Origin of the sequence: Bacteroides sp. ET489, assembly GCF_030518095.1 — a bacterium.
GTDB classification, from domain to species: domain Bacteria; phylum Bacteroidota; class Bacteroidia; order Bacteroidales; family Bacteroidaceae; genus Bacteroides; species Bacteroides ndongoniae.
Map to the genome: position 1 here is coordinate 1 of NZ_JAULLJ010000004.1, position 115,343 is coordinate 115,343.

Sequence of the window (115,343 nt, forward strand, 5' to 3'; positions counted from 1 at the left end):
TCTGTTAATTTTCAGCTGTTTAGCATATCTTTTTCATCCCTTTTCTTACTCCTTGACGATTTATTCTTGACAGTATTTCAATGATCTCTTGAATATAATTTTGAACCGGATTATGCCGATTCTATGTTTAATTTTAATTTATCGGTAAAAATTTACCGAAGTATTGCTAACAAATTTCACGCCAAATATAAACTTTTATAACTTTCTATTAATTTGCCTGTATCCCTATTCTGACAAAAGAAGGACAAAAAGACAAGTTACTGAGTCAACTACCATTAAAACACTCAAAACTGCTATAAACAAGAAATCTATTTGGAAAAATGTTCATTCAGACCTTAATCAAGATTCTGACGGCTATTAGCACGACGTTCGGAGTAATTAGTTGTACAATGTAAAAAAAGAAGGGAAAAAAGAGGGAAGGCTACGGTTACCTCCCCCACTTTCCTCTCCCCGATCCCCGACTTCCGCGTTACAGTATTACAGATTACAGTTAGTTTTTTTCAAAAAAAAGAAAGACTGCCCACGGGCGACCCATTTCCGATCGCCTGCGGCAGTCTTTTTTTCGGTATTCCGATACCGGCCTTTTTCGCTTGCGGCTTGTTTCTTACCAGATGCCTTCGGTCGTCATCTGCACGCGCTTCAGGGTGCCGTCCTCGTTGTAGTAGAGGCGGTCGATGCACACCGAACGGCGGAAGCTGCCACCCGTGGGGTTGATGGCGCCGTTGTGGTAGATGAAATACCACTGGCCGCCAAACTCGATGATGGCCTGATGGTTGGTGTTGGAGTTGCCGGCCAGCTCGTTCAGGACGCCCTTGTGCTCCCACGGGCCGGTGATGCTGCGGCTCATGGCGTAGCAGATTTTCTCGGGGAACTCCGAGGCATACGACAGGTAGTACCTGTCGCCACGCTTGTGCAGCCAGGGGGCTTCGGTGAAGCGAGGCAGGTCGACGGGCACGATGGGGCCGTCCAGCTCGATCATATTCTTCTTCAGCTTGGCGTAGTAGCACTGAGTGTTGCCCCAATACAGGTAGGCCTGTCCGTCGTCGTCGATGAAGACGGTGGGGTCGATGTCGTCCCAGTAGCTTTTGCTGCGCTCGGTGGTCATGTCGTTGGTTATCAAGGCCGAGCCGCGGGCGTCGACGAAGGGCCCCGTGGGCGAGTCGGACACGGCCACGCCGATGGACTTGCCGGGGATGGTGGCGTGCTCGACAGTCACATACCAGTAGAACTTACCGTCGCGCTCGATGACCTGACTGGCCCATGCTTCACCCTTGGCCCAGGCGAAGTCTTTGGCTCGCAGGGGGACGGGGTGTTCGGTCCACGTCTTCAGGTCGGACGAGGAGAAGACGCACCACTCGTTCAGCAAGTAGTGTTCGGCCGTGGGCGGACATTCGTCGTGGCCGGCATAGATGTAGACTTTGCCGTTGTGAACCATGGCGCCGGGGTCGGCCGTATACTTGTACTTCACCAGCGGATTGCCGCTGGCCACAAACGTGGTATCTTTTTGAGCCGACAGCCCGCAAGGAGCTGCCAGCCAAAAAGTTACCATTGAAACAACAACCTTAAAAAAACTCTGTATTTGCATAAAGATTACAGTTCAAAGATATAAACAGCAAATGTATTCGGTTCGATTTCTACACGCGCGCCCTGCGCTTCGACTGTCAGCGCCGATTCCTGGGGCACGATGGCCGAAGGAGCGTCGAGGCTGTTGTCCTTGTCCAGGTCGGGCGAGGCCAGCTTGATGCAGCGTCCGGCGGTCAGGGCAGCTTTCTTCTTCATGCCGTCGAAGGTCAGCTGGATGCTCTGCGCCTTGTCCGAGGTGTTGGCCACCTTGACGATGTACTGGTTCTTATCCTTGTCGACCACTGCGCTGGCAAAGAGTCCGTCTTGGCCTTCGGCACCCGTCACGGCGCGTTTGTCCATGGTCAGCGGCAGCACGTGGGTACCCTTATACAGCCCGTAGAGCTGCTGCACGTAGTAGCTGACGGAGCGTACGGAGCGCAGGTTGTCGTACCAGATGAGGTCGGGGCGCCACTGCCAGCCCTCGACGTGGGCAAAGAGCGGAGCATAGGTAGCCATGTGAACGATGTCGGCATTGCGCTCAAGCCCCGTCATAAAGGCAGCTTCGAGCAGCGAGGCGTGGAAGTGGTTCCACTTCTTGCCCTTGCCGTGGCAGGCATATTCGCCGGCAAACACTTTGGGTCCCTTGCGGTCGTAGCCGTCGTAGCGCGCGCCCTGACTGAGGAACCACGATTCGGGGCGGTAGAAGTGTTCGTCCACCAAGTCGGCTTTCAGACGCTTCATCTCGGGCCACAGGTAGTCGAACTGCTTTCCTTCGGAGTCGGGACCCGAACTGCCCACAATCTTGATGTCGGGATAGGCCTCGCGGATGGCTTTGACGAAGGGTTCCAGATGCTCGGGATACTCGCTGCCCCACTGTTCGTTGCCGATGCCGATGAACTTCAGGTTGAACGGAGCGGGATGCCCCATGTCGGCACGCAGCTTGCCCCAGGTGGTCGTCGCATCGCCGTTGGCGAACTCAATCAGGTCGAGCGCATCTTGTATGTAGTCCTGCAACTGGCCAACGGGCACATGGGCGTCGGCATTGGGGTTCTGGAACTGGCAGGCAAGGCCGCAGCTCAGCACCGGCAGCGGTTCGGCACCAATCTCTTCGGACAGCTGGAAAAACTCGTAGAAGCCCAGTCCGTAGCTCTGATAATAGTCGGGATAGAAACGGTGGGCGAAGGTGTACTGCCAGCGGTTTTCGTTCAGCGGACGGTTCTCGACGGGGCCTACCGAGTTTTTCCAATTATAGCGGGTGGCCAGGTCGGTACCCTCGACGATGCATCCGCCGGGGAAGCGGAAGATGCCGGGCTTCAGGTCGGCGAGCGCCTGCGCCAGGTCTTTACGCAAGCCGTTTTCGTGCCCCTTCCAGGTGTCGACGGGGAAGAGCGAGATATGCTCCAGGTCGACTGTCTGCGGCGATGCCAGGAAGATGCGGAGCACGGCTTTGGGATTGGTTACGGGCGACTTCAGCACCACCTGATACTTCTTCCACTCCTTCGAGTCGATGTCCAGCGTGGCGGTGGCAAAGGCCTGCTGTTCGCCCATCGACTTGGTGTCTACCAGTTCGACGCGAATCTTTCCGGCCTCCTTGCCGTCGGGGATGCGTGCCCACACCGAGAAGCGATATTCAGCATCGCGACTGACGCCGATACCGAAGAAGCCTTCGTTGTCGAGCCCCGTCTGTTTGTGCGGGTGTCCGGCGTAAGCTAGGCGTACGTAGTGCGGATTGCGTTCGAAGGGGCCGTCGTCCTTCACCGTCACCTTGCCGAAGCTCTTCCACCCCATCAGGTGTTGCGGAAACTCGAACGAACGGTTCTTCACCAGTTCGGCATACAGGCCTCCGTCGGCCGCATAGTTGATGTCCTCGAAAAAGAGTCCGTACATGGTGGGCTGAATCTCGGCGCCCACTTTTTTTGTCTGAATGACAAACTCGTGCGTCTGCGCCTGCAGGGTCATGCCCACGGCCAGCGCCATCGTCGTCAGTAGTCTTTTGGTTTTCATCATGGTTATTATTTTTAATGTAAGTTTTTGGTTTTCAAATATTTTCCACAGTTATAGCGTTACAGTATTACAGTTACAGTTAAGTAAATTAGAATAATAGAAGCCTTCCTCCTCCTCTCTCGTTCTTCATTCTTCGTTCTTCATTCACTTCACCCTCTTTCCCCACACCGAGCGTCCGCGAGCGTCGAGTCCAGTGAAGAGTACCGTTTCCTGTTCGTTCTCCCAGTCGTGGCCGGCAAAGACGATGAGGTTGTCGATCGGCTCGCCGTCGAGCGTCAGCGTAAGGCCTTGCTTGTCCTCGACAAAGGCCCAACTACCTGCCCCGTTGGCCAGCTCTCCGCCCTTGGCAAACTGCAACTTGCGCGAGCGGTTCCATTCTTCCTCCTTCAGTTCGCCTTCGCCCCACAGAATCTGTCCAGCCTCCAGGCGACGTTCGTACAGGGGCTCCTGCACACGGATTACCTCCCACTCGCCTACGAGGTCGGCCGCCCTGAAGCGGCGAGGCTGAGTGCCGGCATAGCGTTCGGGCGACACGACAGGCCATCCGTCGTCGGTGAAGAACACCTGACGCACGTGTAAGTCCATCATCAGGTTGTGAGGCGAAAGACGCCCCTGATGAGCCATGAAGAATCGTCCGTCGTCGGTCGTAAAGACGCTGCAATGCGCCGTGCCCGCCCAGCCCGGATGATTGTCGAAGCGATACGGAGCCGTCAGTATGGGGAAGTTGTTGGTCGTATCCTTCAGCTGCTTGCCGAAGAAGTCGGTAAAGGGTCCCTCGGCTTTGTCCGAACGGCCTACGCGCACGTTGTAGGTGGTCATCAGCGGGTCGTACGACGTAAAGAGGTAGTATTGCTTCAGTTCGGGGTGATAAATTATTTCGGGAGCCTCCAGATTGTCTTTCCGATAATTGGCGCGGCGTGCTATCAGGTGCCCCTTGTCGCCCTCGACCAGCGGAAGCCCGGTCGACGGATTCAACTCCAGGCAATACAAGCCACCAAAGAAGGAACCATAATGCAACCACCATTTTCCGTTCGCAGGGTCAACCACGACGCTGGGGTCGATGGCATTCATTGCTGTCGTTTCATCCGTCCGGACTACACATCCCATCTGCTTCCAGGGACCTTCGGGCGAAGCCGATTCGGCCAGCCCTATATAAGACGTTTTCCGACCGAAGGCCGAAACGCTGAAATAAAGTCGGTATCTGTCCTTATACGGAACGATGTAGGGCGCCCAGATGTTGGTAGCCCCCTGCCCTCCCGCATGAGCGTGCACCCACTCGACGGCTTCGCGAGGAATCTCGGGGAATGCCCATCCGAGGAACTCCCAATGCACCAAGTCCTTCGAACGGCGCATCTGAATGTAGCCCAAGGGTACGCCCTTTTCTTCGGCCTGCTTGCGGTTTTCACGATAGATGGCGTCGGTGGAGTACATATAATAATAGTCGCCAATCTTCCGACACGAAGGGTCGTGAACGTTGTACGTTCCCCATTGACGGTAGTCCTCCATCGCAGACACATGATGATAATCGTCGCTCCAGGGATTGGGCGAAGCAGTCGGTACAAAAGCCGACTGAGAACAACTCACTAAAAAGAGACTCGCTAAACCTGCAGTCAGGCAGAAAAGGTTTCTCATAATACCAGCATTTTTATTTTTTAGCAAAAATACGCACCGACCCAACTTCGAAAGGTGGACAAACGAACTTTTTAGGTGGACAATAGGCCACCAGAGGCAAAAAGCCCGCCACACATACTTTCACATCTCGCCGAATCCATTATCTTTGCCAGCACTAATACCAAGAAAAATGAAAACAAATCTCAACCTGTACCTTATTATATTATACAGTCTGTTTCTGTCGTGCCCCGCCTCAGCATGGGCACAAGAAACGTTTGCCGACCGATACAACATCTCGTACATCACCATGAACGAGGGACTGCCCAACAACTTCATCGACGACATCTACAAAGACAGCCACGGCTTTCTTTGGATTTCGACACAAGGAGGTGGCCTATCAAGATACGACGGTTACGGTTTTGTTAACTTCAGCGTTAGCACTCCCCACTGTCCGCTGAAAAGCAATTTCGTGTACAGGGTCTTCGAAGACCGCTTCCAACGCCTATGGGTGATTTCGGAAGGCGGAACCGACATCATCGACCTCAACACGTTGCGCCCCGTTCCGCTGCTGAAAGGTCTCCCACATCAGGAACTGGCATGGCAACCCGCTTCCTACATTCTGAACGATATGCAAGGCTACATCTGGCTGTATGCCGACAAATTTCTGCACCGCATCGAACTGGACGAGCAAGGAGGCATACGCAACGTATGCTCACTGCAAACCAACAGCTCCTTCCGCGATGCAGCCATCCTGTGCGATTTCGACGCCGACGGAAAAATATGGATGGGCCTCAACGGAAAACTGTACAAAGTAAGCATGGACACCCAAGGCAAGCTCACCGCCAACCCCATCACAGGCAGCTTCTCCTTCAAGGCCGATACATACTTCAACGACTTCATCATCAAGGAAAACGAACTTTGGATAACGACCAACTACGGACTGTACCGATACAACAAGAAAGAGAACATTGTGAAGCATTACCAACACCAGCCACACGACCCCTACTCACTATCGCAAAACTACCTGACCGATCTGGCCATCACCAGCGACAAGCAGCTCATCATCGGTAGTCTGAAAGGCCTCAACGTCTACAACCCCATCAAAGACAACTTCGAACGAATCGAAAACGAATACTCGCACACTGGCAGCAACCTGCTGAACAGCAACTTCGTCAACTGCATCACTGTCGAAGGCAACCACATCTGGATAGGCACCGACAACGGAGGTATCAATAAGTTTACCACCAAGCGCCTGTCTATACAAAACTATCGCCACGACCCGCAAAACAGTCATACCCTGTCGCATAACCCCGTAAACGCCATCTACGAAGACCATGAAGGTACCCTGTGGGCTGGAACCGTAGAAGGCGGACTGAACAGAAAAGAAAAAGGAAGCGACAGCTTCACACACTATACGCACGAAGACGGCATACTGAGCCACAACTCGGTCAGCGCCATCACCACCGATCCACAAGGTCGCCTGTGGGTAGGAACCTGGGGAGGAGGCATCAACCTGCTCGACCACAAAAATCCACGCCGTGTGCTGAAGAGCATCTTCTCGCCTTCCGACGACAACAAATATCCCGGTAGCTTCATCGGCGCACTGACGTACGACTCCATCAACAACGGCATGTGGATAGGCACCAACCAGGGCATCTACTTCTACGACCTGCAACAAAGCAAGTTCATCCTGCCCCTGCCCGAACAGGTGAACGCCAACATACGCGGTTGCATCGGATCGCTCGTCGATAAGGAAGGACACCTGTGGATGGGGTGCATGGACGGTGTCTACATCATCGACTTGCACACACGCCCGCAATCGGACGACAACACCTACTTCGAATACCGCCATCTGAAGTACAAACTGGACACCCCCACCTCCAGACAAGTGGAGAAAATCACCTGTATGTATCAGGCCAAAGACGGCACGCTATGGCTGGGCAGCAACGGCAACGGCATCTATCGGCGAAGCACCGACGAACAAGGCAACGAAACCTTTACCGCCTACACCACTCAACACGGACTGGCCAACAACAGCGTCCGAGGAATACTCGAAGACGACAAAGGGCTGCTATGGATAGCTACCTACAACGGCATATCAAGACTACACCCCAACACAGGCCACATCACCAACTACACCCGACAAGACGGACTGGCCGACACCCAATTCTATTGGAATGCCGCCTGCAATTCGACCGAGGGCGAACTGTACTTCGGCCATCTGAAAGGACTGACCTCTATTAAATACGACCTGCCGACGGTGCCCGAACAGCCCTCACAAGTAAGGTTCACACGCCTGCTGGTAGGCAATGAAGAAATCTATGCGGGCAGCGAACAACTGCCACAAGACATCGCCGTGACCCGCGAAATCGAAATACACGAAAAACAGAAATCCTTCTCGCTGGAGTTCTCGGCCCTGAACTTCGAGTCCGAACATACAGCCACCTACGCATATCGCCTCGTGGGCTTCGACTCGAAGTGGATCAAAGTGCCCTGCGACCGCCGCTTTGCCAGCTACACCAACCTCTCGCCAGGCACCTACACCCTGCAAGTGAAGTATTGCCCCGACGATGCAAACAGCCAGGAAAATCTGACCGAACTGAAAATCATCATCAAACCCTACTTCTACAAACAGCCTTGGTTCGTACTGCTGATGACCGTCATAGCCCTGATACTGACTTGGCAATTCTACCAATGGCGCATCCGCAACTTCGTCAAGCAGCGCGAACTGCTCCACCAGAAAGTAGAACAGCGCACCCGCGAACTGAACAAACAAAAAGAACTGCTGGAACAGCAAACTGAAGAACTTTCACGACAGAACCTGATGCTGAAAGAGCAAAACGAAAAAATCACCCGCCAGAAAACACAGCTGGCTAAAATGGCACGCAAAATACAAGAACTCACACTGGACAAGATAGCTTTCTTCACCAACATCACCCACGAGTTCCGTACTCCCATCACGCTCATCATCGGCCCCATAGAACGGGCACTGAAGCTGAGCTACAACCCGCAGGTCATCGAGCAACTGCACTTCGTAGAACGCAATTCGAAATACCTGCTCTCGCTCGTCAACCAGCTGATGGACTTCCGCAAGGTAGAGTCGGGCAAACTCGAAATCGTGAAGAGCCGGCACAACTTCCAGACGTTTGCCGACGAACTCATCACCCCCTTCGAAGTCTTTGCCAAAGGGCGCAACATCAGCCTGAAGCACTACTACCGCCTGCCCTCGCCCGAATTTACGTACGACGAGGAGGCTATGCACAAAGTGCTAACCAATCTGCTGAGCAACGCCATCAAGTTCACCCCCGACGGCGGACGCATCGCCCTCTACATCGCCCAACTGCCACCCACCGACCAGCGCGGTGCCACCCTCTACATCTGTGTCAGCGATACAGGCGGAGGCATCCCGACCGAAGACATCGACAAGATATTCAACCGCTTCTATCAGTCGAAAGGGCAAAACAAATACCCCATGTACGGACAGACTGGAAGCGGCATCGGCCTCTACCTGTGCAAGCGCATCATACAGATGCTCGACGGCGACATACATGCCTGCAACAACCACACCGTCGGCTGCTCGTTCCGCATTCTGCTGCCCATCGAACAAGAAGATGCGACAGCCCATGTAGCTATTCCCTCTACTCCGTCGGCCGAGGCAGTTGCCAAGTCCGAAAACGCAAGCGAAACCAAGAAGGAGCTGCACATACTGGTCGTAGAAGACAATGCCGACATGCGAGCCTACATCCGGTCTATTCTACGCGATAAATACCACGTGAGCGAAGCAGCCAACGGCATCGAAGCCTTGGAAGTGCTCAATGCCCACCCCGTCGACTTCATCATCAGCGACCTGATGATGCCAGGCATGGACGGCCTCGAACTCTCACGAAGGGTAAAGGCCAACATCGCCATCTCGCACATCCCCTTCCTGATGCTTACGGCTAAAACCTCACAGGAATCGCGCATCGAAAGCTACCGTGTCGGTGTGGACGACTATCTGCTGAAGCCTTTCGACGACACCTTGCTGCTGGCACGCATCGAAAACATACTGGAGAACCGCAAACGCTATCAGCGGAAGTTCGCCCTGAATATGCAGGTGGACGAACTGAACATCGACGAAAAGTCGGGCGATAAAAAATTCCTGAACCACGTTATGGATGTAATGAAGGAAAACTACAAGAACCCCGAATTCGAAGTCGCCAACTTCTGCGAAGCAGTAGGCGTCAGCAAGACCATGCTAAATCAGAAACTGCAAAGCCTCGTAGGACAATCAGCAGGCCAGTTCATCCGTAACTATCGACTGAATCTGGCACGCGACCTCCTCCTGAAGCATCGCGGGCAGAAAGACACCAGCATCTCCGAGATAGCCTACGAAGTCGGCTTCAACGATCCGAAATATTTTACCCGCTGCTTCACCAAGGAGTTCAACATCACTCCCCGCGAACTGCTGAACAAAGAAGCCTAAGGAGTAAAGCCCAGTCCCCCTCCTCTACTCCCCCGTACGAGCCACGCTTGCATGGCTCATGAGCCACACTTGTGTCCCTTATGAGCCGCACTTGTGTCCTTCGTGAGCCACACTTGTGTCCTTCGTGAGCCACACTTGTGTCCTTCGTGAGCCACACTTGCGTCCTTCGTGAGCGCTCGCAAAGCATCCCTTTTAAGTACGTAAAACAAATAGATGGGCGCACCATTCTGCACACCACATTCCTACACACAATTCTTACAAAACTATCACATTTACAATACAATAACCTTTCTACTCACCGATACAATTAGTGTAGTTTTTACATTGATTGTCCGTTTGTCCACCTATCAAGTCCATTTGTCCACCTCAATATTTACATCTATCTATACATTTGCAACACGTAAAAAGTCTCATTTATTGTTTAACTATTAATTCGATATTATGAAAAAGGCAAGAAAGTGGCCGTCCATCCTATTGGCGGCATTTACGGTTTTTTCATTCGGAGCTTGTGAAGAGTGGGGAAAAGCAGACCCACCCGCAGGTAACGACACTTATCCGAAATTAGAACAAGTAGTCAACATCACCTTCGAGGATGACGCATTCGATCCGACAAGCATGGATTATTACGCCTATCCCAACGGCGAAGTGCCCGAAGTAGTAAAAGACGACGAAGCACGTGGCAAAGTACTGCACCTGCCCGGAGGTTATGCGCGCATCTTCAATCCGATGACCAGCTACAAAGCTCAAAACGGAGTTTCACTCACCTTCTGGGTCAAACAACCCCTGATTGTCGATGAAGAAACAGGCGAGACAAAAGAAAACGATCTGACAAGCGCCCTGTTCTCTTTCCAAAACGAGAATGCTACCCAAAAACTGTTTTTCACAGCCAACGGCTGGCTGTCGTACGAAGGAGTAGATGGTGAATACGAAGCCCTCAACCCCGAAAATGTGGAAACAGGTATGCTGGACGGAGCCGGCGAATGGCATTACGTTGCCCTCACCGTACGCAACGACGGATACAATGTATTTGTCGACGGCAAACAGCGTGTCAACGAAACAGTCACCAATTTCGACTTCAGCAAAATCGTTCAGTTCATGGCCAGCTGCGCCTATATGTATATAGGTGAAGGAGCCGGTACCGAAGACGAAGCCCTGCCCGAATTTTGGATCGACGACATCAAAATCTACCGCAATCAGATTGGCAGTAGCGAACAAGCTGTGCCTAGTGGAGGAGAAGCCGACTATCATAACTGGGTCATCAGCGGAAGCGAAGACTTCACCGACGGATTCTTTGCCGTACAAACCAAGTTGGTCAAATTCAAGACATCGGCTCACTTCGGCTTCTACAACTACACTGACATGGCCGCCAATTATAACAACTGGGTCATCGTGCTGACCAACGGAAAAGCCTTTGGCGAATCGGGCTATGCCGAACACTTCGTACTCCGAGGCGATGCCTACGGCTGGGGAGACGCCCACTACGACGGCACACAAATCAACAGCACCTTCAACTGGGAAAACTTCACCTCCGAAATGAACGGTGCTTACGTCGATGTCACCCTGACACGCAACGAGAATACCGTCAACATGGCAGCCGTTGTAACAGGTGCCAGCGGACAGACCTATACATACAACTTCAGCTACACAGGCGAGTTGGAAGAAACGGTAGGCGCATTCATCACAGGCGAAAAGAACTACATCAAGCTGGATGCCGAACAAGTATATGCCGATGGCGAAAGCTTCACGCCGGGCAGCTATCTGGTAGGTCCCGAAGATTGCAGTGCCGGCTGGTGGAGTGTATTCTCCGACAACTACGTCATCAAAGGCAACAATGAATATCCGTTCGGCATCATCTTCACCAACAGCACCAACGGACAAAAAAATTGGAATAACTGGATACTGGTAACCACCAACGGTGTACCTCTGAACGGTGCCGGCTATGCCGAATACTTCGTACTGCGCGCCGATGCCTACGGCTGGGGCGATGCCAACTATTCGGGCGACAACATCAGCCATGGATTCAATTGGGATACCTTCAAAAACGATATGCAAGGAGCCTATGTACGTTTGTTCGTCAACCGCAACAATACCAATCTGTCTATGAACACCATCATAAGAACAGCTTCGGGCAGCGTACTGACTCCCTACACATACAGCCATACAGGAATCTCGACCGACGAAGTAGGAGTATTCCTCACTGCCGAAGGAGCAAGTCTTGACATCTGTACCGTAGGCTATTTCCCCTATGCAAGTGACGTTGTGCAATAATATAATACTTAAATCTGTATGAAACACTATCGAATAAAAGTGAATAAGGCGTTGAACGCAAAGTTTCAACGGTTATTACCGATAATAATTCTATTATTGGCAGGAATGAATGCTTGGGCACAGACCAAGCAAGTTAGTGGTGTCGTAACCGACGGAACAGGTGAAACCGTCATCGGCGCCAGCGTACTGGAAAAAGGAACCACGAACGGAACAATTACGGACCTGGACGGTAAATTCATACTGACCGTCAACGAAAATGCCGTATTGCAAATCAGCTATGTAGGCTACACCACACAGGAGGTTCCCGTAAAAGGAAAAACATCTTTCAACATCACCCTGAAAGAAGACAGCGAGATGCTGGAAGAAGTCGTTGTAGTAGGTTACGGTGCTCAGAAAAAGGAGAGCGTCGTGGGCGCCATCTCGCAAGTTTCGAACAAGGAACTGTTGCAATCGCCCGCAGCCAACGTATCGCAAGCCATCTCTGGTAAAATCGCAGGTGTGATCACCTCGCAGACCTCGGGTGCACCCGGTTCGGACGACACACAAATTTACATCCGTGGTCGTGCAACCTTCGCTGGCGATGCCCAACCGCTGGTGTTGGTCGACGGAGTAGAACGTGAGTTCTCACAAATTGCCCCCGATGACATCGAGACCATCTCTGTATTGAAAGACGCCTCGGCTACGGCCGTTTATGGTGTGCGTGGTGCAAACGGCGTTATGCTGATTACCACCAAACGCGGTAAAGAGCAAAAGCCCGAAGTCAGCCTAACAGCCAACTGGCAAATCCAAAGCCCTACCCGCACAGACACGTATCTGGACTCTTATCAGTCTGTGATGTTGCTCGAAGAAGCATTGGCCAACGACGGACTTTCTTCGCAATACAGAGCTTCCGATATTGAAATGTTCCGCCGCTCTGTAGCCGGAGAACTGACCGGAGTAGATGCCATGCTCTACCCCAATGTAGACTGGTATGACGAAGTATTGAACAGCACAGCTCCTGCCCAACGCTACAACGTCAGTGTGCGTGGTGGTACAAAACGTATGCGTTACTATGCCTCTGCCGAACTCTACGACCAGCAAGGATTGGTGAAAGACTTAAGCAATGATGCCTATGGGAACTCTTCAAGTCCCAGCTTCCGTCGTTATGCCTTCCGTGCTAATATGGACTTTTTCCTGATCAAGGATTTGACCGTATCTGTCAACTTCGGTACTCGTTTCGAAGAGCGTGGAGGCCCCAACTCAAACGAATCGAGCGGCTATAGCGAAATCTTCTATGAAATGAACCATACTCCCGGTTGGCTCTTCCCAGTATCAGCCCAAGTACAGAACGGCGAAAAGACTGAGACCATTTATGGTGGTACTTCACAATATCAGAACAACATCGTAGGCCGTCTGGCAGAAGCCGGCTTCTACCGTGCGACCAATACGATCAACGAGACCAACTTCATCGCCGACTACAAGATGGATTGGCTGACACCTGGCTTAAGTGTCAAGGGGATGCTTTCGTTCGACTACGACTCGTATAATCGTAAACTCTACAGCAAGAGTTTCGCCACATATCAGCTGACAGACACCAGCAACCCTAGTGAACTGAAATCATGGAACCGCTTCAACTCGGACGGAGAATTGGCCGGTTCTCAATCGCATGCAGCCGACTACAAGCTCTACATGGAAGCCCAAGTGAACTATGCCCGCACCTTTGGCAAGCACGATGTAACAGGTATGGTATTGTACAACCAGAATGACCACCGTGTAAACGATGAACTAGCCCGCCGCTATCAAGGTCTGGTAGGACGTGCTACCTATGCTTACGATGACCGATATCTGGCAGAAGTAAACTTCGGCTACAACGGATCTGAAAACTTCATGAAGGGCAGACGCTTCGGTTTCTTCCCCGCATTCTCAGTAGGATGGCGTGTCAGCAACGAAAGTTTCATGGAAAAGTACAGCAACTGGCTGAATAATCTGAAAATACGTGCTAGCTACGGACAAGTAGGTAACGATATCTACAGCGTGAACGGCGTAGTTCAGCGTTTCCTTTATGAAGAAGCTTGGAATCAAATAGGCAATGACTATACATTCGGAACAAGTGGTCAGACAGGTATTTACGAGGCACAATATCCTAACTACAGAGTAACTTGGGAACGTGCTCACAAATACAACCTCGGTATCGAATTCGGTTTGTTCAATGGTTTACTCAATGGTAATGTGGATGTCTTCTACGAAAAACGTAACGACATTTTGACCACTTACCAGACACGCCCTGAATGGGTAGGAGTAAACATGGCTGCAGGAAACCTGGGAAAAACAACCAACAAAGGTTATGAAATCGAACTAAAACACCATAATACAATCGGTAAAGATTTCGATTATACTGTCGGTTTTACCTTCTCGCATGCCAAGAATGAAATCACTTCGAAAGACGAACCTGCACTGATGACCGAATATCGCAAGCAGGAAGGACACCCCATTGGCCAATATTATGGCTTAGTTTGTGACGGATTCGTAACCCAAGCCGATATCGATGGCGGACAATTACCTACTTCTACATTCGGCAATGTCCAAGTCGGCGACTTGAAGTACCGCGACATGAACAATGACGGATTCATTGACGAACGTGATGAAACCTTTATCGGCTATAGTGATGTACCCGAGAACATGTTTGCCCTGACTTTAGGTGCCAACTATAAAGGCTGGGGATTCAGCATCATGTTCCAAGGTGTCAACAAAGTAAGCCGTTACTACGATGCTGAAGCCATGTATGCATTTGTCAACGGAGGTAAAGTGAAAGAACACCATCTGCAACGTTGGGATCCGGCACAAAGCGAGGAATACAACCTAGCTAATGCCCAATATCCCCTGCTCCATTACGACAGCTATGGTGATCACAACCAGCGACAGAATTCATTCTTCTTGAAAAACGGTGCATTTGTCCGTTTGAAAAACATCGAACTGAGTTATACTCTACCGAAAGAATGGATTAAAGTAGTAGGCATGAGTAATTGTCGCCTTTATGTCAATGCAAACAACCTGGTAACGTGGGATCATCTGGACGGATTGACAGACCCCGAAAGTAATGGTTCGAACCGTTATCCTATCATGAAAACCGTAAACTTTGGTGTAAACATTAATTTCTAACAGAAATATTATGAAGAAAACATTATTATACAGTCTATTCACATTGTCCATCGCTTCTACTACGCTGACTTCCTGCGAAGAAATGTTTGGCGACTTTCTGGATAAACAACCCAGTGGTGAGCTGACAGGAGACAAAGTATTCAGCGATTGGGGGCTGATGGAGCAATTCCATTTTGATACATATAACTTCCTGCGTCATGGTGCACTTCGCATCAACAATTCATGGCTCGATGCTGCAACCGATCTGGGACATACCAGTTATGCCAGCGGAGGAGTACGTACCACTTTCAACATTGGGAATTACTATGGAAGCGGAGGCGCAGCAGAGCTGACCGATACTTGGGAACATTACTATCGTGCTATCCGTAAATGCAACATGATACTTGAACGTATTGAAAACGTACCTAAAGATACCGATTTAAGTGAAGAAAACTACCAGAGACAAAAGACACAATACATCTCAGAAGCACGTTTCTTCCGCGCTTATTTCTATTGGGAACTTTTCCTGCGTTATGGTCCTATTCCTTTGGTAACTACTGTTCTTGATCCAGACGGAGATCTATTAAGCGATTATACAGAACGGCCATCTTTAAAAGAATATGTGATAGACTTTGTACTTAAAGAACTTCAGGAATGCGAAAAAGGCTTAATGACTTACAATACCGAAAGCACTTACGGAGGACGTATTATGCAACCCGTAGCACGTGCACTGTATAGCCATATCATGCTCTACATGGCAAGTCCACGTTATAGTAATGAGTCTGGCATAACCTGGCAGCAAGCAGCCGATGCAGCTCAAAGTTTCATCGATGATTATGGAAGCAATTATGCTTTAATAACCAATGAATCCGATCCCAAAGCAGCATTGACCAACGCTTGGTTACTGACCCCTTATACCGAAAACAATACAGAAATGATTTTCTATCGTAATGACGGAACAATCGGTTGGAGCGGTATCGCTAATGACACTCCAGTTGGAGAAGGTGGAAATGGAGGTTTATGCCCTTCACAGAATCTAGTTGACATGTACGATATGATAGACGGTTCATCTCCATTCACCGAATACGATGAAACAGGTGCACCCGTTTATCACGGAACAACTCCTGACGTTAACGAAGCCAGTGGCTATAGTGATGCCCACATGTGGGAGAACCGCGACAAACGTCTGGAAGCGACTATTCTATATAATGGAGTAACTTGGGGCAACGGAGTCATCAATGTAGTACGCGGACAACGAGATAATCCGATAGGAAATGCCAACGCAACTCAAACAGGTTATTATGTACGCAAGTTGATACCTGAAACGATTTTAAGCAACGAGCATGGTGGAAACTCACGCCGTCTATGGACTTACATTCGATATGCAGAAATTCTACTGAATCGTGCAGAAGCCTTAAACGAAGTAGAGGGTCCTACCGAAGAAGTATGTAACCTTCTTGACCAGATCCGTCATCGTGCTGGCATTACAGGTAATGTGGCCGACCGTGCTGATCTAAAAACAAAAGATGCTATGCGTAACTTCATCCACAAAGAAAGGACAATCGAGTTAGCATTCGAAGAACATCGGTTCTGGGATGTACGCCGCTGGGGAGTAGCCGAACAAGCTTTAGGACGCGACATCATCGGAATTGATGTAGCAAGCGACGGTACTATCACACGTAAAGTAACCCAAAAGCGTGTATTCGAAGAGAAGATGTACCTTTATCCAATTCCAGAAACCGAATACTGGAAAACAGGAATAGAGAATAATCCGGGGTGGAATTAATCTTAATCTGATAAGAATATGAACAAAGTTAATCATATTATAACCAAAACAGCCAAAGCAGGCAAAACACTGCTGACGGCAACATTATTGTTTGCAGCAGCCAACGTATATGCGCAAAACTCGCAAATATTAAAAGGCCGTATTGTAGACACAGAAGGTAAGCCCGTAGCTGGTGCCGTCATCAATGTAGCAGAAGAAAGTCGAATCGTTCTTTCTGACGCTGATGGCTATTTCAGCTTAAATAATGTAAAGCCAACTGATGAAATATGCGTAAGTTGTGTCGGATATAAAAACGTACAGGTTCCAGCAGAATTTAATGAAAACTTCAATATTGAAATTCAAGAAGACCTTGATGAATATTTGCATACTATGCCTGTTCCGTTCGGACGCAAAACACGTAAAATCATGACAGAAGCAACTTCGGTTGTTACAGGAGAAGAACTACAAAAACATCCTATTACTGTATTACAGAATGCGTTTACTTCTACAGTTAATGGTGTAGAAACTTACGAATGGTCATCTGAACCGGGATGGACAGAAAGTGCTATGTATATCCGCGGTATTCGTACAATGAACAGTGGTGCCCGTGCTCCGCTGGTAATGGTAGACAACGTTGAACGCGACCTTTCATTTCTAGATGCATTCCCCATCGAAAACATTACAATTCTGAAAGATGCTGCGGCAACTGCTATTTATGGTATGCGAGGAGCCAATGGTGCCATCATTGTCACTACTAAACGTGGAGAAGCTGGTAAAACAAACGTTAATTTTACTCAAGAGGTCGGATTCCAAATGTTAAGTAACAAAATGGAAAACCAGAACTCATATAACATGGCACTAACACGTAATCGCGTACGTTATCTTGACGGATTACAACCCATGTATACCGATGAGCAAATAGAAATGTACCGTCGTGTGTGCGAAGGAGAACAGTTGACCGGAATGGACCAGTACAAATACTTCAATACCAATTGGTTTGATGAATTGTATCGCGAAACAGCTCCTATGTACAAAACAAACTTACAGATTAACGGAGGTAACGACCGTGCACGCTACTACGTATCATTTTCTTATCTCCGTCAGGAAGGTATGTGGAATGACAAATGGACCAATTATAACAAAGATTATAATACGACACACATGTTGAATCGTTGGAACTTACGTTCTAATCTTGATATTGATGTCAATGAATATTTGAATGTATCATTGGATTTAGGCGGACGTATCGATAATATTTCACAACCGCTCACATCGGTATTCAATCTGACAACATTTGGTGCCGTTGAAGCTAATCCTATGGAACCTGTATACTGTCCAAACGGAGAAATATATGCTTCGTCTACAGCAAATAACGCAGGACGCTTATTAGCCTCATCCGGTCAAGATAAGAACAGACGCCGTAACCTCTATTCAACAGTAACTGTTAACGGCGATTTGAAAAAGATTCTTCCTGGGCTGAAAGTAAATGCAACCGTAAGTTTCGACTCGTATGAAGTGTTCCAGACAACACAAGCCAATGACATCAATTCATATAATTATGATTATGCCAACCTGAATGTAAGCGATATCTCACAGATAGAATATACCAAGTTTTCTTCATATACCGCTTTGCATTACACATCAGGTAGTGGTGGTAATCAGCGTGCTCACTATTACAACCTGAATATGTTGGGAGGCTTCAGCTATGAGAACAGCTTCGGCAATCACAACATTAGTGCACGTGCTTTTGCCCGTTCTTATCGGAATCAAAACAATGTGCTGGAACCTAATAATGCACAATATAATTCTTCGAATCGTTATTTATCGTGGAACGGCCAACTGACATACGATTATGCTAACCGTTACATTTTCTCTGGCAACATTTCACGCATGGGTAGCGACAATTTCCGTAAAGATGAACGCTGGGGTACATTCTATGGCGTATCAGGAGGCTGGGTTGCATCAGAAGAACCTTGGTTGAAAAACGATAAAATAGATATGTTAAAACTCCGCGTTTCTTATGGACGTGCCGGACAAGCAGTTACTGGAGCCGGACGCTACCCCTACCAGAATACATATGGCTCATCTACAGGGTATGGATTCGGTTATTCGGGTTCATATGTAAACGGATTTGCAGAGACTATGGCAGGAAATGCCAACAACAAATGGGAAATTTCTGATATGTTGAACCTAGGTCTGGACTTTGATTTTTGGAATAAAAAATTATATGGTTCTATCGACGCCTTCAAAGAATGGAGATCCAATATTTTGGTAACACGTACAAGTGTACCTGACATGCTTGGTATCAGTGTAGCTCAAGATTCATACGGTAAGGCTGAAACCAAAGGTTTTGAAGTTACAATAGGACATCAGAACCACATCGGCGATTTCAGCTATTACCTCCAAGGTATGGTAACCTACAACACTAACAAGATCACTGAAATGGACGAAACGGAACCGAACGTAGAGTGGCAACGTAAGACTGGTAATCGTATTCTTGACTACACTTCTGTACAAGCCCTATACGAAAGCTCATTCAACAATACTGTTGGAGGATGGAATCGCTACAAGTTCGTACAATGGGCTTCAGACCCCAATCTGATTGCTACCAGTCAGCAGGATGCAATCGACCATCCGGAAAAATATCCGTATAATAGTGCATCAAACGGAGCTCAAAAACTAGGAACAGCCGTATTTAAAGACTTAAATGGAGACCGTATGATCGATTCGAATGACATGGTACCAGACACTTATACTGTAATACCTGAGTTAATTCCTACCTTGACATTCGGTTTCAGCTATAAAGGTTTTGATGCACGTGCTGTACTGACAGCCTATTTAAATCGTGACGTATTCCTTTCTCCTGCATTATCCTACTCTGGTTGGAGTAACATGGGTACTCATGAAGTAGTTAATTCTTGGGGATATTATACTGATGATCCGAACGATCCACGAAACGTCAATGCCAAATATCCCCGCCCGACATACGGCGGATTCAACGCTATTGACTCAGACCGCGATACAGGTACATATCAAAATGATATCTGGATTGTGAATGGTAACTTCCTCTCATTGCGTAATATAGAAATCGGCTATTCTCTACCTAAAAAATTAATAGCCAAAGCTTGTATGACTAAATGCCGTTTCTATTTTAGTGGTTATAACCTTTATACATGGAGCGGTCTGCCTGACGGACTTGATCCTGAAAAACCGATGAGTTACGTATGGTGGTATCCCAAAACTCGTACATTCACTTTTGGTGTCAATATAGGATTCTAACAAATAAATATTAATAATATGAAGAAATACATCAAATATATGGCAGCAACCCTGCTGGCGGTGAACTTCACCGCCTGCAGCGGATTCCTTGACAAAGAAGTAGATCTAACTCTTGGAGCCGAAGACGTTTTTGACAAAGCCGAAAATACGCGCGGCTTGCTCGCAAACATCTATACCTATTTACCAGATGCATTTGTTGGTTATACAGACGGGCAATACCGTGGAGCTTCACGCGACTGTATGACAGATAACGCCATCTCTTTTTGGAATGTGCATTATTACCATAGCGTATTACGTGATTCATATGATGCAACTAACCATCAGTTTGCTAATTACTTTTGGTCACGCAATTTCCAGGCCATTCGTGCAGCCAACAACTTTCTGACCTATGCAAAAGAAAGTGTAATCGGTAATGAAGAGACCAATGATGATAACAACCGTTTATACGATCGTAACATGGCTGAAGCACGTTTTTTACGTGCCATATTCCATTTTGATTTGGTCAGCTACTTTGGAGCAATACCTATCGTCGGCGATGATGCAGAAGGCAACCCAATCATTTTTGAGACAACTAATACAGAAGCTATGAACCAGCCTCGCACACCCGCTGCTGATGCATTGCAATGGATTGCAGACGAATGTGACAAAGTAAAAGATGTTTTGCCGTTCCGCTATGCACAGGAAGAACTTAATTGGGGACGTGTAAATGGAGCTTCAGCTTATGCATTAAAAGCCAGAGCCCTACTCTATAAAGCTTCTCCTTTAAACAATCCTTCAAATGACCAGAGTCAATGGGAAGCCGCCGCAGAAGCAGCTCTTGACTTTATTCGCAAAAATGCGACACAGAGTAATCCGTACCGGCTTTATGACATCGGAGATCCCGAACAAAACTATTATCAATGTTTTGTGTCAACTCCGCACTTGAATAACGAATATATTTTAAGTCGCTCTGAATGGCAAACACGGGCTATTGAAGAATTTTTAGCACCTTGTGGATTTAGCGGATCTGCTAATTCTACTGGACGTACCAATCCGACCCAAAATCTGGTAGACAGCTATGAAACTATCAATGGACTTCCCATCGACCAAGATCCCAGTTATGATCCACAAAATCCATATGTAAACCGGGATCCACGCCTTGAACAGACCATTCTGCATCATGGTTCTATCTGGGGTGACCCCGAACAAGAAGAAGAACGTATGGTAGATATTACGTATGGTACAGGTTTAGATTATCAGGAATTGCATGGAGGCACCGTAACTGGATATTATACTAAAAAGTTCCTCAATAACATGTCATGGAAAAGCCCTACCACCTACACACATGCTTGCCCGATTTTCCGCTATGCAGAAGTTCTGTTAAACGCTGCAGAAGCATTGAACGAAGCAGGACGTACTTCTGAAGCATACGAATATGTCAATCAGGTACGTGCACGTGTAGGCATGCCAGCTTATAGTAATATGACACAAGACAAACTGCGGGAACGCATTCGTAATGAACGTCGTATTGAATTATGTTTTGAGGACCACCGATTCTTTGATGAACGCCGTTGGAAACTGTTCGAAGGAGTTACAGCCGCTAGTGAACAAAACAAACCTTATTATCAGCAAGTATACAATTTATATGGAGTACAAATTACCCCCAATGCAGGTACTGTATATAATTACGGCTACTCGGAAACTTACACTTCACGCGCATTCAACAGTCCAAAGAATTATTATTTCCCAATTCCTGACGATGAAGTAAAACGTCTTCCTAATTTGGGACAAAATAGTGGTTGGGAATTAACTGCCACTTCAACAGAAGCAAACTGATAATCAATGAAAGTGGTAATTAATGAAAGTATAAAATATCAATTAAAGCCAACTATTATGAAACATTATAAATGGATTAGTTTATTGTTCGCAGCCGCTCTCACTATGGGAGCGTGCAGCGACGATGAAAACAATTATGGAGAGACAGGAGTTATCATTGAAGAACCAGTCGCTACAGAAGCTACTTTAAAAAGTGTGTCGGTAAGTTGTACTTTCGATTTACGCGATGATATACGCTATGTTAGTGCAGGATTCTGCTATAGCCTTCATGAGAATCCTACGATTTACGATGCTACAATTAAATCGACTTTAACCAACGGTACTGTATCAGCCACAATTGATGGGCTTACTCCTTATACTACTTACCACGTACGGGCTTATATCTGCATTTATCAAGGAGAAACTTTATACTCTTCAGATATTCAGATTATGCCTTCTGAGGGTTTGGAAGATAATGAGTTAATCAATTATCAGGCACCACAATATTTAGATGATTATCGTTCGATAGCTTCGTGGGATTTACGTGATCAATGGAATCTGTCCAATGTGCACGATCCTTCAGTAGTATTGGCAGAAGACGGCTATTACTATATGTATCAGACAGACGCTTCATATGACAATAAACATACTGCAGGTGGTCATTTCCACGCACGACGTTCTAAGGATTTAGTTAATTGGGAGTATTTAGGAGGAACAATGCAATCATTACCGGAATGGGTAATACCTAAACTAAACGAAATCCGTACAGATATGGGACTGAAAGAGGCCACTCCCAATACAGATGAATTCGGCTATTGGGCTCCATGCGTACGAAAAGTTAGAGACGGTCTTTACCGCATGTATTACTCGATTGTATGTCCCGGAAATATTGATGGAGAAAATTCGTGGGCAGAACGAGCTTTTATCGGTATGATGGAAAGCACCGATCCTTCTAATAATAATGGCTGGGTAGACAAAGGATATGTCATTACCAATGCATCTGATAAAGGTCTAAATTTTCATGTTGCACCAAATGATTGGGCAAACTGCTATTATAAATGGAATGCCATTGACCCCAGTTATATCATTGCAGAAGATGGAAAACATTATTTGATTTACGGTTCATGGAACAGTGGTATCGCTTTAGTCGAGCTGGATGCAGAAACTGGAAAAGTCAAGGCTGAATTACCCAACCCATGGGGAACCAATGAAGATATTGCTGCATATGGTCAATTGATAGCAACCCGAGAAATGGGTAATCGCTGGCAAGCAAGCGAAGGTCCTGAAATTGTATACAACCCCAATACCGGGTATTATTATCTGTTTGTAGCCTATGATGCATTGGATGTTCCTTATAACACCCGAGTTGCACGTTCCAAAAACATTACCGGCCCCTATTTAGGTATTGATGGTGCTAACGTCACTGAAGGAGCAGATATGCTACCTGTAGTTACCCACCCCTATAAATTTGCCAATAGCGATGGTTGGGTCGGCCTCTCTCATTGCGCAATCTTCAACGATGGCAATGGCAACTGGTACTATTCTTCGCAAGGACGTTTACCTGCAAATATAGATAACGCAGTCATGTTAGGACATGTCCGCTGCATCTTATGGACCAAAGACGGATGGCCTTTAGTAATGCCCGAGCGCTATGGTGCCGTTCCACAAGTGACTATCAAAGAAGAAGAGTTAATTGGAAAATGGGAACATATCGATCTTTCTTATAGCTATGGTGAACAGAAATCTGCAGCAACAATGACATTAGCCGCCGACCATACTATTACAGAAGGAACTTGGAAAGGTGGTACATGGAGTTACGATGCAGAGAAACAGATTTTAACGGCTAATGGAATCGAGCTTTATTTAAAACGTGAGACAGACCGGGAATCAACTCCCAGCACACGCACCATCGCTTACGCCGGTTACGGAGATAATTTTAAAACTTATTGGGGTAAGAAGAATAAATAATCGCTCATTTATATAAGGAGAATTGCCTGGATGTCTTGACTGCTCCAGGCATTTTTTTCACATAATATGTTACATAACATACAGAAGTGTATACCTCACATCAAATAAAAGTGTTACTTTTACACCCGAAATAAGATAAACATCTAATTCACAAATAAAAATAACGCCATGAGGAATTACTTTCTTTCAGCAGGAATAGCTGCATGTATATTAGCATCCTGCACACAGAAACCGGAAACTCAGCTTACCTTATCCGGTTTAAATCCCACAAAGTTTCAAACAGAGGTAAACAACGCCCAAACCAACCTTTATACATTAAAGAATAAAGCTGGAATGGAAGTTTGTATCACGAACTTCGGTGGCCGTATTGTTTCCATAATGGTTCCTGATAAAAACGGGAATATGCAAGATGTGGTTTTAGGATTCGACAGCATCGCCGACTACATTAATGTTCCGAGCGATTTTGGAGCTTCTATCGGACGTTATGCAAACCGAATCAACCAAGGCCGGATTGTATTGGATGGAGACACTATACAACTGCCCCAAAACAATTTCGGACATTGCCTGCATGGCGGTCCTAAAGGATGGCAATATCAAGTATATAATGCCAACCCTATTGACGGCACGACATTGGAATTGACACGTATTTCACCTGATGGAGATGAAAACTTCCCCGGTAATGTTACAGCCAAAGTAACCTACAAACTGACAGAAGACAATGCCATTGACATCAAATACAGTGCAACTACCGACAAGAAAACTGTTATTAATATGACCAACCATTCTTATTTCAACTTGTCGGGAAATCCTGCCAAAGCAGCAACAGACCACATCTTATATGTAAATGCAGACAACTATACTCCTGTTGACAGCACATTCATGACCACTGGAGAAATTCTGCCTGTGAAAGATACTCCTATGGACTTTACAACTCCTAAAGCTGTAGGACAAGATATCAATAATTACGACTTTATCCAATTGAAAAACGGAAACGGATATGACCACAATTGGGTATTAAATACCAATGGCGATATCACCAAGCTGGCGGCAAAACTGACATCACCCGAAACCGGCATCACGCTGGAAGTATATACCAACGAGCCAGGAATCCAAGTATATTCCGGTAATTTCCTTGACGGAACTGTTACAGGAAAGAAAGGTATAGTATATAATCAACGTGCCTCTGTTTGTCTGGAAACACAACACTATCCTGATAGCCCCAATAAGCCCGAGTGGCCTTCTGTAATCCTTGAGCCAGGTCAAACTTACAACAGCGAATGTATCTTTAAATTCGGTGTAGAGAAATAAATCTTAATTTAATACTATAAAACATTGAGCAATTATGAATTGGAATACAAATGAATTTATCTGGCTCGATTGGGCTGTTCTTGCCGTTGGCATCATTGCTATCGTATGGGCAATTTGTCATGCCATAAAGAAAGACAAAGAAAAGATGAAAGGAGCCGACAGTCAGGACTACCTCTTTGGAAAAGGTGAACCTTGGTATATTATTGGTGCAGCTATTTTCGCAGCCAATATTGGATCAGAACACCTGGTAGGTCTTGCAGGTACTGGAGCTAAAGACGGTGTAGGAATGGCACACTGGGAAATGCAAGGCTGGATGATACTTATCTTGGGATGGTTGTTCGTACCATTTTATCAATTGTTGAACAACAAAATGGGTAAAATCATCACAATGCCCGACTTCCTGAAGTTCCGCTATACACAACGTACCGGTTCTTGGCTGTCAATCATCACGCTGATCGCATACGTCCTGACAAAAGTTTCTGTAACAGCTTTCACAGGTGGTATTTTCTTTGAATACCTTCTCGGTCTACCGTTCTGGTATGGTGCCATTGGTCTGATTGTTGTTACTGCAGTGTTTACGGTCTTTGGAGGTATGAAAGGCGTAATGACTTTGTCTGCCATTCAGACTCCGATTCTTATCATCGGTTCTTTCCTTGTTTTGTTCCTGGGTCTTAACATGTTAGGAGATGGCAGCATAAGCGAAGGATGGTCACAAATGATGGCTGTATGTAACGCTGCTCACGACGGTTTTGGTACAACCCACATGTTCCATACCGATCCCGCCGATCCTATGTATCAGCAATTCCCCGGATATGTAGTTTTCCTTGGTGCTTCTATCATCGGTTTTTGGTATTGGTGTACCGACCAGCATATCGTGCAACGTGTATTGGGTCAACAAAAAGGAGAGGCCAATGATGTAGTAATGAAACGTGCTCGTCGTGGTAGTATTGCTGCCGGATACTTTAAATTGTTACCCGTATTTATGTTCCTGATTCCTGGAATGGTAGCTTACGCACTTGCACAGAAGACTGGTAGTGGTATCGTTATGGATATTACCAATACTCATGACACAGACGGTGCATTTGCCATGATGGTGAAAAACATATTGCCCGCAGGTGTCAAAGGTATTGTTACTATCGGATTTGTCTGCGCCCTTGTTGCATCTTTGGCCGCATTCTTCAATAGCTGCGCTACCTTATTTACAGAAGATTTCTATAAACCTATGAAAAAAGGCATGAGCGAAAGCCATTACGTACTTGTAGGCCGTATCGCAACTGTCGTTGTAGTTCTTCTGGGATTGGCATGGATGCCTATCATGATGAATATGGGTAACCTGTACTCGTATCTGCAAGATATCCAATCATTAATCGCTCCTGCTATGGTAGCCGTATTCACATTGGGTATATTCTCCAAAAAAATTACTCCCAAAGCTGGTGAATGGGGACTTATCGGCGGTTTCCTGATTGGTATGGTACGTTTGCTTACCAATGTTATCACAGATTCCGGTAAAGCCACTATGGACGGCGCCTTCTGGGAATACACCTCATGGTTCTGGCAAACAAACTGGCTGATCTTCGAAGTCTGGTTATTAGTATTCCTGCTTGTATTGATGGCAGTTGTTTCTTGCTTCACTCCGAAACCTACAGCAGAACAGATAGAAGCCATTACATTTACCGGAAGCTACAAAGAAGAAATCGCGAAGAGCTGGAACAAATGGGATGTTATCGCTACTTTGGGCGTAATCATCCTCTGCGCTTTGTTCTATGCCTACTTCTGGTAATTTCATGAAATGTTCACATTTCACGAATAGAAATCATATTTATAATTAGGAGTTACAAAACTCCTAATTATAAATGTTGCGAAAGTTGTATTATTCACTTAACAGTGCATTTATCAATGAGCAATTATTACAGCATCAATCCTAAGTTCTACGTATCTGTAGACTGTATCATTTTTGGATTTTATGAAGGAGAACTGAATTTATTACTCCTGAAACGAAATTTTGAACCTGCATTAGGCGAATGGTCACTAATGGGTGGATTCGTTCAAGAGAATGAGAGTGTAGACGATGCAGCGAAACGAGTTTTAGCAGAACTCACCGGATTGGATCAAGTATATATGGAACAAGTCAGCTCTTTTGGAGCTATAGACCGTGACCCAGGCGAACGAGTTGTGTCCATTGCCTATTATGCACTTATCAACATCAACGAATACGACCGCGAACTAGTACAAAGACACAATGCATTTTGGGTTAATATAAATGAACTTCCACCATTGATATTCGATCACCAAGCAATGGTAGAGCAAGCACGTGCCCTCATGCAACAAAAAGCATCGGTTGCTCCTATCGGCTTCAATCTTCTGCCTAAATTATTCACCTTATCACAACTGCAAAGCTTGTACGAAGCCATTTATGGAGAAGCCATAGACAAACGGAACTTCCGCAAACGGATAGCAGAAATGGATTATATAGAGAAAACAGACCTCATAGACAAAACAAGTTCGAAACGAGGTGCTGCCCTCTATCAGTTCAATGAAAAAGTTTATCGCAAAGCTCCGAAATTTAAACTGTAACATTTAAACATAAAAACATATGTTAGAAGAATTAAAAGAAAAAGTATTTCGTGCCAACCTCGATTTAGTAAAGCATGGCCTGGTCATCTTTACTTGGGGCAATGTTTCCGGAATTGACCGCGAAACCGGCTTGGTCGTCATTAAACCAAGTGGCGTAAGTTATGACGAAATGAAAGCTGAAGACATGGTTGTAGTAGACCTCGACGGAAAAGTCGTGGAAGGCAAACTCAAACCATCTTCAGATACTCCTACCCATATAGTATTATACAAAGCTTTCCCAGAAATTGGCGGAGTAGTACATACACACTCTACATATGCCACAGCTTGGGCACAAGCAGGATGCGATATTCCGAATATTGGCACAACCCATGCCGACTATTTCCACGATGCTATCCCCTGCACTGCCGACATGACAGAAGCCGAAGTTAAAGGCGCTTACGAATTGGAAACAGGCAATGTCATCGTTAAACGTTTCGAAGGACTGAATCCTGTACATACACCAGGAGTATTGGTAAAAAATCACGGACCATTCTCATGGGGGAAAGATGCACATGATGCCGTACATAATGCCGTCGTTATGGAGCAAGTAGCTAAAATGGCCTCAATAGCCTATGCTGTCAATCCCAATTTGACTATGAATCCATTGCTCATCGAGAAGCATTTCAACCGCAAACATGGTCCTAATGCTTATTATGGGCAAAAATAAAATAGTAATGCCCTGCCCCCTATTTTAAACAAGAAACTTAAGACATACAATAATAACTAACAAGAATAATTAACCAACCACTTAAAAATAATAGTATTATGAACGCATTTGATCAATATGAAGTATGGTTCGTAACAGGAGCACAGCTTCTGTACGGAGGAGACGCTGTAATCGCAGTAGACGCACACAGCAATGAAATGGTAAAAGGACTGAATGAGTCAGGTAAACTGCCTGTAAAAGTTGTATATAAAGGAACAGCCAATTCTTCAAAAGAAGTAGAAGCTGTTTTTAAAGCTGCCAACAATGAAGAAAAGTGTATCGGTGTTATCACTTGGATGCACACCTTCTCGCCCGCCAAAATGTGGATTCATGGTTTGCAGCAATTAAAGAAACCTTTGCTCCACTTGCACACACAGTACAACAAGGAAATTCCTTGGGATACCATGGATATGGACTTCATGAACTTGAACCAAAGTGCACACGGCGACCGTGAATTTGGCCACATTTGCACACGCATGCGTATTCGTCGCAAAGTAGTAGTAGGCTACTGGAAAGAAGAAGAAACACAAAACAAGATCGCAGTTTGGATGCGTGTTTGCGCCGGATGGGCCGATGCACAAGACATGCTCATCATCCGTTTCGGCGACCAGATGAACAACGTAGCCGTAACCGATGGTGATAAAGTTGAAGCAGAACAACGTATGGGCTACCATGTAGACTACTGCCCGGTTAGCGAGCTGATGGAATATCACGCAAAGGTAAAGGACGAAGAAGTAAAAGCATTGGTAGACGAATACTTCCGCCTTTACGACCACGATGCTGAATTGGAAGACGGACGTACTGCCGCTTATGAGAAGGTATGGAACTCTGCCAAAGCAGAGCTTGCATTGCGCGCTATATTGAAGGACAAAGGCGCCAAAGGTTTCACAACCAACTTCGACGACCTCGGACAAACTGACGGCAGCTATTTCGACCAAATTCCTGGCTTGGCATCACAACGTCTGATGGCCGAAGGTTATGGTTTTGGTGCCGAAGGCGACTGGAAATCAGCAGCACTCTACCGCACTGTTTGGGTAATGAATCAAGGTCTGCCTACAGGTTGCTCATTCCTCGAAGACTACACGTTGAACTTCAATGGAGAGAACAGCTCTATCCTTCAGGCACACATGTTGGAGGTATGTCCGTTAATCGCCGCTAAAAAGCCACGTTTGGAAGTACATTTCCTGGGTATAGGTATCCGCAAGAGCGAAACTGCCCGTCTGGTATTTACTTCAAAGGTAGGCAAAGGATGTACAGCTACAGTTGTTGACCTTGGTAACCGCTTCCGCCTCATCGTAAACGATGTAGAATGCATCGAGCCGAAGCCACTGCCTAAGTTGCCCGTTGCTTCTGCTTTGTGGAAACCGATGCCTAATTTCGAAATTGGCGCAGGTGCATGGATTCTGGCTGGTGGTACTCACCATTCATGCTTCTCTTACGACCTCACTGCCGAATATTGGGAAGACTATGCCGAAATCGCAGGTATCGAAATGGTACATATCAACAAAGACACTACAATCAGCGAATTCAAGAAAGAACTGCGCATGAACGAAGTGTACTATATGCTGAACAAAGCTCTTTGCTAATCATCCAATAGCATAACCATGTATAAAAGTGCTCAACGAGCAATCGTTTGCAGCACTTTTATACTTTTAAGTAAGTTGCAAAAGCTGCAAATTACAGATATTTCTAACTTTACATTAACGTTGTACCTTAAACCATTAGTTCCATTATGAAATTAGATGCAAAATCAACTATCGAAACCGGTAAAGCCATCCTTGGTATAGAATTCGGATCCACAAGAATCAAAGCAGTTTTAATCGACCAGGAAAACAAACCCATTGCGCAAGGCAGCCATACATGGGAAAACCAATTGGTCGATGGCCTTTGGACATATAGTATTGATGCCATTTGGAACGGATTGCAAGACTGCTATTCAGATCTTCGTTCCAATGTAAAAGAGTTATATGGCATCGAAATAGAGACTCTGGCAGCCATCGGCATCAGTGCCATGATGCATGGTTACATGGCGTTCAACAAAGAACAGGAAATCCTTGTTCCTTTCCGCACCTGGAGAAATACTAATACAGGAGAAGCAGCTGCTACCCTGTCCGAGCTGTTTGTCTACAACATTCCTCTGAGATGGAGCATTTCACACTTGTATCAAGCTATCTTAAACAAAGAAGAGCATGTAAAAGACATCGATTTCCTGACCACTCTTGCCGGCTACGTACACTGGCAGATTACAGGCCAGAAGGTATTAGGCATTGGCGACGCATCCGGTATGCTCCCCATCGATCCGAATACGAAAGATTATTCAGCCGAAATGGTTTCCAAATTCAATAATCTTATTGCTCCCCAAGGATTCAAATGGACATTACTCGACATTCTTCCCAAAGTATTATTGGCTGGTGAAAATGCAGGTACCCTTACAGCCGAAGGAGCCAAGAGACTTGATGTATCCGGACACCTGAAAGCCGGTATCCCCGTATGTCCGCCAGAAGGCGACGCTGGTACAGGTATGGTTGCTACCAATGCTGTAAAACAACGCACAGGAAACGTTTCTGCCGGAACTTCCTCATTCTCGATGATTGTACTTGAAAAGGACCTGTCGAAACCTTACGAGATGATCGATATGGTTACTACCCCCGACGGTAGCCTGGTAGCTATGGTACATTGCAACAACTGTACTTCCGACCTCAATGCCTGGGTCAATCTGTTCAAGGAATATCAGGAACTCATGGGCATTCCTGTAGACATGAACGAAATCTATGGTAAGCTCTACAACCACGCACTGACAGGCGACACCGACTGCGGAGGCTTGATCTCATACAACTATATTTCAGGAGAGCCTGTTACTGGCCTTGCTGAAGGAAGACCTTTGTTTGTACGCTCAGCCAACGATAAGTTCAATTTGGCCAACTTCATGCGTGCACACCTCCATGCATCCGTAGGAGTACTTAAAATAGGTAACGACATTCTCTTCAACGAAGAAAAGATTAAAGTAGACCGAATTACCGGCCATGGTGGCTTGTTCAAGACCAAAGGAGTAGGTCAAAGAATATTGGCTGCTGCTATCAACTCTCCTATCTCGGTTATGGAAACTGCCGGTGAAGGTGGTGCCTGGGGTATTGCCCTGTTAGGATCGTATCTGGTAAACAATGACAAGAAACAGTCGTTGGCCGACTTCCTGGACGAAAAAGTATTTGCCGGAGATGCCGGTGTCGAGATTGCTCCGACAGCAGAAGACGTTGCAGGCTTCAACGCATATATCGAAAACTACAAAGCTAGTTTACCTATTGAAGAAGCTGCTGCAAAATTCAAAAAATAACCTAACAGAAAAAAGACTACTTTTATGAAGAGTAAATTAATCATCAGCGGTCTTTTCTTGACAGCTTCCCTGTCACTGTCCGCACAAAAGAATGCAACTATCACTGTACAGGCCGAACAAGGTACACAAATTATCCCCAAGGAAATCTATGGCCAGTTTGCCGAACATCTGGGTACCTGTATCTATGGAGGCTTATGGGTAGGCGAGAACTCTGATATTCCCAATATCAAAGGTTACCGCACCGACGTATTCAATGCCCTCAAAGATCTGCAAGTCCCAGTGCTCCGCTGGCCGGGTGGTTGCTTTGCCGACGAATACCACTGGATGGACGGTATCGGTCCCAAAGAAAATCGCCCCAAAATGGTAAACAACAACTGGGGAGGTACCATCGAAGACAACAGCTTCGGAACGCACGAGTTCCTGAACCTTTGCGAGATGTTGGGCTGTGAGCCATACATCAGCGGAAATGTAGGTAGCGGTACTGTAGAAGAGCTGGCCAAATGGGTAGAATATATGACTTCGGAAGGCGACTCTCCGATGGCTAATCTGCGCCGGAAAAACGGCCGCGACAAAGCTTGGAAGGTAAAATACCTGGGAGTAGGAAATGAAAGCTGGGGATGCGGTGGTAGCATGCGTCCTGAATATTACGCCGATTTGTACCGCCGTTACTCTACCTACTGCCGCAATTACGATGGAAACAATCTGTACAAGATAGCCAGTGGTGCCAGCGACTACGACTACAACTGGACAAAAGTTCTGATGGATCGTGTAGGAGCGCGCATGAACGGATTGTCTTTGCACTATTACACAGTAACCGGATGGAGCGGAAGCAAAGGTTCGGCTACCCAGTTTAATACGGAAGATTATTACTGGACCATGGGCAAATGCCGCGAGATAGAAGATGTCATCAAGAAGCACTGTGCCATTATGGACCAATATGATCCTCAGAAAAACGTAGCACTGATTCTGGACGAATGGGGCACATGGTGGGACGAAGAACCGGGTACCATCAAAGGGCATCTCTATCAGCAAAACACACTGCGCGATGCTTTTGTAGCTTCTCTGTCACTGGATATTTTCCACAAATATACCGATCGTCTGAAAATGGCAAACATTGCACAAATTGTCAATGTACTCCAGTCTATGATTCTGACCAAAGGTAAAGAGATGGTATTGACCCCTACGTATTACGTATTCAAAATGTATAAAGTACATCAGGACGCTACCTATCTGCCTCTCGAACTGAACTGCGACACGATGAACGTACGCGACAACCGCAAACTGCCTATGATCAGTGCAACAGCTTCGAAAGACAAGAACGGTAAAGTTCACCTTTCAATCTCCAATGTTGATGTAGAAAATGCTCAGGAAGTTATTGTAAACCTGCCCGGCATTGAAGCAAAGAAAGCTGTAGGCGAAATACTTACTTCTAAGGATGTTACCGACTATAACTCATTCGAAAATCCGGAAAAAGTCAAACCAGCTCCCTTTAAAGAAGTAAAAATCAATAAAGGCGTTATGAAAATCAAACTTCCGGCCAAGTCGATTGTTACTGTCGAGTTACAGTAAATCAGAGCAAAAGACTTATTGTACTTTAAACAAGAAGAAGGCAAAAATATCTGAAAAAAAAGAGTAACTATCCTTGTTGCTAATTGCACATAAAGAGTTATCTTTGTCCCTGTCATTTATGAACAAGCGTTAGTTACTCTGCTCTATCAAGCTAACAAAAACTAATTTATTATCAATATGAACGACAACAAACTTATGAACCTTGCAGCAAACAACATTCGTATCCTTGCTGCTTCTATGGTTGAGAAAGCTAATTCCGGACACCCGGGTGGCGCAATGGGTGGCGCCGACTTTGTCAATGTACTGTTCTCTGAATTTCTGGTATATGATCCTGAAAACCCAACTTGGGAAGGACGCGACCGCTTCTTCCTTGACCCGGGTCATATGTCACCGATGCTTTACTCACAGCTCGCATTAACAGGCAAGTTCACATTGGATGAATTAAAAGAATTCCGTCAATGGGGAAGCTCGACTCCGGGACATCCCGAACGTGACGTTATGCGTGGAATTGAAAACACATCCGGCCCGCTCGGTCAAGGACATACTTTTGCTGTAGGTGCAGCCATCGCAGCCAAATTCCTGAAAGCACGTTTTGGCGAGGTTATGAATCAGACCATTTATGCTTATATATCCGATGGTGGTATACAGGAAGAGATTTCTCAAGGTGCAGGACGTATTGCAGGAACACTGGGATTGGACAACCTGATCATGTTCTACGACTCCAACGATATTCAGCTTTCTACCGAAACCAAAGCTGTAACTATCGAAGATACTGCCAAGAAATATGAGGCATGGGGTTGGAAAGTGATTAAGATCGACGGAAATAATGCCGACGAAATTCGCAATGCCCTGAACGAGGCTAAGGCTGAACAAGAACGTCCTACCCTTATCATCGGTCATACTGTTATGGGTAAGGGAGCACGCAAGGCCGACGGCAGCAGCTACGAAGCCAACTGTGCTACACACGGTGCCCCGCTGGGTGGCGATGCATACATCAATACCATCAAGAATCTGGGTGGCGATCCTACCAATCCGTTTGTCATCTTCCCCGAAGTAGAAGAACTGTATGCCAAACGTGCTGCCGAACTGAAAGAAATCATGAAGCAAAAGTATGCTGAAAAAGCTGCTTGGGCTCAGGCTAACCCGGAAAAGGCAGCCAAACTGGAGCAATTCTTCTCTGGCAAAGCTCCTCAAGTCAACTGGGAAGCTATCGAGCAAAAGGCTGGAGCTGCCACACGTGCCGCATCGGCTACCGTACTGGGTGCTTTGGCAACTCAGGTAGAAAACATGATCGTTGCTTCTGCCGACCTTTCCAACTCTGACAAGACCGACGGTTTCCTGAAGAAGACACATGCCTTCCAGAAAGGTGACTTCACCGGTGCTTTCTTCCAGGCAGGTGTAGCCGAGCTGACTATGGCTTGCTGCTGCATCGGTATGGCTCTGCACGGTGGTGTAATTCCGGCTTGCGGTACATTCTTCGTATTCTCCGACTACATGAAGCCCGCAGTTCGTATGGCTGCCCTCATGGAAGTTCCTGTGAAGTTCATCTGGACACACGATGCCTTCCGCGTAGGCGAAGATGGCCCGACTCACGAACCGGTAGAACAGGAAGCACAAATCCGTCTGATGGAGAAACTGAAGAATCATAAAGGTCACAATTCTACATTGGTACTCCGCCCGGCCGATGCCGAAGAGACTACTGTAGCATGGAGACTGGCCATGGAGAATACGACTACTCCTACAGCTCTGATCTTCTCACGTCAGAACATTGCCAATCTGCCCGCAGGCAACGACTACTCACAAGCAGCCAAGGGTGCTTACATCGTAGCAGGTTCCGATGCCAATCCCGATGTTATCCTGGTAGCTTCTGGTTCTGAGGTGTCTACACTGGTAGCAGGAGCCGAACTGTTGCGTAAAGATGGTGTCAAGGTACGTATCGTATCAGCTCCGTCCGAAGGTCTGTTCCGCAGCCAAGCACCCGGATATCAGGAAAGCATTATTCCGGCCGATGCCAAAGTATTCGGTCTGACTGCCGGTCTGCCTGTCAACCTGCAAGGCCTGGTAGGTGCACATGGTAAAATCTGGGGCTTGGAATCATTCGGTTTCTCTGCTCCTTACAAAGTATTGGATGAAAAATTGGGCTTTACGGCCGACAACGTTTACAAGCAGGTAAAAGCCATGCTCTAAACGGTTGAAGACCTCTCGTCCAAACCATATTGAACGCAGACAGTGCAACTTCTTTTGCCTGCCTGCGTTCTGTCAATCATTGCAATCAGAATAGTAAATCTTAAACCGACATAAGAAATGAAAACAATAGGAATTTGTTCCGACCACGCAGGATACGAACTGAAGCAATACGTCCGTACCTGGCTGGAAGCCAAAGGCTGGGAATATAAGGATTTTGGCACCTACTCTACCGAAAGTTGCGACTATGCCGACTTCGCCCATCCGCTGGCCAACGCTGTAGAAGCAGGCGAGTGCTATCCGGGCATTGCCATCTGCGGAAGCGGTAACGGAATCAACATGACCCTGAACAAACACCAAGGCATTCGTGCCGCACTGTGCTGGATCCCCGAAATATCTCATCTGGCACGCCAGCACAACGATGCCAATGTGCTCGTGATGCCCGGTCGTTTCATCACCACAGACGAAGCAGACAAGATTCTTACCGAATTCTTCAACACAGCATTCGAAGGTGGACGCCACCAACGTCGAATCGATAAGATTCCCGTAAGCAAATAAGAGAAAATACAGCAAAAGCGTTTCTCTACAAAGAAAGCTCCTTGTTTTGCTTTCTCCATTCAGGTATAGAAGAATAGTGACCAGCACTGCCCTATTACAACCAGCAGTAGAAGTCACGATTGTTCTATACCTGTTTTTTTTATTATCTTTCTATCCGCTACTTCACAGCCGACTCCCCAATACTCTCCCACCTCCTCTTGACAGCCCCCTTCAAACGGCTTGCGAGCAACACTTGTACGGCTCGCGAACAACACTTGTACGGCTCACGAGCAACACTTGCACGGCTCGCGAGCAACACTTGCACGGCTCACAGGCAACACTTGCACGGCTCACAGGCAACACTTGCATACCTCGCGAACACTATCTACACAAACAACAGAACACCATCACCTGTAAAGCAGCATTCTTTAGAATTCTGTTCATACACCTCACTTTTCTGACATTCTGATAGAAAAACACTGTAAGTAAGGCGATTCATTACTATTTTTCACATATAAGATGCTTGATGTCTGCAAATAAAAACTATCTTTGTGGTTGAATAAACCCGATGCTGAATAAAATATGGAATCATTAGTCACCATCAAAGAGCTTATCAACCAAGGAAATGTAGAACAAGCCATCCGGCAACTTGACGAATTTCTGCAAAGTGCTTCCTCGTGCCTCGACGAAGCTTACTATCTGCGCGGAAATGCCTATCGGAAACTGGGCAACTGGCAACAGGCACTCAACAATTATCAGTATGCCATCGACATCAACCCACAAAGTCCTGCCAAGGAAGCCCACCGCATGGTGATGGATATTCTAAATTTCTACAACAAAGACATGTATAATCAATAACATATAAAGGAACGTAAATTATGGCAAAAATCAAAGGAGCAATCGTTGTTGACACCGAACGTTGCAAAGGCTGCAACCTGTGTGCCGTGGCTTGTCCACTCCATGTAATAGCCCTCACCAAAGAGGTGAACGTAAAAGGGTATAACTATGCCCACCAGATATTGGAAGATACGTGTAACGGATGCGCATCGTGCGCTACAGTTTGTCCGGACGGATGTATCTCTGTTTATAAAGTAAAAGTTGAATAAATCAGATTGAATATGGCAGAAGAAGTTGTATTAATGAAAGGTAACGAAGCCATCGCCCACGCAGCTATACGTTGCGGAGCCGACGGTTACTTCGGTTACCCCATCACTCCTCAATCGGAGGTTTTGGAAACTCTTGCAGAACTGAAGCCTTGGGAAACCACCGGCATGGTAGTGCTTCAGGCAGAAAGTGAAGTAGCCGCCATCAACATGGTATATGGAGGTGCAGGAAGCGGTAAAATGGTGATGACCTCGTCGTCGAGCCCGGGTGTCAGCCTGAAACAGGAAGGTATCTCATACTTGGCCGGAGCCGAATTGCCCTGCCTCATTGTAAACGTAATGCGCGGCGGCCCCGGACTGGGAACCATTCAGCCCAGCCAGGCCGATTACTTCCAGACCGTCAAAGGCGGCGGACACGGCGATTACCGTCTGATAGCCCTTGCACCGGCTTCGGTACAGGAAATGGCCGATTTCGTAGGACTGGGATTCGAACTGGCTTTCAAGTACCGCAACCCCGCTATCATCCTGGCCGACGGCGTTATCGGACAGATGATGGAAAAAGTAGTGCTTCCTCCTCAAAAGCCACGCCGCACCGACGAAGAAGTTATCGCTCAATGTCCTTGGGCCACTACCGGAAAGACCAAAGACCGCAAACCCAACATCATCACTTCCCTCGAACTGAAACCCGAAGAAATGGAAAAGAACAACATCCGTTTCCAGGCCAAATACAGGGAAATTGAAAAGAACGAAGTGCGCTTCGAGGAAATCAACTGCGAAGATGCCGACTACCTCATCATAGCCTTTGGCTCAATGGCACGTATCGGACAGAAAAGCATGGAACTGGCACGTAAGGAAGGAATCAAAGTCGGAATCTTGCGTCCTATCACTCTGTGGCCTTTCCCGACACAGGCAATTGCTGCATATGCCGACAAGGTAAAAGGTATCCTCGTAACAGAGCTGAATGCCGGCCAAATGGTAGAAGATGTACGTCTGGCCGTGAACGGAAAAGTCAAGGTAGAACACTTCGGACGCTTGGGTGGTATCGTGCCCGACCCCGACGAAATCGTGGCAGCTCTGAAAGAAAAAGTAATCAACGGATAAAGAACGTAAAGAATGGATTCTGACAAAATAAGAAACGTGCTGAACATCCTCTTCCTGATACTTGCCGTAGCAGCTGTCATTACTTACTTTGTGGCCAAAGACGATTTCATGATGTTCGTCTACGTCTGCAGCGCTGCCATTTTCGTCAAGGTAATGGAGTTTTTCATACGTTTCACCAACAGATAAGGAGAAGTGATTATGACAAAAGAAGATATTATAAAGCCCGAGAATCTGGTTTACAAGAAACCGACTCTGATGAACGACAACCCCATGCACTACTGTCCGGGATGCAGCCACGGTGTAGTCCACAAGCTGATAGCCGAGGTAATCGAAGAGATGGGCATGGAAGACAAAGCTATCGGAATCTCTCCGGTAGGATGCGCCGTATTCATCTACAACTATTTGGATATCGACTGGCAGGAAGCCGCACACGGACGTGCGCCCGCACTGGCCACTGCCATCAAGCGCCTCTGGCCCAACCGACTGGTATTCACCTATCAGGGCGACGGCGACTTGGCCTGCATCGGTACAGCCGAAACCATCCATGCGCTGAACCGTGGTGAAAACATCACCATCATCTTCATCAACAACGCCATCTACGGTATGACCGGCGGACAAATGGCTCCGACCACCCTTGTCGGCATGAAGACTGCTACCTGTCCTTACGGACGCGACGTACACCTGCACGGCTATCCGCTGAAGATGGCCGATATCGCCGCACAGCTGGAAGGTACAGCCTACGTAACGCGCCAGAGCGTACAGTCCGTACCAGCCATCCGAAAGGCCAAGAAAGCCATCCGAAAGGCATTCGAAAACTCCATGGCAGGAAAAGGCAGCAACCTTGTCGAAATTGTATCGACCTGCAACTCGGGCTGGAAAATGTCGCCGGAGAAGGCTAACAAATGGATGGAAGAGAACATGTTCCCCTTCTATCCGCTGGGAGACTTGAAAGATAAATAATTCAAAAGAAGAAAGACAATGAAAACAGAAATCATCATATCTGGCTTCGGCGGACAAGGTGTACTGTCCATGGGTAAAATCCTGGCTTACTCGGGATTGATGGAAGACAAGGAAGTGACATGGATGCCTGCCTACGGACCGGAGCAGCGTGGAGGTACGGCCAACGTAACTGTCATCGTAAGCGATGATAAGATCTCCTCCCCCATCCTCAGTAAGTACGATGCGGCCATCATCCTGAACCAGCCATCGCTCGAAAAGTTCGAAAGCAAGGTTAAACCCGGTGGTGTCCTGATCTACGACGGATACGGCATCATCAACCCACCCACCCGTAAAGACATTCACGTTTACCGCATCGACGCTATGGATGCAGCCAACGAAATGAACAACGCCAAGGCGTTCAACATGATTGTACTGGGCGGTCTGCTGAAAATCATGCCTATCGTCACACTGGAAAACGTCATCAAAGGCCTGAAGAAAACCCTGCCCGAACGGCATCATCACCTCATCCCCATGAACGAAGAAGCCATCAAACGAGGCATGGAACTGATCAAAGAAGTATAAGCCGCAAGGCACAAATATTCAGTTGAGTAAAAAAGGATGCGATAATCGCATCCTTTTTTTGTATCTGTACATGAACAATTAAGAATGAACGATGTTTGACAAAGTGTCCAGCTAAGCAGAGATAGTTTCCAAAAACTGTCTACTGATATAGTATATTAAACCCCAAAGCATCTGATTAAAATCAAGAAAAGACATTTCTTCTCTTAGCCCCTCTCCACCGCCCAACCTTCCACTTACAGTGCAATAACTACTGCACCGACAGTGCACTACCTGTTGCACTCATAGTGCAGTAGGTAGTGCACTATTTTTCTTCAGTTATGCGCCTGGGCCAGCACTTACTGACTTCCAATCCTAAAAAAGAAGTAAAAAAGGGAGAATTAAAGATGCGAATAAGAATTTATTGTATCTTTGCGCCTAATTATGAGAAGATTTGTACTGACATATATATTATTAGCCATTATAGGGACTTTGGGACTGAAGGCACAAAATACCCTCACTCCCGTCAATTCGGGTACAACAATGCGCGATCAGTATGGTAATCAGGTCGATCCTAGTACGCAGCCAGACAACCTGACAGACAGCACAAGTACCCAGATCGAAAGCCTTCCTCCTAAACTATACATGTGGCATTTGAGTGAAAAACTGGGCGACCGGACCATTGTACCAGTAGACACCGTAACCCTCAACTTCCAGAACACCAATTTGGTGGAAGGAATGAACGGACACTATAACTATCTGGGTAATTTGGGTTCTCCCCGCATGTCACGCCTCTTCTTCGAACGGGGACAAGAGGAAGCACCGACCATTTTTATAGAACCTTTCTCCAGTTTCTTCTTCCGTCCGGATCAGCTCAACTTTACCAACAGTAACATCCCCTACAGCAACCTGACTTACTACAAAGCCGGAAGCAAAATAAACGGAGAAGAACGGTTTAAATCGTATTTTTCGGTCAACGCCAACAAACGGTTGGCTTTCGGATTCAATATCGACTATCTGTATGGCCGCGGCTACTACGCCAACCAGTCTACAGCCCATTTCAATGCAGGACTTTTCGCCAGTTACATCGGCCAGAAGTATCAGCTGCAGGCTATGTACAACAACTTCTTCATGAAGATGAACGAAAACGGTGGTATTGCCGATGACCAGTACATTACCCGTCCGGAAAACATGTCGGAAGGCAAACAGGAATATGAATCGACCAACATTCCTGTCAAGATGGAGCAGACCTCCAACCGTAACCATAATTTCTACGTCTACCTGACTCATCGCTACCGCCTTGGCTTCGAACGCGAAACAGTCAAAGTAGAAGAGAAGAAAGACAATCAGCAGATGAAAGCTATGGCACAACAGGGCGACAGCATTCCGCCTGTGCCACAGGACACGACGGTTACCACGGAATTTGTTCCGGTCACCAGCTTCATCCATACACTGAAAATAGAACGCTCCAGCCATCGCTACCGTGCCGGAAGCGAAACCGATGGCATGTACAACCGTACTTATTACCAGAACGGATTCAGTAACGACTCGACAGTTGCGTTCAGTGTGAAAAATACATTCGGTATAGCTCTGCTCGAAGGATTCAACAAATATGCCAAGGCCGGACTTACAGCCTACATCTCACATAAATTCAGCCGATACGAGATGATGGGTGACACGTTGATTACAGCTCCCCGCCCACTCAGCCAGTACACCGAACAGGAAGTGTATGTAGGAGGCGAACTGGCCAAACGCGAAGGAAAGACCTTGCACTACAGAGTAGACGGCGAGGTAGGTATCGTAGACAAGGCATTGGGACAGTTCCGTGTGCACGGCGATTTGGATCTGAATTTCCGTTTATGGAAAGACACCGTCAACCTTTATGCACGCGGCTACATCACGAATACATTGCCCTCTTTCTATATGCGTCATTATCACTCCAACCACTTCTATTGGGACAATGACAATATGGATAAAGAGTTCCGTACCCGTGTCGAAGGCGAGCTGAACATCGACCGCTGGAGAACCAACCTGCGGGCCGGTGTAGAAAACATAAAGAACTATACTTACTTCAATCAGCATGCATTACCTGCCCAAAACAGTGGCAACATCCAGGTGATTGATGCTACACTGAAACAGGACTTCAAACTTGGTATTTTCCATCTGGACAATGAAGTCACCTGGCAGAAATCGAGTAACGAGACAGTCCTGCCGTTACCGCAACTTTCTCTTTACCACAACTTCTATCTGCTGACCAAGATTGCCAAGAAAGTCTTGACTGTTCAACTGGGAGCCGACGTACGCTACTTCACCGAATACCATGCACCTGCATACACCCCGGCTATCCAGCAGTTCACCCTTCAGGCAGCCGATGATCAGGTGAAAATTGGTGGTTACCCGATAGTCAATGTCTATGCCAATCTGCAGTTGAAGCGTACACGTATCTTCGTCATGATGTATCACGTCAACGCTGGTATGGGCAACCGCAACTATTTCCTTGTTCCGCACCACCCCATCAACCCCCGTCTGCTGAAACTGGGTGTATCGTGGAACTTCTATGATTAATTTATCAAAGAAAGAGCTAGAAACCCATCCATGAACAAGAAGAAATTACTGAAATATCTTGTACTCGGAATCGTTGCAACGCTGATTGCCACGTTTCTTCTTCCTTCGAAAGAAAAACAAGTCACCCATCCCCGCGACTATCATGAGATAGCAGGCGAAGGCACCATCCATGTGGCAACCGAATACAATTCCATCAGTTTCTTTGTTAACGGCGATACATTATCCGGATTCCACTACGAACTGATTGAAGCATTCGCACGCGACCACAGCCTGAAAACAGTCATCACTCCTGAAATGAGTTTTGAGAAACGGCTGCAAGGACTGGCCGAAGGGAAGTTTGACGTGATAGCTTACGATGTCCTTGCCACCAGCGAACTGAAGGACTCGCTCTTGCTCACCCATCCGATTGCGCTGAACAAAGAAGTGCTGGTACAACGCAAGCCACATACTTCGCAAGACTCAGCCTTGTTCATCAAAAATCAACTGGAACTGGCCGGAAAGACACTGCACGTAGTCAAAGACGCTCCTTCGATTCTGCGCATCCGCAACCTGAGTCATGAGATAGCCGACACAATCTATATAAAAGAAATAGAGAAATACGGACCTGAACAACTGATAGCGATGGTAGCACACGGTGACATTGATTATGCCGTATGTAACGAAAGCATAGCCCGCATGGCTATCGACAGCCTGCCTCAAATTGATATTTCTACCGACATCAGTTTTACGCAGTTCTATTCCTGGGCGGTCAGCAAACAGTCACCAGCCCTGCTGGATAGTCTCAACACCTGGCTCGATACTTTCAAGAAGACCCAGACATACAAGAAGCTATATCAGAAATATTATTTGAAGCCTTAGGAAAATCAACCTAAGGCTTCAATTTCTTTCAGCCATGCACTGGAAGAGGCATCGCTTGGCATCCTCCAATCGCCACGAGGGCTGATGGCAATGCTTCCCACCTTCGGACCATCAGGCAGACAAGAACGCTTGAACTGCTGGTTAAAGAAGCGACGGAAGAAAGTCGACAACCACTTCTTGATGGTTTCGTCATCGTAAACGCCCTTAAAGGTGCGTGTTGCCAACAGATATATCTTGGAAGGACGGAAACCGCAACGCAGGAAATAATAAAGGAAAAAGTCATGCAATTCGTAAGGGCCTACCAAGTCTTCGGTAATCTGCTTGATGTTACCGGCTTCGTCGGCAGGAATCAGCTCCGGACTGATGGGTGTATCTACAATATCGAGCAGAGTTGCACGCGATGTTTCGTCCATACCATTCTCTGCTACCCACTTCACCAGATGTTTTACCAATGTTTTGGGAACACTTCCGTTAACCCCATACATGGACATGTGGTCTCCATTGTAAGTAGCCCATCCCAAAGCCAGCTCTGACAGGTCGCCTGTACCGATCACCAGTCCGGAAGTCTGGTTGGCGATATCCATCAGTATCTGAGTACGTTCACGGGCCTGCGAATTTTCATATACCACATCGTGCACGTTTATGTCATGGTCTATATCCTTGAAATGCTGAATGCAAGCTTCCTTAATGCTTACCTCGCGTACTGTAACTCCCAACGAATTCATCAGTTCTACCGCATTGGTATGTGTACGGTCGGTAGTACCAAATCCAGGCATAGTCACACCTACAATCCCTTTGCGCGACCATCCCAGTTTATCGAAAGTCCTTACGCATACCAATAAGGCCAATGTAGAGTCCAATCCGCCCGAAATGCCCACAACGGCACTTTTAGCATGAGTGTGTTGCAGCCTCTGTGCAAGTCCCGAAGTCTGAATAGCAAAAATCTCCTCGCAACGTTCGTCCAGCGTAGGTCCCTGCGGCACAAACGGATGAGCGTCAAACGTACGGGTCAGGTTCAATTCCTTACTGTTCACATATTCCGTAGAGATACGCGACACGGGAGCATCAAGCGGCGTATACGAACGGCACGTTGCAAACGTTGTATTCACCCTACGCTCGGTTCGCAGATATTCTACATCAATCTCGCTGATAACAATCTGTTCTTCGAACGAGAAACGCTTGCTTGCCGCCAGCAAAGTGCCATTCTCATAAATCAACCCATTGCCGGCAAAAACAACATCGGTCGTAGACTCACCAAAACCGCACGAACTAAATACATATCCGGCAATGCAACGGGCCGACTGCTGACTGATGAGCGAACGAAGATAAGCATGTTTACCTATCGCTTCCGTATCGGCCGACATATTGAACACAATTTCGGCTCCCTGCAAAGCCAACATAGAACTCGGTGGAACGGGGGCCCACAGATCCTCACAGATTTCTATGCCAAAAGTCGTATCAGAAGTTTCGAACAACAGATTCTTTCCTAAGGGAGCCACCTGGCCGCATAAGCGAACAGAGTCGTCCTTTATCTCACAAGCCGAAGTAAACCAGCGCTTCTCGTAAAACTCTTTATAATTGGGTAAATATGTCTTAGGCACTACGCCCAGCACTTTTCCTTTCTGAATAACTACTGCCGCATTCAGTAACGAGCCATTCAGAGCAACAGGCATCCCGACAATCGAAATAATGTCAAGCTGGCGTGTATTGTTTACAATCTGAATCAAACCCATTTCAGCTTCTTCTATCAGAAGTTGCTGGGCAAACAGGTCACCACAAGTATACCCTGTGATACTCAGTTCCGGAAAAGTGATAATCTGAACACCTTTTCCTTCGGCAATGATAATTTGCTTTTCTATCTGTCCTGCATTAAACTTGCAGTCTGCCACCTTGACACAAGGAATGGCAGCCGCCACTTTTACATATCCGTAATTCATATTCTATATAGTTATAATGAATATCTGCTACCCTTCCAGCCCCAAACGGCGAACTGATTGCCCAAAGTCCAATGTCCTCACTGAGCATTTACCGAAATTTGCAGATAACCACATTATTATATTATAAAATGCAAAAATAGAGATAAACTTTGTTTTTTCACCAAAATCTTTTGGATATTTCCAGGAAGTGACTATCTTTGCAAAAGAATTAAAAATGTAATCATTACAAGTTTGAAGATTTTAATGGAGAGTATAAATGTCATAGAACGTCTGCAAGTGCATAACATTAAACCATCAGTTCAACGTATTGCTATTATGAAATACCTGATGGAACATTGCACACATCCTACAGTAGACGACATCTATACAGCACTCTCTCCGGAAATTCCGACCTTGTCGAAGACCACTGTATACAATACATTGAAGCTGTTGAGCGAACAAGGTGCGGCCTTGACCCTGACGATAGATGAGCGGAATACATGCTATGATGCCGATACGGCTCCTCATGCGCATTTTCTGTGCAAACGGTGTGGGAAGATTTATGATTTGGGTACACAAATAGCCAACCAACCAACAGAAGAAATGAATGTAGAAGGACATAGCGTGCACGAGATGCACTACTATTTCAAAGGTATTTGCAAACATTGTATTGAAGAACAAGAAACAAACAAGAGATAACTAAAGTAATTTCAACTAATTAATTTAAAATCTGAGAAAAATGAAAAAGTTTAGATGTACAGTCTGCGGTTACGTATATGAAGGAGACGCAGCTCCCGAGAAATGCCCTTTGTGTAAAGCACCTGCAAGCAAGTTTGTAGAAGTAGAAGAAGCTGTAGCTGGCGGTCCTTTGACATTCGCTGACGAACATGTTATCGGTGTAGCCAAAGGTTGCGACGACGAAATGATCAAGGACCTGAACAACCACTTCATGGGCGAATGTACAGAAGTTGGTATGTACTTGGCTATGAGCCGTCAGGCTGACCGCGAAGGCTATCCTGAAGTAGCTGAAGCCTTCAAACGTTATGCTTGGGAAGAAGCTGAACATGCTGCTAAATTCGCTGAACTGCTGGGCGACTGCGTATGGGACACCAAGACCAACCTTGAAAAGAGAATGAACGCTGAGTCTGGCGCTTGCGAAGACAAGAAGCGTATCGCTACTCGTGCCAAAGCACTGAATCTGGATGCTATCCACGATACAGTTCACGAAATGGCTAAGGACGAGGCTCGTCACGGTAAAGGTTTCGAAGGCCTGTACAACCGCTATTTCAAATAAATAGATATTAGTAGCCTAACTATCTGATAAATATCACTCAACGTGATAAACTATACTGGTTCCAACTCATAGGGCACATGCTCGGGTTGGAACCAGTTTTATTTTTGCTTCTCGGACAATACCCCCCAAAAAGATATTTTCATTTTTTATTCCACTTGGTTTAAATTATCTTTGCAACCGGAAAAATGATTGATTACAAACCATAAAAAAACTCTTATTTAAATGATCAAATTCTCGCGCGCCTTTTGGACAGCCAACGCCTCCGAGCTGTTTGAACGTATGGCCTACTATGCCATTTTTATCGTAATTACCCTTTATTTGTCCAACACGCTTGGTTTCAACGACCTCGAAGCCAGTCTGATATCAGGTTTATTCTCGGGCGGACTTTATTTTCTGCCCATGTTTACCGGTGCCTTTGCCGACAAAATAGGTTACCGGAAAGCTATTCTGATAGCCTTCACCCTGCTGACTATCGGTTATCTGGGCTTGGGGATGCTCCCTTTGATGCTCGAATCATCGGGACTGGTAGTGTATGGTGAGAAAACCCAGTTTACGGGTATTGAGACCAGCAACCTGCGCATGCTCATCGTACCCATTATGATTATCCTCGTCGTAGGCGGCTCGTTCATCAAGTCCATCATTTCGGCTTCGGTAGCACGCGAGACGACTTCGGAAACCCGGGCACGCGGTTACTCCATCTTCTATATGATGGTCAACATCGGTGCCTTCACGGGAAAGTGTTTCGTCGATCCGCTCCGCTCGATCGTAGGCGATGAGGCTTATATCTATATCAACTTTCTGTCGGCCACCTTATGTTTCGTAGCGTTAGCCACCATCTTCCTGTTTTTCCACTCAACCAACACAAGTGGACAGGGAAAAAGCATGGCCGAAGTTTTCAAAGGATTGGGCAAAGTATTCACCAACGGGCGTCTGCTGCTCCTGATACTGATTGTTACAGGTTTCTGGATGATTCAGCATCAGATGTACGCCACCATGCCCAAGTATGTCATCCGTATGGCTGGCGAGACGGCTCGTCCGGGCTGGATAGCCAATGTCAATCCGTTTGTTGTCGTCTTGCTGGTCAACCTTGTCACCCGGCTGATGGCACGCCGCAAGGCTTTGACCTCGATGACCGTAGGCATGTTCCTCATTCCGCTGTCGGCACTGATTATGGCGGCAGGAAATCTCTTTAGCGGTGACATTATGGGCATGCATCCTATCACCGTCATGATGATTGCCGGTATTGCCGTACAGGCCATAGCCGAGTGCTTCATCTCTCCGCGCTATATGGAATTCTTTTCGCTACAGGCTCCTAAAGGAGAAGAAGGACTGTATCTGGGCTTCAGCCATCTGCACTCATTCCTGGCATCTGTGCTGGGCTTCGGTCTGTCGGGTATACTGCTTACAGCCTACTGCCCCGACCCTGCCCTGTTCGACACTACCGCAGAATGGGAGGCAGCATCGGCAAACGCACATTACATCTGGTATTGGTTCACCGGTATCGGTGCCATCTCGGCCATCGCTCTCATCATTTATGCCAAGATGACTCAGAAAACGACCAAGTAAGGTCTTATATAAAAACCTGGCAGGTTTTGTGTAAAAACGAGCCTGGTTTTGCACAAAAACAAGTCGGGTTTTACATAAAAACAAGTCAGGTTTTCATTGAAAACAAGCCTGGTTTTGTACGAAAACCTGGTTGGTTTTATACCAAAAAGAATGAGGGTGAAACCTTAGGCCTCACCCTCTTCTGTTTTGTTGCATATTCCTTAGCTTGCGGATATGCTTTGTTTATGATACACCTTATTGTATTCGGGTATAGTTAAAGAAATCCACGTCGACATAACCACCAAGTTGTTTCGTCGCATAGTTGAAGATACCGAACTTGGTACCCATGAAGAATCTGCGATAATCAAATATCATCTTGAAGTCCGTACCTATCTTCTTCCAGTTCTTATTGTCAAGACTGTAATAGAAAGCAGCGATGTCTTTGTGGACACGGAAGTCAGCATCGATACGCAGATAAATCTTATCCTGCTTCAACTCTACACGTTCTTTTTCTTCAGCATCTACTCCCAAGACAGCTTTATCAGAGTCGCGCAACTTCACTACGGCGGTAGACATGGTCAGATAACGCTTATTTCCTTCTGCAATAATGGACAGCAGACCGGAATCGCCATTAAAGGCCGAGAATCCGGAAATGTCGCCATCCTTCATGTGCGAAATGTCCAATGCAACAACTCCGCTACATTGCGGACCTTCCATACGTTGTGTCAGCGTGTTGGGAGCTAGGAAGATGTTATCGACCACCCTTGACGTCTTCAAACGCAAGAATCCCGAGCGGTCTGTCAGCGACCAGGCTTCATTCACCGGATTGTGGTTCCATTGCCAATGAATGTCCAGCTTATCGGCATCGAACGAATCGCTTACCACCAACGGAATGGTAGGACAACCCTGTACAGGCTTCTTCATCGTCAAAGGTACACGTCCGTTTTCATCGCCCAGCATCGGCCAACCGTCAATCCAACGGCAAGGCATCAGGGTAAGTACACGTCCTACTCCGCCTCTGTCTTGGAAGATGACCCCGTACCAGTTGCCCTTACTGTCGTCGACAATCGTTCCCTGGCCTACGTAGGGGAAGCCACCGAAATCGCTCTCCAGGATAACTTTCTTTTCATACGGTCCTGTAATGTTGTCGGCACGGTAGCATACCTGACGGCGTTTCCCGCCCCGGGGCCAGGAAATCATCAGCAGATAGTACTTGCCATCGTGCTTGATGAAACGGCTACCTTCGAGCAAACCGTTTTCGCTTGCATCGCGTTCGAACACCTTGATAGGCTTACTGCCAGGCATTACGTCTGACAAGTCGGGTTTCAACTCGCGCATCTCGCCTGTTCCGTAGAACACGTATACCTTGTCATCGTCATCGAAGAAGAGCGAAGCATCGTGAAAGTGCGGTGTGCGCGCAGCCAGTGTCCACCCCTTTTTCGGATCGGTTGTTGTGTATACATACCCTCTGTAAGGCTGGTCGTTGGGCGAGAAATACAGATAGAACTTTCCCTTATGGTAACGGATAGAGGTTGCCCACTGTCCGCGTCCGTAAGCCGTACCTTCTTTCAGGTCGTAGCGCGGAGTGTCCGTCAGCTTGTCGAATACATAACTGGCTATCTCCCAATTGACCAAATCCTTCGAGTGCATGACCGGCGCACCGGGCATCAGGTGCATGGTTGTACTGACCAGATAGAAATCGTCTCCTACACGGATTACATCCGGGTCGGGCACATCGGCCCACATCATGGGATTGACAAACTCCGTGGTGTCCGCAGGTGCTTGCAATGCCTGAAGCTGTGCTCCGTAACTTCCAAGCGAAGACAGGAGCATTAATGAAACTATAATTTTCTTCATCGTATATTGTTTTATTCGGGTTTCACAGTAGTTTAAATCAGGTTTATCCGTACTAAGCTGTCGGTTTAATGCGACCGACTAAACCGACAGTTTGTTTTCAGGTACAGCAATTGCTTACGGACGAATATCATTGGTCAGTGTAGCATACAGTCCAATCAGGCTGCCGGTAAATCCGCCTGCTACATTTGTCGAAAGAATATCGCCCGAAACGGTTCCGCCCAGATTGGTGTATTCGCCACCTTCGACAGCATAGTTGAAACGATAATCGTTACCATCGGCCACTACCTGCAAGGAAACAGGAGCCTCCACGTCGATTTTCGTACTTGCTACAATCGTAGTCTGGCCTTTAGCTGTCTTTGCCAATACGAGCAGATAGTCCTTATCCTTCTTGGTCACACCAAATACATAGTTGAAACGTTCGTTCTGATAGCAAGTCAGTCCGGCCAGTTCGTTTTCGGCTTTAGGCTTGAACTTCAGTGTTGTCGAAGCCGAGAAGCTGCTGTGCTGCTGACGATAGAACAAGGTAGAAGTCGGTTTTACCTCTTTAATATTGGTTGCAAACGGAGTAATCTGCAGACCTCCTTTCTTGGCGATAGAAATGAACTTCTCACGAGGGCCACGCAGACCTATCCAACGCAGGTCCAGACTGTCTGAAGCAAAACTGTCTTCGAACTTGAAGTTACCGTTCGGGAAGAAACCGTCTTTGCCAGCCTTATATTCAACACCTTTCGGCAGTTTCAGCTTGCATTCCAAAGGAATCAAACCATTCTCGAATACGGGGAAGTCGCCGCTCCAGTCTACAGGCAGGATGAATGTCTCACGACCGGCATTCACCATGTCCTTTTCATTAGGACGAATAGCTAGGAACACACCGTAATACTTGCCGTCCGGACCTTCTACCAAGTCGGCATGTCCAGCCCAGTCTACCTTGTTGGCACGATTCTGCGGGAAATAACGTTGGGTCAGGATGGGATTGGAAGGAGCGGGCGTATAAGGACCTCTCGGATCGTCTGCCACAAAAATCACTTCACTGTGCCAACCGCCTGTACCGCCTTCGGCACACATCAGGTAGTAACGTCCGTCCTTTTTATAAATGTGCGGACCTTCAATCCAGATGGGTTTCTTCTTGATGTCTACACCACCGTCAACAATGATTTTATCAGTACCCGGAATCACACGGTCGTTCTCGACATCATAATCCCAAATCTTAATGACACGGTGCCCTTCGTATTGTTCTTTTCCTCTGTCCGGTGCATCATTGTGTACCAGGTAAGCCTTTCCGTTATCGTCGAAGAACAGTGAGGGATCAATACCGCCGAACTGCAACTTGATAGGATCACTCCAGCCTTTCATCGGGTCTTGTGTCTTCACAACCATGTTGCCAAAGCCACCCGAGAACTGAGTAGTTATCATGTAGAAAGTATCATTATTCTTATTATAAGATATAGCCGGAGCATATACTCCTGCACTGATGCCGCAGTCTTCCACCTTCAACTGAGACTCACGGTCGAGCACGTGGCCAATCTGCTTCCAGTTCACCAAGTCGGTCGAATGGAAAATAGGCACACCCGGAAACATGGCAAAGGATGAATTGACCAGATAATAATCGCCTCCCTTGCGCGTAATGCTTGGGTCGGGATAGCATCCCTGCAAAATCGGATTATAGAATTCACCCGGCTGCAACGGATTTTCCTTATAGATTTTGTCATCGCCCTGATAGACGAAATTGGTAAATACCGGCGCGTTTTTCGGCGCTTTCTCTTTGGCCTCAACCGAAACTCCCGAAGCCAAGAACAGGCAGGCAAGCACCGCCATGGTCTTCCGGTTGCACAACCATTCAAAATTAAATTTGGATGTTTTCATGTGATTAAATTGATTAATGAATATATCGCTTTTCTTAAATTTCTCCTTCAAAGATAAACGTTCTGTTCTATACCGGCAGCATAATTTTGTTACAGAAACTTTCGTCTATATATCATCATTAAAAAAAGTTCCGGATGTAACACCAACGAAAGAAAATGTTACGTGAGTGTAAGTAATCAGGCAAAAAAATACCATCTTTGATGTCACGTTTGGCTTTTCTGTTCGTCTTACCAATGAAAAATGGAACTAAAACAATTTAAAATAGCCGTACTTCCGCTTCGCAGCAAGTTGCTGAACTATGCCCGAAGACTGACCGATGACCCGGATGATGCCGAAGATGCCGTGCAGGAAACCATGCTCAGACTATGGAACCGCCGAGCAGAACTGGAGCAATACCGCAGCATCGAAGCCTTCGCCATGACATTGGTTCACAACCTGTGCATGGACCTCTGGCGAACCCGGCGAAACGAATACGTTTCGCTGGACAATGTGTCCAACAGCACTTCCGAAGCAACTCCGGAACAGCTACTGGAGATAAAAGACGAAATAAAGCTGATGCGTACCATCATACAATCGCTGCCACCCCTGCAACGCACCATCATGCAGATGAAAGACATCGAAGAGTATGAAACTGACGAAATAGCAGAAATAACCGGATGCTCGGCCGAAGCCATACGGAGCAATCTGTCGAGAGCCCGCAAAAAAGTGAGAGATACATATCTGCAAACCATACAAGCAAGAAAAAGGAGAAACGAACAATGAAAATTAACGAGTTACTAAACAAATACTTCGACGGCGAAACATCCTGCGAAGAAGAACGCGAGCTGCGACGCTTCTTTGCCGAGGAAGAAGTGCCGGAAGAACTGCAAGTCTACCGTCCCCTGTTCGCTTGTCTGGACCAGGAAGCACAAAAGTTCCGCCTTGAACAATCAGAGGCAGAGAAGAAGAAGACCGCCCCCGTGCAATCCTATTCGCTCAAACGGCGTCGCTGGCTTTACTTCTTGGGTGGTGCCGCCGCCTCAATAGCCTTGTTCATAGGCAACATGCAACTGTTTCCAGTGCCCAATGCTTCTGAAAACTACGTCATCATCAACGGAAAGCGTTATACGGACGAAGCACTTATAAAGGAAAAAGCCATGGAAGCCTTGCAGAACGTACACTTCACCGACGAAGAAATCAATGATTTGTTGTTTCAATTCTAATCATACAAAGCCATGAAACGATTACTATATAAATATGTATTGCTCCTGTCCCTCGGGTTATGCCTCTCATCCTACAGGCTACAGGCTCAGGAAGGACTTCAGATTTCGACCCTATTCGAAAAATACGGCGACCGACAGAACGTCACCATGGTCGAACTGAACGGCAAGATACTGAAGTCTTACAAAATGTCCAAATACCGGAGTCTTGTCTTCAAAGACGTTACTCCCTATCTGGCAGAAATCCAGAAATGCCTGAAGCATGACAAGGAACAGCCCGGACAGGTCAATAAGACCCAGGAAGTAATGGAAGACGGAATACTGCGCAGTGCCTACTACCAACTGCATCCTTCGGACGACAAACAACGGTACATCATCTTCAAACTGGGCCAGAAGACCACAGCCACCTTAGTCTACATCGAAGGCAGCCTCAACGAAGAAGAGCTGATGAATATGCTATATAAAGAACAATAAAACCAAAAACATAAGAAAACAATATGAAGACAAAGAATGTAATTTTTGCCTGCCTGCTCTCCATGGCGGCAAGCTATGCCACAGCACAACAAACCGTCCCGTCACAGCGTGCCACCATCACTACCGAGGGCGACTCCATCATCATCCGCAAAGGAAGCGGCAACATGCGTATCCGTGTATATGAAGAACAGCCCACCGACGGAGAATCAAAAGAAGTGGAAATATACGAAGGTGTCTATCTGGAACGTGTAGAATCGGACAAACGCACTTTCCTCGACGCCTTGCCCTTCATCCCCCAAAAGAAGAAAGACAATGCCTATGAACCGCATAACTCCGGTATCTTCATCGGATACAGCAGAATGGGCAACGACTTCCTCTCTTTCGACAACAGTGCGAAAGCCGACCTGAACCTGTCCCGTTCGTGGGAATTCGGATTTAATGTCATCTCCCTGTGCCACAACTTCAAGAAGAATCCTCATTGGGGACTGAACTTTGGCGTCAATTGGGGCTACCGCTCATTCAGTTTCGACGGCAACCGGGCCCTGCTCAAAGCCGACGGACAGAGCTATTTTGCTGAAGGCGACGAAGAAAACAGCTATAGCAGCAGCCGGCTCCGCCATTTCTTCTTCCGTATTCCTATCACATTGGAGTGGCAACAAAGGCTGGGAAGAAGCAACAAACTTTTCTTCAACATAGGTCCGGAGTTTGAAATCCGCCACGGCGTAAAGTCGTTCACCCACATCAACGGCGGAAAAAAGCAAAGAATGGGCAAAGACATGTATGTCAATCCTGTAGGTGTCAATCTGCTGGCACAAGCCGGATATGGTGATTTCGGTCTGTACTTGCGCTATTCTACTACCAGTCTGTTCCAAAAGGATAAAGGTCCCGAAATGTCTCCCTACTCCTTCGGTATTGCCTGGTACTGGTAAAAACGAGTACACCTCATATCACACACAACGGGCACGGAACCCGGAAAGACTGCATACATACTTTATTCGCATGCAACCTTTCCGGGATTTCCGTGCCCGAAGGAATGAAGATTATTTGCAAATGTAATGCTATTTATTTCCTGTCTCTTTAGAAACGTATACCCAGTGTCAGCAATGCCTGGCTGCGGTCGTTGGAAACTTTGGTTGCCTGAAGCGCGCCCAGATCGTCGACAAACGGATAAAACTTCGACTGATACGTATGATATTTGTAAGCCAGGTCTGCATAGACTCTGGAGCCACGATAGCCGATACCTATTGTAAACGTATTCATCGATTCGTTGTTGGCAAAGTCGGTATCGGTATTAATCGAATTGGTCGGCAGTGCCTTGATGGCATCGTCCTTGAAAGCCGCACTGCTGTAGTTGTAGCCCAAACGGAATGCAAATGCAGGTATAGGCTTATACTCGGCTCCCAGACGGAACGTACTTACCCCTTTCAGGCAAAGATCGGCCTCGCCGGTTTCCCATGCCATTTCTTCGGAAGACCCTGGATAGTAGAATTTCATCGAAGAGTAATCCTCGTATTCATATTCGGCTCCCAAGGCCAGCGAAGAGCCTACGGTATATCCCAGGCTGACATTGAACAGCCACGGGGTCTGAAGTTCGAAGTCACGGTCCATATCCCGTCCGCCCAGTTCGCTGTACGTATCTACCGTTGTATGCGTCATCACCTCGCTGCCGTCTTCTGCCGGCAAAAACAGGTCAGAACTCAGCAAAGCACCGGTGGTATAAGTCAGCTTGTAGTATACGGGAGAGTGTATAGCCAGACCGACACGCAGAGGCGAGTCTTCTATCGGGCGGAAAATGGCACCCAGCTTCAGGTCTATTCCTGCTCCGTGAATGCGGTTGAAGCTTTCCAGCGAATAGCCTTCTTCGTACTGCTTTCCGTCTTCCCAAGTATACTGGTAGTTCTCGTCATAGAAAGAGTACTTGCTGTAGTCTACGGCATAAGCCCCCAACGTCACACCGAAATAGAAACGGTCGTTGACATTGAACGATACATTGAAGTCGTATTCATCTACACCGCCCCGCTCGCGCGACAGGAACAAAGCGTCTGCTTCGCTGGGTATATAAGGTATATAGGTATTATAAGCTTCCGTTTCAGTGTCTTCAAACAGGAGGCCGCTTTGAAAGCCCATAGATCCCAGCCATCCGGCATAGTCGTTGCGATAGATGTCGCTCTTTCCGTAATCCAGATAGGAGGAATAGTCCTGATAGTACGCATAGGCTCCGTCAGTAGCCTGCATAGCCATCGAGGCTACTTGCGAAACGTAGTCACTGCCCACTTTGCCCAGCAGACCGCCCATCGTCATATTCTTGTAAAACGATTTGGACTTGTGGTAGTTAAAGCCAAAGTTGACATAACGCAACGGTGTCAGATTGCCGATTTTGGTGGAAATGACAAATCCGGCATTGTCAAAGCTCCAGCGGTTTTTATTGGCTTCGAAGGTATTGCCTCCGAACTTGCTCTCCGAACCGGTAATGGAGTAGCCCATGGTCACCATCGCATCGTTGCTCCGATAGATACCTATACCTGCCGGGTTGGTGCTTATGGTGGAGATATCACCACCCAAAGCGCCCATGGCTCCTCCCATACCTACAAAACGGGCGGTACCGTTCAGGTCCTTCTGCGCAATGTTTACTGCATCGTATACGGTTTGTGCCTTTGCACCTGCCGAAGCCAATGCGGCAAGTGCTATTATCATCAGTTTCTTTTTCATACTTAACGTTCTTTTTTTTTCGATACCAGATTCTTCTATATCATATGGGGTTGCTCCGTGCCCGATGCCAGTCACCGGACACGTTGCCACACCTTGCTGTCGTACGCTTATCTTCTGCGGCCTCCGCTGCTTGAACGGCTGCTACCACCGCCACCTCCCGAGAAACTACCCGATGAGCGGGTGCTGCCTCCTGTCGAGAAGCTGGACGAACGGGAACTGCTGGACGAACGTGTAGGAGCAGAATAAGAACGTTCGCTGCTGCGGTTGTAGTCGTTCGAATAGGTTCGCGTATTGCTCGAACTTGACCCACGGCTGTAGGTAGTAGAAGGACGGCTGGATGAAGTTCCGGTCGATATGCCACTACTGCGACGTACGCTTCCTGTGCTGCTGTTCACCGAACTGCTGCGTGTGCTGCTCGGACGTGTATAGGTAGAACGCCGGGTAGACGAACTGGAACGCAATGAAGACGAGCTGGAGCGAACCGAAGACGAGCTGGAACGTTCGGAAGACGAAGTACGGGTTCCTACGACACGGCGTGCCGATGTGCCCGACGTACTACGGCGTACCTGACTGGAAGTTCCGGCACTGCGGCGTACCGACTGTCCGCTATTGACCGTCGAACGGCGGGTTCCGTCCAAACTACGACGACTGCCCAAAGAAGCACGACTCGTTCCGTACGAACGGCGTTGCGTCAAAGCATTTCCCCAGTACGAAGAATGTCCCCAAGCCGGGTAATGATAGTGCGGATATCCCCAGCCGCCATGCCAGCCGGCATACCAGCCACCATGCCAACCGCCATACCAGCCTCCCCAGCCGAAGCCCCAATGAGGACCGTACCAGCTGTTCCAGCCCCAGCCATAATAGGGATATCCCCACCAGCCATACGAGCTATAACGCCAGTCCCACCACAACGGATTACTGAAAGTGGGGAAAGCATAAGCATAAAAATCATCGACATATACGTTCCATTCCCACGAATTCAGGCCGTATACAATGTCCCAGTAATAAGGGCTGCTGATGCTGACGGCAAAACGCGGATTGCGGAAACGGATAATGCGCGTGGCATACTCGTATTCGTCGGCCGAACCGTCGAATCCGTTTACCCACTCACCGTCCAGTCCGTCGTCGGCTTTCTCGTCGATATAGAGTGTGTCGTTCTCCTGCGAGAATTCATAATCGTCGGCTTCGTAACGGCGGTTATACTCGTCCACGTCGCGGACATTGCCCTTACGGTCTCTAACTACTACTGTCGTATTGCCAGGCGAAACGACGGTTGTTGTAGGTGCATTGGTCTTCACCACTACCGTCTTCCGTTCGGGAGCTTTCGCCTCTTCTGCCTGCTCTTTCTTCTCCTCCTGCTTCTTGGAAGGCACATAGTACAGATCGTCATCTATACTTTGCGCTGCCAGCGTCCACGGAAGGCAAAAAGCCAAAAGCGATAAAAAAACAATCTTTTTCATATTCCGTCTATTTTTAGTTTTCATTTCTATCTATTTCTTCGCGTTACAAAGTTAATGCCGAAATCCCCTACACACAGCAGTTTTTCCCCAAAGATTGATAGGGATTTCCCTAAACCGTCTGAAAGGTGAGGACAAACAATGAACAAAGACGAGATTTCAACTGCCCGACAACAAAAGGAAGAGCCATTACCCCTCCGTCCGGTTTAATGAAGGCTTCATTTTCTCTAGAAAGTAATCGACGGCGAGAAGCAAATCCTGTAGATTGTTCTTTACGACATCGTAAACAATGTCGCCGTCAATATCAAAATATCCATGCGCTATATGATTGCGAATCCCTATAACATCAATCCAAGGTATTTCCGGACGCTCGACAAGCAACTTTGACCGGGTAATGTCGTCTATACGTTTTATGCCTTCGCCTATAGCTTCAATAAGCATGCAACTTGCCGCAAGATTTTTCATTCCTTCCGCTGAAGAGTAATAGTCTTCTGGAGAATGGACTTCCTCGTTCCATTCCAAAAGTTGCAGAATCGCTTTCCTTATCTGGCAAAACATGCCGTATATGCGGCTATCTGATGACATATATTCCATCTCTTTCTATTTCATCAAGCAAAAAAGGATTGATATGCTTGTGCATTCTTACCACATCAACAGAACATTGCAGAAGATTACTGAGAAAACGCTTCAATGCTACCAACATATACGCTTTCGGCTCCATATCGACACATACGTCCACATCGCTACCTTCATGGTTCTCGCCACGCGATACCGACCCGAACAACCTTAACGACTTAACCCCGAAGTTGGTTCTTAGGTCATCGGCATGGGACACTATCAGAGATATGTATTCTTCCCTTGTTTTCATTTCCTTGCTTTTACTGAGCTGTACAGTCACAAAGGTAATAAAATGTTTCAAACAGACAAAACCTGCGCAAACTTTTAGCCATGCACATCAAATCGGCAAAAGGAAGTTCGGCATTAGAAAAAATGCACTACCTTTGCCTCAAGTTTAACAAAACATCTCATTCCCTATGAAATATTTAGAATTTATCTTCCATACCGAGCCATGCACGGAGGTAGTCAACGATGTCCTCTCCGCCGTATTGGGCGAAGTCGGCTTCGAAAGTTTTGTAGAACAGGAGGGCGGCATAGCTGCCTACATACAGACCGCCCTGTACGACGAAGAAGCCCTGAAGTCGGCACTGGACAGTTTTCCGCTGGCCGACACTACCCTTACCTATACTTATAAGGAAGCAGAAGACAAGGACTGGAACGAAGAATGGGAAAAGAACTTCTTCCAGCCCATCGTCATCGGCAACCGTTGCGTCATCCACAGCACCTTCCACCACGATGTACCTCAGGCAGAATACGACATTGTCATCAATCCGCAAATGGCCTTCGGAACAGGACACCACGAAACCACCAGCCTCATCATAGGCGAATTGCTGGAAGCCGACCTTCAAGGCAAAGCGCTGCTCGACATGGGATGCGGCACGTCGATACTTGCCATTCTGGCACGAATGCGTGGCGCTGCTCCCTGTACGGCCATCGACATTGACGAATGGTGTGTGCGCAATTCGCTCGAAAACATCGAGCTGAACCACGTTGATAGTATCAGCGTATTCCAGGGCGACGCATCCATCCTGCCCGACAAGGGTCTGTTCGATGTGGTGATAGCCAACATCAACCGTAACATCCTGCTGAACGACATGAAGCACTATGTGGCGCGCATGAATCCAGGCGCCCGCCTCTTTATGAGCGGTTTCTATACGGACGACATTCCTGCCATCCGCGAAGAGGCCGAACGCAACGGACTCCGCTTCGTTCATCACAAAGAGAAAAACCGCTGGGCAGCCGTACAATTTGAGAAGTGACAGAACGGGACATTGAATCTGCCCTGCCCCAAAGCAAGAGTTCTCCTCCGTTTCCACTAATGGTTACGCCCGTTCCCTAAGGAGGTTACGGCCGTAACCTAAAGAGGGAACGACAGTTCCCCAAGGAGGAAACGGTAGTTTCCTAACGTGGAAACAGAAGGAAACTGCAACACTTTATATTCCAACTACTTATATTATTATTCCCAACAAGCAGTAAGAACAGAGCAATGACAAAAGCACTGATTTGTATTTTTCTTGGCGGAGGCACGGGAAGCGTACTCCGCTACTGCGTGCAACTGGCCTTGCACGAACGCATTGTACCCTACAACTTTCCCTGGGCCACCTTCACCGTCAACATCGTAGGCAGTTTCCTGATAGGCATGTTTTATGCTCTTTCCGCCCGTTTCAACCTGGCTACCGACATACGGCTTCTGCTCACCACCGGACTTTGCGGTGGCTTCACCACCTTTTCGACCTTCAGCAACGACAGTCTGATCTTGCTGAAACAAGGATTGCACGGCCTGTTTCTGCTGTACGTCGTACTGAGCGTAGCACTGGGAGTAGCCGCAGCCATGCTGGGAGGTGCGCTTATCAGCAACTATACCCGCTGACAGTATCCCCCTCCAGAAGCCTCTGGGAAGGCCTGAGGAGGGCTATCGAAAAAATATTTCGAAAAAAATCGCTCCAGCTATTGCAGATTTAAAATAAATGCGTACCTTTGCAACCGCAAAACAGAAAAAACGGGTAAGTCCTATACGGCCAGCTCCCTTCGAATCCTCCAGGGCTTGATCGCAGCAAAGGTAGTTGGTTGTAGCGGCGCGATATAGCAAGCTTGCCCACCCGCCTCTTTAGCTCAGTTGGCCAGAGCACGTGATTTGTAATCTCGGGGTCGTTGGTTCGAATCCGACAAGAGGCTCAGAAAAAGCGGAAGATGTCACCGAACATTCTCCGCTTTTTTCGTATATCCCCGTCCCCCATCCCCTAATTTATTAAAAATCTACAGCCTGCATGCCACTGTATCCAACTATATTTGTAACTTTGCAAAGTTATTTTTCCATAACGGAGGCTGGCGGCAACGGCGACCTCTTCTTTACATTTTAATGACATCAATGGCAGAAAACAAAGGTTACATGCAACGATATGCAATGCTATTCGGCACCTACATGGGTGTATTCTGGATACTGAAGTTCATACTCTTTCCCCTGGGGCTGAAATACAACCTGCCCTTTCTATCTTTCCTCTTCATGGGACTTACGCTGTGCGTACCCTTCATGGGCTATTACTACCTGAGAATATACCGCAACCAGGTATGCGGAGGAGCCATCAACTTCTTGCCGGCATGGCTGTTCACGGTCTCCATGTATATATTCTCGGCCCTGCTGACTGCCGTAGCACACTACATATACTTCCGCTACATCGACCACGGCTTCATACTCGACACCTACGAAAACTTGCTGAGCAGCCTGTCCGCCAGCAACGTGCCCGGTATAGAGGCTTACCTGAAACAGCTGAACGAAGCCCTCGACGCCATACGTGCCTTGAGTCCGATAGACATCACCTTCCAGCTGATGTCGCAAAACGTTTTCTACTGCTCGCTGCTGGCATTACCCACAGCCCTGTTTGCCATGAGAAGACGGAAAGACGAAGTGGCCGGATAGCCCGGAGCGGAAAAAAAGAAAAAAGCATGTTTACAACATTCATCATATAATAAAACTAAATCGTACACAAATGGATATTTCTGTTGTAGTCCCCTTATATAACGAAGAAGAATCCCTGCCCGAACTCTTCGCTTGGATCAAACGGGTAATGGAAGCCAACGGATTCACTTACGAAGTAATCTTCGTGAACGACGGAAGCACCGACCGCTCCTGGCAAGTCATCGAACAGCTGAAAACACAATCGGACGCAGTGCGGGGCATAAAGTTCCGCCGGAACTACGGTAAATCGCCGGCTTTGTACTGTGGCTTTGCACAGGCACAGGGTGACGTCGTCATCACCATGGATGCCGACCTGCAAGACAGCCCCGACGAAATACCCGAACTGTACCGCATGATTACGCAGGAAGGCTACGACCTTGTATCGGGCTGGAAAAAGAAACGCTATGACCCGTTGTCGAAAACTATTCCAACCAAGCTGTTCAACGCCACCGCACGCAAAGTGTCGGGCATCAAGAACCTGCACGACTTCAACTGCGGACTGAAGGCCTATCGCAAGGATGTCATCAAGAACATCGAAGTCTACGGCGAAATGCACCGCTACATCCCCTACCTGGCCAAGAATGCCGGCTTTGCCAAAATCGGCGAGAAGGTTGTACACCACCAGGCACGCAAGTACGGCAAGACCAAATTCGGCCTGAACCGCTTTGTCAACGGCTATCTGGACCTCATCTCCCTCTGGTTCCTCTCCACCTTCGGAGTAAAGCCCATGCACTTCTTCGGCCTGCTGGGCTCGCTGATGTTTGTACTCGGCTTTATAGCCGTCATCATCGTAGGAGCCAGCAAGTTGTATAATATGCACAACGGCATGCCCTACCGTCTGGTAACCGATTCGCCTTACTTCTTCCTGGCGCTGACCTCCATGATTATCGGTACCCAGCTGTTTGTAGCAGGCTTCCTGGGCGAACTGATTTCGCGCAATGCACCCGAACGTAACAAATACCAAATAGAGAAAACCATCTGACAATGAAAAAACTCGTCCAATTAATCATACTTTGCGCCATCCTGCTTCCTGCAGCCGGCAGCATCCTCTCCTGCTCGGAAGAGGCCGACTGCTCGCAAGCTGCACGCGGCATGCTGAACTGCAACCTCTACACCATCCTGGCAGAAACCAACATAGTAGAGAAAGATACACTCGACTCGCTGACCATCACTGCATACGGAACCGATTCCGTCATCGTAAACAACCAAAAGGAAGTGAAGGATCTGACTTTGCCCCTGCGCTATACCGAAGACTCGACGGTACTGATCTTCCGCTACAACGAAAAACAGACCGATACTGTTGTCTTCAGACACACCAACACCCCTTACTTCCTCTCGATGGATTGCGGCTACCAGATGCAACAATCTGTCACAGGTTGCACATACAGCCGGCACGTGCTCGACTCTATTTATATCTCAAACCCCGAAGCCAGCATCTATGGTACAGAAAATATTAAATTATTCTATTAGTCTGCTGCTTTGCCTGCTATGCTCGCTGCCTGTCGGTGCGCAAAACAGTAATCCGCCTGCCGCCGCTGCTCAGAAACTGCCAAAGAAAGAGCAGAAGGACGCCAAGGAAGGACCGCAATATCCGTTGTACAACGGCGTTTCGGTAGGTGTCGACTTGTGGGGACTGGGCAGTAAAGCCCTGGGAGGAAATACCCTCAGCACAGAAGTCGTAGTAGACGTAGACCTGAAGCACCGCTTCTTCCCCACCGTAGAACTTGGCTATGCAAGCAACAACGAAGAAGGCGACCTGGGCATCCGCTACAAGACGCAAGCCCCCTATGTCCGTATCGGTATAGACTATAACGCACTCTACAAGAAACAGCACGGACATCTGTTTACGGTAGGAGTGCGCTACGGAATGACCAACTTCAAATACGACATCGAAGCACTGGGACTGGAAGACCCCATTTACGGCGGAGGAGTAGGCAATCCTAATCTGACCGACGACATCTGGGGCGGAAGTCTCCCGTACAACCATACCGGCATGAAAGGAAGCATGCAATGGCTCGAAATATGCCTGGGCATCAGAGCCAACATCTGGAAAAATGTGTCGATGGGATGGTCGGTACGTATGAAGTACAAGCTGTCGGCCACCACCGGACAATACGGCGATCCGTCGTACGTCCCCGGCTTCGGCAAATACGGGTCGAACACCATGGGAGTGATATACACAATCACCTACAAACTGCCTTTCTAAGCAAAGGCTGAGCCCATGTGCTGCACCAGCGGCAACCTCTTCTATCTGATAATTATAATGAAACGATAAACAATGACTAACTTAGAAATCTGGCTGCTGGCGGCCGGTCTGGCAATGGATTGCTTTGCCGTGTCTATAGCCAGCGGCATCATTCTGAAGCGTACCCTGTGGCGCCCCATGTTGGTAATGGCATTCTTTTTCGGCTTCTTTCAGGCTATGATGCCTTTTCTGGGATGGATCGGTGCAAGTATGTTCAGCCACCTCATCGAAAGTATAGACCACTGGATTGCCTTTGCCATTCTGGCATTTCTAGGAGGCCGTATGGTACGCGAATCGTTTAAAGACGAAGAATGTAAAAACGAATACGACCCTACCAGCCTGAAAGTAGTATTGGCACTGGCCGTAGCAACCAGTATCGACGCACTGGCCGTCGGGGTGTCTTTCGCATTCCTGGGCATCAGAGGAATTACCGGAATACTCTACCCCATCGGCATTATCGGCTTCGTCTCGTTTGCCCTTTCGCTGATAGGACTGATATTTGGAATCCGCTTCGGATGCGGCCTTGCACGCAAACTAAGAGCTGAAATGTGGGGAGGAATCATCCTTATTGCCATCGGAAGCAAAATACTGATAGAACACCTGTTTTTAGGATAGACTTCGGAAGAACATCAAACGGAAAAGACAAATTATGGAAAAAAGAACGCAAAGAAACTTTTTATGGATTGCCCTACTGGTATTGGGAACCATCTGGATTCTGGCACGCCACAACCGTGTTGCCCCCTACCAGAAAGACAGCGGACAGATTTTCGGAACCATATACAACATCACCTATCAGTACGACCAGAACCTGCACGCTGAGATAGATGCCGAGCTGAAGCGTTTCGACGGATCACTGTCTCCCTTCAACGATACAGCTACCATCACACGCATCAACCGGAATGAAGACATCATGCCGGACACCTTCTTCACCAACGTGTTCCATAGAAGTATGGAAATATCCCGGGAAACCAACGGTGCTTTCGACATCACTGTTGCCCCGCTGGTCAATGCCTGGGGATTCGGCTTCAAAAAAGGACACTTCCCCGACTCACTGATGGTAGACAGTCTGCTCGACATCACGGGATATACGAAAGTCAGCCTGTCGGCCGAAGGAAAAATCGTCAAGCAAGATCCACGCATCATGCTGACGTGCAGTGCCGTAGCCAAAGGATATGCCGTAGACATCGTAGCACAACTGCTCGAAAAGAAAGGAATACAGAACTATATGGTAGACATCGGCGGCGAAGTGGTAGTACATGGCAACAACCCGCAGAATACTCCGTGGAGAATCGGTATCAACAAACCGATAGACGACTCACTGGCGATCAACCAGGAATTGCAGACAGTTCTGCAAATCAGCAATGCCGGTATTGCCACCTCGGGTAACTACCGCAACTTCTATTACAAAGACGGAAAGAAGTATGCACATACCATCGACCCGCGCACCGGTTATCCCGTACAGCACAGCATACTGTCGGCCACGGTCATAGCCCGCGACTGTATGAGTGCCGACGCCTACGCCACTGCCTTTATGGTAATGGGACTGGAAGAGGCCGAACGTTTTGCCAACGCCAACCCCGAAATTGACGCCTACTTCATCTACAGCGACAATGACGGGAAATTCAAGACGTTCTGCACCGAAGGTATGAAAAAGTATATCAAAGAATAATACTCCTCGTAAAAAGACACATTAATCTGGTATAATACAATGAAAAAGCTACTTTACTGCATGATAGCACTGCTCTGTGCCGCCTGCATGCCACAGAAGCCAGCCAAGGCGGAATCTGCTGAAATCGCCATGTTGGTAGGAACCTACACGGACGGAGGAAGCAAAGGTATTTACACTTTCCGCTTCAATCAGGAAACCGGTGTTTCTACGGCCCTCAACTCGTTCGAACTGCCCAATCCTTCTTACCTGGCCGTATCGGAAGACGGACAGTTTGTCTATGCCGTCAGCGAAATGGACGGCAAGCAAGCAGCTGTCAATGCATTGTCTTTCGACAAAACAACCGGAGAACTGCGCCTGCTGAACAGCGAACCTACTTTAAGCGCAGGTCCTTGCTATATATCTACCAACGGAAAGGAAGTGCTGACCGCCAACTATTCCGGTGGCACAATGGCTGTATTTCCCCTGCGTAGCAACGGAAGCGTAGAACCGGTCGACACCCTGTTCGAAGGAATGGCCAACAATGCCGATCCGGAAAGACAGAACAGCCCGCACATGCACTGTGCCGTCTTCTCGCCTGACGGGAAATATATATTTGCCACCGACTTCAGTTCCGACCGCATCCTGCGCTTTGTCCTTCATCCGAAAGATATCGTCCCGCATCCCTCGGCCGAAGCAACAGAAGTAGCTCCCGGTTCCGGTCCGCGTCATCTGACGTTCAGCCCGAACGGACAATATGCATACCTTATTAATGAACTGTCGGGCAAAGTTATCGCCTACAGCTACAACGACGGTTGCCTGAAACAGATACAGACCATCACAGCCGACACACTGGCCGCCCGCGGAAGTGCAGACATCCACCTCAGTCCCGATGGCAAATATCTATATGCCTCCAACCGGCTGAAAGGTGACGGAATAGCCATCTATGCCGTCAACGAAGAAAACGGCATGCTGGCCAAAGTCGGATATCAGCTTACCGGCATTCATCCCCGTAACTTTAATATCACTCCCAACGGTAAGTACCTGTTGGTAGCTTGCCGCGACAGCCACGTGATACAGGTATACCGGCGAGATGAGACAACAGGATTATTGGAAAACATCAACAAAGATATAGCTATCAGCAAACCCGTATGCATTCAGTTCGTACGTTAATCTTTCGTAAATAAGTGTCGTACAACAGCGGAGTTCATTATCTTTGTTATTTAAGATAGAAGTAAAACAAAGCCAGGTCGAGCTGTAAATGCACCGCCATACCGGCTTTGCATTTCTATCTAAAGCAAATGAATAACTTATTATTAATATCCTTTTATGAAAAAAAGAATCATACAACTGGCAGGTCTTCTGCTACTCACAACCGGTACGTACGCCCAGACGGAAGTTACAGCTGGTGTGATGCGTGGTAAGGCCTATGGAGTGACCTATCTGCTGCCGAAAACTGAAATTCAGCTTACCATTGTGGCAACCAAACATACATACACTCCGGGAGAATTTTGCAAATATGCCGAACAGTTTCTGAAACTGACTGGCATTTCTCCACTGTCAAGAGAGTATTGGACACTGGACAAAATACAAACTTCCACTATCGGAGTACCGGACAAGGATAACGTTTATTTCGTAAAGCTGAAAGACAAAACGGTTGCTCCCCTTATAGAACTGACTGAAGACGGCATTGTACGCTCCATCAATATGCCTTATAGCGGAAAGAAAGAAAAGAAACAAGTCTCTGCCCCACTCTATGCGGCATCCGAGACACTTGACCCGCGTACTTTCCTCACGCAGGAAATTCTTATGGCCAGCTCAAGTGCTAAAATGGCCGAACTGGTTGCACAGGAAATCTACAACATACGCGAAAGCAAAAACGCTCTGTTAAGAGGCGAGGCAGACAACATGCCCAAAGACGGAGAACAGCTTAAACTGATGCTCGACAACCTGAATCGTCAGGAAAAAGCCATGACGGAAATGTTTACCGGAAATACGGTCGAGCAATCCCAAACATTCACCGTACGCATTACTCCCAAAGAAATGCAAAATGCAGTAATTTCGCGCTTCTCTACACGCTTGGGAGTCGTAGACAGCAATAATCTGGCCGGCGAGCCTATATACATCAGCATCACCGACCTTAAAACAATCAACATTCCGCCAGTCGACGAGAAAGATCAAAAGAAGAAAATAGAAGGAGTGGCCTACAATGCACCCGGTAAAGCCAAAATAGAGATAAAATACAAACACCAGAAATTGTTTGAAGACGAACTCCCGGTGAGCCAATTTGGCACCACGGAATACCTTGCTCCTGTACTATTCAATAAGAACAGTGTTACCCAAGTGCTTTTCGACACTACAACGGGTGGCTTGCTGAAGGTAGACAGAGGCGAATAAAACCATCTTTATGCAACTGCATGATGTAAGTTGCAACACGCGAAGCATAATCCGCTTCGTTCGAGAAATGAACGGCCAGCAGTTCCACTATTTCATTAACGGTACGCTGGCCGTTTATTAATTGCCAAACGGCTGTCCCATGCTCTTCCAACGTTACATGTATATCCTGCGACAGCCCTTTAAACAACCAGAAACGACGCATCCATTCCTTCTTAAACCGAGGAAAGGCGAGCACAACGTACTCACCTTTCCATTCAGTTTTTACCTGTTCACTACGAACCGGAATGGCATTCAACAAACTAATTTTGTCTACTGTATCCGGCATATTACTTATTCCTTAATGTTAGGTTCTTCCAAGCCAAGGCCCTTCTTACGGTCGACTACTTTCAATACAAAACCAAGAATCAATGCGGCAACACCCAGACAGGCAAGCATTACAAGCGGCGCTGTATAATCATAAGAGACAGCTGCTTCTTCCGGTGTAATGACTCCATTCTGCAAATCGGCCACAAGCTGCGGATTGGTACGGTCGAGCACCTTTCCTATCAGAAGCGGGAAAAGCCACAAACCGATATTCTGAATCCAGAAGATAAGCGCATAGGCACTACCAATGATTTTAGCATCGACCAACTTAGGCACACTAGGCCACAAAGAAGCAGGAACCAACGAGAAACTTGCTCCGAGTACAAGAATGGTAAGATAAGCAATAATCACACCACCAATCGCATTATCCTTGAATTGCGGTAATACAAAAGCGAAAGTCAAATGACAGAAGATCAGCAGAATGGAACCAACCACAAGCATGGTTGCTGCTTTTCCTTTATGATCGACATAATTGCCCAATATAGGTGTAATACCTACTGCCAGCAACGGGAATACAGCAAAAACAGTCTCGGCGCTTTGACGCATATAACCCATATAACAGAAAGCAACCAATGCCACTGCTGCAACAACCAGTAATCCGTATTTCATACTGACACGCTTGGAGAAATTGCTGGCAAAAGCGGCAGCAGCCACAACCAGCATGATACAGTATTGAATTATGGTCACCGTATTAGTTGCCCAGAATGAATCGGCTGGCACATCAGTAAATATCAGGTTACATTGCAACATATTTACAGCATACTTCTGGAACGGGAAAATGGCAGAGTAATAAAGCACGCACAGCAATGCAACCAACCAGAATCCACCGCTTGTAAGAATCTTCTTCAAATCGGAAATCTTAAAGGGATCATCTTTTTCTTCTGCCTCGCCAGTCTGTGCGTCAAGCTTCTTATCCATAAAGAAATAAACGATAAACATGATCAAGGCTATCATCAGCAGTACTACACCGAATGCTACAGAACGGGAAACGTCAATTACACCTCCCAACTTGGCAAATACCGGAGAGAAGATCATACAGGTTGCCACACCTAAACGTGCAAGTGCCATTTCCGAACCCATAGCCAATGCCAGCTCGCGGCCTTTAAACCATTTAATCAATCCTCTGGAAACTGTAATACCCGCCATCTCAACACCACAGCCGAAGATCATAAAACCAATGGCTGCAAACTTGGCTGAGGCAGGCATACCTCTATAAAAAGGAGAAATACCCAATTCATCAAAAACCGGGATATAATTCAGATTATTATTAAACCAGTTCTCAAGTCCGCTGCCTTGAAAACTTTCGGTAACGGCATACCAATTGATAATAGCACCTACAAGCATCACTGTTCCTGAAAGAAGGGCTGTAAAACGTACTCCCATCTTATCCAGAATGATACCGGCAAAAATCAGAAAGAATACAAAAACATTCAAAAACGTTTCAGAACCCTGCATCGTACCAAAAGCTGTAGAATCCCAGCCTCGTGTAGATTGCATCAAATCTTTAATAGGTGAAAGAATGTCCATAAAGATGTATGAACAGAACATGGCAAAAGCCAAGAAAAGCAGTACCATCCAGCGCATAGCCGCTGAATCGCGCAACGTCTGGAGATTTTTTTCAGATGTCATCATTTCAATTAGTATGTTATTAGTTAATTTATTAAGCAACAAAAATAATGAAAATATGCTAGTCTTTCCAGCTATTATGCTAAAAAAGAATACCGATAATCAGACTTTATTAAACATACAGATATAAAAAACACGGATTACATGAAAATAGGGAATAAATTACCCCTTCAAATTCATGTAATCCGTGCCTAAATTATCTCAAATCACGCATAACGGCCACGCCGTTCTGTCCTTAATTGGCTGCTGAATCAGAAGCAGCAGGAGCAGGTGTAGCAGCAGCAGGAGCTTCAGTCTGCGGTGCTGTTGTACCTACGGGCATATTATACGGATTTGTCTTCTCTTCTTGCTGTGCTTGTTCCAATATCACATCACCACTCTTGCTGGAAGCAGAAGGAACAGTATAAGCAGCAACAACACTGAATATAACCATAGCCGCAGCTAATGTCCATGTTGCTTTTTCCAGGAAATCGGTAGTTTTGCGTACACCCATAATCGCATTGGATGAAGAAAAGCCTGATGCCAGACCTCCACCCTTTGAATTCTGGATTAAAACAATGAAACACATCAATACTGATGCAATCAGCATTAAGATAATTAATAATGAATACATTTTGTTATTTTGATTTAGCGTTAATAATCAATTTCTCCAAAAATCTGATTTGGTCTGCAAAGTAAGCATTTTTTTTTGGATAATTCAAACTTAATTTTTTAATAATTTCAAGAGCTTTATCATATCGGTGCTGTTTGATGTATATTTTTGCCAAAGTTTCGGTAAAACAGCTGTCATCCAACTCTTCTTTGCCGTAAATATCATCCAAATTCTCCTCATCCGGCTCTTCATTATCCAAATCATCACCGGCTGCCTGATCAGCTGTCTCGGAAGGCTCATCTGCACCGATTATTTGACAAGCGCCTTCTATAGGTTGCTCTGCTGTAGCCTCCAGCATCGATGATTGAGACGAACTACATTCCTCAACACTTTCCGCTGCATCATCCGGCTGTTCAGGCATTGCATCCAATTTTGTATCTGTAGCAGACGGAACTGCTTCTTCCACAGTTTCCTTCTCGTCTCTCTTCAAGAAATCATCAATGAGATTCTGCCCCCTCAGCTTAGGCACTTCCTCTTGCGGGCTTTCTTCATTCAATCCATTGTCTTCACTCAGCAGATAGGCTGTATAATCCATCGAATAGTCCAATTTCATCGGTTGAGTCTGCTCTTCTGGCATAGTTGCCAAAAAAGTATCAATCAGGAAAAGAGTACGATCGACGCTAGGTTCTTCTTTCAATTCAGTATCTATCCTATTGGACAGTTTCTGAGCCTGCAACTTATAACGATCACCTTCTATCAGGTAGAACAAGACACGACGATCGGCAACATAAAGTACTGCCTTCCGCAACTCTGAACCAAAAGCTGTATCGTGCAACAAATACAAATTCTTCAGGTACAACAAACGAAGTGACTGGAAATAAGGATAACGGGCTACCATCGTACGAAGCTCGTACAAAGTATCCCTGTTCAGCATCTCCGGATGCTCAATCCACTGTTGCAAATGTACAGATGTCATTTCCCTATATTACCAGTTAGCTACTGTTGAATTAAATATTTGCTCTGCAATATCTTTAACCATCACGGTAATCAGTCCGTCCTGTACCGAGGTCAGCAATTGCGATGAGTCGTACGTCTGGAAAGCAGAGAATTGCTGGTCGGTAAAGTCTTCTTCGTGATTGGTATTATTGACATACGACACTTTCACCGTCAAAGTCAGTTTTACTTTCGAAGAATAACCACTGGCATCTACAGCTTCATTATACTGATTATATCCTATAATCTCACCGCTAATCTCCAAATCTCCTCCCGAATCAACCAAACGAAGACTTGTCTGCTGAATGAACATGTCTTTCAGCTTCTGATTGAATTCGATCGCCAAAGGTGCATAAACATAATCGGCATGGTTCTCAAAATCAGCAATCGAAATTGTCTTAACTTTCGTATAATCTATTGAACTAATCGGAGCAAGACCTATCTTTATGCTACAAGAATACAGCACAATGCCCGATATTGCCAATAAAAGTATTAATGATATCTTTCTAATCCAACCCATATTCTTTAATCTTTCTGTATAAAGTCCGTTCGGAAATGTTCAGATCATGTGCCGCCGCTTTGCGTTTGCCATGATGCTTTTCAAGTGCTTTCCGTATCATTTCTTTTTCTACATCATCCAGTGACAACGATTCTTCCACATACTCTTCCGTATCCTGAATATCATCATCGACAGGCGTAACTGCCTTAATCGGAGAATGAATAATAGCAGGTACTGAGGGTTGTGCCGGAGTCACAATAGAAGCCTCGGAGGATAAATAAGGTGAAGGAGATGCAGACGAAATTCCCGCAGCACGTTCAGTCATAATCTCATGCACCAGTTTCTTTAACTCCGTAACATCCTGACGCATATCAAAAAGGACCTGATAAAGTATCTCACGTTCACTCTCAAAACTCTTGTGTTCCTTTGCTCCGAACAAAGCAGGAAGTTTCTGCACATTACTTTGCAACGGCAGATATCCCTTCAAAATAGAAGCATCTATTTCACGGTTAGTTTCAATAATTGAGATCTGCTCTGTAATATTCTTCAACTGACGGACATTACCTGGCCACGAATAAGACATTAATTCACGTTTGGCATCTTCCGTCAACTGAATGGCAGGCATCCTGTATTTATCCGCAAAATCGGTCGCAAACTTTCGGAACAGCAGAACCACATCTTCACCTCTCTCTCGCAAAGGAGGAATCTGTATAGGAACTGTATTCAAACGATAATACAGATCCTCACGAAAACGGCCGTCCGCAATAGCCTGAGTCAAATTTACGTTTGTAGCAGCAACAATACGCACATCCGTCTTTTCTACTTTCGACGAACCTACCTTGATAAATTCTCCCGTTTCAAGTACTCGAAGCAAACGGGCCTGAGTAGGTAAAGGCAACTCTCCTACTTCATCCAGAAAGATAGTACCACCATTTGCTTCTCCAAAATATCCTTTTCGCTCGCCGATAGCTCCTGTAAAGGCTCCTTTTTCATGGCCGAAAAGCTCCGAATCGATAGTACCTTCCGGAATAGCTCCACAGTTCACTGCAATGTATTGCCCGTGTTTACGTCGGCTATACTGATGGATGATTTGGGGAAAACTTTCCTTACCTACACCGCTTTCCCCAGTTATCAAGACAGACAAGTCAGTAGGTGCCACCTGAATCGCTATATCAATGGCGCGCGTCAATCCATCATTGTTACCAATGATGCCAAAACGCAACTTCACTTGCTGTATTTCTGCTTTCGTCATATTTATAATTCCTCTTCTATACTGTCAAGCTTCAACTTGTCACTATCATCACGTTTCTCGTAATATTGCTTTCGCAGTGGATTTGCACGCATATTCTTTTCATGCAAACGGTTACGGAACACATCAATCGCTACATAAACAGCCTGGCGGAACGAATCTTCCGAAGCTACACCCTTTCCTGCAATATCATAAGCAGTGCCATGCGCCGGCGAAGTACGAACGACAGGCAAACCAGCCGTATAGTTCACTCCTTCATCCATTGCCAGTGCTTTAAATGGTGCCAAACCCTGATCGTGATACATGGCCAATACTCCATCGAAATGGGAAAGATTGCCCGAACCCATAAATCCGTCAGCAGGATAAGGTCCGAAACAAAGTACCCCCTTGGCAGCCATCTCCTGAATAGCAGGGATTATAATTTCCTGTTCCTCCATTCCCAATAATCCACCATCACCGGCATGAGGATTCAAAGCTAATACTGCGATACGTGGTGCTCCTATACCAAAATCCTGTTTTAAAGAACGATTGAAAATCTCCAATTTCTCTTCTATCAATTCCTTGGTAATGGTCGAAGCAACCTGGGCAATGGGAATATGTCCGGTAACCAATGCTACACGAAAATCACCTTTCATCAGAATCATAAGAGCCTTTTCACCATCGCCCAACCGTTCCTCAATGTATTCGGTATGGCCGGGAAAAGAGAACTCCTCAGACTGAATGGTGTGCTTGTTTATAGGTGCAGTCACAATAGCATCGATCAAACCTTCCCGATACTCTTCTATAGCTTTCTCCAAAGCACTTAAAGCAGCTTTCCCTGCTTCGGGATCAGCCTTCGAGAACTCTACCTTTACTTCATCATCAGTACAATTAACCACACTCAGCTTATCTGGCATAGCCTCTGAAGCCGAATTCACAATACTAAAGTTAGTAGAGAGATCTAAAGACTTCCGATGATAGGCTGCAACCTTAGGAGAACCATATATAATCGGTGTACACAATTCCAACATCATGGGATCTTCAAAAGTCTTCAGAATCACTTCATATCCCACTCCATTAATGTCACCTTGTGTTATGCCAATTCTTATTTTGTTATCTTCCATTCTTATTTTTTATTAGTAGTTGAATCATTACTTATCACAATAGCCGGTATTGTTACTTCTACCTGTCGGCTATTTGGTAACTTCAAAGTATAAAGAGAAGCTTCCATCTGACGTACAAGATTACGTTTCATCTTATCAGGAGAGTAAACAAATATCTCTGAAACAACAATTTGTTGGTTAGCTCTGTCCAAACGAACGTGAGACACAAACGGGCCACCCATAAAATCGCCCTTAATACGCCACAGCCCACGAACTTCCAGCGCATACTCGCCTTGCACACTAATAGGACGTACATCAGTCATCAACGAATCAGTCATCATATACATTCCTTCGCGTGCTCCTGGAATATTGATTTTCATCACAGAATCACGTTTGTGAACAAAATATTCTTTTGTGAAAGTATTCTTATCGGTATATGGATAAGTATAAATAACAAAATTCTGATCGCCAGTTGCAGCATTAGTTCCTGCCCAGAAAAAGTTCTCGCCTTGTTTCGTTGCTGTCAACTCGCCAGGTACCCATACATCACAATCAAACATACTCTTTACTTTCGTTGTGACATAATCACTATGATTGGTTTCCAAAGCAAAAATTTGCCGGTTCATCTCTGCATGAGTAAAATAGTCTATAATGACTTGTTTGTTTTTTGTAACAAACTCACCAAATGTCTTTTCATCAGGAGCCTGAATTGTCAAGATAGACTGCGGTGCAGCATAGACATTCTGAGCAGACTTTAACTTAGGCTGTGTATAGAGGTCTTTGTTCACCTCTACTACGATAATGTTACGGATAATTTTTAAGGTAGCGTCATAATTCGACGGATCAGTATACATAATGCGGAAAGAGCGTTCTGATTGAGGCAATCCCGGTACATCAGAGTCGAGTACGTCAAACAAAGCTCTACCAGCCGGCCGCTCCCACATATCCAAATCTATTACAACAAGAACTTCATATGCACGCCCACTTGAGGTCGGGGTAAACATACTCTTCTTTTTACCATTACCACATGCCACAAACAAAACAGACATAAGGAACATGCTCAAATAAACCAAGTGCCTTTTCATAATCACATTATTTTAGTTTCTACAAAACTACGAAAAATCAGTAAATCCTTTCGGGCAAAGTTAATAATTTATATTAATTCTTGTTTATTCTCCTCTTGCTTCGCCGTAGAGAGCATTCCACAGGCTGCAAATATATCCTCACCTCGTGAAGCACGTATTGTAGTAAACAATCCATGTGAAGTCAGATAATCCCGGAAAGTAACCATAGTATCCATATCAGCTCCCTGCAAATCAACACCTGGAATTGCATGGAAACGAATCAAATTAATTCTGCAATCTACGCCACGCAATAGTTTCAAAAGTTCTTTGGCATAAGGCAGAGAGTCGTTGACTCCCTTAAACATGATATATTCAAAAGAAAGTCTCCGCTGTTTGCTGAAATCATAGTTGCGCAACAGATCAACTATTTCAGTTATTGAGAAAGCCTTTTCAGCAGGCATCAAGTCACGGCGTTGCAGCGGTAACGGAGAATGAAGACTAACAGCCAAATGACAATCGGATTCCTCAATAAAACGTTGTAACCCCTTGCGGAGGCCTACAGTAGAGAGAGTCACTCTTTTCGGGCTCCAACCATATCCGTAATCAGAGGTCATTATTTCCAAAGCCTTCAATACCTCATTAAGATTATCCAAAGGCTCTCCCATCCCCATCATTACTACATTGGTCAGATTATCACGTTCCGGCAAAGAGTTTATCTGATTTATTATCTGATTAGCCGTAAGGTTAGCAGTAAATCCTTGTTTTCCAGTCATACAAAACTTACAATTCATTTTGCAACCTACTTGTGAAGACACACACAACGTAGCACGGTCATCATCAGGGATATAAACAGATTCAACAAAATGGTTTTCACCGACACGGAACAGATACTTTACAGTACCATCAACCGAACGCATCGCATCTATCGGTCCCTCAGCTCCAACCTCATACTGTTCTTTCAGCAGTTCTCTATGTTTTAACGACAAATTGGTCATTTCATCTATTGAAAAAACTTTTTTATCATACAGCCAAGAAGCTATTTGTTTGGCTGAAAAGCTTGGCATGCCAAGATTCTTTACAACAGACTGCAATTCAGAAAGAGTCAATCCCAAAAGGGGAAGTTTTTGTGCCATATTCTTATATTCTTTTATCTTGCAAAGGTACAAATAAAGTAATATAAAGACAACGGTGACAATAGAAACTTGCCCCACGTATCGAAAAACAACAGGACTATCAGAATATATACAAAAAATCCGGGCTTCAGATTTCAGACCCGATATTCTGAAACCTAAAGCCCGGATGTATTTTTTAGAGTAAAACCTCTATTCTAACTTATTAGAAGAAGAGATAACGAGTATCTTTCACATTGGCTTTCAGATACAAGTCACTCATAAACTGACCTGCCATACGTGCATGCATGTTTTCCAATGTAGTCTCTTCAGTTTCCTTATTAAAGGTTTCGTTCAGTTTTTCTTTTGCATAAGGTTGAAGAACAAAGACACCACCCTGACCTTTAATCGGAGCACTCAGCTTATTAACTTCTGCAACCGATGCATAAGCACTTACTGCAGGCTCACTGCTGTGCAATGCTGATACATAAGCGGGAGCCGAGAAAGTAACATGTTTCACTGAATCGCTCACTGCATTAGCCATATTCTTATACTGATCAAATGAAGTCGCACCAGCAGCCTTCATATCAGCCATAATCTTCTCAGCTTTCTTGTCACGGATAACTTCAGCTCTCAACTGATCTTTCACCAGAGCCAAAGGACGATATCCTTCTTTAACGATGCCAGCCAAACCTACAACCAGCATATGATCGCTCTCGCCACACTCATACAAACCAGAAACTTCACCCACCTTAGCTTCGAAAGCCCATTTCAGTGCATCCTTTGTTCCACGGATACCACCAATTCCATGTTCTGAGCTATACAAGTCATCTTTAGGGAAGAGTCTGTAACCAGCGTCTTCAGCATTGGCCATCATCTTTTCAAGCGTATTATTAGCAGCTATAAACTGGCTGAAATCATTGTATGCCTTATTATAGGTTTCCTTGCTAAACTCAACAGGACGTTTAATCACTGCGACTTTATATTTATCCCTCACAGCTTTCTTATTAGTTACCTGCAAAATAACATTAGCTTGACCTAAAGCCAGATTCTGCAGTTCATTCTGTCCCATAGTAGTAACAGCAGTTACATACTTCAGATTATCACCATCCAGCTGGGCACCTTCGTAATTGGCAGAAGTAATCCATACAGCTTCGCCAGTCTGTCCATACTTCTTAGCTACTTCAGCAAAATCAGCACCACCCTTAATGGCATTATAGATACTGTCAGCCAAAGTCTTAGTCTTATCAGCATCTTCGGCTACTACCTGAATCTGACGATATTCGATAGAGTCAGGCATTGAAGTTTCAGCCAATTTCTTGAATGTATTCAGAGTATTGTCTGCTACATTATAATAGGGACCAAACACCTCTCCTACATTTACTGAATCCAAACGTGCAGTAACGTCAGAAGGCAAAGTTCTTGTTGTGTAGAACAAATCTACATACGGAGTTTCAGAACCAGTAGAACGGATAAACGATGTATAATCAGAAGAAGTAGAAGCCAATTGAGCTGTATATTCTTCCATTTCCTTTTGCAAAGCAGCACGGTCTTCAGCACTTGCTGTTACCTGAACATCAATATAACGGATGTTACGAGTTTCAACATATTGCTTGAATTGCTCTTTCTTTTTATCGTATGCAGCCTGCAAATCAGCATCGCTTACTGTAATCGTAGAATCTGTAACAGAAGAGTAAGGAATGGCTGCTAAAAGCAGATCGGTCTGATTTATACGTGCATCAAACGCATCCTGTGCCTCAACAGAGTTAGCGAACAGAGATTTGGCGATCAACGATGTGTATTTTTCCTGCAAGCGAGCTTCAATCAGAGATTGTTCGATAAATGCCCACAGCTTGTACATTGCATCGTATTGTTCTACATATTGAGCAGGCATCTGTGCTCTGTTCATCTTTGAATAATCAACCAGGAACTTCTTCAACATATCCTTATCGAAAGCACCTGTCTGGGCATTCACAAAAGGAGTTCTTTGCAACATGTAGTGCGTTCCTTCATCTATAATGGACTGTATTTCTGCTTTCGAAACTGTCAGGCCTAACTTCTCAGCTTCATTCTCAATCAGCTTATTGTTGACATATCTTTGCCAAACTTCATCTTTAATCTGATTGGTTTCTTCATCACTCAATGTTGATCTACCGGTAGAGAACTTAACGACTTCCGTATATTCTTCCACCATTGTCTGATAATCTTGAGCGGAAATAGTTTCTCCGTTCACTTCTCCTACGTCTTGTGACTGATGCGGCTGAAGAACCTTCCATGCATCACCCGCGATGAAAGCAAACAACGCCACACCAATTACAATCACCAATAAAGGTCCTTTCGACCGAATGTTTTGTAATGTTGCCATTTTTGTTAATTAGATTTATTTGTTTATTTATTACTTTCTTATTTTTACCGATTTTAGCGCACGAAGATACAAAAAATGCTAATACGCATCTATTTATTCGCCGAAATTTTGCATCTAAATAGCATTATTCGGTTACTTTGAGCCGCACCAGTTCAATTTTAGTAGCTGTAACCTTAATAATCTTAAACTGATAACGGTCTACTGTTACCACTTCGTGCAGCTTGGGAAAGTTTTGGTAACTGTTCAGAATAAGCCCGCCTACCGTCAAATAATCATCCGATTCCGGAAGATCCAGACCAAACGTTTCGTTTACCTTCTCAATTTCCAGACGCGCAGACAAAACATATTCATTCTCTCCAATTTGTTTACATACATACGACGTATTGTCATGTTCGTCTTCTATGTCTCCAAAGATTTCTTCTACCAAATCCTCCAAAGAAACAATACCAGAGGTCCCGCCAAACTCATCTACCACAACTGCAATCGTTTTCTTCTGTTGCATAAACAGTTTCATCAGTTTGTGAGCCGCCATCGTTTCGGGAACAATGGGAACATCCTTCACATTATTTCGCCAATCGGCCGGATTACGGAACATCTCCGACGAATGAATATAACCTATCACATTATCTATACTACCGTCGTACACTATTATTTTCGAAATACCCGACTCCACAAAAAGACTTTTCAGCTCGTCCAGTGAAGCACTGACATCAACTGCTACAACTTCGGTACGCGGCACAATACAATCACGTATCTTGATATTCGAGAAGTCGAGCGCATTCTGAAATATTTTCACCTCGGCATCCAGATTCTCCTCACTTTCGGCATTTTCGATACTCGACTGGACGAAATAATCCAAATCGACCTTTCCAAATGCTCTGGCACGCGCCTCTTTATTAATACGTACGCCGAAAATATACAAAAAGACAGACGAAAGCCCTGAAGCTAATTTAGAGACCGGAAACAAGACTACATAGCATACAAACAACGGCATGGCACATACACGTAAGGCCAGATTGGGATTGATCTTAAACAATGTTTTAGGTAGGAACTCACCCGTCACCAAGATAACCAGTGTTGAAATAATCGTTTGTATCAGTACTACCGCAAAATGATTCGAAATAACTCCGGCCAATAGATTCCCTTCGATAATCTGCGCCATAAAAATACCGTAAATAACCAGCGCAATATTATTGCCCACCAGCATTGTCGAAATGAAATCGTTAGGATTGCGGAAGAAATAAGAAAGAATGGCAGACGTTACACCAGCTTTCTTGTCCATTTCAAAACGTAGCTTGTCGACCGAAACAAAGGCAATCTCCATTCCCGAGAAAAAGGCAGAGAAAGCCATGGTTATCAGCAAATAAATAATAGTGTCTAACATACTTATCCGATACTGTCCGTCTTCAGGCTGTCGGAAGGAGTGGCTCCCTCTTCCTCGTCGATATAGAATATACCGTCAGTCTTGAAGAAACGATATTTTGTCATTTGTTCATTCGATTCAAAGCCCCATGCATAAATAATCTGATCGGGCTGCTCGATACGCACACGCTTGTCCGAATAAACCTTCTTTTTCGTCTGATCCCAATAAAGCAGCTCTGTATCAAACTTCTCTCCCTTCAGGTTCTGTATATGTACATTACCTATCAGTTTCCAAAGCTTCTGCTTGTCGTAAAAATAAGCAGTATCAGACTTTATACTTGCTTCGACCTGAAACAAGGTATCGAACTTCTCCAGATAGACTCCCTTTTCGAAAGACCAGTAAGAAGGAGACTTACGATCGAACACCTTCCACTCCTCGGTAAGAATGCGGTAACGCGTAACACCAGAGTCTGAAATAAGCGTCGTGACTCCCCGCGTATCCATCACCGGCATCGAATCACGTTCGGTAATGGCTGCGCCCAGTTCTTGCTTCTTTCCAGAGCAGGCCGAAAATAAAAGGAGCATAACCATTCCCCCTAAGACAATGGTTATGCTCAGATTTCTAAAATATATTACGCCCTTCGATTGTGATGACATCATATTATCGAATGGTTGTAGACTCACCTATCCAGCCACCAATAGTTACACGGTCGCCAGCCTTATAACCCAACATAAACAAGTCTTTTGCCTGCGGGGTATAAGCTGAATAGGTAGAAATAAGCTTATTGGCTTCCTCGGTCACGCTCGGATCGATCGATTTAGCTTTCTGAAGCTTGTCGATTACGAGGAAGTAAGTACATTTGTTCAAAGCAGGCTCATCACTCCACTTCGGATTGGAAGCATAGATGTGTGCCAACATGATATATGCCTGTCCGTAGTCTTCTTTGAAAGAAAGGGCCTTCTGACAGTAAGATCTTGCCTGAGAAAGCTTCTTGGCACTAAACAGAGCAGCAGCTGTTGCATAAGACATTTCAGCTTTCTTTGCATTGTCAGTTTCCATACCCAAAGCTTCGTCGAAATACTTCACGGCGTTATCGTAGTCGCCTTTCTTATAATACATATAGGCTACACCTACAGCAGCATCTGCACTCGGGTCGATACGATACAGGTAATCAGAAGCCTTGAAGTAAACTTCGCTTTCATTACATTTCATCATCTTCAGGATAGCGATAGTCTTCTTCAGGAAAGTGGAGTCGCTTTGGTTAGCTTCTACTTTCGGACCATAGATATTCTGCAGAGATTCGCAGTCGGCTACACCACTGTTAACGAACATGGCAACCAAGTTCTCTTTAATAGCTTCCAGATTTTTCTTCTTATTAGGCTTTGTTTCATTGGCAATAGCCTCTTCTATATATTTAGAAGCATCCAGATAATCCTGGAAGAACTGATCGGTATGATTACTGTCAGCTTTCACTTTCTGCATGGACACATCCAGGAAGTAGTGCAACACTGCACCGTCAACTTCCCCCTTACCAGTAGTTACTGATTCCTTCAGCCAATTATAAGCCTGATCAAGATTCAAAGACGGAGCATACATCAGATAGTCAATAGCCTTTGTACCCAGAGCAGTTGCTTCGCTGGGAATACCGCTCTTATATTTTGTAGCAAACTCGGGAAGATACTTGATCTTCAGATCATGCACTTCCATCAGTTCGTCAAAATACTTTTTGTAGTCAGCCGAGTTACGGTCTTTATTAGTTTGCAAGAAATTCTGCAGAATTTCGATAGCATCCTTAAAAGTATAATATCTCAGCGTAGGACACTCTTTCAGCACGGCCATACAGGGTGCATATGCGTCCTTATAGTTCTTGGCATTAACTGCCTCATGCGAAATACTACTGTTCGCATTACAATCGTTTTGTGCAAAAACGCTGGTTGCTCCACCCGAAAGGAGCAATACAGCAGCCACAAGCGTCTTAATTTTCATTGTATCAAAATTTTAGTTGTGATATTTTTGTCTATTCTTTAATTCACTTTACGCTTGAAGAACCAACGTTCGTTGAAGGTTACTCCGATGCAAACCCGGAATGTGTTTTCATCCAGCAAGCCGGCATGTTTGCCAGATACTCTGACGTACTGACCGGAAATGCTCAATATCGAACGTGTTCTCGGAATGGGCAATCCGAAACCGGCAGTTACGCCGTACTCATCAGCCGCCCGCTTTCCTTCCATTTTATAATAAGGCTGGGAGTAATAGGCTCCCACACGATATTTCACAACCGACAGATAACTTCTGCCCATTGGATTCGGCATGTACTCTGCACCGAGGCTTATGCGGCGACGGTTGCTGAAAGCATCAGAGCTGTTCATAAACGATGTCTTGCTCCAATTCTGCAACATCACATCGGCTCCCACTGTCAGACGACCGTCGTACACGTAGGTGAATCCGGCACCTAACGTTGTAGGTATGCCACACGTAGCAACCGTATCACGTTGCGATACGGTGTATCCCATCGAACTGTTGCCAGTAGTAGTCTGCGTATAAGCATCGTTGTTCAAGTCGTGACCGGGCGAGAAAACAACACCCAACGTCACCTGATGCTTCTTGCCGAACTGATGCGTATATTGCGCACCCAAATCGAGCTTATAGCTGGTCACCGACACATTTTGTTCGCGTTCGAAAGCGAAAGCCGACGACGTATTGGGATAAGTCACGTTTACAGTATGTGTGATGTCTCCCCAAAGATACGAAATATTCGCACCAATAGAAAAGTTTTTAAATATTTTAAGTCCAGTACCCAGATAAATTTGGTGCAAACCACCGTCACCGGTATAAGAAACCTGTTCCACTTCACGGGTTTCGCCGATGTTGTATCCTACATTGGAGTAAGGAAGCAAACCTAAACTGATGCCCGCCCACTTGGCTGCACGGAACTGCATGGTGATATAGTCGAAACTCGAATTCTTGGCATTTTGCTTCAGCACACCATTGCTGAAATTGGTATTCTGCAACGAAATACCACCGTCGAATATAAAGGTCAGCGAATCTACGGCGCTATAGGATGCCGGATTGGCGAAGTTGACCTGGGAGTTATCGCGCAAACCATAGGCAATGCCTCCCATTGCCTTACTGCTTCCCGGACCCTGGTCGGCTAATTGTCCGTATCCATATCTTGTATAGGGAGAATTCGTATTATTCTGAGCGAATGCCACTCCGGATAACAACGTGAGCACGAGCGTCACAAGCGTTTGTCTATATCCTGTCATTATAGTTCAATATTCGGTTTAATCCTTTCAACACTAAAAATTTGTCTGCAAAGATGATATTTTTTAAGTTTGTATCAAAAGAAAATTCATTCCCGCCCGTTAAAAAAACCAAAAGTTCAGGATATTTATGCTTCATCGTTTGAATATAGCCTGAAATCTCATACTCCATTCCTTGCAGAACACCGGAACGGATGGCGGTATCGGTATCCTTGCCCAAAGGCAGCAGACGACCCTCGGCTTGCACCTGGGGCAGGCGGCCGGTAAACTGGTGCAGGGCCTTGAAACGCATCTGCAATCCCGGCGAAATGTTGCCTCCATGATAGCGACCCGAAGCATCGATAAACTCGTATGTAATGCAGGTACCCGCATCTATCACCAGCAGGTCGCGGCCGGGGCAAAGGGCGTTGGCACCTACCACGGCCGCCATACGGTCGTACCCCAGCGTACGGGGCGTCTCGTAAAGGTTCTCGACCGGCAACGGAGTATCGGCCCCCAGATAGAGCAAAGGAATGGGAAGCTCCTTCAAGCGATCCTGCACATCGGCCGTCAGATCGATAACCGTGGCGAGAATGGCCTTTCGGAAAGGATATTTCCGGCAGAAAGCGGGCAAGTGTTCCAGCGTCTCGTTCGAGTCGTGCACCACTTCGAGCAATTCATCTCCGTCGAAAGCCGCCAGTTTGGCGACGGTATTACCGATGTCGATAATCAGATTCATTGAAAACTCTTTTTGTTAAGCGGGCGCAAAGATACGACTGAATTTTGAATTTTCGACACAATATACGCAAGAAGATGAGTTGACGGGCAGTATTCCCCCTGTTCTGCCCCATAAACAACCCTCCGACAGCACATTTAAAGCCTCTCGGAAGCGACAAGTACAGTTGCCACATCGATACTAGTCAAGCCGGTTCTTACTCAAAAAGTCAGAGAAAAGCTCCTTTTGCTAACCACAACCTTTATCGACAACCTGCAAATAGAAGCCGAAACGCATAAAAAGCAGCCTTATAACGTATAAATATGCAGAAAAACACGACAAAAACGCTTCTTTTCGCACTGAACAATGCTTGCGGCGGACAGCAAGATTGCTTGTGTTGTACTTCCAGATTGCTTGTGCGGCTCGTCCAGACTGCTTGTGGCGCTCACCGAAACAGCTTTTCACCCCTGCGAACACTGCTTTTGGTAGCCATTTGGATACTTTTTTCTTCTATTTCAGATGTAAACATTTCGATACCCCACTATAAATGAAAGGAATACAGAAAACCGCTCGTAAATTTCCGGGCAAACGCCCCAACGTACGGAAATAACGGATTCTCGACGGCTTCCATCGGCAAAATGTCAAAACGTCAAAGCCACAGCCCCGGCCCGGCTTACAACCGTCCGCCGTCCGTAAACGAACAACGAAAGTGTCCGATTCCGAACACCACCGCCCCCACAGACACTCCTGAGCGCTTGGCACGCTCTTTGCTTTACTTTGGCAAGCCACGGTAACTACGGTTACCACGGAAACAGAAAAATTAATAGCCAAACTAAGATGAAGAAGATTTTACTTGCAGCCTGCCTGTGGATGCCCCTGATGCTCCACGCACAGAACGATACACTGACGCACGAACGGGACATCACCCTGAACGAAGCCATCGCCCTGGCACGTATACAGTCGGTAGACGCCGCCGTCGCCCTGAACGAACTGAAGACCGCCTATTGGGAATACCGCACGTTCCGGGCCAACCTGTTGCCCGAAGTCAACTTCACAGGCACGCTGCCCAACTATCGGAAGATATACAACTCGTACCAGAACGCCGACGGTACCTACTCGTACGTACGCGATAACGTGTTGGGGCTTTCGGGCGAAGTGTCCATCGACCAGAACATCTGGCTGACGGGAGGTAAACTCTCGCTCACCTCCTCGCTCGACTATCTGAAGGAGCTGGGCTCGAACGGCAGCAAACAGTTCATGTCCGTCCCCGTCAGTCTAGAACTGACGCAACCCATCTTCGGAGTCAACACCCTGAAGTGGGACCGCCGCATCGAGCCCGTGCGCTACTCCGAAGCCAAAGCCGCCTTTATAAGCGCCACCGAGGAAGTGACGATGAAAGCCATCACCTACTACTTCGAACTGCTGCTGGCCAAAGAGTCGCTCGCCACCGAACGCCAGAACAAGACCAACGCCGACCGCCTGTACGAAGTAGCCATTGCCAAGCGCAAAATGGGACAGATATCCGAAAACGACCTGCTGCAACTGAAGCTCAACGCCCTGCAAAGCAAGGCCGACGTCACTGCCGCCGAAAGTAATCTGAACGCCAAAATGTTCCAGTTGCGCTCCTTCCTCGGCGTGTCCGAACAGGAAACCCTGAACCCGACGCTGCCTACCTCCGTCCCCATGCTCAACATGGAATATAAACGCGTGCTCGAAAAAGCATTGGAACGCAACTCCTTCGCCCAGAACATCCGACGCCGCCAGTTGGAAGCCGATTACGAAGTGGCTACCGCCCGCGGCAACTTGCGCAGCATCGACCTCTTTGCCAGTGTGGGCTACACAGGTCAGTCGAACGCGCTGTCGACAGCCTACCGCGGACTGGTAGATAACCAAGTGGTGCAGGTCGGCGTCAAGATCCCCATCCTCGACTGGGGAAAACGACGCGGACAAGTAAGGGTGGCCAAAAGCAACCGTGAAGTGGTGCTCTCCAAAATACGCCAGGAACAGATGGACTTCAACCAGAACATCTTCCTGCTGGTCGAGAACTTCAACAACCAGGCACAGCAGCTCAACATCGCCCAAGAAGCCGACCTCATCGCCGAGAAGCGCTACCGAACCAGCGTAGAAACTTTTATGATAGGAAAAATCAGCACCCTCGACCTGAACGATGCCCAGAACTCGAAAGACGAAGCCCGCCAGAAACACATCTCCGAGCTATATTATTACTGGTACTATTTCTACCAGATACGCAGCCTCACCCTGTGGGACTTCGAACGCAACACCGAGCTCGAAGCCGACTTCGAGGACATTGTGAAAAGATAAAGCCGTCCGCCCACGTACGTTCCACGCACGAAAGACGGGCCGACCGCTTGCAACGTGCAAAGAGAATTGCTAACTTTGCACATACATTTAACTATACCTTATTATATATAAACATGATTCTTGTAATTGACGACGATAGCGCAGTACGTTCTTCGCTCAGCTTCATGCTGAAACGCGCCGGCTACGAAGTAAAGGCCGTGCCAGGCCCACGCGAAGCCATCGACACCGTCCGCGCCGAAGCTCCGGCACTGATACTGATGGATATGAACTTCACCCTCTCTACAACCGGCGAAGAAGGACTTACCCTGCTGAAACAAGTAAAAATATTCCGCCCCGAAACACCTGTCATACTGATGACCGCCTGGGGCAGCATCCAGCTGGCCGTACAAGGCATGCAGGCCGGCGCCTTCGACTTCATCACCAAACCGTGGAACAACGCCGCCCTGCTGCAACGCATCGAGACAGCCCTCGAACTGAATGCGCCGCAGACAGAAAGCACCACCGAGAAGGCCGACACACTGGACCGCAGCCACATCATCGGAAAATCGCGCGGACTGACGGAAGTGCTAAATACCGTAGCACGCATCGCACGCACCAATGCTTCGGTTCTCATCACTGGCGAAAGCGGCACCGGCAAAGAACTGATAGCCGAAGCCATCCACATCAATAGCCAGCGCGCCAAACAACCCTTCGTGAAAGTCAATTTGGGCGGTATCTCGCAAAGCCTTTTCGAAAGCGAAATGTTCGGCCACAAGAAAGGCGCCTTCACCGATGCCAGCGCCGATCGCATCGGCCGTTTCGAACTGGCCAATAAAGGAACCATCTTCCTTGACGAAATCGGCGACCTCGACCTTTCCTGTCAGGTGAAACTGCTCCGCGTATTGCAGGACCAGACCTTCGAAGTGCTCGGCGACAGCCGTCCCCGCAAAGTAGACGTGCGCATCGTATCGGCCACCAATGCCGACCTGCGCAAAATGGTATCCGAACGTACTTTCCGCGAGGACCTCTTCTACCGCATCAACCTCATCACCATCAAGCTTCCCGCCCTGCGCGAACGCCGCGAAGACATCCCCTTACTGGCACGCTACTTCGCCGACCGCCAGGCCGAAGCCAACGGACTGCCCCACACAGAGTTTGCATCCGATGCCCTGAGCTTCCTGTCGAAACTCCCCTACCCGGGAAACATCCGTGAGCTGAAGAACCTCGTCGAGCGCACCATCCTTGTCAGCGGCAAATCCGTCATCACCGCTGCCGACTTTGATACCCAATACCTGCGCACCAACGAACAACCTCAAGCCACCGAGAACGTATCGTATGCCAACATGACGCTGGACGAAATCGAACGCCACACCATACTTCAGGCGCTCGAACGTCACAAAGGAAACCTCAGCCAGGTAGCCCTGGCGTTAGGCATCAGCCGGGCTGCCCTTTATCGCCGGTTGGAGAAATACAACATTGCGGTCAACAATCTTTCGTAAAACTCATAAACCATAACCGACGTGCGCATCAAGTCCTTCTTCATCATACTGGCTCTGATACTGCTGGCATTGTCAGGCGCTCTGGCATATTGGGCAACCCATCTGCCTGACAGCCGCCTACCTTATTATATAATGGAAGGAACGATCGCATTCATCCTGATCTACCTCATCGTCTTTTATAATAAGATTGTGAAGCCCATGCACACCATCGGAAACGGTATGGAGCTTCTGCGCGAACAAGACTTCAGCAGCCGCCTCAGCCCCGTGGGACAACACGAAGCCGACCGCATTGTGAACATCTTCAACCGCATGATGGATCAGCTAAAGAACGAACGCTTGCGCCTGCGCGAACAGAATCATTTCCTCGACCTTCTGATACAGGCCTCGCCTATGGGCGTCATCATCACCGATCTGGACGGAAACATATCGCAGGCCAACCCCATGGCCATCAAGATGCTGGGCATCCATCTTGAAAGCCTCTTGAACAAACCGATAGAGAAAATAGACTCCCCGCTGGCCACCGAGCTGGCAGCCCTCAGCAAAGAAGAGACGCGAGTGGTCCGTCTGAACGATGCCAACATCTACCGCTGCACTTTCACCTTCTTCATCGACCGCGGCTTCCAGCATCCTTTCTACCTGATAGAGCGCATGACCGACGAAGTGATACGCGCCGAAAAGAAAGCCTACGAAAAGGTGATACGCATGATAGCCCACGAAGTAAATAACACGACCGCAGGTATCACCTCTACGCTGGACACAGTAGAGCAAGCACTGGCCACCGAAAAAGATATGGAAGAAATCTGCGACGTCATGCACGTATGTACCGAACGCTGTTTTTCGATGAGCAAGTTCATTACCCGCTTTGCCGACGTGGTGAAAATACCAGAACCACTCCTCGCGCGAAACAGCCTGAACGAAACAGCCACCACCTGCGTACGCTTTATGGAAGGACTATGCAACGACCATCACATCCAGCTCACACTGCAATGCGCTCCCGATGTAGGAGACGTCAATCTGGACACCTCGCTTTTCGAACAGGTATTGGTCAACATCATCAAGAATGCTGTCGAAAGCATCGGCCAGGACGGAGAAATCAGAATCACCACCACCGCTCCTGCAACGCTCGAAGTAGCCGACAACGGTCCGGGCATCAGCAAGGAAACGGAAGAAAAACTATTCAGTCCCTTCTTTTCAACCAAGCCCCACGGGCAAGGCATCGGACTTATCTTTATCCGCGAAGTGCTGAATCGCCATGGATGTACATTCTCACTGCGTACTTACAACGATGGCTGGACCCGTTTCCGAATTTCATTTCCATAAGAAATGGTTCTATTGTCGGTTACGTTGGGCATCAAATACCAATATAACACACCATCAATTCTAGGAAACATATATCATCATCCATATACAGCAGAAAAGAGAAGCATAATAAAACAGAACAATTTTCTGTTCTATTCTTTTCAACACTCCAATAAGACGGTGTCATAATCAGATAAAAGCTTATAAAAGCTAGTAGTTTTGTAACAGATATTGTTAAAGTGTTGCAAGAATGTTAAACTTAAAATGAATTTTGAAAAAAATGCTGTAATTTTGCACGATAAAAAAAAATGTATGGGAAAAGAATTATCAAATAGAATTCAAACTTCTATTCTTAACGCGGCAGAAAAAAAGGTTCTTATCTGGCTGGCAGAAAGACAGCCTAAATGGGTAACTTCCGATATGCTGACGTACATTGGCCTTGGAGGAGCTTTTGTATGTGCGTTAGGCTATATCTTAGCAAATCAGAACCTCCAGTATTTGTGGATTTCATCACTAGGTTTCGTAATCAATTGGTATGGTGACAGCTTAGACGGGACATTAGCTCGTGTCCGACAGGCTCAGCGACCCATTTACGGTTTCTTCATCGACCACACATTAGACGCCATTACTATATGTATTATATGTATAGGAGCAGGCTTGTCTCCAATCTTCCGTCTCGACATAGCATTGCTGGTACTTGCCGGATATTTGGTCTTATCCATTTATACGTATATCGGAACCATATTAAAAGGAGAATTTCTTCTGACTTATGGCTGTTTCGGTCCTACCGAGTTCCGACTGGTGATTATCCTTTTGAATACACTCATCATGTATACACCATGGGTGGAAGTCTCTTACAATTTCCATGGATACGAGTTTGGCTTATTCGATGTGGCAGGCATGGTCATCGTAGTTATCCTATTCTCCATGTTCTTCATGCAGTTTGTCAAAGACCGCAATCTGCTGGCCAAGCAAGATCCTCTTAAGCCCTATAACCCTAAAAAATAAAAACTAAAACAAACGAAATCGTCCGTGCGTACATATATAGAATTTGTTGTTAGCCGTTTATTCGGTACAGGAGTCGATACCTTTGTACTGTGGATATGTTCCAAATTCATATTCCATGATTACTGGGGGATTTATGTCGTTTCTCCTGTCATCTCATTCGAGTTTGCCGTATTCAGCAATTTCGTATGTTCCTATTATTGGATATGGAAAGAACGTATTACCAACAAGAATATCAAGGATTTCACTTACCGATTCCTCATATTCAATTTTTCCTCGGTACTAGGTTTCTTGGTCAAGATGCTATTCTTGCTGCTGTTTCAGAAGATTTTCGGCTGGAATGTGGTATATTGCAACCTTGCAGCTCTCCTCATTTCCGGACTATTCAATTATTTTCTGGCAGAAACCATTGTATTCGGGAAACGTTCGATTGTATCCAAAGTTTCAAGCCGATAAATTATATAAATGCCTGAGACATAAAAGCAATCTGCCACAATAGCATATTACATATAACAATGAAATTGACTTTTTTATCATTAACATTGTTTTTCTGCACCCTGGGAAGTATATTTCCCCAGGCAATACAGGCACAGACTATGGTACAAAAGCAAGCTGTTCCTCCTACAACGGAAGACAGCATACGCTTCAGCCTTCTGACTTGTGGCGCTGGTGAAGAGATTTACTCTCTTTTTGGGCATACGGCTATCCGATACGAGAACTTTACTAGGGGCATTGACGCTGTATTCAATTATGGGATATTCAGCTTCAATACCCCCAACTTCATTCTCCGTTTCACACTTGGAGAAACAGATTACCAACTGGGGGTTACTTCCTATAAACAATTTGCATACGAATACACTTGGACGGGACGGGATGTATGGCAGCAGACTCTGAACCTGAATGCAGAAGAAAAGAAAAAGCTGCTTGCCCTATTAGAAGAAAACTATCTTCCTCAAAACCGCATATACCGCTACAACTTTTTTTACGACAACTGCGCCACACGACCACGCGACCAGATAGAACGCGCCGTACAAGGTACGCTGGAATATGCCGATGACATGACCTCATTCCAAACCGGAATTAGTTTCCGTGATATTGTCCATCAATACACGATAGGGCATTCTTGGGCACGTTTTGGCATTGATCTTTGCTTAGGTAGCCAAGCGGATAAAGACATCACCCGCCGGCAAATGATGTTTGCTCCTTTTTACCTGAAAGACTTTCTTGCAAAAGCTCAGCTAAAGAATGCACAAGGTATGGAGCGACCGCTTGTCTCTTCCGAAGACCATATCATACAAAGCCCTCAACAGACAAGTACAGAAGAAACCCCAAGCCCACTCCAAACAGCCTTCCTGTTGTTTACTATAGTAACTATTGCTACAGCTTATGGCATTTATCGGAGAAAAAGTCTATGGCTGCTTGATCTTCTGTTGTTTCTGGCTGCCGGTGTAGCAGGTTGCATACTGGCATTCCTTGCAAGCTTCTCCCAGCATCCTGCCGTCAGCCCCAATTATCTCCTTTTCTTATTTCATCCCTTGCATCTTTTGTGCCTACCATGGATGATAAAAAGAGTAAGAAAGAAAGAAAAAAGCATCTATATGTGGGCAAATATTATAGTTTTAACTTTTTTTATACTGCTTTGGGGAATAATACCGCAAGAATTTAACTTAGCTGTATTACCTTTGGCACTCAGTTTGTGGATACGTTCTGCAAGCAACCTTTATCTCACATATATAAGAAAGTAATGAAAAAAGGACTGATCACTTCCATACTTGCGCTTACATTCAGCGGATTACAGGCTCAGCCGATGCCTGCTACTCCCAAGCTGGTGGTAACACTGACTATCGACCAGTTACGCACGGATTACATGGAAGCATTTTCCTCTTTGTATGGAGAAAAAGGATTCAAACGCCTGTTGCGTGAAGGCAAAGTATTTAGCCAAGCACAGTTTCCATTCGATGAAACAGATCGGGCCTCTGCCATTGCCACCCTTTATACAGGCACCACCCCATCGATGCACGGTATCATAGCCAGTACATGGATGGATACACAAACGCTTCGTCCCCGAAACTGTGTGGACGATCCCGACTTTATGGGCAATTACACCGATGAGAACAGTTCGGCTTCCCAATTGCTCACCTCTACTTTATCTGACGAACTTAAAATAGCTACACGCAATCGTGCCTTAGTTTATTCTATCTCTCCCTTTCGGGATGCAGCCATTTTGGCAGCCGGACATGCAGGAAACGGTGCCTTTTGGCTGAATAAGATGACAGGAAAATGGTGTAGCACCACTTATTATAACGATTTTCCGTGGTGGATAAGCCAATATAATGACCGCAACTCTCCGGATTTCCGTATCAAAGATATGGTATGGGATCCGCTGTTCCCGGTTACCAGCTATACGTTTCTCCCCGAATGGAGAACCGATGCCTTCAAATATCATTTAAATAACGACCGTACAAATAGTTTCCGCAGATTAATTCTCAGTCCGTTTGCAAACGACGAAGTAAATCTGCTGACCGAAGAATTACTATCCAAAAGTACCTTAGGTAAAGACGAAATACCCGACCTATTAGCCCTTACCTATTACGCAGGCAACTATAACCATAAAAGCACACAAGAGTGTGCTATGGAAATACAAGATACCTATGCGCGCTTGGACCGTAGTATTGCCAACTTGCTTGACATGCTCGACCGCCACATAGGATTGCAGAATATCCTTTTATGCATCACTTCCACCGGCTATGCAGATCCTGAAGCAGCCGATGTTGGCATCTACCGTGTTCCAGGCGGTGAATTCTACCTGAACCGTTGTGCAACCTTACTGAACATGTACCTTATGGCTACATACGGAGAAGGCCAATACGTAGAAGGTTACCATAATCTGCAAATATATCTGAACCACAAGCTGATAGAAAGCAAACAGCTGGACTTAAACGATATACAGGAAAAATCTGCCCAGTTCTTAGTCCAGTTCAGTGGCGTAAATGAAGTCTATTCAGCCAATCGCCTTTTATTAGGTCCTTGGTCACCACAAATTGAACGTATCCGAAACAGTTTTCACCGCAAACGTTCTGGCGACTTACTCATAAAAGTCTTGCCGGGATGGAGTGTTATGCAAGAAAACAATACCGATAATCGCGTAGTACGTTCTGCTGAAATACCAGCTCCACTTATATTATTAGGCCCAGGCATCAAACCCGAAACAGTACGCATTCCTGTCTGCACAGACCGAGTTGCCCCCACTTTGGCAAAGGCCCTGCGTATCCGTGCACCTAATGCTTGTCAATCAACCCCGCTCGATTTCTGATTTATATTTCTACAGAAATTCATTGGCATTATTGTATTCTTCCCAAACTGCGGTTCTCATTACGAATTAATCGGGTTTCATAGGAAAAAACTATGCTGAAAGACTACGTCCTCTATGCCGAATTTATTACCTTTGCATCGCAAAGTATATCAATCATATAGCTAATAATAATAAAAACAAATATATAAAATGGGATTTAATGAATTTTTAAGCTCGATCTTTGGCAATAAGTCCACACGCGACATGAAAGAAATACAGCCGTGGGTGAACAAAATCAAAGCTGCCTATCCGGAAGTAGCCAAGCTCGACAATGATGGCCTGCGCGCCAAAACAGAAGAACTGAAGGCCTACATCCGCAATTCTGCAGCCGAGCAGCGGGCCAAAGTAGATGAACTGAAAGCCAGTGTTGAGTCTACTGAACTGGAGGACCGCGAAGCACTCTTTACACAAATTGACAAAATCGAGAAAGAGATACTGGATATCTACGAAAAAGCCCTCGATGATGTATTGCCGGTAGCTTTTGCCATCGTGAAAGATACTGCCAGAAGATTTGCCGAAAACGAAGAAATTGTGGTTACTGCTACTGATTTCGACCGGCATCTGGCTGCTACCAAAGATTTCGTACGCATCGAAGGAGACAAAGCCATTTACCAGAACCACTGGATGGCCGGCGGAAACGAAGTTACCTGGAACATGGTACACTATGACGTACAGCTGTTTGGTGGTGTTGTTCTTCATAAAGGCAAAATTGCCGAAATGGCAACCGGTGAAGGTAAAACATTGGTAGCAACTTTACCCGTATTCCTCAATGCACTGACAGGAAACGGAGTACATGTCGTTACTGTAAACGACTACCTGTCTAAACGTGACTCTGAATGGATGGGACCGTTGTACATGTTCCACGGACTGAGCGTAGACTGTATCGACAAACATCGTCCCAACTCAGACGCACGCCGTCAGGCTTATATGGCAGATATTACTTTCGGTACCAACAACGAATTTGGTTTCGACTACTTGCGTGACAACATGGCCATCAGCCCGAAAGATCTCGTTCAGCGCCAACACAACTACGCCATCGTCGATGAGGTAGACTCCGTATTGATTGATGATGCACGAACTCCGTTGATCATCTCTGGTCCTGTACCCAAAGGTGACGATCAGCTGTTCGAACAACTCCGTCCGTTGGTTGAACGCCTGGTAGAAGCACAGAAAGTATTGGCAACCAAATATCTTGCCGAGGCCAAGCGTCTGATTGCTTCCGATGATAAGAAAGATCAGGAAGAAGGCTTCCTTGCTCTGTACCGCAGCCACAAGTGTCTGCCCAAGAACAAAGCATTGATCAAGTTCCTTAGCGAACAGGGTATCAAGGCCGGAATGCTCAAGACAGAAGAGATCTACATGGAGCAGAACAACAAACGTATGCACGAAGTTACCGATCCGTTGTATTTCGTTATCGATGAAAAGCTGAACAGTGTAGACCTGACAGATAAAGGTGTCGACCTGATTACCGGTAACTCCGAAGACCCAACCCTCTTTGTTTTGCCTGATATCGCAGCCCAACTCTCAGCCTTGGAGAATGAAAAAGATCTGACCGACGAACAGCGTCTGGCCAAGAAGGATGCTTTGATGACCAACTATGCCATCAAGTCGGAACGTGTACATACCATCAACCAATTGCTGAAAGCATATACTATGTTCGAGAAAGACGACGAATATGTAGTCATCGACGGACAAGTGAAGATTGTGGACGAGCAAACGGGTCGTATCATGGAAGGCCGTCGTTACTCTGATGGTTTGCACCAGGCTATCGAGGCTAAGGAAAGAGTAAAAGTAGAAGCCGCTACCCAGACTTTTGCTACCATTACATTACAGAATTATTTCCGTATGTATCACAAGCTGTCGGGTATGACCGGTACGGCCGAAACAGAAGCCGGCGAGTTCTGGGATATCTACAAACTGGATGTAGTAGTTATTCCGACCAACCGCCCCATTGCCCGTAAAGACATGAACGACCGCGTTTACAAAACCAAACGCGAAAAATATAAAGCCGTCATCGAAGAAATCGAAGCCATGGTTCAGGCCGGACGTCCGGTACTGGTAGGTACTACCTCGGTCGAGATCTCGGAAATGCTGAGCAAGATGCTGACCATGCGCAAGATTCCTCACAATGTATTGAACGCCAAGTTACACCAGAAAGAAGCTGATATCGTAGCCCAAGCCGGACAAAGCAGTACGGTAACCATCGCTACCAACATGGCCGGTCGTGGTACCGATATCAAGTTAAGTCCCGAAGTAAAAGCTGCCGGCGGTTTGGCTATCATTGGTACGGAACGTCACGAATCACGTCGTGTAGACCGTCAGTTGCGTGGTCGTGCCGGTCGTCAGGGTGACCCGGGTTCTTCCGTATTCTTCGTTTCATTGGAAGACGACCTGATGCGTCTGTTCTCTTCCGACCGTATTGCCGGTGTGATGGACAAATTAGGCTTCAAAGAAGGTGAAATGATCGAGCACAGCATGATTTCCAAATCAATCGAGCGTGCCCAGAAGAAGGTGGAAGAAAACAACTTCGGTATTCGTAAACGCTTGCTGGAATACGATGACGTGATGAACAAGCAACGTACGGTTGTCTACACCAAACGCCGTCACGCCTTGATGGGCGAGCGTATCGGCATGGATATCGTCAACATGATATGGGACCGTGCTGCCAGCGCCGTCGAAGCAGCCGATTATGAGAGCTGCAAGATGGACGTACTTCAGGTACTTGCCATGGAAGTTCCATTCACCGAAGAAGAATTCAAGAATGAAAAGAAAGAGAAACTGGCCGAACGTGTATTCGATACCGCAATGGAACTGTTCAAACGCCGTACCGAACGTATGGCACAGATTGCCAATCCGGTCATCAAGCAGGTATACGAACAGCAGGGATTCATGTACGAAAACATTCTGATACCTATCACAGACGGAAAACGTATCTACAACATCTCATGCAACCTGAAAGCTGCTTACGAAAGCGAATGTAAGGAAGTAGTAAAATCGTTCGAGAAATCAATCCTGCTGCATGTCATTGACGAAGCATGGAAAGAAAACCTGCGCGAACTGGACGAACTGAAACACTCAGTACAGAATGCAAGCTACGAACAGAAAGACCCGCTGCTTATCTACAAGCTGGAGTCAGTTAATCTGTTCGACAATATGGTCAACAAGATCAATAACGAAACTGTTTCCATCCTGATGCGTGGACAGATCCCTGTACAGGAAGCTCCTGCACAGTCGCAACAGCCTCAACAGCCGCAGGATGCACAGCCTGCACAGCAACCTGCACAGCAACAGGCTCCTCAGCAACACGTAGAAGTACGCCAGGCTGCCCCCGAACAACGTCAGGACATGAGTAAATACCGAGAGCAGAAAGAAGATCTGAACGATCCGAACCAGCAGGCAGCAGCCGCACAGGATACTCGCGAACAACAGAAACGCGAACCGATCCGTGCTGAAAAGACTGTAGGTCGTAACGATCCCTGCCCCTGCGGAAGCGGCAAGAAATATAAGAACTGCCACGGAAGAAACCAATAAGTTCCGTTAGCAATCTTTTCAAACTAGCAACACAAAGCCTTGAACGGTTAAAAACTGTTCAAGGCTTTTTATTTATAGCGAGAAAAGTGTATTTTTGTTCATGCGAATAAACAGATAAAGACCATGACAAAGTATATTTATTCTTTCATTTTTTTCTGCCTGTTGTTAAGCAGTTGCCAAAGTCTGGAACAGCTTTCGATAGACTACATGATTCCTGCTGAAATAAGTTTTCCTCCCATGCTGAAACGGGTAGCCATCGTCAACAATATGCCCGATACGCCCAACAACCAGCTGATAAACCAAAAGCAGGATGCACCCAAAACAGAAAGAGAAGTAACCCGACTTGTCCAGTACTATAACGGAAACCCCGTACTGGCAACCGAATCGCTGGCACAGGCGATTGCCGATGAAAACTACTTCGACGAAGTCATCATCTGCGACTCAGCCCTGCGCAGCAACGACATCACTCCCCGCGAAGCCACCTTAAGCATGGAAGAAGTAGATGCACTGACCCGGCAATTAAAGGTTGATTTCCTTATTGCGATAGAAAACATACAAATGAAAGCTATCCGCAAGATAGAGTCTATTTCTCCTTACAACACTTACCTCGGCACTACCGACCTGGCCGTATACCCCACTGTCAGAATATACGTCCCCAACCGCAGCAAGCCCATTGCCAGCCTGACTCCTTCGGACAGCATTTATTGGGAAAACGTTGGGATCGGAATAGAACAGGTAAGAGCCCGTCTCATCAAGGATGAAGACCTGATAAAGGAGGCTTCTATTTTTGCCGGAACGATTCCCGTAAAACATCTGCTCCCTTACTGGACTACGGAACGGAGATACTTCTTCACCGGTGGCTCGGTGAACATGCGCGACGCAGCCATCTATGTAAAAGAGAAAAACTGGCCGGGCGCAGTTGCCCTTTGGGAAAAAGAATACAACAAGAAGAAAGGTAAGCAGAAAATGTATGCCGCCTACAACCTGGCATTGGGTTACGAAATGCAGGACAGCATACAGAGCGCATTGTCCTGGGCACAAAAGGCACAGGCTGTAGCAGCCGAAATAGATCAGGTAGAACAGAAGAAAACTACCCGAGGAGTCGATGCCAGCAGTGTCCCCAACTATTTGCTGACCAGCATGTATGTGGTAGAACTGGAGAAACGGCAAGCCAGCATACACATGCTCGACATGCAAATGGGCCGCTTCAAGGAAACTGAAAAATAACAGTGTACCGAAGTTTCCCGGCTTTTTTTAACCGATTATTAATTATTTTCCCTACCTTTGACGCACGCATAAAGAAAGAAGCATATGAAACTCAGCCAATCTACATTATCGCTCATAGAAGAAACCATCAAGAAAGCAATCGCCAAATTTGCCTGCGGTTGCGAACAAACCATCGTCACCGACATTCATCTGCAACCCGTCCAGAGTTCCGGAGACTTGCTGATTTTCGATGACGACGACAACGAACTGGCACATGCCACTGTCGAAGAGTGGATGACCTACGAGGGTGACGACTTTTACGAGAACGTAGAACGCATATTTGCCAACATGCTTGGCAACATGAAGAAAGAAGGTGCATTCGACAAGCTGACCATCATGAAACCCTATTCTTTCGTTCTGGTGGACGAGGAAAAGGAAACCATTGCCGAACTGCTCCTGATGGACGACGATACATTGCTGGTAAACGACGAGTTGCTGAAAGGATTGGACGAAGAGCTGGATGACTTCCTGAAGAAACTGCTGGAATAAGTTACCCGGATTTTGCTTCCTCTCCCCCTCTCTCCCCTCTAATTTTCCAAGAACATTCTGACTAAGAGAGATATCTATTAAAACAAAAAATTCACGCTGATTGCAGTTTTACCTTTCAGGTTGCTGCATCAGCGTGAATCTTTTTTATGGTCTTATGTCAGCTTAGGCTTTCTTCAAAGCTGCAATGCTTTCTTTCAAAGACTTGATGATGCTTTCGGCATCGGCCTGTTTCTTACGTTCCAGTTCGATGACAGCAGCCGGAGCATTGTTCACAAACTTCTCGTTGCTCAGCTTCTTCATAACTCCCTGCAAGAAACCTTCCTTGTGCTTCAGCTCGGCTTCCATACGGGCTATTTCGGCTTCCACATCAATCAGGTTACCCAGCGGAACAGCATATTCCGTTGTGCCGACCATGAACGAAGCAGCACCTTCGGTCTTTGAGGCTACCGACTGAATGGCAGAAAGGTTGCACATCTTAGTGATGACTGCCGTATAAGCGGCTACCGGATTTTCGCCTACCACCTGCAACTCCAGTTCTTCTTTCTGGGCGATATTCTTCTGCAGACGGATGGCGCGGATATTACTGATTACTTCCTTCACAGCCTCGAACTGCTTAAGCAGCTCTTCGTCGTAGGCAGCAGGAGCAGCCATCGGGCTTACCATCAGGCTTTCGCCATCCTTGCGGTCGGCAATGTGCTGCCACAGCTCTTCGGTGATGAACGGCATGAACGGATGCAGCAGGTGCAGCAGGTTGTCGAAGAAAGCAATGGTCGTATCGTACACCTTGCGGCTGACGGGCTGTCCGTAAGCAGGCTTGATCATCTCCAGATACCAGGCCGAGAACTCGTCCCAGAACAGTTTGTAGACTGCCATCAGCGCTTCGCTCAGACGATACTTGCCAAACAAGTCAGCTACTTCGGCTGCTACGGCATTCTGCTTGGCGTCGAACCAGCGCATAGCCAGCTCGGCAGCTTCGGGCACAGCGGCATCGTCGCTTACTTCCCAACCTTTAACGAGGCGGAAAGCATTCCATATCTTGTTGTTGAAGTTACGTCCCTGTTCGCACAATGCATCGTCGAAGAGGATGTCGTTTCCGGCAGGAGCCGAAAGCATCATTCCCATACGTACACCGTCGGCACCATACTTCTCGATCAGATCCAGCGGGTCGGGCGAGTTACCGAGCGATTTGGACATCTTACGGCCGAGCTTGTCGCGCACGATACCGGTGAAGTATACGTTCTTGAAAGGCATATCGCCCATGTATTCGTAACCGGCCATAATCATACGGGCCACCCAGAAGAAGATAATATCCGGTCCTGTCACCAGGTCGCTGGTAGGATAATAGTATTTGATTTCTTCGTTACCGGGATTGTTGATGCCGTCGAACAGCGAGATGGGCCACAACCACGAAGAGAACCACGTATCCAGACAGTCCTCGTCCTGACGCAGGTCGGCCAGTGTCATGTCTGCATTGCCGGTCTTGGCTTTGGCCAGTTCCAGTGCCTGTTCGGCAGTCTCGGCTACAACGTATCCGCCTTCGGGCAGGTAGTAAGCCGGAATACGGTGTCCCCACCACAGCTGACGGCTGATACACCAGTCCTTGATGTTCTCCAACCAGTTCTTGTAGGTGTTCTTATATTTGGCCGGATAGAACTTCAGTTCGTCGTTCATTACCGGCGGCAAAGCCATGTCGGCAAAGTGCTGCATCTTGAGGAACCACTGCATGGAGAGCTTCGGTTCGATGGGCACATTGGTACGTTCGGAGAAACCTACTTTGTTGGTATAAGCTTCCACCTTCTCCAGCAGTCCGGCGGCGGCCAGGTCTTTCTCAATCTGCTCGCGCACGTCGAAGCGGTCCATACTTACGTACAGGCCGGCGGCTTCGCTCAGGGTGCCGTTGTCGTTGAAGATGTCGATGCTCGGCAGGTTGTACTTCTCGCCCAGCATGTAGTCGTTCACGTCGTGAGCCGGAGTCACTTTCAGACAGCCGGTACCAAATTCGATGTCTACATAATCGTCCTCGATCACCGGAATGACACGGCCTACCAGCGGCACAATCACTTTCCTGCCCTTCAACCATTCGTTCTTCGGGTCGTTCGGGTTGATACACATGGCTGTATCGCCCATGATGGTTTCAGGACGGGTAGTAGCCACGATGGCATAACGGCCTTCGGCATCGCCCTCTACCTTGTAGCGCAGGTAGTAGAGCTTGCTGTGCTCTTCCTTATAGATTACTTCCTCGTCGCTCAGGGCAGTAAGTGCCTTGGGGTCCCAGTTCACCATACGTACGCCACGGTAAATCAGGCCTTTGTTGTACAGGTCGACAAATACCTTGATGACGCTCTCGCTGCGCTTCTCGTCCATGGTGAATGCGGTGCGGTCCCAGTCGCACGATGCGCCCAGCTTGCGGAGCTGTTTCAAGATGATGCCTCCGTGTTCGTGTGTCCAGTCCCAGGCGTGTTTCAGAAATTCCTCACGCGTCAGGTCGGTCTTCTTGATGCCCTGTGCAGCCAGTTTGTTCACCACTTTGGCTTCGGTGGCTATCGAGGCATGGTCGGTACCCGGCACCCAGCAGGCATTCTTGCCTTCCATACGGGCACGACGCACCAGAATATCTTGAATGGTATTATTCAACATGTGTCCCATGTGCAATACTCCGGTGACGTTTGGGGGCGGGATGACGACGGTGTAAGGCTCACGACCATCGGGTTTCGAACTGAACAGTTTGTGGTCCAACCAATACTGGTACCACTTCCCTTCCACATCAGCGGGATTGTACTTACTTGCTAATTCCATTGTCTTCAAATCATTGATTATAGTTTATTTGGCGGCAAATTTACAAATTTATTGGCATCCGGCGATACTGACGGATAGGATTTTCAAAATTAGTATTACTTTTGCCGGAGCATTCTTCTAAAAAAACATCCGCTTTATATGAATCGCACGTTCACACGCATACGCTCGCATGTCAGCCCCCGTCACGGCCTGTTGCTGCTTCTGTTGCTGTACGTCGTCCTGACCCAGCAGATTCCTTCGTGGGGACAGTGGTATGCCCAGCACCTCTACCCCGGCATCGCTTATGTACTTTCGGCCTTCTCGGCCCTCTTCCCCTTTGCCATCGGCGATGTGTTCATAGCCCTCAGCATCGCATGGGTAGTGCTCTATCCGGTCTATGCCGTCGTCCGCCGCAAGCAGCAACTGCTGCGTGCGCTTCGCAAGGTGGGCGAATATCTGCTTTGGGTGTATGCCTGGTTCTACCTGGCGTGGGGGTTGAACTACTCGCAACCGGGATTTTACGCGCGTACCGGCATCGAGCCGGCCGAATACTCCAAAGAAGTCTTTCTGGATTTCGCCGACCGCTACATCGACAGCCTGAATGCCAGCTTCACGCCTCACCCCCTCACCGATAAACGACTGATACGCGACGCCGCCGTCGAAGGCTACAACCACATAGCCCCCGAACTGGCCGTACACCGGCCTTTCCATCCGCAACCACGTGTGAAGACCATGGTTTTCACACCGCTCATTTCTGCCGTGGGCGTGACGGGCAGCATGGGGCCGTTCTTCTGCGAATTCACCGTCAACGGCGACCTGTTGCCCAACCAGTACCCTGCCACCTACACCCACGAACTGGCCCATCTACTGGGCATCACCAGCGAGGCCGAGGCCAACTTCTACGCCTATCAGGTGTGCAGCCGTTCCCGCTGGCAAGCCATGCGCTTCAGCGGCTACCTGTCTCTGCTGCCTCACGTGCTGTCCAACGCCCGCCCACTGCTCACGCAGGAAGAATTCGAAGCCCTTGCCGGCCGCATCCGTCCCGAAGTGGTCGAAGTCTACGAGCAGAACCGACTGTACTGGACTGAAAAGTACAGCCCCCTCATCGGCTCGATACAAGACTGGATGTACGACCTCTACCTGAAAGGCAACAAGATTGAAAGCGGACGACAGAACTATTCGCAAGTGGTAGGACTGCTGATTTCGTACGAAATGAGGCAGAAGGACAAACACTAAACTCAGTTTCCCTCATCCACCTCTGTTATCCCCTCCGTTTCCACAAGAGGTTACGCCCGTTCCCTAAGGAGGAAACGCTCGTATCCTAAGGAGGGAACGGCCGTATCCTAAGCAGGAAACGGGAGTTTCCTAAGCTGGAAACGGAAGGAAACTACTAATGTTTCGTTCTCAGCACTTTATCTGAAAAAAACTTTGTACCTTTGCCCAAGAATTTTAAAACCAACAACGATGATGCAACATACACGTAAAGAACAGATGGAAGCTTTCGGACGCTTCCTCGACATACTGGACGAACTGCGCGAGAAATGTCCGTGGGACCGCAAACAGACCAACGAGAGTCTGCGCCCCAACACCATTGAAGAAACGTACGAACTGTGCGACGCCCTGATGCGCGACGACAAGCAGGACATCTGCAAGGAGCTGGGCGACGTTCTGCTGCACGTGGCCTTCTACGCCAAGATAGGCAGCGAGACAGGCGACTTCGACATCAAGGACGTCTGCGACCGCCTCTGCGAAAAGCTCATCTACCGCCATCCGCACGTATTCGGCGATGCCAAAGCCGAAAGCGCCGCTCAGGTAGTGGAAAACTGGGAACAGCTGAAGCTGAAAGAAAAAGGTGGAAACAAAACCGTGTTGAGTGGTGTGCCTGCTGCCTTGCCTACACTCATCAAGGCCTATCGCATTCAGGACAAGGCACGCAACGTAGGCTTCGACTGGGAAGAACGCGAACAGGTATGGGACAAGGTGAAAGAAGAGATTCAGGAGTTTCAGGCCGAAGTAGCCAATATGGACAAACAGAAAGCCGAAGAAGAGTTCGGCGACGTTCTGTTCAGCCTCATCAATGCTGCCCGCCTCTACAAGATCAATCCGGACAACGCGCTGGAGCACACCAACCAGAAATTCATCCGTCGCTTCAACTATCTGGAAGCCCACACCATCAAGGAAGGCCGCAACCTGCACGACATGAGCCTGGCCGAGATGGACAAACTGTGGAACGAAGCGAAAGAACTGGAAAAGCAGGCAGAAAAGACTGAAGAATCATAATCTTCGTATGCATCTGCATACGGCGGTTCTTCCTCGTTCCCGCACAACCGAGCATACTAAAAAAGGGTACATGCCTCACACATGTACCCTTCAAAAAAATCATTTCACTATATATTTATACCTATTGCCGGGCTCAGTCTTATTTTCTTTGAGGTTTGCCAGGCTTTTTGTCATTGCGCTGCATTCCTTTTAGAAGTTCCCGCTGAAAACGCATCTCGGCCCGTTGAACCAGATAAATCTTCTTGTAAGAAAGAATCTTCTTGAACTTTGCAAGATAAGTCTTATCCAAACGGTCGGCAGACATGCGGGCGTCATAGACACCTTCCAGAATCTCGCCGTATTGGGCTTCTGTAGTCTTTTCGTCTTTACCTTTGCGAAGCAAGTCCCATGCTTCATCGTTCAGCTGCTTCTTACGATCCTGCAATTCGAAATAAACAGGAAAAAACTTATCAGCTTCTTCTTTGGTCAAACCGGCATGTTGCGTGATAAAAGCTTGCTGCTTAGCGCGAAATTCTTCCCTGCTCAGTCGGTGTTGATCGCACCCGTCTGCTCCCCAAGCTACAGAAACCAGACTGCACAACACCACAATCAGTACACTCAGTTTTTTCATCATTCTATTCTAAGTATTAAAATCCTTGTCTCATTCTGCTTCCATATCAGAGAGGTAGACATACAAGGAATAGTCGTCCAACATAGAGTTATCTACCACCTCGTTGATATATTGCATTTCTTTATCGGTCTCTTCAGCCGCTACATAATCGGCATTCGAAGCCGGCTGGCGATCGGCAGAAGCTACCCGGATTATCAAAGCTGCTCCCGCAAACATGGCAGCCATATACAGCCACGGCTTCACCTTGTCCCACATTGTTGGCTCTTTCTGCACAAAAGCAGGCTTTTCTTTTTCAGGAAGCTTATTCATTATATCCGAAGTTAGTCCTTCAAAATATCCTTCAGGCACACGGAAAGAATTCTCCGTTCCCACCTTTCTCAAAATGTAATCTTCTTCTTTCATAAAAAGTCTCCTTTCTGTATGTTTAGACAGTATTTCTGATAGAAGGTTTAATATTCATCCTCTAAAAATTTTTCAATCTTCTTCACGGCATAATGATATGACGCCTTCAAAGCCCCTACAGAAGTTCCAAATATCTCAGACATTTCCTCGTACTTCATTTCCTGATAATACTTCAGATTGAACACCATACGCTGCTTTTCCGGCAAAGTCAGCAAAGCCTTCTGCAAAGCCAGCTGTATCTTGTCGCCCGAGAAGTACGGATCACTCTCCAGCCGCCCGATAGCGTTTGCATCCGGATCGTCCAGCGAGACGGTAGACATGGCACGCTGCTTGTTCAGGAAAGTAAGGCATTCATTCAAAGCTATACGATAGAGCCAAGTGGATATTTTCGCCTCGGCCCGAAAATAATCTATATTAGTCCATGCTTTGATAAAAGTATTCTGAAGCAAATCATTGGCATCTTCGTGTGAAAGCACCATACGACGGATCTGCCAATACAACTGTTCGCTGTATTTGGCAACAATCATCTCAAATCCTCGCTTTTGTGTGCTCTCGTCCTGCAAAAGTGCCAACACCTCGCGTTCGTTATAAGGTGAATTCATATTTATCTATGCATATTTATCGTTTAGACATCTGTTCCGAATAAAAGTTTAATTCAGGCCTGAAAGAAAGTCTCTCCTACCTGTACGCACAACGTCTCTTGCGCAAGCCGTGTATGTGGGAAAACACTCCTTGCTTCCTCCAACAGGCAGCTTTCATCTTCATAACGGGCAGAAAAATGCCCGATCAGCAAAGACTTTACTTCCGCATCCCGTGCCAATTGTGCCGCCTGTCCGGCAGTGGTATGAAAAGTCTCTTTAGCCCGGGGAGCATCCGCGTTGACAAAAGTCGCTTCATGAAATAACAGGTCTACTCCTTTCAATTGTGAAACCAGGTGTGGAAGGTAACAGGTGTCAGAACAATAAGCATAACGCCGTGGCAAATCCGAAGGACGAGTCAGGCGGGAGTTAGGAATGACTTCACCGTCGGGCGTCACATAATCGGCTCCGTTTTTAATCCTGTTCAGTTCGTAAAGCGGTACCTGATAAAAGTCTATCATCTCACGCACGATATGACTGGGGCGAGGCTTCTCTGCAAATATAAAGCCACAACATGGCATCCGATGGCGTAAAGGAATAGTAGTTACTGTAATCGAACGGTCTTCGTATATCAAAAGTGAATCTTTCGTTTCAAACTCATGAAATATCACCTTATAGGTCATCTGATGGTTAAAGAAGTCGAGCATTGGCTGCAACAACTGCTCTAAACCGACAGGTGAATAAATATGAAGCTCGGCCGTTCGTCCCAAAAGATTGAGCGTAGAAATCAGGCCCAGCAATCCAAAACAATGATCACCGTGCAAATGGGATATAAAAATGTGATTCAGCCTCGAAAACTTCAAGCGAGATTTACGAAACTGCAACTGTGCACCCTCTCCACAGTCAATCATGTACAATTTATCACGTACATTCAACACTTGCGAAGTCGGGAAATGCCGTGTAGTAGGCAGTGCTGATCCACATCCCAAAATATGTAGCTCAAACTTTTCCATCCTGTTACAATAAAAGAAAGGGCACTTGTTTTTTCGACAAGCGCCCTTCTTATCCTAGTTTAAAAATTTACGCAATAAAACCGATTATTTCTTTTCAGCTTCCATTTGCTCCTTCAAGGCAGCCAGAGCGTCGATGTCACCCAATGTAGTAGATGCAGCCTGGTTCTGGATTACCGGAGTTTCTTCTTTCTTACTGTTAGCCTTCTTAGCAGCCTTCTTTTCGGCTCTTTCTTCAGCTTTTGCAGCATCTTCGAAAATACGGCTGTGAGACAAGATGATGCGTTTTGCATCTTTGTTGAACTCGATAACCTTGAACGGCAGTTTCTCATCCAACTGAGCCTGTGTACCGTCTTCCTTAACGAGGTGTTTCGGAGTAGCGAAACCTTCAACACCATAAGGCAGAGCTACAACAGCGCCCTTATCCAGCATTTCGATGATAGTTCCTTCGTGTACTGAACCTACAGTAAATACTGTTTCGAATACATCCCAAGGATTCTCTTCGAGTTGCTTGTGACCTAAGCTGAGACGACGGTTTTCCTTATCGATTTCCAGTACCTGAACTTCGATATCGGCACCGATTTGAGTAAACTCAGACGGATGCTTAACTTTCTTAGTCCAAGACAGGTCAGAGATGTGAATCAAACCGTCAACACCTTCTTCGATTTCAACGAATACACCGAAGTTAGTGAAGTTACGAACCTTAGCAGTGTGCTTGCTGCCTACAGGATACTTCTCTTCAATAGTTTCCCATGGATCCGGTTTCAGCTGTTTGATACCCAAAGACATCTTACGTTCTTCACGATCCAATGTCAATACTACAGCTTCTACCTCGTCACCAACTTTCATAAAGTCCTGTGCAGAACGCAAGTGCTGGCTCCAAGACATTTCAGAAACGTGGATCAGACCTTCAACACCCGGAGCGATTTCAATGAATGCACCGTAATCAGCCATTACGACAACTTTACCCTTCACATGATCACCAACCTTCAAGTTAGGATCGAGAGCATCCCAAGGATGCGGAGTGAGTTGCTTCAAGCCCAAAGCAATACGTTTCTTTTCATCGTCGAAGTCCAGAATAACAACGTTCAGTTTCTGGTCGAGTTCTACAACTTCGTGCGGATCGCTTACACGGCCCCAAGACAGGTCTGTGATGTGGATCAAACCATCTACGCCACCCAAGTCGATGAATACGCCATAAGATGTAATATTCTTAACAGTTCCTTCGAGAACTTGTCCTTTCTCGAGTTTGCTGATAATTTCCTTCTTCTGTTGTTCCAGTTCAGCCTCGATCAGAGCCTTGTGAGAAACAACTACGTTCTTGAATTCCTGATTGATCTTAACAACCTTGAATTCCATTGTCTTTCCTACGAATACGTCATAGTCACGGATAGGTTTCACATCGATCTGAGAACCCGGCAAGAAAGCTTCGATGCCGAATACATCTACAATCATACCACCCTTAGTACGACACTTGATGTAACCCTTGATAATTTCTTCGTTTTCCAAAGCTGCGTTAACACGATCCCAAGAGCGAGTAGCACGAGCTTTGCGGTGAGACAGAACCAGCTGTCCTTTTTTGTCTTCCTGATTTTCAATGAATACTTCTACTGTATCACCTACTTTCAGGTCCGGATTGTAACGGAATTCACTCATCGGAATGATACCGTCTGATTTGTAACCGATGTTCACAACTACTTCACGCTTGTTCATTGCGATCACGGTACCGTCAACAACCTCACGGTCGTTAATTTTGTTCAGCGTATTGTCATACGCTTTCTCCAAGTCTTCATGACTTACATTTGATACGGCTTCACCGTTTTCGTACGCATCCCAGTTGAAGTCTTCAATGGGAGCAACATTTTTTAAATTTTCCATTAATAAAATTGTTTGTTTAACTCGTTAATTAAGTGAGACTTTATATTGACTCAATAAATCGGGCGCAAAGATAATAGTATTTTCTTGAACAACAAAAACTTCAATCTAAAAACATTGAGAAAAAGTCTAAAGACTTCCATAAAAATAGAGCTTCGTAAAAAAGGAGACTTCGACCATTAATGATATCACACCTTTCTATAATTAACGGTTAAACAGCTCGAACGTAAACTTCACACCTATTTCCTGATACTTCCAATTGGCAAAACTTGTAAATACGCCAAAATCAAAGACATGAGTGCCAATGCCATATCCAAGCTCCAAGTAAGGATTCAAGTGAGGGACAAACAACATATTGAAATACAAACGTTCATTCAACACATATTGCGTATATTTATTCAGGTGCCTGATAAGAAGGAAAGGAGCCTCATAAACCGCATGAGCACGCGCATATTTTCGAGACGAGTTGTACCAACGGCCATCCAACAGTTGAAACACCCCACCAATATCATCATTCCAACCGGTAGGCAGATTGGAACGACGCAGATTGGCAAAATCGACAAAATAAAGTTCTTCCTGCCGTGTAAATGCTCCCCATCCCAAACGGAAATATAAATCACGCATCAAACCCAACGGTACATTGTGCTGAAAGTCGACTTCAACCCGTTCATAACTTCCTGAACTCTGAAGCACTCCTTTTATTCCACGCTCCCAATCAACCGACACAGTAGGATATTTGGAATGCAGATTCACTTTACGGTCTCCATTCATATAATAATACTGTCCCGGTTTCCAGGTTAAGCGCACTCTTGGCGCAAAACTGTTATAGGTATGGCGAAACTTGTTCAGTATTTCCGGATCAAACCCCGGAAGATACGACTGACCATCACTGACCAAACGTGTAGGAGGCGTATCGGGAAACACAATATCAAAATTAGAACGTTCGACCTCTGTACGACGGTGGATTGACAAACCTACGTCCAATGTCAGTCCATTAACTATCTCCCAACTATGCTCCACATTCAGATACAAGTCATTAAAATAATCCAGATGAATTTGATTGAAATCAAACAGACTGTCAGGAATAGCCTTCAAATCATCCAATACATCACTACTGTAAATGCGGTTACCGTTACCAACCTCTATATGCAAAGCAGCCCGTTTACGAGGCCAATAATCAAAGTCACTCCTTACCCTCCAATAAAACTCCTTTTGCTTAAAGTTATAACCGATCCGGGGCACTATTCTCAGAAGACGGTCACCAGGAAACAAACGGTTGTATTTGAATTCCTGACGATACGAAATTCCGTTCGATCCACTATAACTCAGCAAAAAAGGATTGATTAAAGGAGAACATCTGACACTACCCAGTTTATCCAGATTGACCGTATACCGACTGATCAATGCATCACCAATCTGCCCCCAAAACTCCAGGTTCTTATTCAACTTTTTTTTCGTTACCCCCACCGTGTCGCGCCGCAAAAAATAGTCCTGATACAACGACTGCTCATGCTGAGTCAACGGTATAGGACGCAACGAGTTGAAATAAGCCGTATCACGCTGATAAGCATTCGTATCATTACTCAACGTATAAGATTCTGTCAGATCATACTTTTCCTTTTTCTGCTCTTCGACCTCCCGACCGGTATCCTTTTGAGATATCTCACTATATTTAAGCGAAGCTGTATAGCTGCCATCTATTACATTCCCCAAGAAACGGAAAGAACCTTCTACCATGTAGCGAACCGGTAGAAACTCATCTGGTGCTCCCACTTCCCCCAACTGCAACAGATTATCGAAGCGAAACATCTCGGAACGACCGGCAAAACGGATCTCACGAACACTCCACACGTTATCGCTAACCACCATATAGCCACCAACCAGCTGGAAACTCTTGCTTTTAGGAATAAAACGAATCTTATATTGCCGGTTAAACTCCGGTCCCATTATCGAATCAATATAATAGGTATAGTATTTTTTCGCATTGCTAGCCAAAGGCGAAAGCAATTTATCGTAAAGCAACGTAGACGAATAGATATTAATATGAAAATACTCCAACAACCGGCCGTCAGCTTCCCAAAATTCCGAAGCAGTACCCACACCAGCCTTTACCTTTTGGTCATAAATATCCGGAGCCGTAAAATGCAGATCACTGTAAGTCTCCATCATATATTCGTTCACCCCCTTCCGTATCCGGAACATTGTAGGTAAAAAACGAATTATATGATTCTTTTTCCGGATATTGACTCTTCCTTTTATATACAGTTCTGCACGATATTCGTTTACTATACTCTCATAAAATGGGGCAAAGAAGATAACTTTTTCCATAATCGAATCGGCTGAAACGCCACGTTTACCGTATATATTAGAGATGTCTTTTGCTGCCGCTTCCGCAACAATCAAAAGCAGCACCATAAATTCAATCCATATATATATTAAACGTTTCACCCGTAATATCTTATTATAGACAGGGGCAAATATAGAAAAAAAGGTGTATTTTTGCAGCCAAACAACCAACAAAAAGAGAAGGCAACTATGTCAAAAATGAGATTTTTTGCTTTACAGGAGCTGGCCAATCGCCGTCCTCTGGAAGTCACAATCCCCTCAAACAAGCTGTCCGATTATTACGGCAGCCACGTTTTCGACCGAAAAAAAATGCAGGAATATCTGCCTAAAGAAGCTTACAAAGCGGTTACAGATGCCATAGAAAAAGGCACTCCCATCAGCCGCGAAATGGCAGATTTAATTGCCAACGGAATGAAAAGCTGGGCAAAATCGCTGAATGTAACCCACTACACCCACTGGTTTCAGCCATTGACCGACGGAACAGCCGAGAAGCACGATGGATTCATCGAGTTCGGCGAAGACGCTGAAGTGATCGAACGCTTTTCAGGCAAACTGCTTATCCAGCAAGAGCCCGATGCTTCATCTTTCCCCAACGGGGGCATCCGTAACACATTCGAAGCACGCGGATATACCGCATGGGACGTATCGTCACCGGCTTTTGTGGTAGATACCACCCTCTGTATTCCTACCATCTTTATATCCTATACAGGAGAAGCCCTGGACTACAAGACACCTTTGCTGAAAGCTCTTGCTGCCGTAGATAAAGCCGCAACCGAAGTATGTCAGCTATTTGACAAAAACGTCACTAGAGTATTTGCCAATTTAGGATGGGAACAGGAATACTTTTTGGTCGATCTGGCCCTCTACAATGCCCGCCCCGACCTTTGCCTGACTGGGCGTACACTCATGGGACACTCGTCGGCCAAAGACCAGCAGCTCGAAGACCATTACTTCGGCTCTATTCCCCCAAGAGTGACAGCCTTCATGAAGGAACTGGAGATAGAGTGCCACAAATTAGGCATTCCCGTAAAAACCCGTCACAACGAAGTAGCTCCCAACCAGTTCGAGTTAGCGCCCATTTTCGAGAACGTCAACTTGGCCAACGACCACAACCAGCTGGTAATGGACCTGATGAAGCGAATTGCCCGCAAGCACAACTTCGCCGTGTTACTGCACGAGAAGCCCTACAACGGGGTCAACGGTTCCGGTAAGCACAATAACTGGTCGTTGTGTACAGATACGGGTATTAACCTGTTTGCTCCCGGCAAAAACCCCAAAAGCAACATGCTGTTTCTCACATTCCTGGTCAATGTCCTGATGATGGTCTACAAAAACCAGGATCTGTTGCGCGCCTCTATCAGCAGCGCAGGGAACAGCTATCGTTTAGGAGCCAACGAAGCACCTCCCGCTATTCTGTCCATCTTCTTAGGCAAACAATTAAGCAGCATTCTTGACGAATTCACACGCCAGATAAGCAATAGCAAGATGACAGCCGAAGAGAAGACAACGCTGAAACTGGGCATCGGCCGTATCCCCGAAATATTACTGGATACTACCGACCGCAACCGCACCTCTCCATTTGCTTTCACAGGAAACCGTTTCGAGTTCAGAGCTGCAGGTTCGTCAGCCAACTGTGCTGCAGCCATGATCGCCATCAACGCAGCCATGGCCAACCAGCTGAACGAATTCAAGGCCTCGATAGACAAAGCCATGGAAGAAGGAAGCAGCAAAGAAGAAGCCATCTTCCGCATTCTCAAGGAAACCATCATTGCTTCCGAACCCATCCGATTCGAAGGTGACGGATACTCGGAAGAATGGAAGCAGGAAGCTGCCCGACGTGGTCTGACCAACATCTGCCATGTGCCCGAAGCTCTGATGCGCTATATGGACAACCAGGCCAAAGCAGTTCTGATTGGTGAACACATATTCAACGAAACAGAGTTAGCCAGCCGTCTGGAAGTAGAACTGGAGAAATTTACGATGAAAGTTCAGATTGAAAGCCGTGTGTTGGGCGACCTGGCCATCAATCACATTGTGCCCACAGCTGTCAGCTACCAGAACCGGTTATTGGAAAATCTGCGTGGACTACGCGAAACATTCTCCCCCGAAGAATACGAAGAACTCAGTGCCGACCGCAAGGAACTGATACGCGAAATCTCACGAAGAGTTACAGCCATCAAGATGCAAGTACGCGAAATGACCGAGGCACGCAAAGTAGCCAACCACATGGATAACTACAAAGATAGAGCTTTCGCTTATGAAGAGAATGTACGTCCGTATCTGGAAAGCATTCGCGACCACATCGACCGTCTGGAAATGGAGATAGACGACGAGATATGGCCATTGCCCAAATATAGGGAACTTTTATTCACAAAATAAGAAACCGGATATTCTATTTTTTTACAATACAGGCTGGATATCCTGCCCTACAAAAGCAGGAATGTCCAGCCTGTTTTTCTATAGCAATTCTACTTTTCAATAGAATCTTTACAAAAAACCTTGCACATTTTTCCAACAAATGCGTAATATTTAATTTTTTCTTCCTACATTTGTGCTGTAGAACACAGCTTTGCAGCAGTATGGTGAAAATAAACTTATCAGATATAAATATTCCGGAACTAATAGCCGATATGTGGTCGCCTCTGAATGAGGAGCAACGGGAGTTCCTTTCAAACCACTTTACACTCCAGAACTACAAAAAGAACGAAGTGATTTATTGTGAGGGAGAAAGCCCCGCCTACCTAATGTGTCTGTTGACCGGAAAAGTCAAAATATATAAAGATGGCGTAGGAGGACGAAGCCAGATCATCCGCATGATCAAGCCTGTTGAATATTTCGGTTATCGCGCCTACTTTGCCAAAGAAGACTACGTTACTGCTGCTACTGCTTTCGAACCGTCCATCATCTGCCTGATACCCATGAGTGCCATCATGACATTGGTGACACAAAACAACAATCTGGCTATGTTTTTCATCAAACAGCTGTCTATCGATTTGGGTATTGCCGATGAACGCACAGTAAACCTGACTCAGAAACACATTCGTGGACGACTGGCAGAATCGCTGCTCTTCTTGAAAGAAAGTTATGGACTGGAAGAAGATGGTTCCACCTTAAGTATCTATCTCTCGCGTGAGGATTTAGCCAACTTATCCAACATGACTACCTCAAACGCCATCCGTACGTTGTCGCAATTCGCAACCGAACGCCTTATCACCATCGACGGACGGAAAATAAAAATCATCGATGAAGAGAAGCTGAAAAAGATCAGCAAAATCGGATAATATTTTTCCCCAGTTGGAGAAAAATCTTTTTCCAGTTAGAGAAATATTTTTTCCTAACTATAGAAAAAGCACTAGTATTTTCTATGAAACATATCAGCAGACCGGTTTATCCGCATGAAGTGAACTTTAGCAGATAAACCGGTCTGTATTTTATTCTCCCAACTGGAGGAAGCGTTCAGCCTCAATGGCTGCCTTACATCCACTGGCAGCAGCGGTAATAGCCTGACGATAATGAGGATCGGCCACATCGCCGGCTGCAAACACGCCCGGCAACTTGGTACGCGGTGTACCCGGCTCGGTCAGGATATAGCCTACTTCGTCTGTATCCAGATAGGGCTTGAAAATCTTCGAATTGGGTTCATGGCCGATAGCCAGGAAGAATCCGTCAATGGCACGGTCGTAACGTTCTTCATCGGGTTGTCCCATGCGTTTTACCAGGTGCACACCTTCTACGCCATTATCGCCGTACAGACCTACAGCATTGTGCTCGAAGAGTACTTCTATTTTCTCATTATTCATCACACGTTCCTGCATGATTTTAGAGGCACGAAGGAAAGGCTTACGGACAATCAGATAGACCTTCGATGCCAGACTGGCCAGATAAGAAGCCTCCTCACAAGCCGTATCGCCACCGCCTACTACGGCAACCGTCTTTTTGCGGTAGAAGAAACCGTCGCACGTTGCACAGGCACTTACACCCATGCCCGCATATTTCTTCTCGTCTTCCAGGCCCAGATATTTGGCAGCTGCACCCGTAGCGATAATCAGGGTTTCGGCTTCGATCACTTTTTCTTCGTCGATTGTTATTTTATAAGGCCGTTGGCTTAAATCGGCCGAAGTAGCTACACCGTAGCGCAAGTCTGCCCCGAAGCGGCCGGCTTGCTTGCGCAGGTCTTCCATCAGCTGCGGACCGCTGATTCCTTCCGGATAACCGGGAAAGTTCTCCACATCGGTAGTGGTGGTCAATTGTCCACCCGGCTGCAAGCCTTCGTACAACACCGGCGACAGGTTAGCACGACCGGCATAAATAGCAGCTGTATATCCGGCAGGACCGGAGCCTATAATCAGGCATCTTACTTTTTCTGTTTCCATATTGTATTTTTATTTACGATAAAAACGTTTCATAATCTCACTCTGTTACATACATCAGCGCAGGTCAATCTCCTCGGCCGACGGATATGCTTTCTTGTCGAAGGTGAAGAACCGGTCCGGATAGGACTGCCCCGTCTGAAAGTCATTCACAACAATCAGTGTCGCGTTTTTCCCTCCGCGCTGCGCCATGCTTATCTTCAAAGGGCGGTAGGTGTCTTTCGCCACATACAGGATGATGCACTGCAAGTCCTGATGCGGATCGGCAGCATTCATCACCACTTCATAGGCCGATTTTCCTGCTGCGTTATTCTTACCCATCTTCAGTTTATAGCCTTGTTTGTACATGTACAGCCAGGCATAAGGATTCAACGACTGAAGCTCTTCCGCAGTAGGCTCCGTGATGTTCACCTCGTCGTTCGAAGCCACATAGCTCCACTGTGTACGACCGTCGAACCAGGTTTTCACTCCTGCGCTTTCGAGGACAAACTTCTCTCCCTTCAGGTAAATGGTACCTTCTGATACTCCCTCGCGGGCACGCACCGTAAACGTTGCTTTGATCCCCCCTGCCTGGCGGAAAGCCTCGGCTGTTCGGTTCATGACTGTCTCTGCCTCTGTCGGCGTCTGCTGGGAGTATGCCGACAGGGACGTCAGCAACAGCATGTGGACGACAAGCAGGAAGATATTGATTCGCATTCTGTTCAAACTCATATCC

Annotated in this window: 89 protein-coding genes and 1 tRNA gene; 56 read left to right on the top strand and 34 right to left on the bottom strand. The window is 46.6% G+C overall.

The features are described 5' to 3' along the window. Window positions 1-604: 604 nt before the first annotated feature. The 3 genes from Q3C19_RS03170 to Q3C19_RS03180 form a co-directional block, all read right to left on the bottom strand. Window positions 605-1,549, bottom strand: a complete 945-nt coding sequence (locus Q3C19_RS03170) for a glycoside hydrolase family 43 protein (protein WP_302727209.1) — start codon at window positions 1,547-1,549, stop codon at window positions 605-607. A gap of 41 nt (window positions 1,550-1,590) precedes the next feature. Next, the gene (locus Q3C19_RS03175; RefSeq protein ID WP_287641793.1) at window positions 1,591-3,570 is read right to left on the bottom strand and encodes an alpha-L-arabinofuranosidase C-terminal domain-containing protein; all 1,980 of its coding nucleotides are present in this window, start codon (window positions 3,568-3,570) and stop codon (window positions 1,591-1,593) included. 141 nt (window positions 3,571-3,711) lie between these two features. Further along, a complete protein-coding gene (locus Q3C19_RS03180) occupies window positions 3,712-5,199 on the bottom strand; it encodes an arabinan endo-1,5-alpha-L-arabinosidase (protein WP_288910170.1) in 1,488 nt (495 codons plus the stop codon). Window positions 5,200-5,368: 169 nt separating this feature from the next. Between Q3C19_RS03180 and Q3C19_RS03185 the strand changes: the two genes are divergently transcribed. The 24 genes from Q3C19_RS03185 to Q3C19_RS03300 all read left to right on the top strand — a co-directional run bounded on the left by Q3C19_RS03185 (window position 5,369) and on the right by Q3C19_RS03300 (window position 43,203). After that, window positions 5,369-9,640: a hybrid sensor histidine kinase/response regulator transcription factor gene (locus tag Q3C19_RS03185; RefSeq protein WP_302727213.1), complete on the top strand. Its 4,272-nt coding sequence runs from the start codon at window positions 5,369-5,371 to the stop codon at window positions 9,638-9,640. 441 nt (window positions 9,641-10,081) lie between these two features. After that, window positions 10,082-11,908: a hypothetical protein gene (locus tag Q3C19_RS03190; protein WP_302727215.1), complete on the top strand. Its 1,827-nt coding sequence runs from the start codon at window positions 10,082-10,084 to the stop codon at window positions 11,906-11,908. A gap of 105 nt (window positions 11,909-12,013) precedes the next feature. Further along, window positions 12,014-15,046: a SusC/RagA family TonB-linked outer membrane protein gene (locus Q3C19_RS03195; protein ID WP_368045227.1), complete on the top strand. Its 3,033-nt coding sequence runs from the start codon at window positions 12,014-12,016 to the stop codon at window positions 15,044-15,046. Window positions 15,047-15,056: 10 nt separating this feature from the next. Beyond that, window positions 15,057-16,811 (top strand): RagB/SusD family nutrient uptake outer membrane protein, encoded by a 1,755-nt coding sequence (locus tag Q3C19_RS03200; RefSeq protein WP_302727219.1) that lies wholly within the window; start codon window positions 15,057-15,059, stop codon window positions 16,809-16,811. A gap of 18 nt (window positions 16,812-16,829) precedes the next feature. Then, entirely contained in the window at window positions 16,830-20,069 is a 3,240-nt protein-coding gene (locus Q3C19_RS03205; protein WP_302727221.1) for a TonB-dependent receptor, read from the top strand. Window positions 20,070-20,087: 18 nt separating this feature from the next. Next, window positions 20,088-21,884 carry a RagB/SusD family nutrient uptake outer membrane protein gene (locus tag Q3C19_RS03210; RefSeq protein ID WP_022162457.1) on the top strand — a complete coding sequence of 599 codons (1,797 nt, stop codon included), beginning with the start codon at window positions 20,088-20,090 and terminating at the stop codon, window positions 21,882-21,884. Between the two features lie 57 nt (window positions 21,885-21,941). Continuing rightward, window positions 21,942-23,831 (top strand): arabinan endo-1,5-alpha-L-arabinosidase, encoded by a 1,890-nt coding sequence (locus Q3C19_RS03215; protein WP_302727340.1) that lies wholly within the window; start codon window positions 21,942-21,944, stop codon window positions 23,829-23,831. Between the two features lie 168 nt (window positions 23,832-23,999). Beyond that, window positions 24,000-25,139 (top strand): aldose epimerase family protein, encoded by a 1,140-nt coding sequence (locus Q3C19_RS03220; RefSeq protein WP_022162455.1) that lies wholly within the window; start codon window positions 24,000-24,002, stop codon window positions 25,137-25,139. A 34-nt stretch (window positions 25,140-25,173) separates the two neighbouring features. After that, window positions 25,174-26,919, top strand: a complete 1,746-nt coding sequence (locus tag Q3C19_RS03225) for a sodium:solute symporter (RefSeq protein WP_022162454.1) — start codon at window positions 25,174-25,176, stop codon at window positions 26,917-26,919. A gap of 116 nt (window positions 26,920-27,035) precedes the next feature. Continuing rightward, window positions 27,036-27,713 carry an NUDIX domain-containing protein gene (locus Q3C19_RS03230; protein ID WP_022162453.1) on the top strand — a complete coding sequence of 226 codons (678 nt, stop codon included), beginning with the start codon at window positions 27,036-27,038 and terminating at the stop codon, window positions 27,711-27,713. 19 nt (window positions 27,714-27,732) lie between these two features. Next, entirely contained in the window at window positions 27,733-28,419 is a 687-nt protein-coding gene (locus tag Q3C19_RS03235; RefSeq protein ID WP_022162452.1) for an L-ribulose-5-phosphate 4-epimerase, read from the top strand. A gap of 98 nt (window positions 28,420-28,517) precedes the next feature. After that, window positions 28,518-30,044 carry an L-arabinose isomerase gene (araA, locus tag Q3C19_RS03240; protein WP_022162451.1) on the top strand — a complete coding sequence of 509 codons (1,527 nt, stop codon included), beginning with the start codon at window positions 28,518-28,520 and terminating at the stop codon, window positions 30,042-30,044. A 146-nt stretch (window positions 30,045-30,190) separates the two neighbouring features. Continuing rightward, complete coding sequence (locus Q3C19_RS03245) at window positions 30,191-31,789, top strand: xylulokinase (RefSeq protein ID WP_288910179.1); 1,599 nt, start codon at window positions 30,191-30,193, stop codon at window positions 31,787-31,789. Between the two features lie 24 nt (window positions 31,790-31,813). Continuing rightward, window positions 31,814-33,358, top strand: coding sequence for an alpha-N-arabinofuranosidase (locus Q3C19_RS03250; protein WP_022162449.1), 1,545 nt, complete (start codon window positions 31,814-31,816; stop codon window positions 33,356-33,358). 177 nt (window positions 33,359-33,535) lie between these two features. Next, window positions 33,536-35,545 (top strand): transketolase, encoded by a 2,010-nt coding sequence (locus tag Q3C19_RS03255; protein WP_302727228.1) that lies wholly within the window; start codon window positions 33,536-33,538, stop codon window positions 35,543-35,545. A 117-nt stretch (window positions 35,546-35,662) separates the two neighbouring features. Beyond that, a complete protein-coding gene (gene rpiB / locus Q3C19_RS03260) occupies window positions 35,663-36,100 on the top strand; it encodes a ribose 5-phosphate isomerase B (protein ID WP_277120190.1) in 438 nt (145 codons plus the stop codon). A gap of 561 nt (window positions 36,101-36,661) precedes the next feature. Next, window positions 36,662-36,937: a tol-pal system YbgF family protein gene (locus Q3C19_RS03265; RefSeq protein ID WP_022162446.1), complete on the top strand. Its 276-nt coding sequence runs from the start codon at window positions 36,662-36,664 to the stop codon at window positions 36,935-36,937. Window positions 36,938-36,957: 20 nt separating this feature from the next. Then, window positions 36,958-37,185, top strand: coding sequence for a ferredoxin family protein (locus Q3C19_RS03270; protein ID WP_022162445.1), 228 nt, complete (start codon window positions 36,958-36,960; stop codon window positions 37,183-37,185). Between the two features lie 12 nt (window positions 37,186-37,197). Beyond that, window positions 37,198-38,283: a 3-methyl-2-oxobutanoate dehydrogenase subunit VorB gene (locus Q3C19_RS03275; RefSeq protein WP_022162444.1), complete on the top strand. Its 1,086-nt coding sequence runs from the start codon at window positions 37,198-37,200 to the stop codon at window positions 38,281-38,283. A 12-nt stretch (window positions 38,284-38,295) separates the two neighbouring features. Then, complete coding sequence (locus Q3C19_RS03280; protein WP_022162443.1) at window positions 38,296-38,469, top strand: hypothetical protein; 174 nt, start codon at window positions 38,296-38,298, stop codon at window positions 38,467-38,469. Between the two features lie 12 nt (window positions 38,470-38,481). Next, window positions 38,482-39,243 (top strand): thiamine pyrophosphate-dependent enzyme, encoded by a 762-nt coding sequence (locus tag Q3C19_RS03285; protein WP_277120191.1) that lies wholly within the window; start codon window positions 38,482-38,484, stop codon window positions 39,241-39,243. Window positions 39,244-39,261: 18 nt separating this feature from the next. Next, window positions 39,262-39,804, top strand: coding sequence for a 2-oxoacid:acceptor oxidoreductase family protein (locus Q3C19_RS03290; RefSeq protein ID WP_022162441.1), 543 nt, complete (start codon window positions 39,262-39,264; stop codon window positions 39,802-39,804). Between the two features lie 420 nt (window positions 39,805-40,224). Continuing rightward, window positions 40,225-42,345: a putative porin gene (locus Q3C19_RS03295; RefSeq protein ID WP_288910188.1), complete on the top strand. Its 2,121-nt coding sequence runs from the start codon at window positions 40,225-40,227 to the stop codon at window positions 42,343-42,345. Window positions 42,346-42,375: 30 nt separating this feature from the next. Continuing rightward, a complete protein-coding gene (locus Q3C19_RS03300; protein WP_071149952.1) occupies window positions 42,376-43,203 on the top strand; it encodes a transporter substrate-binding domain-containing protein in 828 nt (275 codons plus the stop codon). A gap of 5 nt (window positions 43,204-43,208) precedes the next feature. On the opposite strand, the gene Q3C19_RS03305 is transcribed toward Q3C19_RS03300, so the two are convergent. Beyond that, window positions 43,209-45,140: an NAD(+) synthase gene (locus tag Q3C19_RS03305; protein WP_302727233.1), complete on the bottom strand. Its 1,932-nt coding sequence runs from the start codon at window positions 45,138-45,140 to the stop codon at window positions 43,209-43,211. A gap of 243 nt (window positions 45,141-45,383) precedes the next feature. Between Q3C19_RS03305 and Q3C19_RS03310 the strand changes: the two genes are divergently transcribed. From Q3C19_RS03310 to Q3C19_RS03320, 3 genes are all read left to right on the top strand, one after another. Beyond that, window positions 45,384-45,818 carry a Fur family transcriptional regulator gene (locus Q3C19_RS03310; protein WP_071149954.1) on the top strand — a complete coding sequence of 145 codons (435 nt, stop codon included), beginning with the start codon at window positions 45,384-45,386 and terminating at the stop codon, window positions 45,816-45,818. Window positions 45,819-45,858: 40 nt separating this feature from the next. After that, window positions 45,859-46,413 (top strand): NADH peroxidase, encoded by a 555-nt coding sequence (locus Q3C19_RS03315; protein ID WP_022162436.1) that lies wholly within the window; start codon window positions 45,859-45,861, stop codon window positions 46,411-46,413. A gap of 222 nt (window positions 46,414-46,635) precedes the next feature. Beyond that, window positions 46,636-47,979, top strand: a complete 1,344-nt coding sequence (locus tag Q3C19_RS03320) for an MFS transporter (protein WP_071149955.1) — start codon at window positions 46,636-46,638, stop codon at window positions 47,977-47,979. Window positions 47,980-48,213: 234 nt separating this feature from the next. Here Q3C19_RS03320 and Q3C19_RS03325 read toward each other — a convergent pair whose 3' ends face one another. After that, on the bottom strand, window positions 48,214-49,815 hold the full coding sequence (locus Q3C19_RS03325) for a glycoside hydrolase 43 family protein (protein ID WP_302727234.1): 1,602 nt from the start codon (window positions 49,813-49,815) through the stop codon (window positions 48,214-48,216). A 114-nt stretch (window positions 49,816-49,929) separates the two neighbouring features. Beyond that, window positions 49,930-51,630 carry a glycoside hydrolase family 43 protein gene (locus Q3C19_RS03330; RefSeq protein ID WP_302727342.1) on the bottom strand — a complete coding sequence of 567 codons (1,701 nt, stop codon included), beginning with the start codon at window positions 51,628-51,630 and terminating at the stop codon, window positions 49,930-49,932. A 288-nt stretch (window positions 51,631-51,918) separates the two neighbouring features. Here Q3C19_RS03330 and Q3C19_RS03335 point away from each other — a divergent pair, with 288 nt between their 5' ends. Genes Q3C19_RS03335 through Q3C19_RS03350 form a run of 4 tightly spaced genes read left to right on the top strand, consistent with a single transcriptional unit; the run spans window position 51,919 to window position 54,280 of the window. Next, the gene (locus Q3C19_RS03335) at window positions 51,919-52,440 is read left to right on the top strand and encodes an RNA polymerase sigma factor (protein ID WP_022162431.1); all 522 of its coding nucleotides are present in this window, start codon (window positions 51,919-51,921) and stop codon (window positions 52,438-52,440) included. Continuing rightward, complete coding sequence (locus Q3C19_RS03340) at window positions 52,437-52,880, top strand: hypothetical protein (RefSeq protein WP_302727235.1); 444 nt, start codon at window positions 52,437-52,439, stop codon at window positions 52,878-52,880. The genes Q3C19_RS03335 and Q3C19_RS03340 overlap by 4 nt, the downstream gene beginning before the upstream one ends. Window positions 52,881-52,892: 12 nt before the next feature. Next, the gene (locus Q3C19_RS03345; RefSeq protein ID WP_302727236.1) at window positions 52,893-53,351 is read left to right on the top strand and encodes a DUF6108 family protein; all 459 of its coding nucleotides are present in this window, start codon (window positions 52,893-52,895) and stop codon (window positions 53,349-53,351) included. 23 nt (window positions 53,352-53,374) lie between these two features. After that, a complete protein-coding gene (locus Q3C19_RS03350; RefSeq protein ID WP_302727237.1) occupies window positions 53,375-54,280 on the top strand; it encodes an outer membrane beta-barrel protein in 906 nt (301 codons plus the stop codon). A gap of 148 nt (window positions 54,281-54,428) precedes the next feature. Here the strand turns inward: Q3C19_RS03350 and Q3C19_RS03355 are convergent, their stop codons facing one another. The 4 genes from Q3C19_RS03355 to Q3C19_RS03370 all read right to left on the bottom strand — a co-directional run bounded on the left by Q3C19_RS03355 (window position 54,429) and on the right by Q3C19_RS03370 (window position 58,385). Continuing rightward, a complete protein-coding gene (locus Q3C19_RS03355; protein WP_302727238.1) occupies window positions 54,429-56,060 on the bottom strand; it encodes a TonB-dependent receptor in 1,632 nt (543 codons plus the stop codon). A gap of 107 nt (window positions 56,061-56,167) precedes the next feature. Beyond that, on the bottom strand, window positions 56,168-57,520 hold the full coding sequence (locus tag Q3C19_RS03360; RefSeq protein ID WP_302727239.1) for a hypothetical protein: 1,353 nt from the start codon (window positions 57,518-57,520) through the stop codon (window positions 56,168-56,170). Window positions 57,521-57,706: 186 nt separating this feature from the next. Continuing rightward, window positions 57,707-58,102: a DUF86 domain-containing protein gene (locus Q3C19_RS03365; protein WP_071149964.1), complete on the bottom strand. Its 396-nt coding sequence runs from the start codon at window positions 58,100-58,102 to the stop codon at window positions 57,707-57,709. After that, the gene (locus Q3C19_RS03370; RefSeq protein WP_071150757.1) at window positions 58,089-58,385 is read right to left on the bottom strand and encodes a nucleotidyltransferase family protein; all 297 of its coding nucleotides are present in this window, start codon (window positions 58,383-58,385) and stop codon (window positions 58,089-58,091) included. Before Q3C19_RS03370 ends, Q3C19_RS03365 begins: the two co-directional genes overlap by 14 nt. Window positions 58,386-58,551: 166 nt before the next feature. On the opposite strand from Q3C19_RS03370, the gene prmA reads away from it, so the two are divergent. The 11 genes from prmA to Q3C19_RS03425 all read left to right on the top strand — a co-directional run bounded on the left by prmA (window position 58,552) and on the right by Q3C19_RS03425 (window position 67,378). Further along, window positions 58,552-59,394, top strand: a complete 843-nt coding sequence (prmA, locus tag Q3C19_RS03375) for a 50S ribosomal protein L11 methyltransferase (protein ID WP_302727240.1) — start codon at window positions 58,552-58,554, stop codon at window positions 59,392-59,394. 227 nt (window positions 59,395-59,621) lie between these two features. Next, window positions 59,622-60,005 carry a fluoride efflux transporter CrcB gene (gene crcB, locus Q3C19_RS03380; RefSeq protein WP_022162422.1) on the top strand — a complete coding sequence of 128 codons (384 nt, stop codon included), beginning with the start codon at window positions 59,622-59,624 and terminating at the stop codon, window positions 60,003-60,005. Window positions 60,006-60,236: 231 nt separating this feature from the next. Then, window positions 60,237-60,310 (top strand) — tRNA-Thr (locus Q3C19_RS03385). 193 nt (window positions 60,311-60,503) lie between these two features. Then, complete coding sequence (locus tag Q3C19_RS03390; RefSeq protein WP_071149967.1) at window positions 60,504-61,052, top strand: DUF4199 domain-containing protein; 549 nt, start codon at window positions 60,504-60,506, stop codon at window positions 61,050-61,052. 70 nt (window positions 61,053-61,122) lie between these two features. Further along, window positions 61,123-62,073 carry a glycosyltransferase family 2 protein gene (locus Q3C19_RS03395; RefSeq protein WP_022162419.1) on the top strand — a complete coding sequence of 317 codons (951 nt, stop codon included), beginning with the start codon at window positions 61,123-61,125 and terminating at the stop codon, window positions 62,071-62,073. A 2-nt stretch (window positions 62,074-62,075) separates the two neighbouring features. Next, window positions 62,076-62,561, top strand: coding sequence for a DUF6452 family protein (locus Q3C19_RS03400; RefSeq protein WP_022162418.1), 486 nt, complete (start codon window positions 62,076-62,078; stop codon window positions 62,559-62,561). After that, window positions 62,530-63,297 carry a DUF6048 family protein gene (locus Q3C19_RS03405; protein ID WP_071150758.1) on the top strand — a complete coding sequence of 256 codons (768 nt, stop codon included), beginning with the start codon at window positions 62,530-62,532 and terminating at the stop codon, window positions 63,295-63,297. Before Q3C19_RS03400 ends, Q3C19_RS03405 begins: the two co-directional genes overlap by 32 nt. Before the next feature lie 72 nt (window positions 63,298-63,369). Further along, window positions 63,370-63,951 carry a manganese efflux pump MntP family protein gene (locus Q3C19_RS03410; protein ID WP_022162416.1) on the top strand — a complete coding sequence of 194 codons (582 nt, stop codon included), beginning with the start codon at window positions 63,370-63,372 and terminating at the stop codon, window positions 63,949-63,951. Window positions 63,952-63,985: 34 nt separating this feature from the next. After that, window positions 63,986-65,005, top strand: a complete 1,020-nt coding sequence (locus tag Q3C19_RS03415; protein WP_071149968.1) for an FAD:protein FMN transferase — start codon at window positions 63,986-63,988, stop codon at window positions 65,003-65,005. Between the two features lie 39 nt (window positions 65,006-65,044). Then, window positions 65,045-66,154, top strand: coding sequence for a lactonase family protein (locus Q3C19_RS03420; RefSeq protein WP_288910201.1), 1,110 nt, complete (start codon window positions 65,045-65,047; stop codon window positions 66,152-66,154). A gap of 156 nt (window positions 66,155-66,310) precedes the next feature. Further along, window positions 66,311-67,378 carry a DUF4831 family protein gene (locus Q3C19_RS03425; protein WP_302727241.1) on the top strand — a complete coding sequence of 356 codons (1,068 nt, stop codon included), beginning with the start codon at window positions 66,311-66,313 and terminating at the stop codon, window positions 67,376-67,378. Here Q3C19_RS03425 and Q3C19_RS03430 read toward each other — a convergent pair. The 15 genes from Q3C19_RS03430 to Q3C19_RS03500 form a co-directional block, all read right to left on the bottom strand. Next, window positions 67,338-67,703 carry a PqqD family protein gene (locus Q3C19_RS03430; protein WP_022162412.1) on the bottom strand — a complete coding sequence of 122 codons (366 nt, stop codon included), beginning with the start codon at window positions 67,701-67,703 and terminating at the stop codon, window positions 67,338-67,340. The two genes, Q3C19_RS03425 and Q3C19_RS03430, sit on opposite strands and share 41 nt — an antisense overlap. A 5-nt stretch (window positions 67,704-67,708) precedes the next feature. Further along, window positions 67,709-69,373, bottom strand: coding sequence for an MFS transporter (locus Q3C19_RS03435; protein WP_302727242.1), 1,665 nt, complete (start codon window positions 69,371-69,373; stop codon window positions 67,709-67,711). A 229-nt stretch (window positions 69,374-69,602) separates the two neighbouring features. Next, entirely contained in the window at window positions 69,603-69,980 is a 378-nt protein-coding gene (gene secG / locus Q3C19_RS03440) for a preprotein translocase subunit SecG (RefSeq protein WP_022162410.1), read from the bottom strand. 4 nt (window positions 69,981-69,984) lie between these two features. Beyond that, on the bottom strand, window positions 69,985-70,935 hold the full coding sequence (locus Q3C19_RS03445) for a tetratricopeptide repeat protein (RefSeq protein ID WP_302727243.1): 951 nt from the start codon (window positions 70,933-70,935) through the stop codon (window positions 69,985-69,987). Window positions 70,936-70,944: 9 nt separating this feature from the next. Beyond that, the gene (locus Q3C19_RS03450) at window positions 70,945-71,472 is read right to left on the bottom strand and encodes an LptE family protein (protein WP_022162408.1); all 528 of its coding nucleotides are present in this window, start codon (window positions 71,470-71,472) and stop codon (window positions 70,945-70,947) included. After that, window positions 71,459-72,703, bottom strand: coding sequence for a sigma-54-dependent Fis family transcriptional regulator (locus Q3C19_RS03455; protein WP_022162407.1), 1,245 nt, complete (start codon window positions 72,701-72,703; stop codon window positions 71,459-71,461). Before Q3C19_RS03455 ends, Q3C19_RS03450 begins: the two co-directional genes overlap by 14 nt. 2 nt (window positions 72,704-72,705) lie before the next feature. After that, window positions 72,706-73,803: a 4-hydroxythreonine-4-phosphate dehydrogenase PdxA gene (gene pdxA, locus Q3C19_RS03460; protein ID WP_022162406.1), complete on the bottom strand. Its 1,098-nt coding sequence runs from the start codon at window positions 73,801-73,803 to the stop codon at window positions 72,706-72,708. A gap of 2 nt (window positions 73,804-73,805) precedes the next feature. Further along, entirely contained in the window at window positions 73,806-74,867 is a 1,062-nt protein-coding gene (locus tag Q3C19_RS03465) for a DUF4837 family protein (RefSeq protein ID WP_022162405.1), read from the bottom strand. Window positions 74,868-74,935: 68 nt separating this feature from the next. Next, window positions 74,936-75,979 carry a 23S rRNA (adenine(2503)-C(2))-methyltransferase RlmN gene (gene rlmN / locus Q3C19_RS03470; protein ID WP_022162404.1) on the bottom strand — a complete coding sequence of 348 codons (1,044 nt, stop codon included), beginning with the start codon at window positions 75,977-75,979 and terminating at the stop codon, window positions 74,936-74,938. 202 nt (window positions 75,980-76,181) lie between these two features. Further along, window positions 76,182-78,320, bottom strand: a complete 2,139-nt coding sequence (locus Q3C19_RS03475) for a SurA N-terminal domain-containing protein (RefSeq protein ID WP_302727247.1) — start codon at window positions 78,318-78,320, stop codon at window positions 76,182-76,184. A gap of 124 nt (window positions 78,321-78,444) precedes the next feature. Continuing rightward, the gene (locus Q3C19_RS03480) at window positions 78,445-79,704 is read right to left on the bottom strand and encodes a hemolysin family protein (protein WP_071149973.1); all 1,260 of its coding nucleotides are present in this window, start codon (window positions 79,702-79,704) and stop codon (window positions 78,445-78,447) included. Between the two features lie 2 nt (window positions 79,705-79,706). Next, window positions 79,707-80,342 carry an LPS export ABC transporter periplasmic protein LptC gene (lptC, locus tag Q3C19_RS03485; protein WP_302727249.1) on the bottom strand — a complete coding sequence of 212 codons (636 nt, stop codon included), beginning with the start codon at window positions 80,340-80,342 and terminating at the stop codon, window positions 79,707-79,709. 1 nt (window position 80,343) lies between these two features. Beyond that, window positions 80,344-81,669 carry a lipopolysaccharide assembly protein LapB gene (locus Q3C19_RS03490; protein WP_302727251.1) on the bottom strand — a complete coding sequence of 442 codons (1,326 nt, stop codon included), beginning with the start codon at window positions 81,667-81,669 and terminating at the stop codon, window positions 80,344-80,346. A 38-nt stretch (window positions 81,670-81,707) separates the two neighbouring features. Continuing rightward, window positions 81,708-82,949, bottom strand: a complete 1,242-nt coding sequence (locus Q3C19_RS03495) for a hypothetical protein (protein WP_071149975.1) — start codon at window positions 82,947-82,949, stop codon at window positions 81,708-81,710. Then, window positions 82,936-83,664 (bottom strand): type III pantothenate kinase, encoded by a 729-nt coding sequence (locus Q3C19_RS03500; RefSeq protein WP_277120222.1) that lies wholly within the window; start codon window positions 83,662-83,664, stop codon window positions 82,936-82,938. Before Q3C19_RS03500 ends, Q3C19_RS03495 begins: the two co-directional genes overlap by 14 nt. A gap of 813 nt (window positions 83,665-84,477) precedes the next feature. Between Q3C19_RS03500 and Q3C19_RS03505 the strand changes: the two genes are divergently transcribed. The 10 genes from Q3C19_RS03505 (at window position 84,478) to Q3C19_RS03550 (ending at window position 98,382) form a co-directional block, all read left to right on the top strand. After that, entirely contained in the window at window positions 84,478-85,962 is a 1,485-nt protein-coding gene (locus Q3C19_RS03505) for a TolC family protein (RefSeq protein ID WP_277120223.1), read from the top strand. Window positions 85,963-86,075: 113 nt separating this feature from the next. Further along, the gene (locus tag Q3C19_RS03510; protein ID WP_302727255.1) at window positions 86,076-87,440 is read left to right on the top strand and encodes a sigma-54 dependent transcriptional regulator; all 1,365 of its coding nucleotides are present in this window, start codon (window positions 86,076-86,078) and stop codon (window positions 87,438-87,440) included. 21 nt (window positions 87,441-87,461) lie between these two features. Further along, the gene (locus tag Q3C19_RS03515; protein WP_277120225.1) at window positions 87,462-88,760 is read left to right on the top strand and encodes a PAS domain-containing sensor histidine kinase; all 1,299 of its coding nucleotides are present in this window, start codon (window positions 87,462-87,464) and stop codon (window positions 88,758-88,760) included. 399 nt (window positions 88,761-89,159) lie between these two features. After that, complete coding sequence (locus tag Q3C19_RS03520) at window positions 89,160-89,747, top strand: CDP-alcohol phosphatidyltransferase family protein (RefSeq protein ID WP_302727258.1); 588 nt, start codon at window positions 89,160-89,162, stop codon at window positions 89,745-89,747. Between the two features lie 24 nt (window positions 89,748-89,771). Then, entirely contained in the window at window positions 89,772-90,200 is a 429-nt protein-coding gene (locus Q3C19_RS03525; RefSeq protein ID WP_022162393.1) for a GtrA family protein, read from the top strand. 140 nt (window positions 90,201-90,340) lie between these two features. Then, a complete protein-coding gene (locus Q3C19_RS03530) occupies window positions 90,341-91,489 on the top strand; it encodes a DUF4105 domain-containing protein (protein WP_302727344.1) in 1,149 nt (382 codons plus the stop codon). After that, complete coding sequence (locus Q3C19_RS03535; protein WP_277120228.1) at window positions 91,489-93,057, top strand: alkaline phosphatase family protein; 1,569 nt, start codon at window positions 91,489-91,491, stop codon at window positions 93,055-93,057. Before Q3C19_RS03530 ends, Q3C19_RS03535 begins: the two co-directional genes overlap by 1 nt. A 189-nt stretch (window positions 93,058-93,246) precedes the next feature. Continuing rightward, the gene (secA, locus tag Q3C19_RS03540; protein ID WP_302727261.1) at window positions 93,247-96,627 is read left to right on the top strand and encodes a preprotein translocase subunit SecA; all 3,381 of its coding nucleotides are present in this window, start codon (window positions 93,247-93,249) and stop codon (window positions 96,625-96,627) included. A 123-nt stretch (window positions 96,628-96,750) separates the two neighbouring features. Next, complete coding sequence (locus tag Q3C19_RS03545; protein ID WP_302727263.1) at window positions 96,751-97,854, top strand: DUF6340 family protein; 1,104 nt, start codon at window positions 96,751-96,753, stop codon at window positions 97,852-97,854. Window positions 97,855-97,938: 84 nt separating this feature from the next. Next, window positions 97,939-98,382 carry a hypothetical protein gene (locus tag Q3C19_RS03550; protein WP_071149986.1) on the top strand — a complete coding sequence of 148 codons (444 nt, stop codon included), beginning with the start codon at window positions 97,939-97,941 and terminating at the stop codon, window positions 98,380-98,382. Between the two features lie 162 nt (window positions 98,383-98,544). Here Q3C19_RS03550 and Q3C19_RS03555 read toward each other — a convergent pair whose 3' ends face one another. Continuing rightward, window positions 98,545-101,178 carry a valine--tRNA ligase gene (locus Q3C19_RS03555; RefSeq protein ID WP_302727265.1) on the bottom strand — a complete coding sequence of 878 codons (2,634 nt, stop codon included), beginning with the start codon at window positions 101,176-101,178 and terminating at the stop codon, window positions 98,545-98,547. A 138-nt stretch (window positions 101,179-101,316) separates the two neighbouring features. Between Q3C19_RS03555 and Q3C19_RS03560 the strand changes: the two genes are divergently transcribed. Both Q3C19_RS03560 and mazG read left to right on the top strand, forming a co-directional pair. Further along, window positions 101,317-102,393 (top strand): DUF3810 domain-containing protein, encoded by a 1,077-nt coding sequence (locus tag Q3C19_RS03560; RefSeq protein ID WP_302727267.1) that lies wholly within the window; start codon window positions 101,317-101,319, stop codon window positions 102,391-102,393. 231 nt (window positions 102,394-102,624) lie between these two features. Continuing rightward, the gene (gene mazG / locus Q3C19_RS03565; RefSeq protein WP_071150760.1) at window positions 102,625-103,437 is read left to right on the top strand and encodes a nucleoside triphosphate pyrophosphohydrolase; all 813 of its coding nucleotides are present in this window, start codon (window positions 102,625-102,627) and stop codon (window positions 103,435-103,437) included. A 139-nt stretch (window positions 103,438-103,576) separates the two neighbouring features. Here the strand turns inward: mazG and Q3C19_RS03570 are convergent, their stop codons facing one another. The 6 genes from Q3C19_RS03570 to Q3C19_RS03595 form a co-directional block, all read right to left on the bottom strand. Continuing rightward, entirely contained in the window at window positions 103,577-104,047 is a 471-nt protein-coding gene (locus Q3C19_RS03570; RefSeq protein WP_277120307.1) for a hypothetical protein, read from the bottom strand. A 30-nt stretch (window positions 104,048-104,077) separates the two neighbouring features. Next, window positions 104,078-104,449, bottom strand: coding sequence for a hypothetical protein (locus tag Q3C19_RS03575; RefSeq protein WP_022162380.1), 372 nt, complete (start codon window positions 104,447-104,449; stop codon window positions 104,078-104,080). Between the two features lie 47 nt (window positions 104,450-104,496). Beyond that, the gene (locus Q3C19_RS03580) at window positions 104,497-105,051 is read right to left on the bottom strand and encodes an RNA polymerase sigma factor (protein ID WP_302727269.1); all 555 of its coding nucleotides are present in this window, start codon (window positions 105,049-105,051) and stop codon (window positions 104,497-104,499) included. Window positions 105,052-105,104: 53 nt separating this feature from the next. Next, entirely contained in the window at window positions 105,105-106,040 is a 936-nt protein-coding gene (locus Q3C19_RS03585; protein WP_022162089.1) for a ribonuclease Z, read from the bottom strand. 84 nt (window positions 106,041-106,124) lie between these two features. Then, on the bottom strand, window positions 106,125-107,915 hold the full coding sequence (gene rpsA, locus Q3C19_RS03590) for a 30S ribosomal protein S1 (protein ID WP_302727272.1): 1,791 nt from the start codon (window positions 107,913-107,915) through the stop codon (window positions 106,125-106,127). A gap of 201 nt (window positions 107,916-108,116) precedes the next feature. Next, a complete protein-coding gene (locus tag Q3C19_RS03595; RefSeq protein ID WP_302727347.1) occupies window positions 108,117-110,327 on the bottom strand; it encodes a DUF5686 family protein in 2,211 nt (736 codons plus the stop codon). Window positions 110,328-110,447: 120 nt separating this feature from the next. Between Q3C19_RS03595 and Q3C19_RS03600 the strand changes: the two genes are divergently transcribed. Together Q3C19_RS03600 and Q3C19_RS03605 are read left to right on the top strand one after the other, a co-directional pair. Then, complete coding sequence (locus Q3C19_RS03600) at window positions 110,448-112,637, top strand: glutamine synthetase III (RefSeq protein WP_022162086.1); 2,190 nt, start codon at window positions 110,448-110,450, stop codon at window positions 112,635-112,637. Window positions 112,638-112,837: 200 nt separating this feature from the next. Then, on the top strand, window positions 112,838-113,539 hold the full coding sequence (locus Q3C19_RS03605) for a Crp/Fnr family transcriptional regulator (protein ID WP_071149991.1): 702 nt from the start codon (window positions 112,838-112,840) through the stop codon (window positions 113,537-113,539). Between the two features lie 150 nt (window positions 113,540-113,689). Here Q3C19_RS03605 and trxB read toward each other — a convergent pair whose 3' ends face one another. Together trxB and Q3C19_RS03615 are read right to left on the bottom strand one after the other, a co-directional pair. Beyond that, a complete protein-coding gene (trxB, locus tag Q3C19_RS03610; protein ID WP_302727274.1) occupies window positions 113,690-114,631 on the bottom strand; it encodes a thioredoxin-disulfide reductase in 942 nt (313 codons plus the stop codon). A 54-nt stretch (window positions 114,632-114,685) separates the two neighbouring features. After that, window positions 114,686-115,339: a LolA-like putative outer membrane lipoprotein chaperone gene (locus Q3C19_RS03615; RefSeq protein WP_302727276.1), complete on the bottom strand. Its 654-nt coding sequence runs from the start codon at window positions 115,337-115,339 to the stop codon at window positions 114,686-114,688. Window positions 115,340-115,343: the final 4 nt, after the last annotated feature.

Excerpts from the sequence above, each read along its gene's own strand:
- Q3C19_RS03475 (WP_302727247.1), bottom strand. The coding sequence starts at position 78,320 with ATGGCAACATTACAAAACATTCGGTCGAAAGGACCTTTATTGGTGATT.
- Q3C19_RS03355 (WP_302727238.1), bottom strand. The coding sequence starts at position 56,060 with ATGAAAAAGAAACTGATGATAATAGCACTTGCCGCATTGGCTTCGGCA.
- Q3C19_RS03390 (WP_071149967.1), top strand. The coding sequence starts at position 60,504 with ATGGCAGAAAACAAAGGTTACATGCAACGATATGCAATGCTATTCGGC.
- Q3C19_RS03210 (WP_022162457.1), top strand. The coding sequence starts at position 20,088 with ATGAAGAAATACATCAAATATATGGCAGCAACCCTGCTGGCGGTGAAC.
- Q3C19_RS03255 (WP_302727228.1), top strand. The coding sequence starts at position 33,536 with ATGAACGACAACAAACTTATGAACCTTGCAGCAAACAACATTCGTATC.
- Q3C19_RS03480 (WP_071149973.1), bottom strand. The coding sequence starts at position 79,704 with ATGTTAGACACTATTATTTATTTGCTGATAACCATGGCTTTCTCTGCC.
- Q3C19_RS03280 (WP_022162443.1), top strand. The coding sequence starts at position 38,296 with ATGGATTCTGACAAAATAAGAAACGTGCTGAACATCCTCTTCCTGATA.
- Q3C19_RS03415 (WP_071149968.1), top strand. The coding sequence starts at position 63,986 with ATGGAAAAAAGAACGCAAAGAAACTTTTTATGGATTGCCCTACTGGTA.
- Q3C19_RS03340 (WP_302727235.1), top strand. The coding sequence starts at position 52,437 with ATGAAAATTAACGAGTTACTAAACAAATACTTCGACGGCGAAACATCC.
- Q3C19_RS03230 (WP_022162453.1), top strand. The coding sequence starts at position 27,036 with ATGAGCAATTATTACAGCATCAATCCTAAGTTCTACGTATCTGTAGAC.
- rpsA (WP_302727272.1), bottom strand. The coding sequence starts at position 107,915 with ATGGAAAATTTAAAAAATGTTGCTCCCATTGAAGACTTCAACTGGGAT.
- Q3C19_RS03310 (WP_071149954.1), top strand. The coding sequence starts at position 45,384 with ATGGAGAGTATAAATGTCATAGAACGTCTGCAAGTGCATAACATTAAA.
- Q3C19_RS03275 (WP_022162444.1), top strand. The coding sequence starts at position 37,198 with ATGGCAGAAGAAGTTGTATTAATGAAAGGTAACGAAGCCATCGCCCAC.
- Q3C19_RS03605 (WP_071149991.1), top strand. The coding sequence starts at position 112,838 with ATGGTGAAAATAAACTTATCAGATATAAATATTCCGGAACTAATAGCC.
- secA (WP_302727261.1), top strand. The coding sequence starts at position 93,247 with ATGGGATTTAATGAATTTTTAAGCTCGATCTTTGGCAATAAGTCCACA.
- crcB (WP_022162422.1), top strand. The coding sequence starts at position 59,622 with ATGACAAAAGCACTGATTTGTATTTTTCTTGGCGGAGGCACGGGAAGC.
- Q3C19_RS03420 (WP_288910201.1), top strand. The coding sequence starts at position 65,045 with ATGAAAAAGCTACTTTACTGCATGATAGCACTGCTCTGTGCCGCCTGC.
- Q3C19_RS03245 (WP_288910179.1), top strand. The coding sequence starts at position 30,191 with ATGAAATTAGATGCAAAATCAACTATCGAAACCGGTAAAGCCATCCTT.
- Q3C19_RS03405 (WP_071150758.1), top strand. The coding sequence starts at position 62,530 with ATGGTACAGAAAATATTAAATTATTCTATTAGTCTGCTGCTTTGCCTG.
- Q3C19_RS03180 (WP_288910170.1), bottom strand. The coding sequence starts at position 5,199 with ATGAGAAACCTTTTCTGCCTGACTGCAGGTTTAGCGAGTCTCTTTTTA.
- Q3C19_RS03190 (WP_302727215.1), top strand. The coding sequence starts at position 10,082 with ATGAAAAAGGCAAGAAAGTGGCCGTCCATCCTATTGGCGGCATTTACG.
- Q3C19_RS03495 (WP_071149975.1), bottom strand. The coding sequence starts at position 82,949 with ATGACAGGATATAGACAAACGCTTGTGACGCTCGTGCTCACGTTGTTA.
- Q3C19_RS03615 (WP_302727276.1), bottom strand. The coding sequence starts at position 115,339 with ATGAGTTTGAACAGAATGCGAATCAATATCTTCCTGCTTGTCGTCCAC.
- Q3C19_RS03450 (WP_022162408.1), bottom strand. The coding sequence starts at position 71,472 with ATGGGTTGGATTAGAAAGATATCATTAATACTTTTATTGGCAATATCG.
- Q3C19_RS03505 (WP_277120223.1), top strand. The coding sequence starts at position 84,478 with ATGAAGAAGATTTTACTTGCAGCCTGCCTGTGGATGCCCCTGATGCTC.
- Q3C19_RS03225 (WP_022162454.1), top strand. The coding sequence starts at position 25,174 with ATGAATTGGAATACAAATGAATTTATCTGGCTCGATTGGGCTGTTCTT.
- Q3C19_RS03400 (WP_022162418.1), top strand. The coding sequence starts at position 62,076 with ATGAAAAAACTCGTCCAATTAATCATACTTTGCGCCATCCTGCTTCCT.
- lptC (WP_302727249.1), bottom strand. The coding sequence starts at position 80,342 with ATGATGTCATCACAATCGAAGGGCGTAATATATTTTAGAAATCTGAGC.
- Q3C19_RS03370 (WP_071150757.1), bottom strand. The coding sequence starts at position 58,385 with ATGAAAACAAGGGAAGAATACATATCTCTGATAGTGTCCCATGCCGAT.
- Q3C19_RS03270 (WP_022162445.1), top strand. The coding sequence starts at position 36,958 with ATGGCAAAAATCAAAGGAGCAATCGTTGTTGACACCGAACGTTGCAAA.
- prmA (WP_302727240.1), top strand. The coding sequence starts at position 58,552 with ATGAAATATTTAGAATTTATCTTCCATACCGAGCCATGCACGGAGGTA.
- Q3C19_RS03575 (WP_022162380.1), bottom strand. The coding sequence starts at position 104,449 with ATGAAAGAAGAAGATTACATTTTGAGAAAGGTGGGAACGGAGAATTCT.
- mazG (WP_071150760.1), top strand. The coding sequence starts at position 102,625 with ATGCAACATACACGTAAAGAACAGATGGAAGCTTTCGGACGCTTCCTC.
- trxB (WP_302727274.1), bottom strand. The coding sequence starts at position 114,631 with ATGGAAACAGAAAAAGTAAGATGCCTGATTATAGGCTCCGGTCCTGCC.
- Q3C19_RS03520 (WP_302727258.1), top strand. The coding sequence starts at position 89,160 with ATGCTGACGTACATTGGCCTTGGAGGAGCTTTTGTATGTGCGTTAGGC.
- Q3C19_RS03490 (WP_302727251.1), bottom strand. The coding sequence starts at position 81,669 with ATGAAAATTAAGACGCTTGTGGCTGCTGTATTGCTCCTTTCGGGTGGA.
- Q3C19_RS03395 (WP_022162419.1), top strand. The coding sequence starts at position 61,123 with ATGGATATTTCTGTTGTAGTCCCCTTATATAACGAAGAAGAATCCCTG.
- Q3C19_RS03305 (WP_302727233.1), bottom strand. The coding sequence starts at position 45,140 with ATGAATTACGGATATGTAAAAGTGGCGGCTGCCATTCCTTGTGTCAAG.
- Q3C19_RS03170 (WP_302727209.1), bottom strand. The coding sequence starts at position 1,549 with ATGGTAACTTTTTGGCTGGCAGCTCCTTGCGGGCTGTCGGCTCAAAAA.
- Q3C19_RS03500 (WP_277120222.1), bottom strand. The coding sequence starts at position 83,664 with ATGAATCTGATTATCGACATCGGTAATACCGTCGCCAAACTGGCGGCT.
- Q3C19_RS03295 (WP_288910188.1), top strand. The coding sequence starts at position 40,225 with ATGAGAAGATTTGTACTGACATATATATTATTAGCCATTATAGGGACT.
- Q3C19_RS03325 (WP_302727234.1), bottom strand. The coding sequence starts at position 49,815 with ATGAAGAAAATTATAGTTTCATTAATGCTCCTGTCTTCGCTTGGAAGT.
- Q3C19_RS03555 (WP_302727265.1), bottom strand. The coding sequence starts at position 101,178 with ATGGAATTAGCAAGTAAGTACAATCCCGCTGATGTGGAAGGGAAGTGG.
- Q3C19_RS03220 (WP_022162455.1), top strand. The coding sequence starts at position 24,000 with ATGAGGAATTACTTTCTTTCAGCAGGAATAGCTGCATGTATATTAGCA.
- Q3C19_RS03550 (WP_071149986.1), top strand. The coding sequence starts at position 97,939 with ATGAAACTCAGCCAATCTACATTATCGCTCATAGAAGAAACCATCAAG.
- Q3C19_RS03330 (WP_302727342.1), bottom strand. The coding sequence starts at position 51,630 with ATGGCGGTGCTTGCCTGCCTGTTCTTGGCTTCGGGAGTTTCGGTTGAG.
- Q3C19_RS03320 (WP_071149955.1), top strand. The coding sequence starts at position 46,636 with ATGATCAAATTCTCGCGCGCCTTTTGGACAGCCAACGCCTCCGAGCTG.
- Q3C19_RS03350 (WP_302727237.1), top strand. The coding sequence starts at position 53,375 with ATGAAGACAAAGAATGTAATTTTTGCCTGCCTGCTCTCCATGGCGGCA.
- Q3C19_RS03345 (WP_302727236.1), top strand. The coding sequence starts at position 52,893 with ATGAAACGATTACTATATAAATATGTATTGCTCCTGTCCCTCGGGTTA.
- secG (WP_022162410.1), bottom strand. The coding sequence starts at position 69,980 with ATGTATTCATTATTAATTATCTTAATGCTGATTGCATCAGTATTGATG.
- Q3C19_RS03250 (WP_022162449.1), top strand. The coding sequence starts at position 31,814 with ATGAAGAGTAAATTAATCATCAGCGGTCTTTTCTTGACAGCTTCCCTG.
- Q3C19_RS03585 (WP_022162089.1), bottom strand. The coding sequence starts at position 106,040 with ATGGAAAAGTTTGAGCTACATATTTTGGGATGTGGATCAGCACTGCCT.
- araA (WP_022162451.1), top strand. The coding sequence starts at position 28,518 with ATGAACGCATTTGATCAATATGAAGTATGGTTCGTAACAGGAGCACAG.
- Q3C19_RS03545 (WP_302727263.1), top strand. The coding sequence starts at position 96,751 with ATGACAAAGTATATTTATTCTTTCATTTTTTTCTGCCTGTTGTTAAGC.
- Q3C19_RS03435 (WP_302727242.1), bottom strand. The coding sequence starts at position 69,373 with ATGATGACATCTGAAAAAAATCTCCAGACGTTGCGCGATTCAGCGGCT.
- Q3C19_RS03175 (WP_287641793.1), bottom strand. The coding sequence starts at position 3,570 with ATGATGAAAACCAAAAGACTACTGACGACGATGGCGCTGGCCGTGGGC.
- Q3C19_RS03430 (WP_022162412.1), bottom strand. The coding sequence starts at position 67,703 with ATGCCGGATACAGTAGACAAAATTAGTTTGTTGAATGCCATTCCGGTT.
- Q3C19_RS03235 (WP_022162452.1), top strand. The coding sequence starts at position 27,733 with ATGTTAGAAGAATTAAAAGAAAAAGTATTTCGTGCCAACCTCGATTTA.
- Q3C19_RS03185 (WP_302727213.1), top strand. The coding sequence starts at position 5,369 with ATGAAAACAAATCTCAACCTGTACCTTATTATATTATACAGTCTGTTT.
- Q3C19_RS03580 (WP_302727269.1), bottom strand. The coding sequence starts at position 105,051 with ATGAATTCACCTTATAACGAACGCGAGGTGTTGGCACTTTTGCAGGAC.
- Q3C19_RS03315 (WP_022162436.1), top strand. The coding sequence starts at position 45,859 with ATGAAAAAGTTTAGATGTACAGTCTGCGGTTACGTATATGAAGGAGAC.
- Q3C19_RS03290 (WP_022162441.1), top strand. The coding sequence starts at position 39,262 with ATGAAAACAGAAATCATCATATCTGGCTTCGGCGGACAAGGTGTACTG.
- rpiB (WP_277120190.1), top strand. The coding sequence starts at position 35,663 with ATGAAAACAATAGGAATTTGTTCCGACCACGCAGGATACGAACTGAAG.
- Q3C19_RS03455 (WP_022162407.1), bottom strand. The coding sequence starts at position 72,703 with ATGACGAAAGCAGAAATACAGCAAGTGAAGTTGCGTTTTGGCATCATT.
- Q3C19_RS03200 (WP_302727219.1), top strand. The coding sequence starts at position 15,057 with ATGAAGAAAACATTATTATACAGTCTATTCACATTGTCCATCGCTTCT.
- Q3C19_RS03535 (WP_277120228.1), top strand. The coding sequence starts at position 91,489 with ATGAAAAAAGGACTGATCACTTCCATACTTGCGCTTACATTCAGCGGA.
- Q3C19_RS03530 (WP_302727344.1), top strand. The coding sequence starts at position 90,341 with ATGGTACAAAAGCAAGCTGTTCCTCCTACAACGGAAGACAGCATACGC.
- Q3C19_RS03285 (WP_277120191.1), top strand. The coding sequence starts at position 38,482 with ATGACAAAAGAAGATATTATAAAGCCCGAGAATCTGGTTTACAAGAAA.
- Q3C19_RS03360 (WP_302727239.1), bottom strand. The coding sequence starts at position 57,520 with ATGAAAAAGATTGTTTTTTTATCGCTTTTGGCTTTTTGCCTTCCGTGG.
- Q3C19_RS03600 (WP_022162086.1), top strand. The coding sequence starts at position 110,448 with ATGTCAAAAATGAGATTTTTTGCTTTACAGGAGCTGGCCAATCGCCGT.
- Q3C19_RS03195 (WP_368045227.1), top strand. The coding sequence starts at position 12,014 with ATGAATGCTTGGGCACAGACCAAGCAAGTTAGTGGTGTCGTAACCGAC.
- Q3C19_RS03425 (WP_302727241.1), top strand. The coding sequence starts at position 66,311 with ATGAAAAAAAGAATCATACAACTGGCAGGTCTTCTGCTACTCACAACC.
- Q3C19_RS03595 (WP_302727347.1), bottom strand. The coding sequence starts at position 110,327 with ATGGTGCTGCTTTTGATTGTTGCGGAAGCGGCAGCAAAAGACATCTCT.
- Q3C19_RS03365 (WP_071149964.1), bottom strand. The coding sequence starts at position 58,102 with ATGTCATCAGATAGCCGCATATACGGCATGTTTTGCCAGATAAGGAAA.
- pdxA (WP_022162406.1), bottom strand. The coding sequence starts at position 73,803 with ATGGAAGATAACAAAATAAGAATTGGCATAACACAAGGTGACATTAAT.
- Q3C19_RS03300 (WP_071149952.1), top strand. The coding sequence starts at position 42,376 with ATGAACAAGAAGAAATTACTGAAATATCTTGTACTCGGAATCGTTGCA.
- Q3C19_RS03265 (WP_022162446.1), top strand. The coding sequence starts at position 36,662 with ATGGAATCATTAGTCACCATCAAAGAGCTTATCAACCAAGGAAATGTA.
- Q3C19_RS03215 (WP_302727340.1), top strand. The coding sequence starts at position 21,942 with ATGAAACATTATAAATGGATTAGTTTATTGTTCGCAGCCGCTCTCACT.
- Q3C19_RS03445 (WP_302727243.1), bottom strand. The coding sequence starts at position 70,935 with ATGACATCTGTACATTTGCAACAGTGGATTGAGCATCCGGAGATGCTG.
- Q3C19_RS03335 (WP_022162431.1), top strand. The coding sequence starts at position 51,919 with ATGGAACTAAAACAATTTAAAATAGCCGTACTTCCGCTTCGCAGCAAG.
- Q3C19_RS03570 (WP_277120307.1), bottom strand. The coding sequence starts at position 104,047 with ATGAAAAAACTGAGTGTACTGATTGTGGTGTTGTGCAGTCTGGTTTCT.
- Q3C19_RS03205 (WP_302727221.1), top strand. The coding sequence starts at position 16,830 with ATGAACAAAGTTAATCATATTATAACCAAAACAGCCAAAGCAGGCAAA.
- Q3C19_RS03510 (WP_302727255.1), top strand. The coding sequence starts at position 86,076 with ATGATTCTTGTAATTGACGACGATAGCGCAGTACGTTCTTCGCTCAGC.
- Q3C19_RS03410 (WP_022162416.1), top strand. The coding sequence starts at position 63,370 with ATGACTAACTTAGAAATCTGGCTGCTGGCGGCCGGTCTGGCAATGGAT.
- rlmN (WP_022162404.1), bottom strand. The coding sequence starts at position 75,979 with ATGGCACAAAAACTTCCCCTTTTGGGATTGACTCTTTCTGAATTGCAG.
- Q3C19_RS03560 (WP_302727267.1), top strand. The coding sequence starts at position 101,317 with ATGAATCGCACGTTCACACGCATACGCTCGCATGTCAGCCCCCGTCAC.
- Q3C19_RS03465 (WP_022162405.1), bottom strand. The coding sequence starts at position 74,867 with ATGAAAAGGCACTTGGTTTATTTGAGCATGTTCCTTATGTCTGTTTTG.